The 115343-nt window shown below is 64.0% G+C and carries 85 protein-coding genes and 3 pseudogenes (2 of these 88 only partly in view); 48 read left to right on the top strand and 40 right to left on the bottom strand.

Annotated elements, in window-relative coordinates; translation table 11 throughout:
• A protein-coding gene (locus tag A3E1_RS48215) for a family 16 glycoside hydrolase (protein ID WP_040390316.1) crosses the window boundary here: on the top strand, positions 1-16 show its 3' end. 3437 nt of this gene lie to the left of the window's left edge; 16 of the gene's 3453 nt are visible here — the last part of the coding sequence; its start codon lies off the left edge, out of view; the stop codon is at positions 14-16.
• On the opposite strand, the pseudogene A3E1_RS46825 reads toward A3E1_RS48215, so the two are convergent.
• Positions 13-648 (bottom strand): annotated as a pseudogene (locus A3E1_RS46825) (dienelactone hydrolase family protein). The gene A3E1_RS48215 and the pseudogene A3E1_RS46825 overlap by 4 nt on opposite strands.
• Positions 649-684: 36 nt before the next feature.
• Between A3E1_RS46825 and A3E1_RS0101965 the strand changes: the two are divergent.
• From A3E1_RS0101965 to A3E1_RS0101935, 7 genes are all read left to right on the top strand, one after another.
• Complete coding sequence (locus A3E1_RS0101965; RefSeq protein WP_020519068.1) at positions 685-1512, top strand: universal stress protein; 828 nt, start codon at positions 685-687, stop codon at positions 1510-1512.
• A gap of 14 nt (positions 1513-1526) precedes the next feature.
• Entirely contained in the window at positions 1527-1949 is a 423-nt protein-coding gene (locus A3E1_RS0101960) for a CBS domain-containing protein (protein WP_020519067.1), read from the top strand.
• Positions 1950-2051: 102 nt separating this feature from the next.
• On the top strand, positions 2052-2789 hold the full coding sequence (locus tag A3E1_RS0101955; protein WP_020519066.1) for a S1C family serine protease: 738 nt from the start codon (positions 2052-2054) through the stop codon (positions 2787-2789).
• A gap of 10 nt (positions 2790-2799) precedes the next feature.
• A complete protein-coding gene (locus tag A3E1_RS0101950; RefSeq protein WP_026207994.1) occupies positions 2800-3774 on the top strand; it encodes an AAA family ATPase in 975 nt (324 codons plus the stop codon).
• A 2-nt stretch (positions 3775-3776) separates the two neighbouring features.
• Positions 3777-4667 carry a DUF58 domain-containing protein gene (locus A3E1_RS0101945; protein ID WP_020519064.1) on the top strand — a complete coding sequence of 297 codons (891 nt, stop codon included), beginning with the start codon at positions 3777-3779 and terminating at the stop codon, positions 4665-4667.
• A complete protein-coding gene (locus A3E1_RS0101940; protein ID WP_020519063.1) occupies positions 4664-5602 on the top strand; it encodes a VWA domain-containing protein in 939 nt (312 codons plus the stop codon). Before A3E1_RS0101945 ends, A3E1_RS0101940 begins: the two co-directional genes overlap by 4 nt.
• Positions 5602-6654, top strand: coding sequence for a VWA domain-containing protein (locus A3E1_RS0101935; RefSeq protein WP_020519062.1), 1053 nt, complete (start codon positions 5602-5604; stop codon positions 6652-6654). The genes A3E1_RS0101940 and A3E1_RS0101935 overlap by 1 nt, the downstream gene beginning before the upstream one ends.
• Before the next feature lie 44 nt (positions 6655-6698).
• Here the strand turns inward: A3E1_RS0101935 and A3E1_RS38440 are convergent, their stop codons facing one another.
• The gene (locus A3E1_RS38440) at positions 6699-8255 is read right to left on the bottom strand and encodes a peroxidase family protein (protein WP_157631257.1); all 1557 of its coding nucleotides are present in this window, start codon (positions 8253-8255) and stop codon (positions 6699-6701) included.
• 208 nt (positions 8256-8463) lie between these two features.
• Here A3E1_RS38440 and A3E1_RS0101925 point away from each other — a divergent pair, with 208 nt between their 5' ends.
• The 3 genes from A3E1_RS0101925 to A3E1_RS46600 are packed head-to-tail and all read left to right on the top strand — an operon-like array spanning position 8464 to position 10697.
• Positions 8464-9399 (top strand): DUF2157 domain-containing protein, encoded by a 936-nt coding sequence (locus A3E1_RS0101925; protein ID WP_020519060.1) that lies wholly within the window; start codon positions 8464-8466, stop codon positions 9397-9399.
• A 54-nt stretch (positions 9400-9453) separates the two neighbouring features.
• Positions 9454-10173 (top strand): 13E12 repeat family protein, encoded by a 720-nt coding sequence (locus A3E1_RS38435; protein WP_157631256.1) that lies wholly within the window; start codon positions 9454-9456, stop codon positions 10171-10173.
• Entirely contained in the window at positions 10155-10697 is a 543-nt protein-coding gene (locus A3E1_RS46600) for an HNH endonuclease signature motif containing protein (RefSeq protein ID WP_211215840.1), read from the top strand. Before A3E1_RS38435 ends, A3E1_RS46600 begins: the two co-directional genes overlap by 19 nt.
• 142 nt (positions 10698-10839) lie before the next feature.
• On the opposite strand, the gene A3E1_RS38430 is transcribed toward A3E1_RS46600, so the two are convergent.
• Both A3E1_RS38430 and A3E1_RS45835 read right to left on the bottom strand, forming a co-directional pair.
• Entirely contained in the window at positions 10840-11688 is an 849-nt protein-coding gene (locus A3E1_RS38430; RefSeq protein ID WP_157631255.1) for an SMP-30/gluconolactonase/LRE family protein, read from the bottom strand.
• Positions 11672-12334, bottom strand: a complete 663-nt coding sequence (locus tag A3E1_RS45835) for a class I SAM-dependent methyltransferase (protein ID WP_051104766.1) — start codon at positions 12332-12334, stop codon at positions 11672-11674. The genes A3E1_RS38430 and A3E1_RS45835 overlap by 17 nt, the downstream gene beginning before the upstream one ends.
• A gap of 17 nt (positions 12335-12351) precedes the next feature.
• Between A3E1_RS45835 and A3E1_RS0101900 the strand changes: the two genes are divergently transcribed.
• Positions 12352-12750 carry a VOC family protein gene (locus tag A3E1_RS0101900; RefSeq protein ID WP_026207993.1) on the top strand — a complete coding sequence of 133 codons (399 nt, stop codon included), beginning with the start codon at positions 12352-12354 and terminating at the stop codon, positions 12748-12750.
• Here the strand turns inward: A3E1_RS0101900 and A3E1_RS38420 are convergent.
• Positions 12709-13338, bottom strand: coding sequence for a pentapeptide repeat-containing protein (locus A3E1_RS38420; RefSeq protein ID WP_020519055.1), 630 nt, complete (start codon positions 13336-13338; stop codon positions 12709-12711). The genes A3E1_RS0101900 and A3E1_RS38420 overlap by 42 nt on opposite strands.
• Positions 13339-13360: 22 nt before the next feature.
• Positions 13361-15277 carry a M14 family zinc carboxypeptidase gene (locus A3E1_RS38415; RefSeq protein ID WP_051104765.1) on the bottom strand — a complete coding sequence of 639 codons (1917 nt, stop codon included), beginning with the start codon at positions 15275-15277 and terminating at the stop codon, positions 13361-13363.
• Between the two features lie 139 nt (positions 15278-15416).
• Here A3E1_RS38415 and A3E1_RS0101885 point away from each other — a divergent pair, with 139 nt between their 5' ends.
• On the top strand, positions 15417-16082 hold the full coding sequence (locus A3E1_RS0101885) for a Pr6Pr family membrane protein (protein ID WP_020519053.1): 666 nt from the start codon (positions 15417-15419) through the stop codon (positions 16080-16082).
• On the opposite strand, the gene A3E1_RS0101880 is transcribed toward A3E1_RS0101885, so the two are convergent.
• The 3 genes from A3E1_RS0101880 to A3E1_RS0101870 are packed head-to-tail and all read right to left on the bottom strand — an operon-like array spanning position 16066 to position 19179.
• Positions 16066-17925 carry a glycoside hydrolase family 15 protein gene (locus tag A3E1_RS0101880; protein WP_157631254.1) on the bottom strand — a complete coding sequence of 620 codons (1860 nt, stop codon included), beginning with the start codon at positions 17923-17925 and terminating at the stop codon, positions 16066-16068. The genes A3E1_RS0101885 and A3E1_RS0101880 overlap by 17 nt on opposite strands.
• An 11-nt stretch (positions 17926-17936) precedes the next feature.
• Positions 17937-18767 carry a class II glutamine amidotransferase gene (locus A3E1_RS0101875; RefSeq protein WP_020519051.1) on the bottom strand — a complete coding sequence of 277 codons (831 nt, stop codon included), beginning with the start codon at positions 18765-18767 and terminating at the stop codon, positions 17937-17939.
• A 13-nt stretch (positions 18768-18780) separates the two neighbouring features.
• Positions 18781-19179 carry a DUF7144 family membrane protein gene (locus tag A3E1_RS0101870; protein WP_157631253.1) on the bottom strand — a complete coding sequence of 133 codons (399 nt, stop codon included), beginning with the start codon at positions 19177-19179 and terminating at the stop codon, positions 18781-18783.
• A gap of 127 nt (positions 19180-19306) precedes the next feature.
• Here A3E1_RS0101870 and A3E1_RS0101865 point away from each other — a divergent pair, with 127 nt between their 5' ends.
• Genes A3E1_RS0101865 through A3E1_RS0101855 form a run of 3 tightly spaced genes read left to right on the top strand, consistent with a single transcriptional unit; the run spans position 19307 to position 21832 of the window.
• Positions 19307-19735, top strand: coding sequence for a DUF6325 family protein (locus A3E1_RS0101865; protein WP_020519049.1), 429 nt, complete (start codon positions 19307-19309; stop codon positions 19733-19735).
• A 14-nt stretch (positions 19736-19749) separates the two neighbouring features.
• Positions 19750-20034 carry an SHOCT domain-containing protein gene (locus tag A3E1_RS0101860; protein ID WP_020519048.1) on the top strand — a complete coding sequence of 95 codons (285 nt, stop codon included), beginning with the start codon at positions 19750-19752 and terminating at the stop codon, positions 20032-20034.
• A 19-nt stretch (positions 20035-20053) separates the two neighbouring features.
• Entirely contained in the window at positions 20054-21832 is a 1779-nt protein-coding gene (locus A3E1_RS0101855; RefSeq protein ID WP_020519047.1) for a hypothetical protein, read from the top strand.
• Here the strand turns inward: A3E1_RS0101855 and A3E1_RS0101850 are convergent.
• Together A3E1_RS0101850 and A3E1_RS0101845 are read right to left on the bottom strand one after the other, a co-directional pair.
• Positions 21829-23118: a condensation domain-containing protein gene (locus tag A3E1_RS0101850; protein WP_020519046.1), complete on the bottom strand. Its 1290-nt coding sequence runs from the start codon at positions 23116-23118 to the stop codon at positions 21829-21831. The genes A3E1_RS0101855 and A3E1_RS0101850 overlap by 4 nt on opposite strands.
• 75 nt (positions 23119-23193) lie before the next feature.
• A complete protein-coding gene (locus A3E1_RS0101845; protein WP_020519045.1) occupies positions 23194-25038 on the bottom strand; it encodes a M14 family metallopeptidase in 1845 nt (614 codons plus the stop codon).
• A 95-nt stretch (positions 25039-25133) separates the two neighbouring features.
• Here A3E1_RS0101845 and A3E1_RS0101840 point away from each other — a divergent pair, with 95 nt between their 5' ends.
• The 12 genes from A3E1_RS0101840 (at position 25134) to A3E1_RS38395 (ending at position 41839) form a co-directional block, all read left to right on the top strand.
• Positions 25134-25427, top strand: coding sequence for a Smr/MutS family protein (locus tag A3E1_RS0101840; protein ID WP_020519044.1), 294 nt, complete (start codon positions 25134-25136; stop codon positions 25425-25427).
• 52 nt (positions 25428-25479) lie between these two features.
• The gene (locus tag A3E1_RS0101835) at positions 25480-27414 is read left to right on the top strand and encodes a hypothetical protein (protein WP_026207988.1); all 1935 of its coding nucleotides are present in this window, start codon (positions 25480-25482) and stop codon (positions 27412-27414) included.
• A gap of 4 nt (positions 27415-27418) precedes the next feature.
• The gene (pelF, locus tag A3E1_RS38410; RefSeq protein WP_020519042.1) at positions 27419-28861 is read left to right on the top strand and encodes a GT4 family glycosyltransferase PelF; all 1443 of its coding nucleotides are present in this window, start codon (positions 27419-27421) and stop codon (positions 28859-28861) included.
• The gene (locus A3E1_RS0101825) at positions 28858-30132 is read left to right on the top strand and encodes a hypothetical protein (protein WP_020519041.1); all 1275 of its coding nucleotides are present in this window, start codon (positions 28858-28860) and stop codon (positions 30130-30132) included. Before pelF ends, A3E1_RS0101825 begins: the two co-directional genes overlap by 4 nt.
• Entirely contained in the window at positions 30129-30767 is a 639-nt protein-coding gene (locus A3E1_RS38405) for a spherulation-specific family 4 protein (protein WP_020519040.1), read from the top strand. Before A3E1_RS0101825 ends, A3E1_RS38405 begins: the two co-directional genes overlap by 4 nt.
• Entirely contained in the window at positions 30764-31594 is an 831-nt protein-coding gene (locus A3E1_RS0101815; RefSeq protein WP_051104827.1) for an endo alpha-1,4 polygalactosaminidase, read from the top strand. Before A3E1_RS38405 ends, A3E1_RS0101815 begins: the two co-directional genes overlap by 4 nt.
• Before the next feature lie 64 nt (positions 31595-31658).
• Complete coding sequence (locus A3E1_RS44300) at positions 31659-33332, top strand: tetratricopeptide repeat protein (RefSeq protein WP_169454353.1); 1674 nt, start codon at positions 31659-31661, stop codon at positions 33330-33332.
• Between the two features lie 126 nt (positions 33333-33458).
• Entirely contained in the window at positions 33459-36107 is a 2649-nt protein-coding gene (locus A3E1_RS0101805; RefSeq protein WP_020519038.1) for a fibronectin type III domain-containing protein, read from the top strand.
• Positions 36108-36148: 41 nt separating this feature from the next.
• Positions 36149-37129, top strand: coding sequence for an AAA family ATPase (locus A3E1_RS0101800; RefSeq protein ID WP_020519037.1), 981 nt, complete (start codon positions 36149-36151; stop codon positions 37127-37129).
• Positions 37126-38307, top strand: coding sequence for a DUF58 domain-containing protein (locus A3E1_RS0101795; protein ID WP_020519036.1), 1182 nt, complete (start codon positions 37126-37128; stop codon positions 38305-38307). The genes A3E1_RS0101800 and A3E1_RS0101795 overlap by 4 nt, the downstream gene beginning before the upstream one ends.
• Positions 38301-40523: a DUF3488 and transglutaminase-like domain-containing protein gene (locus tag A3E1_RS0101790; RefSeq protein ID WP_322786247.1), complete on the top strand. Its 2223-nt coding sequence runs from the start codon at positions 38301-38303 to the stop codon at positions 40521-40523. The genes A3E1_RS0101795 and A3E1_RS0101790 overlap by 7 nt, the downstream gene beginning before the upstream one ends.
• A 59-nt stretch (positions 40524-40582) precedes the next feature.
• Positions 40583-41839: a glycosyltransferase 87 family protein gene (locus tag A3E1_RS38395; protein WP_020519034.1), complete on the top strand. Its 1257-nt coding sequence runs from the start codon at positions 40583-40585 to the stop codon at positions 41837-41839.
• Positions 41840-41842: 3 nt separating this feature from the next.
• On the opposite strand, the gene A3E1_RS0101780 is transcribed toward A3E1_RS38395, so the two are convergent.
• Positions 41843-42604 (bottom strand): SDR family oxidoreductase, encoded by a 762-nt coding sequence (locus A3E1_RS0101780; protein ID WP_020519033.1) that lies wholly within the window; start codon positions 42602-42604, stop codon positions 41843-41845.
• Between the two features lie 154 nt (positions 42605-42758).
• Between A3E1_RS0101780 and A3E1_RS0101775 the strand changes: the two genes are divergently transcribed.
• Positions 42759-43265, top strand: coding sequence for a septal ring lytic transglycosylase RlpA family protein (locus A3E1_RS0101775; RefSeq protein ID WP_020519032.1), 507 nt, complete (start codon positions 42759-42761; stop codon positions 43263-43265).
• Here the strand turns inward: A3E1_RS0101775 and A3E1_RS0101770 are convergent.
• Positions 43262-44074: an NmrA family NAD(P)-binding protein gene (locus A3E1_RS0101770; protein WP_026207985.1), complete on the bottom strand. Its 813-nt coding sequence runs from the start codon at positions 44072-44074 to the stop codon at positions 43262-43264. The genes A3E1_RS0101775 and A3E1_RS0101770 overlap by 4 nt on opposite strands.
• 66 nt (positions 44075-44140) lie before the next feature.
• Here A3E1_RS0101770 and A3E1_RS38390 point away from each other — a divergent pair, with 66 nt between their 5' ends.
• Together A3E1_RS38390 and A3E1_RS0101765 are read left to right on the top strand one after the other, a co-directional pair.
• Positions 44141-44647: an EXPERA domain-containing protein gene (locus A3E1_RS38390; protein ID WP_020519030.1), complete on the top strand. Its 507-nt coding sequence runs from the start codon at positions 44141-44143 to the stop codon at positions 44645-44647.
• Complete coding sequence (locus A3E1_RS0101765; RefSeq protein ID WP_020519029.1) at positions 44644-45402, top strand: SDR family NAD(P)-dependent oxidoreductase; 759 nt, start codon at positions 44644-44646, stop codon at positions 45400-45402. Before A3E1_RS38390 ends, A3E1_RS0101765 begins: the two co-directional genes overlap by 4 nt.
• On the opposite strand, the gene A3E1_RS0101760 is transcribed toward A3E1_RS0101765, so the two are convergent.
• A complete protein-coding gene (locus A3E1_RS0101760; protein ID WP_020519028.1) occupies positions 45399-46364 on the bottom strand; it encodes a DUF5937 family protein in 966 nt (321 codons plus the stop codon). The genes A3E1_RS0101765 and A3E1_RS0101760 overlap by 4 nt on opposite strands.
• A gap of 58 nt (positions 46365-46422) precedes the next feature.
• Here A3E1_RS0101760 and A3E1_RS0101755 point away from each other — a divergent pair, with 58 nt between their 5' ends.
• On the top strand, positions 46423-47661 hold the full coding sequence (locus A3E1_RS0101755; RefSeq protein ID WP_020519027.1) for an MFS transporter: 1239 nt from the start codon (positions 46423-46425) through the stop codon (positions 47659-47661).
• On the opposite strand, the gene A3E1_RS0101750 is transcribed toward A3E1_RS0101755, so the two are convergent.
• Both A3E1_RS0101750 and A3E1_RS0101745 read right to left on the bottom strand, forming a co-directional pair.
• Positions 47582-48178 carry a hypothetical protein gene (locus A3E1_RS0101750; protein ID WP_020519026.1) on the bottom strand — a complete coding sequence of 199 codons (597 nt, stop codon included), beginning with the start codon at positions 48176-48178 and terminating at the stop codon, positions 47582-47584. The genes A3E1_RS0101755 and A3E1_RS0101750 overlap by 80 nt on opposite strands.
• Positions 48179-48180: 2 nt before the next feature.
• Complete coding sequence (locus A3E1_RS0101745; protein ID WP_020519025.1) at positions 48181-48552, bottom strand: MerR family transcriptional regulator; 372 nt, start codon at positions 48550-48552, stop codon at positions 48181-48183.
• Between the two features lie 51 nt (positions 48553-48603).
• Between A3E1_RS0101745 and A3E1_RS0101740 the strand changes: the two genes are divergently transcribed.
• Positions 48604-49593 (top strand): aldo/keto reductase, encoded by a 990-nt coding sequence (locus A3E1_RS0101740; RefSeq protein ID WP_020519024.1) that lies wholly within the window; start codon positions 48604-48606, stop codon positions 49591-49593.
• A gap of 176 nt (positions 49594-49769) precedes the next feature.
• Entirely contained in the window at positions 49770-51455 is a 1686-nt protein-coding gene (locus tag A3E1_RS0101735) for a proline--tRNA ligase (RefSeq protein WP_026207983.1), read from the top strand.
• A 35-nt stretch (positions 51456-51490) separates the two neighbouring features.
• On the opposite strand, the gene A3E1_RS0101730 is transcribed toward A3E1_RS0101735, so the two are convergent.
• On the bottom strand, positions 51491-52012 hold the full coding sequence (locus A3E1_RS0101730; RefSeq protein WP_020519022.1) for a hypothetical protein: 522 nt from the start codon (positions 52010-52012) through the stop codon (positions 51491-51493).
• Positions 52013-52031: 19 nt separating this feature from the next.
• Here A3E1_RS0101730 and A3E1_RS0101725 point away from each other — a divergent pair, with 19 nt between their 5' ends.
• The 4 genes and pseudogenes from A3E1_RS0101725 to A3E1_RS0101710 all read left to right on the top strand — a co-directional run bounded on the left by A3E1_RS0101725 (position 52032) and on the right by A3E1_RS0101710 (position 55387).
• The gene (locus A3E1_RS0101725) at positions 52032-52238 is read left to right on the top strand and encodes a DUF2277 domain-containing protein (protein ID WP_020519021.1); all 207 of its coding nucleotides are present in this window, start codon (positions 52032-52034) and stop codon (positions 52236-52238) included.
• Between the two features lie 16 nt (positions 52239-52254).
• On the top strand, positions 52255-53547 hold the full coding sequence (locus tag A3E1_RS0101720; RefSeq protein WP_020519020.1) for an efflux RND transporter periplasmic adaptor subunit: 1293 nt from the start codon (positions 52255-52257) through the stop codon (positions 53545-53547).
• Positions 53544-54203: pseudogene (locus tag A3E1_RS0101715) on the top strand (ABC transporter ATP-binding protein); the annotation flags it as partial. The gene A3E1_RS0101720 and the pseudogene A3E1_RS0101715, both read left to right, overlap by 4 nt.
• The gene (locus A3E1_RS0101710; RefSeq protein ID WP_026207981.1) at positions 54203-55387 is read left to right on the top strand and encodes an ABC transporter permease; all 1185 of its coding nucleotides are present in this window, start codon (positions 54203-54205) and stop codon (positions 55385-55387) included. The pseudogene A3E1_RS0101715 and the gene A3E1_RS0101710, both read left to right, overlap by 1 nt.
• Positions 55388-55408: 21 nt before the next feature.
• On the opposite strand, the pseudogene A3E1_RS49020 reads toward A3E1_RS0101710, so the two are convergent.
• From A3E1_RS49020 to A3E1_RS0101695, 3 genes and pseudogenes are all read right to left on the bottom strand, one after another.
• A pseudogene (locus tag A3E1_RS49020) lies at positions 55409-55720 on the bottom strand (ribosomal maturation YjgA family protein); the annotation flags it as partial.
• A 723-nt stretch (positions 55721-56443) separates the two neighbouring features.
• Entirely contained in the window at positions 56444-58645 is a 2202-nt protein-coding gene (locus A3E1_RS38385) for a proprotein convertase P-domain-containing protein (RefSeq protein ID WP_020519016.1), read from the bottom strand.
• Between the two features lie 104 nt (positions 58646-58749).
• Positions 58750-59118, bottom strand: coding sequence for a HEAT repeat domain-containing protein (locus A3E1_RS0101695; protein WP_020519015.1), 369 nt, complete (start codon positions 59116-59118; stop codon positions 58750-58752).
• A gap of 105 nt (positions 59119-59223) precedes the next feature.
• Here A3E1_RS0101695 and A3E1_RS0101690 point away from each other — a divergent pair, with 105 nt between their 5' ends.
• From A3E1_RS0101690 to A3E1_RS38370, 4 genes are read left to right on the top strand one after another with little or no spacing between them, the layout of a single operon-like run.
• Positions 59224-60720, top strand: coding sequence for a DUF4331 domain-containing protein (locus A3E1_RS0101690; protein WP_020519014.1), 1497 nt, complete (start codon positions 59224-59226; stop codon positions 60718-60720).
• Positions 60717-62003, top strand: a complete 1287-nt coding sequence (locus A3E1_RS44295) for a tetratricopeptide repeat protein (RefSeq protein ID WP_020519013.1) — start codon at positions 60717-60719, stop codon at positions 62001-62003. The genes A3E1_RS0101690 and A3E1_RS44295 overlap by 4 nt, the downstream gene beginning before the upstream one ends.
• Positions 62000-63616: a hypothetical protein gene (locus A3E1_RS38375; RefSeq protein WP_020519012.1), complete on the top strand. Its 1617-nt coding sequence runs from the start codon at positions 62000-62002 to the stop codon at positions 63614-63616. Before A3E1_RS44295 ends, A3E1_RS38375 begins: the two co-directional genes overlap by 4 nt.
• A 39-nt stretch (positions 63617-63655) precedes the next feature.
• Positions 63656-64312: an FKBP-type peptidyl-prolyl cis-trans isomerase gene (locus A3E1_RS38370; protein ID WP_020519011.1), complete on the top strand. Its 657-nt coding sequence runs from the start codon at positions 63656-63658 to the stop codon at positions 64310-64312.
• Here the strand turns inward: A3E1_RS38370 and A3E1_RS38365 are convergent.
• The 4 genes from A3E1_RS38365 to A3E1_RS0101655 all read right to left on the bottom strand — a co-directional run bounded on the left by A3E1_RS38365 (position 64307) and on the right by A3E1_RS0101655 (position 67786).
• Positions 64307-64786 (bottom strand): fasciclin domain-containing protein, encoded by a 480-nt coding sequence (locus A3E1_RS38365; protein WP_020519010.1) that lies wholly within the window; start codon positions 64784-64786, stop codon positions 64307-64309. The genes A3E1_RS38370 and A3E1_RS38365 overlap by 6 nt on opposite strands.
• Before the next feature lie 44 nt (positions 64787-64830).
• Positions 64831-65562: an anti-sigma factor gene (locus A3E1_RS0101665; protein ID WP_020519009.1), complete on the bottom strand. Its 732-nt coding sequence runs from the start codon at positions 65560-65562 to the stop codon at positions 64831-64833.
• 163 nt (positions 65563-65725) lie between these two features.
• Entirely contained in the window at positions 65726-66313 is a 588-nt protein-coding gene (sigK, locus tag A3E1_RS0101660) for an ECF RNA polymerase sigma factor SigK (protein ID WP_020519008.1), read from the bottom strand.
• Between the two features lie 78 nt (positions 66314-66391).
• Positions 66392-67786 (bottom strand): long-chain-fatty-acid--CoA ligase, encoded by a 1395-nt coding sequence (locus A3E1_RS0101655; protein WP_020519007.1) that lies wholly within the window; start codon positions 67784-67786, stop codon positions 66392-66394.
• Positions 67787-67803: 17 nt separating this feature from the next.
• Between A3E1_RS0101655 and macS the strand changes: the two genes are divergently transcribed.
• Together macS and A3E1_RS0101645 are read left to right on the top strand one after the other, a co-directional pair.
• A complete protein-coding gene (gene macS / locus A3E1_RS0101650; protein WP_026207978.1) occupies positions 67804-68901 on the top strand; it encodes a MacS family sensor histidine kinase in 1098 nt (365 codons plus the stop codon).
• Positions 68898-69557: a response regulator gene (locus A3E1_RS0101645; RefSeq protein ID WP_020519005.1), complete on the top strand. Its 660-nt coding sequence runs from the start codon at positions 68898-68900 to the stop codon at positions 69555-69557. Before macS ends, A3E1_RS0101645 begins: the two co-directional genes overlap by 4 nt.
• Here the strand turns inward: A3E1_RS0101645 and A3E1_RS0101640 are convergent.
• Both A3E1_RS0101640 and A3E1_RS49015 read right to left on the bottom strand, forming a co-directional pair.
• Positions 69547-70053: a DUF1697 domain-containing protein gene (locus A3E1_RS0101640; RefSeq protein ID WP_020519004.1), complete on the bottom strand. Its 507-nt coding sequence runs from the start codon at positions 70051-70053 to the stop codon at positions 69547-69549. The two genes, A3E1_RS0101645 and A3E1_RS0101640, sit on opposite strands and share 11 nt — an antisense overlap.
• Before the next feature lie 63 nt (positions 70054-70116).
• Positions 70117-72186, bottom strand: a complete 2070-nt coding sequence (locus A3E1_RS49015; protein ID WP_020519003.1) for a cellulase family glycosylhydrolase — start codon at positions 72184-72186, stop codon at positions 70117-70119.
• Between the two features lie 244 nt (positions 72187-72430).
• Here A3E1_RS49015 and A3E1_RS0101630 point away from each other — a divergent pair, with 244 nt between their 5' ends.
• Positions 72431-74512 carry a hypothetical protein gene (locus tag A3E1_RS0101630; protein WP_020519002.1) on the top strand — a complete coding sequence of 694 codons (2082 nt, stop codon included), beginning with the start codon at positions 72431-72433 and terminating at the stop codon, positions 74510-74512.
• A 76-nt stretch (positions 74513-74588) separates the two neighbouring features.
• On the opposite strand, the gene A3E1_RS0101625 is transcribed toward A3E1_RS0101630, so the two are convergent.
• The 6 genes from A3E1_RS0101625 to A3E1_RS0101600 form a co-directional block, all read right to left on the bottom strand.
• Entirely contained in the window at positions 74589-75119 is a 531-nt protein-coding gene (locus tag A3E1_RS0101625; protein ID WP_020519001.1) for a DinB family protein, read from the bottom strand.
• 73 nt (positions 75120-75192) lie between these two features.
• Entirely contained in the window at positions 75193-78801 is a 3609-nt protein-coding gene (locus A3E1_RS45820) for a PQQ-dependent sugar dehydrogenase (RefSeq protein WP_020519000.1), read from the bottom strand.
• A gap of 77 nt (positions 78802-78878) precedes the next feature.
• Positions 78879-79694, bottom strand: coding sequence for an acyltransferase domain-containing protein (locus A3E1_RS38350; RefSeq protein ID WP_020518999.1), 816 nt, complete (start codon positions 79692-79694; stop codon positions 78879-78881).
• Positions 79695-79744: 50 nt separating this feature from the next.
• Positions 79745-83608, bottom strand: a complete 3864-nt coding sequence (locus tag A3E1_RS38345) for a ThuA domain-containing protein (RefSeq protein WP_020518998.1) — start codon at positions 83606-83608, stop codon at positions 79745-79747.
• Between the two features lie 166 nt (positions 83609-83774).
• Positions 83775-84977, bottom strand: a complete 1203-nt coding sequence (locus A3E1_RS0101605; protein ID WP_157631249.1) for a sialidase family protein — start codon at positions 84975-84977, stop codon at positions 83775-83777.
• 28 nt (positions 84978-85005) lie between these two features.
• Positions 85006-85521 carry an RNA polymerase sigma factor gene (locus tag A3E1_RS0101600; RefSeq protein WP_040390406.1) on the bottom strand — a complete coding sequence of 172 codons (516 nt, stop codon included), beginning with the start codon at positions 85519-85521 and terminating at the stop codon, positions 85006-85008.
• 74 nt (positions 85522-85595) lie between these two features.
• On the opposite strand from A3E1_RS0101600, the gene A3E1_RS0101595 reads away from it, so the two are divergent.
• Positions 85596-86657, top strand: a complete 1062-nt coding sequence (locus tag A3E1_RS0101595) for a DUF5685 family protein (RefSeq protein WP_020518995.1) — start codon at positions 85596-85598, stop codon at positions 86655-86657.
• A gap of 39 nt (positions 86658-86696) precedes the next feature.
• Here the strand turns inward: A3E1_RS0101595 and A3E1_RS48195 are convergent, their stop codons facing one another.
• The gene (locus A3E1_RS48195; RefSeq protein ID WP_020518994.1) at positions 86697-89141 is read right to left on the bottom strand and encodes a proprotein convertase P-domain-containing protein; all 2445 of its coding nucleotides are present in this window, start codon (positions 89139-89141) and stop codon (positions 86697-86699) included.
• A gap of 95 nt (positions 89142-89236) precedes the next feature.
• Between A3E1_RS48195 and A3E1_RS44290 the strand changes: the two genes are divergently transcribed.
• Entirely contained in the window at positions 89237-90256 is a 1020-nt protein-coding gene (locus tag A3E1_RS44290; protein ID WP_020518993.1) for a DUF695 domain-containing protein, read from the top strand.
• On the opposite strand, the gene A3E1_RS38335 is transcribed toward A3E1_RS44290, so the two are convergent.
• Complete coding sequence (locus A3E1_RS38335; RefSeq protein ID WP_020518992.1) at positions 90237-91028, bottom strand: alpha/beta hydrolase family protein; 792 nt, start codon at positions 91026-91028, stop codon at positions 90237-90239. The two genes, A3E1_RS44290 and A3E1_RS38335, sit on opposite strands and share 20 nt — an antisense overlap.
• A gap of 53 nt (positions 91029-91081) precedes the next feature.
• Positions 91082-92278 carry an RNA-guided endonuclease InsQ/TnpB family protein gene (locus A3E1_RS0101575; protein ID WP_026207976.1) on the bottom strand — a complete coding sequence of 399 codons (1197 nt, stop codon included), beginning with the start codon at positions 92276-92278 and terminating at the stop codon, positions 91082-91084.
• 155 nt (positions 92279-92433) lie between these two features.
• On the opposite strand from A3E1_RS0101575, the gene A3E1_RS49005 reads away from it, so the two are divergent.
• On the top strand, positions 92434-94467 hold the full coding sequence (locus A3E1_RS49005) for a glycoside hydrolase family 18 protein (protein WP_026207975.1): 2034 nt from the start codon (positions 92434-92436) through the stop codon (positions 94465-94467).
• Positions 94468-94779: 312 nt separating this feature from the next.
• Here A3E1_RS49005 and A3E1_RS38330 read toward each other — a convergent pair whose 3' ends face one another.
• The 5 genes from A3E1_RS38330 to A3E1_RS0101535 all read right to left on the bottom strand — a co-directional run.
• Entirely contained in the window at positions 94780-95121 is a 342-nt protein-coding gene (locus tag A3E1_RS38330; RefSeq protein WP_157631248.1) for a hypothetical protein, read from the bottom strand.
• A 92-nt stretch (positions 95122-95213) separates the two neighbouring features.
• Positions 95214-102131, bottom strand: coding sequence for a hint domain-containing protein (locus tag A3E1_RS0101560; RefSeq protein WP_020518988.1), 6918 nt, complete (start codon positions 102129-102131; stop codon positions 95214-95216).
• Positions 102132-103255: 1124 nt separating this feature from the next.
• Positions 103256-103738, bottom strand: a complete 483-nt coding sequence (locus A3E1_RS38325) for a type 1 periplasmic-binding domain-containing protein (RefSeq protein ID WP_157631247.1) — start codon at positions 103736-103738, stop codon at positions 103256-103258.
• A 42-nt stretch (positions 103739-103780) separates the two neighbouring features.
• Positions 103781-104236 (bottom strand): hypothetical protein, encoded by a 456-nt coding sequence (locus tag A3E1_RS38320; protein WP_040390311.1) that lies wholly within the window; start codon positions 104234-104236, stop codon positions 103781-103783.
• Positions 104237-104242: 6 nt separating this feature from the next.
• On the bottom strand, positions 104243-115343 hold the 3' portion of the coding sequence (locus A3E1_RS0101535) for a LamG-like jellyroll fold domain-containing protein (protein ID WP_169454351.1). The gene runs 509 nt beyond the window's last position; 11101 of the gene's 11610 nt are visible here — the last part of the coding sequence; its start codon lies beyond the right edge, outside the window; it ends in the stop codon at positions 104243-104245.

Here is a 115343-nt window from a genome sequence, read left to right as displayed (position 1 = left end):
GGAGCCGCTGAGCTAACCCCGTGATTCCTGTGGGCCCGTCGCAGCCGACGGGCCCACAGCCCGCTCAAACCAGGCCACGGCAAGCATTGCCACCGTTTCCAGCGCACCTGGCTCGCTGAACAAATGCGTCGCCCCGGGCACGATTTCGATCTGGCACAGCGGGCCGAGAACGGCAGCCGCCTCGCGGTTGAGCTCAATGACAGGCTCGTCGTTTCCGCCCACGATCAGCAGCACGGAGACCGCCACGTGCCGCAGCTGCGCTCCGGCCAGATCCGGTCTGCCGCCACGGGAAACCACCGTTCGCACCCTGTCAAGGCCGGCTCGCCGCCGCCTTGAGTGCCGCCGCGGCTCCCGTGCTGGCGCCAAACAAGCCCAGTGGCAGCCGCATGAGATTGCCTTGGGCGCCAATCCAATCCACGATCGCGCTTAGCCTAGTACCCAATAAATCAATGTCGAATCGCATGGATTCGGCTTCATCTTCGGCCGGGGGTCAGCAGATCGGCGAGCACCGTGGCGAAACCGGTTTCCTGCAAGCGCTCGGCCACCATCCGGTTGCGTGGGCTGTGCCGGGAACTTCCGCTGCCATGGGCGAAAACCGCCACACCCCCGCGCTTGTGGCGGAATGTCAATGTCGGCTTGGAAATCCATGGCATAAGCGTAGTCATAAGTGGGTACGCCTAAACTGTGACCGCACCCGTAGTCGTTGGCGCCGACGGCTCGACACCGTCACTGCCCGCGTTGCTGTGGGCCGCGCAGGCGGCGATGGCCCGCGACCTTCCGCTCGTCATCTTGCACGCCGCGCCTCATGATGGCGTACAGGTTCTGCGAGAGGCGCAAGCCCTAATGCACGAACGATTTCCTGGCCTGCCATGCACGACAGTTAGCGCTAACGAGAGCCCGGCCGAGGCGCTGATTGACGCCTCGGCGACGGCCTCTTTAGTCGTCGTGGGAAACCGCGGCCATGGCGGTTTCCACGATCTCCTGCTGGGGTCAACCAGCTTGCACACAGCGATTCACGCGCACTGCCCGGTCGCGGTTGTCAGGCCAAGCGTGCCCGGCGAGGGCCGGGACCGCATCGTCGTCGGTGTGGACGCCACCCCGCACAGCCACGCCGCGCTCGATTTGGCTTTCACCGAAGCGCGCCGCATGGGTAAGGCGATTACCGCCGTACACGCCTATATCAGCGCTATCACGGCTTATCCCACCGGCCTGATGCCGCAAATCCCCGATCTGGAAGCCGATCGCGCCCGGGCCAAGGAGCTCCTAGACGGGGAATTGCTGCCCTGGCTGACCCGCTACCCAGATATCGATGTCGAAGCCGAAGTCGCCCAAGGCTCGGCCTCGTCGGTGCTGGTGCAAAGGTCCCTAGGCGCCAACCTCGTCGTGGTGGGCAGCCGTGGGCGCGGTGGCTTCACCGGCCTGCTGATCGGCTCGGCCAGCCACGCCCTCATCCACCATGCCGGCTGCCCCGTCCTCATCGCACACCACCAACACAGTGATTCCAACGAATGAGGGGGAAGAAAACCATGGCACACACCATCAGCGAGGTCATGACGCCGGATCCGGTATGCGTGTCCGGTCAGGACTCGGTGGCCGCCGCCGCTAAGAAGATGGCCGACTACGACATCGGCGATGTGCTCGTCACCGGTGCGAAGGGTGAACTGATCGGAGTGCTCACCGACCGCGACCTCGTGGTGCGCGCTATCGCCAAGAACCTCGATCCAAAGACGACAACGGCCGGTGAGGTCTGCAGCCCGGACCCGGTAAAGGTCAGCCCCTCTGACACGGTGGCGCACGCCGTGGAACTGATGCGTGACAAAGCATTGCGGCGCCTTCCTGTCGTCGAGAAGGGCAAGCTCGCCGGAATCGTGTCGATCGGCGACCTGGCGGTCCGGGAAGATCCGCAATCGGCGCTCGCGGAGATCTCAGCCGCCCCGCCTAACAATTAAAAAGCTGTCGAATAATGACATTCGGCGCAGCAGGTGCGCTTTCCCTGAGAAGGGAAAGCGCGCTCATAAGAAATTCATAGGATTCGGTAATAGCCTGGGTAGATGCGGAGCTTCCCCCGGCGCGCTGTCCTTGCTGGAGCCATCGCCGCGGCGTTGGCGATCACCATCGCGGTGATCGCCTTTCGCTGGGGCCAGCCTGCTCCGGCCCCGGTCACCCGGCCCAGTCCTTCACCCACAGCTGCCGAGGCACTCACGGTAAACGACATCTACGAGACCCTGTCCCCTTCTGTCGTCTTCATCCGTGCGGGCCAGTCCGCGACCGGCACAGGCTTGATCGTCAACGCCGATGGCGCCGTCTTGACCGCCTATCACGTGATCAAAGGAGCCAGCGAGATCGAGCTGACCTTCGCTGACGGGACGAAATCGGCGGCCGAGATCGCGGCCGCCGACCCTTCTATTGATATCGCCGTGCTCACGCCGGTCACGCTGCCACAGCTCGTGGTGCCGGCGGTGCTGGGCGGGCGAGTGTCCATTGGCGACGATGTGGTCGCCATCGGCAATCAGCTGAGCTTGCACAACAGCACGACAGCCGGCGTGGTCTCCGGATTGGACCGCACCGTCGGCAGCGATGGCGGGCAGCTCACGGGACTCATCCAGTTTGATGCCGCGGTCAATCCTGGCAGCTCAGGCGGCCCACTGGTCAACGCCAGAGGGCAGACCATCGGGATCGTGGTGGCCCTGGCCAACCCGACCGATGCGGACACGTTCATTGGAATTGGTTTCGCTGTGCCGATCGGTGCCGCTCTCGGAGCCGGTGATGACCAGCAACCGCAACTTTGAGGACGGACTCATGACTGCACCAGCGACCGCCGTCGAGCAGATGCTCTATGAGGTCAAGAAGACCATCGTGGGCCAGGATGCCCTGCTGGAGCGGCTTTTGGTCGCCTTGCTCGCGCGCGGGCACATCCTGGTCGAGGGTGTGCCAGGCCTGGCCAAGACGCTCGCGGTCAAATCGCTCGCCGAGGTCCTAGGTGGACAGTTCCACCGCGTGCAGTTCACGCCCGACCTGGTGCCCGCCGACCTCATCGGAACACGCATCTATCACCAGCCCAGCGGCGAGTTCCAGGTCTCGCTCGGCCCGGTGTTCACCAACCTTCTGCTCGCCGACGAAATCAACCGGGCACCGGCCAAGGTCCAAAGCGCCCTGCTGGAAGTCATGCAGGAGCACCAGGTCACGATCGGCCGCGAGACACACCACGTTCCGGAGCCGTTCCTCGTCATGGCCACGCAGAACCCGATCGAATCCGAAGGCACCTATCCGCTGCCTGAAGCACAGGTCGACCGGTTCATGATGAAGGTCATCGTCGGCTACCCAAGCCCGACCGAAGAGTTCGTCATCGTCGACCGCGCCATCAGCCCGGCACCGGTGATCCAGTCCGTCATGAACCCCGAACAGCTTGTCGCCCTTCAGCGTCAGGCCGATCAGGTCTACGTCGACCCCTCCCTCATTGAGTACGCCGTGCGCCTCACCAACGCCACCCGCCAGCCCACGATCGCCGGTTTAGGACAGCTGTCGCGCTACATCGCGTTCGGGGCGAGTCCTCGTGCGTCGATCAACATGGTGCTGGCCGCCCGTGCTCTGGCGTTCATTCGCGGGCGCGACTACGCCCTGCCGCAGGACGTCACCGATCTCGCGCTCGACATCTTGCGGCACCGGCTCGTGCTGTCCTACGAGGCTTTGTCCGACGACGTTAGCGCTGACACCATCCTGCGCCAGATCCTCGCGGCGCTGCCGGTGCCAGAGCTCGCCCTGCAGGGACGCTGAGCATGACCACCGCCACCGACCGGCTGCTGAGACGCTTGGAGTGGCAGGTGTTGCGGCGCCTCGACGGGCAGTTGCAAGGTTCCTACCGCACGGTGTGGCGCGGGGCCGGGATCGACTTCACCGATCTGCGCGGTTACACCCCCGAAGACGACGTCCGCCACATCGACTGGAATGTGACGGCACGTCTTGATGAGCCTTACGTCCGCCAGTACACAGAGGACCGTGACCTGACCGCCTGGCTCGTGCTCGACCGGTCCGCCTCCATGCGATTCAGCAGTGCCAGCGAAAGCGGCAAGGACTCCGTCCTCAACGAACTGTCGGTTTGCCTGGCGCGATTGCTGTCGCAGCGGGGCAACCGGGTCGGCGCGATTCTCTACGACAACGAAAAGCAGCAAGTCATCCCACCGCGCACGGGACGGCGGCAGATCCTGCGGCTGACCCACGAGCTGACGAAACCGCCACCCGCGTCGGCCCGCGGAACAACCACCGACCTGGCCGCGATGCTGCGGCTGGCCTCGAAAACGGCCCGCTCACGGTGCCTCATCTTCGTCATCTCGGATCTCATTGGTGACCACGGCTGGGACCGCGCGCTCGGCATGCTCGCCCAGCGCCACGAGGTCGTGATGGTGCGCGTCGTCGACCCCGTGGAGCTTGAGCTGCCCGACCTCGGTCTCATCGTCATCGAAGACGCCGAGACAGGCGAGCAAATCACCGTGGACACCAGCGATCCGCTGCTGCGGCAACGGCTAAGCCTCGAAGTCGAAGCCCGGGAACTCGGCCTGTCGGAAACCATGAACCGCGCTGGCGTGACCTCGCACCGGATCACCACCGATCAGGATTTGGCCCAAGCGCTCATCGGCCTGGTCCGCGCATCGCGCAGGAGGCGCCGATGAGTTTCCAGAGCCCGGTCATGCTGATCGCCGCGTTCGTGCTCACCACTGTCGCGGTTACCTTCTACGTCAAGCTATGGCGCAATCGCCGCGCCGCGACGCCTTCCGCCCTGTTACCCGCGAGCACTTGGCGACGGCACGTGCCGTACGTCTTCTTGCTGGCGGCCATTCCGCTACTGCTGGTTGGACTGGCCCGGCCAGAGGCGACGGTGAGCATTCCGCGGGCGGCCGGCACGGTGATCCTCGTGTTCGACGTGTCCAACAGCATGGCCGCCGACGATCTCAAGCCGAATCGTCTCGTCGCCGCACAGGCCGCCGCGGAAGCTTTTGTGAAGGCACAGCCGGCCACGGTCGACATCGGCGTCGTCATGTTCAGCCAGGCGGCACTGACCACTTTGGAACCGTCCAAGGACCACAATCAAGCGCTCAACGCGGTCAAGCGGCTCAAGACCAACGGCGGCACCTCACTCGGCCAGGCGATCCTCGCGGCGATGACGGCGATCAGCGGCAAGACGGTGACGCTGGAACCCGAGGACATCGGCTACTGGCGGTCGGCCACGATCGTGCTGTTCTCCGATGGAGAAGACACGGGCGGGCCTGACGCGGAAGAGGCCGCGCTGCGAGCGGCCGACGCTGGCGTACGCATTCAGACTGTCGGGATTGGAACGGCCCAAGGTGCCACGGTCGAAGTCGATGGTTATCAGGTCGCCACAGCCCTGAACGAAGAGCTGCTGGCCCTGATCGCCGACACCACGGGTGGCAGCTATCACCAGGCTTCGGACACCGAAGCACTCGCCGAAGTCACGCGATCGATTGATCTTCGGCTCACCGCGCGCCCGGAGGAGATGGAACTGACCGCCTTCTTCGCCGGTGCGGCCCTCCTCCTGCTGACCATCGGCGGGCTGCTGATGATTCGCTCGCACGGAAGGATCGTCTGATGTCGCTTAGTTGGCCCTTGGGGCTGGCCGCGCTCTTAGCCGCTCCCCTGCTGATAGCCGTGTGGTGGTGGATGAGACGGCGGCGCCGGCGCAACACCGTCCGGCTGCCGAGCGTGGCGCTGATCGTCAAAGCGTTGCCCGGCCGGTCCCTCTGGCGCAGAAGGATTCCCGTGATCCTGTTCGTCACCGGGCTGGCGGTTCTCAGCGTGGGCATCGCCCGGCCGCAGGCCTCCGTCGCGGTGCCATCGAGCTCGACGTCGATTCTGCTCGCCATCGACATCTCGCTGTCGATGTGTTCCACCGACGTCGAGCCCAACCGGCTGACGGCGGCCAGCGAAGCCGCCCGTAAATTCGTTGAGGAACAACAGGGTGACATTCGTATCGGGCTCGTTGGCTTTTCTGGCGTGGCAGGGCTGCTCGTTGAGCCCACGAACGACCGCAAGAAGCTGCTGACCGCGATCGACAACCTCAAAACATTCCGTGGCACGGCGATTGGCCTGGCGATCCTGACGTCGATCGACGCCATCGCGGAAACTAATCCCGATGTGGCACCGACTTCAGCGGAGCTGCCAGCGACCGAGCCTATTGAGGGATACCAGCCTGACATCATTGTTGTGCTCACGGATGGGGCCAACACCCAAGGCGTGCCACCAGCATTGGCCGCCGAAGAAGCCGCCGCACGCCGGATCCGGGTCTTCACCATCGGCTTCGGCACCGCTCAGCCGGGCCAGATGGTCTGCACAGCCGAGCAAATGGGTGCTGGCGCGGGTTTTCGCGGCGATGGCCGGGGCAATGCCGGTCCGCCCAATGGTGGAAACATGCGACGCTACCTGCAACTCGACGAAGCCTCGCTAACCGAGGTCGCCAAAGTAACCGGCGGTGAGTATTTCCGGGCGCAGGACGCGGGGCAGCTCGCCGATGTGCTCGCTGGCTTGCCGGGCAAGCTGGAGTTCCAGAAGCGAGACATGGAAATCACTTCGTGGTTCGTGTTGCCCGGCGCACTATTGGTGATGGTCGCGATAGGACTATCGCTTTGGTGGAACCGGGCCTGACTGGGGAACACAGGTCTTGCGCGTCCCCCAGTCAGGGAATCACTTCACTGACCGCGACTGGCCGGGTCGACCCGGGCCCATCGCAAGAGGTCGGTCATCTTGAAGGTTCCAGGGGTCTGGCTTGGCAGTGACGGCTTGAATCCGGTGTTGAGGATGGAGTATTCATCCTTTGACAACAGGCCGATCAGCGTCTCCGCCACGATCCGCCCGCCGACAGGGCCGAGGCGCAAGCCGTCGTGGAACACGGACGCCTCTTTCAGGATGTAATACCAAAGCGGGGTACTGGCATCCAGCCCCAGCCCGTAGGAGCGCAGCTCCGGGAAGTTGCTGGACCCCAGGACCGGTGAGCCGGTGTGCGCGGCGATGCGCTGTCCGGAGGGCATTGACCACGTCAAGTGCCGCAACAGATTTCGCTGTGGCAGTGAGATGGGCGGGTCCCCGCTCGCGATCGCTTGCAGCGGCAGTTTGAACAGCGGCGTTGAAATGCTGGTATCAAGCCGTTTGTTCGGCCGCACGTGCTGGGTCTGATCTCCGCCGAAGTCGAAGAACGTCTGCCAGCCAATGAATCTGCGCCGTGCGCGGGCTCTGCCACGCAGGTCCACCGGGTCGGCCTGATTCTCACCGGCCAGGTCGAAGACGAATCCGAAGAAGGGCGCGGGAGCACCCGTCGCGTCACGGTCGCCGGCGAGATTGGCCCGGTAGGACGGGCGTACCAGCGAATGGCCCATCCGGAACGCTCCGGTTTGGAACTCCACTGGCATGGTGGGGCGGCTGAACCGGTACCAGCGCAATCCGTTCCTGAGAATGTCGTCCACTAGCGGCTGACCGCACACTTGCGGCAGGAACTCATGCACCACAATCCACTGGTAGTGGTGAATCACCGTACGCCGCGAATAGAACCACACGTCGCCGGGAAGCCCTGCCAGCCGCCGGTAGTCCACGGTTCTGTTATGTGCCAGCAGAAACGCGGCCTGTAGCCCGGAGATGATGAGGTTCTCGTCGTTGCGCGGATCAGCGATGATCGCGGTCCGGTTGGAGGTGCGGGGCAGGTCCTCGAACAGTCCGCCGCTCTCGATCCGGAACTTCGCCCGGTCGGAGGAGCTGTAGAGCTGTGGGCTGACCGTGGGACCGCCGCCATACACCGTGTCGAGATCGAGCCGTGCGTCGCGCGTATTCGTTGTGGCCGTTGGCTCGGCGACAACGCCCAGGGGCGACGAGGCGTCGAAGGTGACATCGTGGTCGATGAACTGGCCGAGGAACGTCGTCCCGGCGGTCATGTTGGTCACCGCGTTGTCACGGTTGTTGGGGCTCAGTTCCGGGTTGGTGATCAGCCGGATGGGGCCCTCTTGCAATGGGTCTTTCGCGTCCAGGACGCCGCCCAGTTTGCCGATGTCGTTCATCGCGCTTTTGACCGCCGGCGAGGTGGGGTTCGCGAAGGCGGGAAGCGTAAACATCCGGCTGAACCTGGGGTCAGGCACGGCTTCGACGACCGGCCCTTCATGGTGCGCGCCTAGCGCTTCGACGTCGCTCAGGATCACAGCGCCCGCGACTCCCGCGCTGGCGCCGACGGCGAACGCACGCCGGCTTAGCTTTCTGGCCATCATTGGCCTCCAAGGGGTGATGGTAGGCGTTGCGCGGCTGATACTTCCTTCCATGCTCACGCGCAAGCCTTTGGCGGGAGTGTTCCATGAATGAATATCCATTCATAGATGGGCTCGGGAGTATGGCACAGATCTGAGTATCTGCCTAGTCCAAGATTGAGTATCGCGCCTCTGTCATGAGCGCCCGTTTAACCAACATCATGGGTACATGCCACTTCAAGACGAACATGAAGCCGCACTCGCGCGGCTCGTGGCCAGCGGTCAGCTCACGGCCGCGCAAGCCCAGGCCGTCCGGCAAGAATTCGAGGGGGTACTCAGTAAGCCCGCCAAAGCCGGCTGGCTAGTCGAGGCTGCCGCCTATGCCGGTGGCGCTTTGATGCTGGCAGGCGCCGCCTTGTTCCTGGGCACGCAGTGGGAGACATTGAGCGACAGCTTCAAAGTCGTCCTGCTGCTTGGCATATCGGCCGTCTTCATCGCGGCGGCGTTCTTCCTCACGGCAGATCAAGGCATCCGCAAGGCTGTGGGCGCCCGTGGCCGGGCGGCAGGCGCTTTGCTCGCGTTAGCGGCCATCCCAGCCGCGTTCGCCGCCGAAGTCCCCTCTCCTGCGGGCAACGACGGGCAATGGGCGATGACCGCCGGGCTTGTTGTTTCCCTTGCCGCGCTTGCGCTTCGCTCCAGCGCTCTCGGGATCGTCATCGGCGCCTTCTTCACCGGCGGGGCTGCCTTCACCTTGCTGAACGACTTCGGCGAGCGTCACGTTCTGCCAACCGCGCTCGTGCTCCTGGCCGCCGGCGCGCTTTGGACAGCCGCGGGTTTCCTCGGCTGGCTCAGGCCCAAGCCACTCGCTTTGGTGGCAGGTGGCGTGCTGGCGATCACCGGAGCGCAATATCCGCTCGCGGACGGACGGCTAGACGTCTTGGCCTACGTGCTCACCCTTGCGGTATCGGCGATCTGCTTCGCGTTGTTCCGCTGGAGCCGGTCGATGGTCATGCTCGTGGGCGGCGTCGCCGGGCTCACCCTCGCCGTTCCCGAGTGGGTTTACGACCTCACCAACGGCGGGCTAAGCCCAGCGGTCATCCTGCTAATCGCCGGAATCGTGCTGCTGACCGGCAGCGCGTTCGGCATGCAGCTACGCAAGCGCTGATTGGTTGCGCGAAGCCGCAGTGTTGTTGTCGTACTTGTGTTCTAGAGTTTTGTTGTGGATGTGGGTGAGCTGATTGTCGCGGAAGGACGCGTCGCTTCTGCCGCTTTGGGCCGTCAGCTCGCCCTGATCCACGAGATGAGCCGTCAGGCGCCAGTGGCGCAGTTCGCGCCAATGGAGCTGGCGTGTTTGCTCAGCCTGACGCGGTTCGCCGCCGAGAACCAGGTTCGGCTGGCTACAGAGCTTTGCGAGCGGCTGCCTGACGTGCTCGCCGCACTGTCTAATGCCGACATTGACCTCCCGCGTGCGCGTGTGTTCGTGGAGGCACTGTCGGCGCTGGAGCTTGAGACCGCCCGGCAGATCGCTTCTGATGTGCTTCCGGTCGCTCCACAGAAGACGACCGGGCAGCTGAGAGATCTGCTGCGGCGCAAAGCTTTAGCGGCCGACCCGGCCTACGTCACCACGCGGCGCAAACAAGCGGAAGCGATGCGCTCGGTTCAGCTCCACGCCGCCGACGACGGCACCGCCGCGTTGACTGCCTTCGGCCTCGACGCCGCCCGTGCCACGGCAGCATTCGCGCGCATCGGCGCCATCGCCCGAGCCCGCCACGCCACGCCACCGGCACTGACACCAGCACAGGCACTCGCGACGACACTTGCGCTTGCGCCGGCATTGGCTATCGCAACGGCGTTGACGCCTGCGCTTGCTCCGGCTCCGGCTCCGGCTCCGGCAGAACGCTGGAGCAGATTCGTGCCGATGTGTTTCTGGAACTGTTAGAGGGCAAGCATGCCAGCGCGCCAGCCGGGGTCATGCAGCTTGAGGTTACCGTGGAAACCCTTGCTGGGCTTGACGATAACCCCGGCAAACTCAGCGGCTACGGCCCAGTCGCGGCAGACATCGCCCGCCAGATCGTCCAAACGCACCACCACAGTCAATGGCAGTTCGCCGTTCGCGCTAGCGACGGTTCGCTTCTCCTGCAAGGCCTCACCCGCGCCCGGCCACCGGCGCAGAATCCAGCAGACCGGTTCGCCAATGCCGCGCTCACCCGCTGGATTCGGTTGCGGGACAGGACGTGCCGGGCACCTGGCTGCCGCATGCCCGCGGTCCGATGCCAAATCGACCACACGATACGCCATGCCGACGGTGGCCCAACACGGCACGGCAATCTGGCAGCGTTGTGCGAATACCATCATCACGCCAAGGACTTTGGCGGCTGGCAGCTCCACCAAAACACGCCCGGCCACTTCACCTGGACCAGCCCACGCGGACGGACCTACGACGTCGCACCCGACCCACCTTAAACTTGGTGAAGCAGAGGAGCCATGAAGCCGACCGTGCCTACCGGCGCGCTGTCGCCACGCTTATTGCCATGCGCAGGCGTGTGATGGCCGCAGCGATTGCACATCCAGCCCGCCGGCAGCAGATGGGCACCTGAAAGTGAGCTCAGCCGGCGAAGACGTGGGCGCGCATGCCGTGAACACCGGCCGGATAGTAGGCGTAAGTCACCCCGGCCGCAGGGTCCAGCGAACCACGAGCGGCGGTCGTGATGATCAGAGTGCGGTAGTCGGGACCCGCGAACGCGCACGAGGACACCAGTGGCGTCGGCACCTCAACGACCTGATCGAGCGTCCCATCCGGACGGTACCGATGCACCGCGCCTCCGCCCCACAATGCGACCCATACGCCGCCGTCGGAGTCCACGCACAGCCCATCGGGTTTGCCGCGCTCGACGGTCGTGAACACGCGCCGGTTGGCCAGCGAACCGTCCTCGGTGAAATCGAAGACGTCCACTCGCGGCAGGGTGGTGTCGACGTAATACATCAGCTCACCGTTGGGTGACCACCCGAGCCCGTTGCTGATGCCAACATCGTCAAGCACGACGGTCAGGCCGCCCGCGTCCAGCCGGTAAAGCCGCCCGATGCGGTTCGTGTAGTCGTAGCCCATCGTGCCCAGCCACAAGCGGCCAGCCGCGTCGGCCTTGGCGTCGTTGGAACGCAGCAGCTCAGACGCATCGGGGTAACGCGCGAGCGAACGCATCCGGCCGTCCACCGGGTCCAGAAGCGACGGTCCCTCAGGTAAACACACGATCAAGCGGCCTGAGCTGGCCGGCACGACCGCGCCCACCTGCCGTGGCACCGGCAGCGATCCGGCCTGCGCCTCCGCTGGGGCCCGCCAAAGCACTTGGCAGCCAAGGATATCCACCCACCAGACCCGGCCGGTGCGCTCGTCGTAGTGCGGCCCTTCACCGATCTCGCATCGGCGCGGATCGAAGATCTCAACTACCGAAGACACGGGAAGCAACATACCCTGAAAATGAAACCTCTAGCGGCGACGACCCGATTACCGGACGGAGCGTTTCCCGGCACCACTCTTCCACTCCTTCTACGGTGTCTGTCTCGCTCATCGCGTAGCGCACGAATTCTTCTAACGTCATCGGGTGAGTCACGTTCACGTCCACATAAGACAGCTCCGGCAGACGGTCCATCTCGTAACCGGGCGCGGACGGGTAACGCTCCTCGAAAGCCGTCCACCACGACGGCAGCGACGCGCAGCTGAAGTCGTAGACGACGAACGTTCCGCCGGGCTGGAGCACGCGCAAGATCTCCGGAACGGCGACGGAACGGTCAGCGTAGTTGAGTGATCCTGCCGCGGTAACAAGTCCAAAACTGTTGTCCGGAAACGGAAGCGCCTCCGCCCGCGCGACGAGCAAACTCAGCCGGTCCGCTGGCCGGGCTGCGGCGAGCATCGTGGGCGCAGGGTCGACACCGATGACATGCGACGCGTAGGGAAGCAGGGCGTGGGCCGAAAGCCCAGCTCCGCAGCCGATGTCGAGCGCCAGCTCAACGTGTGGCATGGCCACCGACGCGAGGGCCAGGGCGTGGATCGGTGGACGGTCCACTGCGTACGCGCGGGCCAGGCGAGCGTTCGAGTAGATCACTCAGGCAGGATAGTGGCATGAGTGGAGTAAGGCAGCTGCGTCTTGTGGTAACCGCTGACGACTACGAGGAGGCGTTGCGGTTCTACCGCGACGTGCTGGGCCTGACCGAAGAGGGTGCGTTTCAGGCCGAGGGTGGCCACGTCACCATCCTCGACGCCGGGCGGGCGACGCTGGAGATCACTGACCGCAAGCACGCGGAATACATCGACAAGGTAGAGGTCGGGCGCCGCGTCGCGGGGCACATCCGGGTCGCGTTCGAGGTGGATGATACGCAAGCCGTGACAGACACGCTGCGCGATCGCGCCGAGGTCATCGCCGAGCCGACCGTGACCCCGTGGAACTCTCTCAACGCCCGGCTAGAGGGCCCGGCCGGGTTACAGCTCACCATCTTTGAGGAGCTGGATACCGAGGGCTGAGGCCATCAGTTCCGTTAACGCGTGCAGATCGGCGGGCAGCACTTGAGCACCAGCGAAGCTGGCTAGCCCGCCGATCCCGTCCAGGGCACACCGCGCGAACCGCGCGCCGGATAGCTTGGCGTTGCTGAATTGCGCCGCCGTGAGCGTGCAGTCGGTGAACACCGCCCCGCGCAGATCGGCTCCCGCGAAGTCGGCTTTGGTTAGCTCGCAATCGGCGAACGCGACGTCCTTGAACACCGACGCGCGGAAGTTGACCAGATCCATTTTGGACGAAGTGAACGTCACGTCCCGGACCATGCCGCCGGCGAACGTCAGGCCGGTCAGCCGGGACCCCGTCACGCTCACGCGGCGCATCCCGGAGGACGTGAACACCGCGTTGGCGAGATCGCTTTCCACGATCACGCAGTCGACTATCGTCGTACCCTCAAAGTGGGTTCCTGAGAATGAGGCCTTCTCGAAGCGGCATTGTTCCGGCGCCCATTCCTCGACCACCGGCTCGGCTGACACGCCTGAAAACGAGGCCCGGTAAGCGGACTCCAGCGATTCGGCGGGTTCGAGAACGGCGGGAAGACGAGGTAGGGCCGGCATCAGCCGACCCTACCAAGATGCGCTATGGCCGCAGGTTCAGCGTCCAGGAGTTGATGTATCCGGTGTCGATGCTGGCGGCGTCCTGCACACGCAGGCGCCAGGTGCCGTTGGCGACCTCGGAGGAAACGTTGACCGTGAACGTCTGGTCGATGTTGTCAGCGCTGCCGCCGGAGCGGTTGAGCAGCACATAGGCGCTGCCATCGGGTGCCATGAGCGAGACCACCAGGTCACCGCGGTAGGTGTGCACGATGTGCACCTCGACCGTGGCGTTGGTGGCCGCGTTGCCCGCACAGCCGCTGATGGTGATGTTGCTGTACACGGTGGTGTTGTCCGGGATGGAAACGTCGGTCGCGTTCGTGCCGGTGCACGTGCCGCCAACCGCGTTGACCGTCCACGTGAACGAAGCAGAGCCGGAAAGCCCCGCACCCGTCGCCGTGATGGTCACGTTCGACGTGCCAGCGGTCGTCGGCGTGCCGGTGACCTGACCGGTCGACGAGTTGATCGACAGCCCGGCGGGCAGTCCCGTGGCCGACCAGGTGTACGGCGGCGTTCCACCGGAAGCGCTGTTGTTCAGCGTTACCGCGGTGCCGACGGTGCTGGACTGGTTGCCCGGGTTGGCGACGACCGGTGCTCCCGGCGCCCCGCAGTACTGCGACTCCTTGCCGATCGCCCGGTAGACACAGTCGGCGTATTCCGACAGCATCAGGAACGCCGAGCGGTTGCGCTGCGTTTGCGGCGCGATTTGCTCGTCGGGTGGGTAGAACCCGCCGCCGCCGAACTGACCGGGATACAACTCGAACGTGTACGAGAAGATGCCCTGGTTGTTGAACATCCAGTCGATGATCACACCATCAGCGATGTACAGATCGCTCGCCTGTTCCGGCGTGTAGTTGTTGGTGTTGGCCATCTGCTGGCCGATCGTGGCGAACGTGTTGCGCTGATCCGCGGTCATGTCCGAGCCGGTGTCAGCCGTCTTGTAGCCGTAGGGCCACAGGATCAACTCGGAGTAGCTGTGGATGTCGACGTTCACCTTGATCTGCTGCACGCCGCCGACCCGGCGCGAGAGCACGAAGTCGCGGATGCGCTGCGTCTCGGGAGCCGAGAACGCCGACGGGCCGCGGTAGGTTTCCGAGCCGGTGCTGCCCGACGAGCCACCACAGCAACCCCACTGGTAGGCCCAGTTGCGGTTGAGGTCGGTGCCCACATTGGACGATCCGGCGTTGGGCTGCCGGTTCTTGCGCCAGCTGCGGTACGAGCCGGTGGCGATGTCGTACTCGACACCGTCCGGGTTGACCATCGGGATGATCCAGAACTCGCGGCTGTTGACGAGGTTCGTGATCTGGGTGGTCGACCCGTACTCGTTGGTCAGGATGTTCGCCAAGTACAGCGCCTGCTCCGCCGTCAGGTGCTCACGGGCATGCTGGTTGGCATTGAACAAGATCTCCGGCTCGTTCTCGTCGGTCGCGACGTTGTCGGAGATCTTCACGCCGTAGATCGTGCGTCCCTCATAGGAAGTGCCGATGTTGAACAGCTGAGCGATGTTCGAGTGATCGGCGACGATCTGATTGAGTTCGGCGTTGGTCTCGGCGTAGTTGTGGTACAGCGCGTCCGCAGACGGGAAGTCGTTGATGACGACGTCCGATGTGGACACCTCTGGTAGCGGCACCAGGTCCAGCTTGAAGCCCAGAGCCAGAATTTGCTTGGCTTCAGCCTTCGTGGCCGTGATGTGGAGGACGCCGTGCTCGCTGAAGTCGATGGCCGCCCCGGTTCTGGCCACAGCGTTGCGATCGGCGAACGTCTTGGGTCCAATCACGCGGTACTGGGCTGATGTCCCCAGGTCCGCTTCTGGATTAACCGGAGCACCGGTGGCCGGCCCGTTCAGAACCATGGCCGCACCTACGGCTAGCGCCGTAATTACTAACGCGACTTGTCGTCGCATGCGAGCCTCCCTCTTGGGGTGTGGAAGAAGCACGATCAGGGAAGCATTGAATTCATGGTCATTTCAATATATCTAAATCTTCAAGAATGGACGTGGCCTTGAGATAGCGCTAGGCTCCGCAGCCGTATGATCCCGTTTTGTGGCGATTAGACTAACGGCACGGCAGAGCCGTTACTGGCACACTCTCCTCGCGGCGGTGGTGCTGGCGTCCTTCGTGCTGCAGTTCGCGCTGATCTTCACCGGTGGCACCGACGTCAACTCAGGCGACGCCACTTCATCCCTCGGCGTGGGCGCCCGCCTCGTCAACTTGTTTAGCTACTTCACCATCCAGAGCAACGTCCTCGTCGTCATCGCGGCGGTGAGCTTGGTGGCGAATCCGTCGCGGGACGGAAAGTTCTGGCGCATCCTGCGTCTCGACGCGTTACTCGGCATCATCATCACCGGGTTCATCTTCGCCACTGTGCTTGCCAGCGAAGTGCATCACGAAGGAATCTCGGGTCTCATCAACGACGGGTTCCACTACTTCGCGCCGTGGTGGACGGTCGGCGGGTGGCTCCTGTTTGGACCCCGGCCACGCATCTCCTGGCACACGCTCGGGTGGGCTTTCGTGTGGCCGCTGGCCTGGATCGCGTACACCTTCGTGCGCGGGGCGATAACGGACTGGTATCCCTATCCGTTCCTGAACGCGGCGGAACTCGGCTATGGCAAGGCGCTGTTCAACACCGCCATGGTCGTCGTCATCGCTGCGGCTATCGCGCTGCTGCTGAAATTCCTGGACCGCAAACTGCCTACAGCCCCTCGGTGAACTCCGTCATGATAATGCGGGCGGCCGCGTCGATGAGCGCCAAGTGGGAGAACGCCTGCGGGAAGTTGCCCAGGTGCCGGGCCGACCGGGTGTCGAACTCCTCGGCGTAAAGGCCCAGGGGCGAGGCGATGCGCAGGAGCTTTTCCATGAGGTCACGCGCACGGTCCATTTCACCAATGATGGCGAGATTGGACACGAGCCAGAACGAGCAGATGATGAAGCTGCCTTCCTTGCCGCTGAGGCCGTCGTCGGTTTCGTGGGTGTGGTAGCGCAGCACGAAGCCATCTTCGGTCAGTCCAGTGGCGATCGCGTCGACCGTGGCACGCAAAATGTCACTGTCGGGCGGCAGGAACTTGAAGATCCCGGCGAGCAAGGCTGAGGCGTCAAGGGCATCGGTGTCGTAGTGCTGGCGCAGCACACCCTTGTCACTCACGCCTCTGGCGAGAATGTCGGCTCTGATCTCGTCGGCCACGACTTGCCAGCCCTTGGCATGCGACGGATCGCCGCGGATCTCGGCGAGTTTGGCCGCCCGGTCCAGCGCCACCCAGCACATCAATTTGGACGACACATAGTGCTGCGGCTCGCCGCGTGCCTCCCAGATCCCCTGATCCGGTTGCTCCCAGGCGCGCATGGCACCTTCGGCTTGGGAGACCACGATGGGCCACAGGCGCCTGGGCAGCCGCTGGCTCTTGCGCGTGTGCAGCAGAATCGAATCGAGAACCGCGCCGTAGACGTCGTTTTGCCGCTGATCGAAGGCACCGTTGCCGATGCGCACCGGCCGGGCACCCTCGTATCCCGACAGTTCATCGCGTGTGCTTTCCGTGAGATCGCGGCGGCCATCGATGCCATACATGATCTGCAACGAGCCATCCTCCGTGGGCGCAACGTCGGCGACGAACTGCATGAAGTCGTTGGCTTCCCAGTCCAGCAGCAGATAGTGCAGCGCCCGCAACGTGTACGTCGTGTCGCGGATCCAGGTGTAGCGGTAGTCCCAGTTCCGTTCTCCGCCAGGGGTTTCCGGCAACGACGTCGTCAACGCTGCGATCGTCGCGCCAGTCGGCATGTAGGTCAATCCTTTGATCACGAGCGCGGACCGTTGCAGCGCCTCACGCCAGCGGTGATCGGGCATCCGGGAGTTGGAAACCCAGCCACGCCAGAAACTAACCGTCGCGGCGATCTTGTCGCGCGCGTCGGCGGCGTTGGCCGGCACCGCCAGCTCGCCAGCCCACGACAGCGCACAGAACGCGTGGTCTCCTTCGCGCAGCACGCGCCGCCCGCGCACCCGGCTGCCTTCCACCCCGATCGCGAGATCAGAACTCAGGCGGACAGTCACTCCTTCGCCCGTGGCGTCAGCGGTGTGCCGGTTGCCGTCGCTCATCTTCCACTCCGCCGGGGTTCGCCCGTAGTCGAACACCGGATCGCAAGTTAGTTCAATCTCGACACTCCCGGAGATGCACTCGACCGTGCGCACGAGAAGATGGTCGGCGTCGGTATCAGCGGGTGGCCGCGTGTGTGGCGTCACGACATCAACGTCTGACGACGGGCCAATGGTGAGGGCATCGCGCACCACGATCCAGCCGGTCCTGGTGCGCCACGTTGTTTCCAGGACATTCGTTCCCGCTACGTAGCTGCGCGCCACCGGATGGAAAATGCCGTAGGGAGCGAATCTGAAACTGCCAGCCTCCCGGTCGAGCAGCGCGCCAAAGATGCTCGGTGCGTCAAACGCCGGAACACAAAGCCAGTCAACGGATCCGTCCGGGGCGACCAGTGCCCCCGTGTGGCAGTCGGACAAGAACGCGTAGTCGGCGATCGGCGGAAACGGTGACGCCAGCGGCATACTCATGACGTCACCTCTCATTTACGTGGCACGAAGGGGCGCATCAGGTCTTCCCCGTCTTGGATGACGCCATAAGTGGATTCGGGGACAGCGTTCCAAGCGCCTTCCAGCTCACCAAGCGGCTCAGAGACAATGAGCCGTGACTCGTCGGACACCCGCTGCAGCAGGTTGTGCCCTGGATGCAGCTCGCGCAGGGAACGAACATCGGTGCTGTAGAACAAGGATCGCGACTGCCCGGCGGTGGAATAGCGGAACGACCACAGCCGCACCCCGTCTGAAGCGGCGACTGTCATCTGCACCGCGTGGTTGACACCATGTTGCGCGGCAACGGTTTCGATGAACCCCACCATGCGCTCGACCGCACCTGGCGGATCGTCTTGCAGCCCAAAGGTCAGCGCCAGATAGAACATGAGCTCCGAGTCAGTGGACCCTTCGATCTCCGGATACAACTGTGGACTGACCGCCAGCACGAGGTCTCGCTTCATGCGCTTGAACTGAGCCAGCGCGCCATTGTGCATCCACAGCCAGTTGCGGTGGCGAAACGGGTGACAGTTGGTCTCCTGCACCGGTGTCCCTGTTGAGGCCCGGATGTGCGCGAGGAAGATCGGGGCGGTGACGCTCGTGGCCAGGCTGGCCAGGTTGCGGTCGTTCCATGCCGGACTGATGCTGCGGAACAAGGCTGGCCGCTCTGGGCCTCTGCCATACCAGCCCACCCCGAAGCCGTCGCCGTTGGTGGTTTCCACGCCCAGTTTGGAATGCCTGCTTTGGGTTATCAGCGAGTGGTCCGGCTTGAACAGAATCTCCTCAAGCAGGAGCGGTGAACCCGAGTAGGCAAGCCAGCGGCACACCTCCGGCCCCCGCTCACTCCATGCCGCGCGGCGAGGCTAGCGACCAGATGACGACCACGAAGAGGGCGATGTTGATCAGCGCCCAGAACGGGTAGATCGGCAGATAGATCATCTGCACGATGGCGGCCAGAACCGCCAGCGCGATACCGACCATCCGCGCCCATGCCTGACCATTCAAGAGGCCGAAACCGACCCCGAGCAGGACGAGCCCCAAGATGATGTGCGTCCAGCCCCAGCCCGTGCGGTCCAGGACGTAGAACTCCCCGTCAGCGAGCGCGATGTACCTGTCGTTCAGGAGTGCGAAGAATCCCTCAATGATGTTGAATCCGCCGAGCATGAGCGCAAGCATTCCCGCGAAGCTATAGGAGCCTGTGGCGGTCCCGCCCATGCGTGTGCCGGTAGCTGTAGTCATGACAGCCTCCTCATCGATCTTCTGAGCGTAGGCCGGCGGCGAGCTCGCCGAACGCCATTTGCGAATCTGCGGTGACCTCAGCTGTGCCGGATTAGGCTGGAACCCGGCATCTCGGGGGGAGTGCGGCATGAGTGATTTGCAAACCATGGGACCCGTCGACTACCTGGTCGTCGAATTCAAGGGCAACAAGATGACCGGCGAAGGAATTCCGATTCTGCTAGATCTGGTTGATCGCGGTACCATCCGGATTCTCGATTTGGCCTTCATGATGAAAGACGACGCCGGATCGGTGCGCCGCCTGGCTTTCGACGACATCCCGGGTGAGGTGCAGCCTGACTTCACCGTGTTTGAGGGCGCGTCTTCTGGCTTGCTCACCGATGAGGATCTGCGGGAAGCGGGCGCCGCTATCGAGCCAGGCAACGCCGCCGGCATTCTCGTTTACGAAAACGCTTGGGCAGCACCATTCGCGATGGCTCTGCGCCGCGGCGGCGCACAGCTAGTCGCCTCAGGCCGGATACCAGCCGACGAACTGCTGACCGCGAGCTCGGCTAAGTAACGGGAGGCATCATCATGGGTCTACTTCGCGCGGTCGCACGCACCGCAGTGGTCGCAGGCACTGCCACAGCGGTGTCAAACAACGTTTCCCGGCGCCAGGCGGGCCGCTGGGCGGCACAGGAACAACAACAGCACGCCGCCCAGTATCAGCAGCAGCAAGCGCCTCCTCCCGCCCCGCCATCTGGCGGCGGTATGGACAACAAGCTCGCTCAGCTGGCGACATTGGGCCAGCTGCGCGACCAAGGGGTGCTTAGCGAGGCTGAATTTCAAGCACAGAAAGCAGTGATTCTCGGTTCCTGACCGGAAAGGTCTGAAGGTCGTGACGGGTGTGCCTGAGGGTCTCGATCTGATGGCGCTTGTCCGGCGTTATGAGCCGGTGCTGCGTTTCACCAGCGGTGAGATGTTCTTTCCCATGCCCGTCGGCGACTACCTGCGCGGAGCGTCGCTGTGGATGCTGGAACCGCCGAATCGCACACCAGTGCTGCTAGCCGACCACGGCAGCCTCAATCAGAACACGCTCAGCGAGCACGCGGTGGAGCATCCTGAGGCGTTTCTTTTCTTGCGGTACGCGCCGAGGACGTTGCAGCGGGCGGAACTGCGAGCCTGGCGCAAGAACCCAAGCCGCCCGAAATTCGTTGGCATCTCGAGACTTGCGGCTGTCGGGCTGCTCGGGCGCATCATCGACTCGGGCATGCGCCTTTCGCTGACGTTGCGCGGCAAGGTTCCGGGCGGGCTGGCAGCCGCCGCACAGCAGCAGTATTCAGCGATCGAGCCTCTGCGCGACGCCTATCACGCTCACGTGAGCGTCAGCGGCGGCTATCTGTGCATCCAATACTGGTTCCTCTACGCGATGAATGACTGGCGCTCCAGCTTTAGCGGTGTCAACGATCACGAGGCCGACTGGGAGCAGGTCACCCTTTATCTTGTGCCAGAAGGCGATGACGTCAAGCTCGCCTGGATCGCCTTCTCCTCGCATGACGAGACCGGCGACGAACTGCGCCGGCGCGTCGACGATGCCGACATCACGTGGGTTGACGGGACGCATCCGGTGGTCAATGCCGGGGCCGGGTCGCACTCCGGTGCCTATCTGGCCGGCGATTATCTGGTACGCGTTCAGCCGCCAGCCCTCGCGCGAGCGTTCACCATCATGACCCGCCTACGGGCGCTGCTGTTCCCGTGGACCCGTAACCAGGCCTCCCTCGGCGTAGGTATCCCCTACGTCGACTACCGCCGTGGCGACGGCGTGCACATCGGACCGGGCACGGAGCGCCCGTGGACACCGATCCTCATCGACGCGCAAACGCCGTGGGTGCGTGACTATCGCGGACTGTGGGGATTGGACACCGCTGACCCCTTCGGTGGCGAACGTGCCCCCGCAGGACCGCGTTATGAACGCAGTGGCAAGGTCCGGGCGTCCTGGGGCGACCCGGTCGGCTGGGCGGGCCTGGACAAGGTGCCCCCAACGGAGCAGGCCGCCAAGCTGGCCCGCGAGGCCCGCCTCGCCGAACTCGACGACCTGATTGCCAGCCTTGACACCAAAATCGTTGCCGCACAGGAGGAGTTGCGGCGCACGGCGGCAGGTATCGACCTCATGCCCCCAGCGTCCAAACGCGACAAAACCAGCTCCGCCGCCCGGCTGGCCGCACAGGAACAGGCCGCGGCGAGTCTGCAAGCCGAACGCAGGGAAGCGGTCAGCGAACGGGATCAAATCCAGCACGCACGCAACGGCAATGTCTCACCGCACGCCCATCTGCGGCACCGTGCCGTCCCCGACACGCACACCCCTGCCGGTGTGCTTCTCCGATTCTGGTCTGGCGCCTCACTTTCCGTGCTCCTGGTGCTGCTCGGCCTGGCGCTTTTGCTGAACCTGGGCTCGCTGCTATTCATCGTCGTGTCGGCGGTGCTCATCGTGATGGCCATCGAGGCCCTCCTGCGCCGCAAGCTAATGCTGTTTCTGCTCGGCCTTGCGATCACCGCCGGGATCGCCGTCTTGGTCTGGCTGTTCATCACCCACGCGCGGATCGCCTTCGGCGTGCTGGCGCTGACCGCCGCCGCGGCGATCGGTGTGGCCAACCTGCGCACCCTGGCCCGGAACTAGCTGACGCAGGCCGCCTCCACCGCGATGGCCTCCATGCCGCGCAGGAACGCCTCGCCGTCGGCCAGCGACATCGAGTGCGTGTCGAGGAGCATGCTGAGCCGCAGCGCGTCTCCCGCGTCGTTCTCCACGCGCGTGAACATCCGGCGCAGGGGTTCTTTGTCGGTAGCCGTCCATTGCAGAACGGTTCGCGGGAGTGCCTCAGCGATCAGTTCCGGTGTCACCTCCCCGGCCGGTTTGATCTCCCCACGGCGGTTGTTGAAGAAGCACGAGACGTCGATGTCTTCGCCGCGCTCACGGGACACCTTATGCTGCAGGGCATCGAACGCCGCTGGGTCGTGGTAGGCGTATTTGTAGGCGGTCATCGTCGCCCGCTTGACCCGGGTCAGCGCCTCATCGAACGGCACAACCGCGATGTCCAGCACACACAAGCCCTGCTGCGTCGCGCTGCACACGACATCGGCGAGCCCGGGGCGAAACCTGTTGCCCACCAACGGCCGCACGACGACGGGATTGACCCCGGTCACGCGGTTCAGCGCGATCGCGAAGAGGGTCAGCAGCAGGGCATCCGCGTCCATCGCCGTGCGCTCAGTGATCGCCGCGACCGCTAGCCGCATCGCGGGAGAGCGAAAGTCGGCTGTCCACACCGGTTGCCGCTGCGGGTCAGGGGCGCCGTGATAGCGGCGGGCGGCGATCGTGCGCAGTGTGGCCCCGAAATGTTTAAGCGCCGCTTCATTTTGCCGCTGCCCGGCCGGTGACTGCTGCCAGCGTGCTTGTTCCAGGGGCTGCATTCCCGCGACGGGTTCCTTTGTGCGGGTGGCTATCTCACGCAGCATCACCCGCGCGCCATGGGCGTCAGCGGCTAGATGGCTCATCAGCACCACCATGTGCGTCAGGACGCCTTCGTGACGGATCACGCCCATCCGGATCGGCCACTCGGCGGCGAAGTCCAAATCGGTGTCCCGATAACGTTGATGCAAGGTGTCAGGGTCGGCCTCGCTAGCCTCGACGATTTCCAGCGCGATCTCGCCGGAGGCATAAACCACCTGGCGGGGAAGTTCCGGGTCGTCGAGCAACAGCTTCGTTCTCAGCACCTGGTACCGGCTGAGCAAGTAACGCAGCTCCTCAGCGATGTCGTCGATGGTCGTGCCGGGGTCTAGCGGCTTGACCCCGCCCAGTGGCATCCAGGAGCGCAGGCGCCGCACCGTCATCCACGCGTCAAGCTGACCCCAGGCGAGCTCGCTCGTGCCGCTGCCCTCGCCTTCAAAGGTGACGACGACCGTCTCCATGCCTGGCCTTCCGCTTCTAGGTAGGGCGGGCGCACGCCTCCGCTAAGGGAACGTGCGCCCGCCGGTGGGGGGTGATTAAAGCTGTTGCGTGATACGGACGTCGTCGACGCCGGCTTCTACCAGGCTCGCGCCCGACGCGTCAGCCGCCTCGACGAGAATCCGCACCGACTGCCCGGCGTAAGCCGAGATGTTCCAGGTGCCTGTGCCCCAGGCGCCGTTGCGGTTCGCCGCGGCACCCGCTTGGGTGAACAGAACGGTCGTTCCTCCATTGTGGACAATACTGACCCGGAAGAAATCAGCTGTCGAGGAGTTGCTGCCGTGGGCTAGGTACCACGACAGGGAGACATTGAGCGTTCCCGTGGACGGCAACGTCACCGCCGGAGAGCGTGCTGACGTCGTACCCCCATCAATGTCGTAGTCTCCTGCTCCTGCTCCCGCGAGACGTCCGGTGACCAGGTCGTTGACGCCACTGACCGTCGTGCCGAGTTGCTTGGCGCCGCTGGAGTTCGTGTCCGCCGGGTCGCCGCGTTCCCACGCTCCGGTGGTCGCGGTGTCGGTCCCGTTGGGGTTGATGGTCCAGCCGGTCGCGGTCTCGAAGGTGTCCTGCCAGACCGTCGTGGGTGGCGTGCCCGTCCCGCAATACTGCGCTTCTTTGCCGATCGCGCGGTAAACGCAGTCGGCGTATTCCGACAGCATCAGGAAGGCCGCCCGGTTGCGTTGCGTTTGCGGGGCGATCTGCTCGTCGGGCGGATAGAAACCGCCACCGGAACCGCTCGATCCCGGGTAGAGCTCAAACGTGTACGCGAAGATGCCCTGGTTGTTGAACATCCAGTCGATGATGATGCCGTCGGCGATGTACAGATCGCTTGCCTGCTCGGGCGTGTAGCTGTTCGTCGCCGCCATTTGCTGCCCGATCGTGGCGAACGTGTTGCGCTGATCGGCCGTCATATCGCTGCCCGTGTCAGCCGTCTTGTAGCCGTAGGGCCACAGGATCAGCTGGGAGTAGGTGTGAATGTCCACATTGACCTTGATCTGCTGCACGCCGCCGATCCGCCGTGACAGCACGAAGTCGCGCAGCCGCTGGGTTTCCGGTGCCGAGAAGGCAGACGGGCCGCGATAGGTCTCCGAGGAACCTGAACTCGACGATCCGCCGCAGCAGCCCCATTGATAGGCCCAGTTGCGGTTGAGGTCGGTGCCGACAGCGGTCGAGTTCGGCTGCCGGTTCTTGCGCCAGCTGCGGTACGAGCCGGTGGCGATGTCGTACTCGACACCGTCCGGGTTGACCATCGGGATGATCCAGAACTCGCGGCTGTTAACGAGGTTCGTGATCTGCGAGGTCGACCCGTACTCGTTGGTCAGGATGTTCGCCAAGTACAGCGCCTGCTCCGCCGTCAGGTGCTCACGGGCATGCTGGTTGGCATTGAACAGAATCTCCGGCTCGTTCTCGTCGGTCGCGACGTTGTCGGAAATCTTGACGCCATAGATCGTGCGGCCTTCATACGTGGTGCCGATGTTGAACAACCGCGCGATGCCCGGATGGTCGGCCACGATCTGGTTGAGTTCGGCGTTGGTCTCGGCGTAGTTGTGATACAGCGAGTCCGCCGACGGGAAGTCCATGATGCCAACGTCACCGGCAGCTTGCGCGGGCTGCGGGACGAGGTTGGCCTTGAACCCGAGCCGCTGGATCGCCCGGATCTCAGCCGGGGTCGCCGTGACGTGGATGATGCCGTGCTCGATGAAGTCGATGGCCGCGCCAGTGCGGGCCACCGCGTTACGGTCCGCGAACGTGCGCGGCCCGTCGATGCGATACTGAGCGGAGGGGGCGTCCGCTGGGGTGGGGGCGCTCGACGCCGGGCCAGCGATGAGCGCTGTAGCCGTGAGCGCGAGCGTGGAGATGAGGACCGCGACCTGCCGTCGCATAAGAGCCTCCTTGGGGGTATCTCCGCGGGGGGTGTGCGGAGGCTCTCAGCGGACCACTATATTCATGGTCATATCAACGGTAGGGTTGACGTGCCATGAAGCTTGTACTGGACTTACACGACATTTTCAACAAAGGGCGCGACATTGATCGGGCTCTACGGGAGATCATCGACCGGGCGGTCGAGACCAACGCTCCCCTCGTGGAAATCATCCCTGGCAAGGGTTCCGGCGCACTGAAGAAAAAAGTGCTGCGTTTCCTGGAGCAAAAGGAAATCAAAGCCCTCTACCACCGCGTCGACAAGGATTCCGACAACTTCGGCCGGCTGTTCGTGCGGTTCAAAACGTCGTCTGGGCAAGACCGGGGCAAAGGCAAACGCGGCCGTCGTTGACTATGACGGACATCCTGTGCGTGGCGGAAGCGTAACTAATCGTTAGTTAGGCATGTCCCGATTCAAAAAGGGGCTCGCCGTTGGGGCGAGCGCATTCTTGCTGGCAACATTAGCGGCCTCCCCTGCCGCCGCATTCTCCTCTAATGTCCGGATTGATCTGCGGGTGCTCGTCTTCAACGACGGCTCCGCGGGTGTGGGTGTGCTGACGTCTCAAATGGACCGTGAGGGTGTGCCTTACGACACCGTCGACCTCACGCAGCCGAACCGGCCACCTCTGACGGCATCGGCGTTGTCCGACACCGTCGGCGGCCGGGCCCGGGCTAAATACAACGGTGTGGTGATGCCGCGGGAGGACGCTCTAGCGCCCGCGGAAATGACGATCCTGAACGCGTTTGAGCAGACCTTTGGCATTCGTCAAGTGGACGCCTACACCGCGCCGTCGGCCGCCGTTGGCCTGACGCCGGTGTGGAGTGGCATTCTCGACGGCTCGTCGCTGCAGGTGACCCCTGCTGGTAAGGCCGCCGGATTCGGATACCTCAACGGCATCGTTCCCGTGGATAACCTTGATTCCACAGTGGACGAAAGCTACGGCTACATGGCCGTGGCGGCACCCGGCGCGGTTTATACCCCACTTGTCAACGGACACAGCGGGTCCGTCATCGGTGTTTACGGCAACCAGCTCATTGTCACGCTGGCGATGAACCAGTACCAGGCGGTCGCCCAGCAACTCGGGCACGGCCTGATCACCTGGCTGACCCAGGGTATCCACCTTGGACACTGGCGCAACTGGTTCAGCCTGCACGCCGACGACGTGTTCCTGCCCGACTCCCGCTGGAACACCGAACACAACTGCACGACCGGCGACGACTGCCCGCCTTCGGTGCAACTGCCCGACATTCGCATGACGGCCAGTGATGTGACGGCGCTGATCGCGTGGCAAAACGCCAATGGCGTCAAGCTGGAACTGGCCTTCAACGCTGAAGGAGCCGTGACCGGCGATCCGCTCACGGCACAGCTCCTGGCGAATAAGGGACAGTTCCGCTGGCTCAACCACACCTACTCCCACCCTTACCTCGGCTGCGTTCAGGACTTCACCGTCGTGCCTTGGCAGTGCTCGGCGACCTTCGTGCCGCAGGCCGACATCAGGGCGCAGATCGCTGACAACGTCTCGTGGGCACAGGCCAAGGGCGTGTCGCTCAACCGGGCCGAACTCGTGACCGGTGAACACTCCGGGCTCAAGTCGCTGCCGCAAATGCCTTCTGACAACCCGTATCTGGCTCCCGCGCTGGCTCAGGCTGGCGTGACCATCATCGCCTCTGACGCCTCACGTGAGCCGCTGCCCCGCCCGGTTGGCGCGGCCACCACCGTGCCCCGGCACCCGATGAACATCTTCTACAACGTCGCGACCAAGGCCGAAGAAGTCGACGAATATAACTGGATCTACAACAGCGTCGCCGACGGTGGCAGTGGCATCTGCGGCAGCCAGTGCATTCCCCCGCTGTCGCCTGTGACCGGGTTCGACTCCTACATCGTGCCCATCGAGGCCCGGATCGCCTATGGGCACGTGATTTCCGGCGACCCCCGGCCGCACTACGCGCACCAGTCCAACCTCGCCGAAGACCGGATCCTCTATCCGGTACTCGACGCGCTGCTCGCACGTTACCGTGCCGCCTTCACCACGGCTACACCCGTGGTCAACCCGCGCATGAGCGAGATCGCCGCACTGCAAGCACAGCAGAAGGCCTGGCGCGCCGCCGTCGCCGCTCGCACCGTTGAGGCGTACCTCCTCAATGGCCGGCTGACGATCGTCAACCGGGGCCCCGCCCTGGCGATTCCCGTGACCGTCCCGTCCAGCACCCAGATCGTCCTGCTGTCCCTGCTCGGCATCGAAATCCTCGTGGGGCCCTACGGATCTGTCTACGGAGCGGAACGCTCCGGCTGGACCACCTTGTCCACCAACGCTCAGCAACTTCTTCGTGTGACCTGACCCAATGCGGGTCGCCCTCATCAATGAAGGCACGTATCCGTACGTGCTGGGCGGCGTCAGCACTTGGTGCGATCAGCTTGTGCGTGGGCTGACCGGAGTGACCTGGAACTTGGTCACCATGATCGGCCCCGCGTCGCTGACGCCCGCGCTGGAGCTGCCTGACAATGTGGCGTCGCTAACCGCGGTCCCCGTGTGGGGATCGCCGCGGGCACCGCGCCGTCGCCGGATCCAGGCGGCGGCGCGGCTTTTCACCGGCATGCTCGGCGACTCCCCAACACATCAGCATCTGTTTCGCCTCGCCTTACGGGAGCTGGCCATGGTTCATCAAGCCGATGTCCGGCCGCTATGCGTGCAGTGCCAGCGCTTTCCAGCGACGTGCACACGGCACGGCATCGCGGGACGTCATCCGCTGTATGGACTGGCCCTGGCCGAACTGCTCCTGGAGGCATGGCAAACCGCTTCGCTCGACCTTCCGCCCCTGACGTTGCGGGACGCCGACGAAGCCGTGCTCCTCATCGAGCACGCCGTTCGCCCGCTGGCGGCGGTTCTGCCACCCGTGGACATATGCCACGCCAACGCCAACGGACTGTCCTCTTTGGTCGCTCTCGCGGCCAAGTGGCGTTCGCGGGTGCCGTTCATCATGACCGAACACGGCGTCTATCTCAGGGAGCGTTACCTTTCCGCCCGCGATCTGCGGCCCGGCGTGAAGGTAGCGGTGCTGCGGTTTCACCGGGCGCTCGCGCGGCTGGCCTACGCCGAAGCCGATGTCGTCGCTCCGGTGAGCGGATTCAACCGGCGCTGGGAAATCCGGCACGGCGCCGACCCATCGCGGATCGTCGTCATCCCCAATGGTGTTGACCCGCAGAGGTTTCCGCCACTGGAAGAAGAACCACCCGGTCCGCCGACGATCGCCTGGGCCGGGCGGATCGATCCGCTCAAAGATCTACACACGCTGATCACCGCGCTCAAAGTCGTGCGCGAGTCGATCCCTGACGCCCGGCTGCACCTGGCCGGTCCCGTTCCAGCGGGCAACGAGGATTACGCGGCGAGTTGCCACACCCTCGTCGCCTCGCTGGGACTGAACAACGCGGTTACCTTCGCCGGGCCCGTGCCCAGCAGCAGGCAGGCGTTCGCGGCCGGTCACATCGCTGCCCTGTCCAGCATTTCCGAAGGCATGCCCTACACCATCGTGGAGGCAATGATGTGCCAGCGTGCGACCGTCAGCACCGATGTCGGCGGGGTCGCCGAACTCGTCGGTGACGCCGGAATGGTTGTCCCGCCCCGTGATCCCGCCGCGCTCGGCCGGGCCTGCGTGGAGTTATTGTCCAGCAAGGATTTGCGCGACCAGTACGCCAGTCTCGGGTACGACCGGGCACTGGACCGCTTCACCCTCGGCCGGTGCCTCGACGCCTACCGCGAGCAATACAAATTGCTGGTGCAAGCGTGAGCGCGGTCATCGGGCCGGTTAATGACCGCCTGAACGGATGGGCGGCCGACACCGACGAAGTGGCGGCGATCCTGGAATCCAACGGCATCAACGACCGGGTGGCCAACCGCGACTACGGCCACCCGAGCGTTTTCACGCTGGCGCAACAGGTGCTGGCCGCCGTACGCAAGTACCGCAAGGTGCCGGCACCAGCCGTCATCAAGATGCCCGTGGCGCAGGCGCTCGTGCGGGCTGGGCTATACCTCACGCCTGCCATCATCGCTTCAGGCTCAGCGGGGATGCTCGCCACGCTGCCGTGGTATGCCACCACCGGATTGCTGATCGCAGGCTGGGGCTCGGCGCAAGCGCTGGCTTACCTCGGCTACAACGCCGCCAACGAGACGGGTTCGGTGACGGCGGCAAGGCTTTTGGCGATCGGGTTCACGCTGCTGGCCACGGTGTGGGCGACGCTTCTCGCCGTAGCCGGAGCTGGGGTACTGTCCTATGTGGTCAGTGCGGCACAGATCATGCTGTTCGCCGCCAACACGGCCACCTTGGTCACGGGAACCGAACGGCGTACGCTCCTGGCCGCGGCCGCGAGCTGGCTAGCCGTGCTCGGCATCCTCGCCGGGGCAGGCAAGGTCGCCGTCGGCTTCCTCCTGGCTTCCATCGTGGCGATGGTCGTCGTCGCCTATCGCAGCGCTTGGGGGCCAAGAGCCAGCCTTCGCTGGCAGCCCGGAGGCTCGCGTCTGGCGACCGCGGCCGGGCACGGCCTAGCCGGTGGCGGGCAGGCGATCCTGTTCGTTCTCGTCGTGCTGCATCACCGGGCGAGCGTGGTGCCTTTGCTCATCGGCATCCCGCTCACTGAACTGCTCTTGCTATGGCATCAGCAGCGGGTGGCTAACGGCAGGGCCCGCATCGCCGACCGGGCAAGGTTTCAGCGGCACATCCGGCGCGTCGCCCGTGGCACCGGTGCCGCGCTGTTCCTTCCCGTTATCGGGGCGGTCGTGTTCATGCTGCTCGGTGAGTGGCCGCTCATGGCCGCCACTTTGCTCACTGGCACTAACGCCTTGTGCCTCATCCTCGTCGCCCATCGCCGCCCGGGCTCGGCGATCAGCCTCGTCTGCCTCGCGGGACTGCTCATCGCCGTGGGCACCTTCGCCCTGCCCCTGCTCTTCGCCGCTCTGGCCACCGCCGGGGCGAAAGTCTGTGCCGCCGTGCTCTTCCTGCTTTACGCCCCAGCGCTTCTGGAAGCCGTTTCCGCCATGATGGATCCCTGGAGTTATCAATGACGATACTTATCCCGCTTTACATTCACCCACTCGACGACCCGTCAGCCTGGCGTGCGGTCGCCAGCGCGGGCGCGTCGGTCACCGCCATTGTCAACGTCCACAATGGACCTGGTACCGGGATCGATCCGGTCTATGCCAAGGCGACCCGGCAGTTGCGCGACGCCGGGGTTCCCCTGCTGGGCTACGTCGACCTCGGATATTCCCGCCGTTCCCGCGACGCCATTGAAGAAGACCTCAAAAACTGGTGTGGGTACTCAGTAAGCGGTGTCTTCTTCGATCAGGCACCCTCGGCACTGTGCGACATCGCCACCGTGGCGCGCTATGTCCACCTGGGACATGGCATGACGGTCCTCAACCCCGGAACCAGGTGCCATCCCGGATACGCACCGCTGGCTGACCTCGTGTGCACATTCGAGGGTCCGTGGGACATCTATCAGCGGCTCGCCGCCCCGAGCCCGGAGTTCGCCAACGCCGCCCATCTCGTCTACGGCGTTCCGTCTGAGGAGTTGAGCGCCGCGAGCGAGTTGCTAGCTTCCCGTGCCACCGCTGGCCTCATCACCGATCTGACCGCTCCCCTGCCCTACTACGGCATTCCTTCGTGGCTGTCGGCACGGGCCACGCAGGTGCTGGCATGAACCGGCGCTGCTACGTCATCGGGATCGCCGCCAGCCTCGTGACCGTGCTAGCGGGCTGGCTGGGACTCGCTTTCCTGGCGGGTGCGCCACCGGCCAAGTCAGCTGACTCCTCAGCGGCGAGCGGCTGGTGGCGCCCGCAGGCCGGCCTGACCTGGCAGTGGCAGCTGTCCGGCCCGCTCGACCTGTCCGTCCACGCCGAGGTCTATGACGTCGACGCCTTCACGACCACCCGTGACGAAGTCGAGTCGCTACACCGGACGGGCCGCAAAGCCATCTGTTACGTGAACGCCGGCGCCTACGAGACGTTCCGCCCCGACCGGCACCTGTTCGACCCCTTGGTTTTGGGAAACGAGCTTGAAGGCTGGCCGGGTGAGCGCTGGCTCGATATCAGGCGCTGGGATCTGCTCGAGCCGATCCTGACCGCCCGGCTCACGATGTGCCGCGACAAGGGATTCGACGGGGTCGAGCCGGACAACATTGACGGATATGTCAACGACAGCGGCTTCCCGCTGACGTTCACCGATCAGCTGATCTTCAACCAGCGGCTGGCCGCCTTGGCGCACTCCCTCGGTCTGGCCATTGGGCTGAAGAACGACGTCGAGCAGGCAAAGGACCTTGTCGCGGTGATGGACTTCGCGGTGAGCGAGGAGTGCGTGCGTTACGACGAGTGCGCTCTGCTCGCCCCGTTCACTGAACAGGGCAAGGCGGTCTTTCACGCCGAGTACGGCTCTTCTTTGTCCCGCTTCTGTCCCGTGACCGGACCGTTAAGGTTTTCATCGATACACAAACGGCTGTCACTTGACGCGTGGCGTGAGGTTTGCCAGTAATCAGGATAAATGCCGGTTATAGGCGGGGTGGCAAAGCCGAGCGACGGTAAGGCAGCATATGGCCGTGCCGTCTTCCACCTCGCTTTCCGCTGTTCGCGCCGACGCCCTCGCCCGCCGTGATCGCGGCGACCTGCACAGCGCGCGAGCCCTGCTGGAACGCGCCCTGGAAGCAGCCACCATGACCTCGGGCGAAGACCACCCCGAAGTCCTCATCACGGCGCACCTGCTCGCGAAGCTGCACCGTCAGGCAGGCGACCTGTCCGCCGCGCGACGGGTGCTGGAGAACTCGCTCTACGCCGGAACGACCCGTCACGGCGACGATCACCCGCTGCTGCTGTCGATCTCGTTCGACCTCGCCGAGATCGCCGACGAGCTAGGCAACCGCCACGAAGCACGCCGTCACTACACCCGCATCGCCCGCTACGGACCGTCCGCGCCCGGCTTCGACCCGCAGCAAGTCCGCGCCGCCCGCGCCTGGCTCGGCCCGTCAGCCCCCGCGACGGTGGCGTCCGCCCCACTCGGCCAGCCCGTCGTCGTCCCCGCGCCCGAACCGATCGTGGCGGGTCCGTCCACTCTGGACACTCCGTTCAGCCAGCCCAACCCCAACGACTGGCCTTCCCAGCCCACCTCCGGCGCTGCACCCCAGGCCCCCACGTCCCAGCCCACCTCCGGCGCCCCTACCTCCGGTGCCGCTTCCCACGGCAGCGCTCCGGCTTCCGGTGCCCCTTCGCACGGCACCTCCGCGCCAGGCACTCCTTCGCAGGCCGGAAGCCCTTCGCAGGCTGGCAGCCCGGCACCCGGTGTCTATCCGACCTCGGGCGCCCCGACTTCCGGCGCCCCATCGCAAGGCACCTACCCGACGTCCGGCGCACCATCACACAGCAGCGCATCGCAGGGCACCGTGTCGCAGGGTGGCTCACCGTCGCAAGGCACCTACCCGGCAACTGGCACGCCCTCGCAAGGCGGTGCCTCGCCGGAGGGCGTGCCGCAGGCTGGGCAGGGGCCGCGCAGTGGTAGCGCGGCGCAAGGTGGCGTGGGGCTTCCGCCGCGGACGGCACCAGCGCAGGGCGGTTTCCCAGCGCAGCAGGATGGATATCCGCAGGCCTATCAAGGCGGGCCGGGTGTCCAAAGCGGACAGCCGGGCCAGCCTGGATATCCGGGTCAGCCGCTGGGGCCGAAGCCGCCAGTGCAGTTGCCGCCGCAGGGACCGCGGCCACCGTCCACTCAGGACACGTGGCAGGGCGGTGCGCCCACGGTTCAGCCGCCGCTGGTGCTCGGTCCGCAGTCGCCTGCCACACCGCCACCTCTGCCGCCGAAGCGGGGCCGGGGCGTGCTCGTGGTCACGGTGCTCGCCGCTGTCATCGCACTGGCCGCCGCCGCTGTGACGGCGATTCTGGTGCTGCGTCCCAAGACTCCCGACACGACCGAGGTTCCTGGCGCCGCCGGATCGGCGACCGATGTCGTGCTGGACGACAAGCTCGACTCGGTGACGATCACGTGGAAGGACCCGTCAAACGGCAAGGCGCGCCAGGTTATTTGGGGCAACCGTGAGGACCAGGCCAAAGGTGTCCTTGGTTATCCGGAGAGCGGCACCACTTCGTACACCCTGCAGGCTTTGAATCGTAACTATCAGTATTGCTTCGTTGTCGTTCTGGTGTACCCGCCGGACGACATCCGCCAGTCTGAGCAGGTTTGCACCAAACGCAACACCAGCAAGAGTCCTACGCCAAGCCGCTAAATCGAGGTGGATGACTTAGGCCGGACTTTTTTCTGTCACCGTCACGGCCTAGGATGACGGCGGCTTTAAGGGAGGAACGCACACATCGCGGGGGTTGCCCCGCTATTTGGGGGAGGGGCTGATCCCATGGTGGATCTGTCGCCAGGTGCCATTTCGCGCAGGGCTAGGACGAAGGGCGGGATCGTCACCATCATCACGGTGGTGAGTCTCGTTGCCGCCGTTGGCCTGACGTGGCTCGGGCTAAGTGTGAACGACCACGTCGCAGCGAATTATGACGCGTCTGCCTGGCTGTGGAGCACCACGAAAGGCGAGATCGCCCGGGTTAACGGGCTGACCGGCAAGGTTGACACCAGGCATGCCGTGGCCAACGCCAAGGGGCATCCGGTGCAGCTGAGCCAGGCCGACCGATACCTGATTCTGCGGGACATTTCCACCGGAAAGGTCAGTGCTTTCGATCCAGCGACGCTGGCGATCACGTCCACTCTCGACACACAGCAGGGTCTGGGCATAACAATCGCGTTGCACAATGACTCCGCTTTCGTGATCGACGCGGCTCAAGGTGTCGTGCGGCAACTCAATCCCGCCACCCTGCAGCCGATCGGTGAAGCGCTGCGGTTCCCACCGGGCATCACGGGCGGTTTCTTCGATGGCCGTGGCCGGTTGTGGGTGGCGGTCCCCAGTGAGGGAACGGTCACCGCGATCACTCCGGCTCCGGTGGCCAACGCCAACGGTGGTGGTCAGGGCGGTTCCGCCGGGCCAGCACGCGTGCGCACCGAGCCGGTGGCTCAGCCGTGGCACGACCTCGCGGTGTCGGCATTGGACGATGGTGTCGCCGTGCTCGACCAGACCAACGGCAAGCTGTTCACCCTGCGAGGCGACAAGGTCGAGGAAATCACGACCGACGCCGCTGGCGGTGAGCTGCCAGACCGTTCCACCGGCACCGACGTTCCCGTGACGATCGTCGAAGGCCGCCAGATCTTCCTCATCACCAACGGCAGCAACGGCAAGGCGAAGATCAGCAACTTCCGGGTACCAGGCGAAGGCAAGCTGCAGCCCGCGGTCGCCTGGGCGGGCCGCATCTACGTCGCCGACGACTCCACCGGCAAGGTCTACTCGCTGGACCGCGATGGCAAGCTCGTGAGCACCATCACGTTCCCCCAGCCGGGTTTGCTTCAGCTTGAGGTGCGCGAGAACCACCTGTTCATCAACTCCCCCGGCTCGTCGGTGGCGCACGTCATCAACGACAAGCACGAGGACAAGACGGTCGACAAGTTCGTCAACGAGATCCTCGGTGGCGATCCGCCGCAGGTCCCGCCGCCGCCAAACCCGACGCCGCCGATCGGAAAGCCAGGCGCGCCAAAGAACATCAAGGCCGCCGCGGGCGACAACCAGGTGACCCTCACCTGGGGCAAGGCCCCTGACAACGGCTCGAAGATCATCAAGTACATCGTGACCGGGGCCGAGCAGACCCACGAAGTCGGCGCCAATCAGCGCGAGCTGGTCATCACCGGCCTCATCAACGGGACCGAATACCAGTTTGGCGTCAAGGCGGTCAACGGTCAGGGCACGGGGCCTGAAGGCAAGAGCAACAAGGTAATCCCGACCCGTGATGTGCCTGACCCGCCAACCGACGTCAAGGCTGAAGCCAAGCCCAACGGCACGGTCGAGGTCACCTGGACGGCCGCGAATGGCCAGGGCCGCAAAATCACGCAATACCTCGTGACGGCGGCCAGTGCTGGCGCCAAGTCTCAGGTTGGCGCGACCAGCGGCGAGACCAAACTGGTTGTCCCGGATAAGGAACTCGACTACGGCAAGCAGTATTCGTTCACTGTTGTCACCGTCAACGACATCGGCGCGAGTTCCAAGGTGTCCACTCCGGTCAGCAACAGCGTGGTGCCGTTCAACAAGCCGAGCGCGGTCAAGACCTTGCGTGGCGCGACACTGCAGAGCGCTCCTGGAGCGGTGCGGGCGACGTGGGCCGCGGCCGACGAGAACGGCCGCCCGATCACCGAATACAAGGTGACCGCGAAGAGCCCAACGAAGACCGTGACGAAGGATGTCACCGGATTGTCCGCTGACATGACGGGCTTTGGCGATGGCGAGACCATCACCATCGACGTCGTGGCCGTCAACATCGCGGGCGCCGGGCCCAAGGCCACGACGAGCGCCAAGTCGATCAGCAACCCGACGATCAGCGGTGTCACCAATGATGGCCCCGACTACAACAGCATCCGGATTCGCTGGGCCTACAACGACGGTGGCGGTTCGGCCACATGCACGATCGTGGTCAGCGGCACGAATATCAACGTGCCGTGCAGTTCGGGTGCCGGTGGCTACAACGTTGGCGGTCTGTGGCCGGGCAACGGTTACAACTACTCCGTGTCCATCAGCAACGCGGCGGGTTCGGCCCAGTCAGGCACGACTGGATTCGGCACGCCAGCGCTGCATGGAACGGTCCGTTGCGTGAACACGAGCCAATACGGCGACCCGACCTACTGCAACGACGGCATCGGCGTCTACACCAACTCCCGCCAGCAAAGCGGGGAAGGCGTGGGCGACGCGTTCAACGGCCAGCGTTACCAGGCGTTCTGCAAGAAGCAGGGCACGGCGGGCAACCAGAGTGGCGACGCCACCCTTTCCGCGGTCGCCTACAACAACCACAAGCAGAGCTCGATGTGGATTCAGATCGAATACCGCGGCGCGCGGCGCTACATCCCCTGGATCTGGATCAACCTCGACGCGGGCGACAACTTCAACATGCTGCCCAACTGCTAACTAGTACGAAGCACAGAACCGACCACAAAGGACAGAAGACAGTGAGCCAGCCCCAGCCTCTCACCCCGCCTCAGATCCGCGCCTTCGCGGATCTGACCGCGCGCCTCGGTGGAGTCATCTCCTCCGTGGTCCTCGGCAAGCCCGAGGTAGTGCGGCTGGCGCTGGTTTCCCTGTTCGCCCAAGGGCACATCCTCCTGGAGGATGTGCCCGGGGTCGGCAAGACGACCCTGGCCCGCGCGATCGCCGCGTCGGTTCAGGGGGCGTGGCGGCGCATTCAGTTCACGCCCGACCTGCTGCCCTCTGACGTCAGTGGTGTGACGATCTTCAACCAGGGCACGCGTGGCTTTGAGTTCCACCCTGGCCCGATCTTCGCCAACATCGTTATCGCCGACGAAATCAACCGTGCCTCGCCGAAGACGCAGTCCGCGTTGCTTGAGGTGATGGAGGAACGGTTCGTCACGGTTGACGGCGTGCGGCACCCGGTGCCCCGCCCGTTCCTCGTGGTGGCAACGCAAAACCCGGTCGAGATGGACGGCACCTACCGGCTTCCGGAAGCTCAGCTCGACCGCTTCTTGATGAAACTGTCCGTGGGCTACCCGGATGAGCGGGTCGAGATCGAAGTCCTTAGAGGACATACCCTGCGCTCGCCTGAAGCGATCAACCCGGTCACCGACACGGCCACGATCGGTGAGGCCGTCGCATTGGCGCAGCGGGTGCACATCGCCGATCCGCTCTACGCCTACGCGGTCAGGCTCGCCACGGCGACCCGTGAGCACAAGCACTGCCGTGTCGGGGTCAGCCCCCGTGGTGTCATCGCTTTGACCCGTGCCGCGGCCGCCTATGCGCTCACCGAGGGCCGTGGATTCGTCCTCCCCGAAGACATGAAAGCCTTGCTGGAGCCGGTTTTCGCGCACCGTCTCCTGCTGACGCCCGACGCGCAGCTGCGCGGGGTGACTCAGGCCGAGGTGCTGCGTGACGCGGTGGAAGCCGTGCAGGTGCCCTTGCCCGGCCAGGACCAATGATTGTCACGTTACGTGGCTGGGGTGTCGCTGGGGCGGGCGTGGTGTTACTCGCCTCAGGCTTCTTCTTCGGCTACGCCGAACTAACCATCCTCGGCGCCATCGCGCTCATCGCTGTTGTTATCGCCCTGGGCTACGCGGCTCTGCGCCCCGAGCTGTCCGTGCGCCGAAGCGTTGACCCTGACCGGGTTTCGCGCGGTGAGGACAGCAAGGTGACGCTGCACATCCGCAACACCGGCAAGTTTGGCGCGGCAACGCTTGTCGCCCATGACCGGTGCGGCTGGGGCACCGATTCGCAAGCCACCGTTGCCGTTCCGCTGCTGCGCCTGCGCCGCGGCACAGAGACGTCGGTTGACTATCCAGTGCCCACGTCGCGGCGCGGTGTTGTCCACGTTGGACCGTTGCAGATCGTCCGCCGTGACCCGCTCGGCCTGGTCTCGCTGGCACGCAGTCACGGTGACACGGCTCAGATCTGGGTCTACCCGAAGGCACACCTGATGCAGGGCGTTCCAGCCGGCATCACGCGCAGCCTCGACGGGCGGCTCGACCGCGTGCCACATGGCGCGATCACCTTCGATACGTTGCGCGAGTATGTGATCGGCGATGAGTTGCGGCACGTGCACTGGCGCACCAGTGCCCGCGTCGGCGAACTGATGGTCCGTGAGCACGTGGACACCAGCTTGCCGCGCATCGTGCTGTTGCTTGACGACCGCATCGAGTCGTGGCCCGCCTTCACCGGCATGACGTGCACCGAGTTCGAGTCGGCTTGCGAAGCGGCCGCGTCAGCGGTCACCGCGGCGGTCCGTGAAGATCTGCCCGTCACGCTGCATCTCGTGAGCGGCTCGGCGGCCAGCTCAGGCAAGGTCAGAGGCACAGCGCGCGGGCTGCTCGACATTCTCGCCGAGGCGACTTTGGCCACCCGCCCCCAGGACAGTCTCGTCAACGCCACGAACCGCTTGCGCCAGCACCGCCCCGGCGACACCCTCATCTACTTGACGGGCACCAGTGGGCACGCCGACTTGGCTCTCGTGACCGGCCTAAAAGGACCGTTCCCTTCTGTCGCGGTCGGCATCATCGGCCCGCGTCTGCCTGACGAACCCGATTCGGCCGGGGTGCTCATGTTGCGCGCCGAGGAAGGCCCCGAGTTCGCGACCGTGTGGGACGGGGTGGCGCGGTGGTGACCCGATTGCTGCGCGGCGGGATTGTCCCGCTGCTCCTGATCGGCATGCTGACGATGGCGGGCGTGACGGCCGACCGTGTCTACTCCGGATATTTGCTCACGCTGCTGACCGCCGGAGCGGCCGTTGGCTCGGTCATGTTGAGTGTGCTGCTGTCCCGGCTGCCGGCCTGGATGATCGCTCCGCTGTCCACGGCTGGGCTCATTGGGTACCTCTGCTTCGCCTTGATCTTTTCTGCCCGCGAAGCGGGTATCCCCGCCGACTTGCTGGTGATCGCCAAAGAAGCGTTGCCTGACAGCATTCCGCGGCTGCTTGCCGCGCTGGTGCCGATCGAGCCGCAGCCGGACACGGTGACGATTCCGGTCATCGCGACGTGGCTGACTGGTCTGGCCTCGGCTGAGCTGGCTGTGCGCGCGCGGCGCATGACGGTGGCCCTGTGCTTGCCGGTGCTGTTGCTGACCGGGGCGCTGTGGCTGGTTGGCCCGTCAGCCGAACGCGCGCTGTGGCCGGTGCTTGTCTTCGGCGGCCTCGCGGTCGCCGCCCTGGCCATCACCGGCCGGGTCAAGACGCCAGAGACCGGCATCGATGACAAGACACGCACCGCTTTGCGCCTGCGGACCTCAGTCGCCGCGGCTGTCGGCGTGATGCTGATCCTCGCCATCGCGACGGCGGGCGGTCCGGCGCTGACGAACCAGGTGCTGGAAAAGCCGATCGATCCGCGCACGCTCGTGGAGCCGCCGCAGCTTGACGTGCTCGACGAAAACCCGCTGATCCGGCTCTCGGGCTGGGCGCTGCAGCCAAAGCAGCGGCTCTTCGACGTCAACATGGCCAAGGAGACCCGGGTTCGGCTCGCCGTCCTGTCCGACTACGACGGGGTGACGTGGAAAGTGGGCGCGACCTATCGCCCGGCTGGACGCACGCTGCCTGAGGTGCCCAGTGTCGCGGCGAAAGAGTCCGTCCAGCAGCAGATCAAGATCGCTGGGCTGACCGGCAAGCTACTGCCCGCGGTGGCCAGCCCACGTCAGGTCAGCGGCGTCCGGGTGGCGTTTGACCAGGCCACTGGCACGATCATCCGTCCGGACGGGCTGACCGAAGGCCTCACCTACACGGTGATGTCGCAGCAGGAGAAGCCCGACGTCAATTTGCTGCCGGGTGCTGAGGTGCCCGACGCCACGACGATGGCCCGCTATCTGGCGCTGGGCCCGGGCGTTCCGGCCGACATGCAGGCGCTCGCGCAGAAGCTCGGTGCCGACAACGGCGCGGCTTACCAGCGGGCCACGGCGATCGAGCGTTACCTGGCCGATCACTACAAGCTCGATCCGCAGGCGCCCAGTGGGCACGCCTATCCCAACCTGGCCTTCTTCCTGTTCAAGCCGGTGGGCCACGGCGGGCAGAAGGGCACGTCCGAGCAGTTCGCCGCCGCGTTCGCGGTGCTCGCCCGGCTGCTCAACCTGCCGAGCCGGGTGGTCGTCGGCTTCGCGCCAGGCGAGGGCAAGCGTGAGGTCACCGCAGGCGACGCGCTCGCGTGGCCGGAGATCTACTTCAAGGACATCGGCTGGGTGCCGTTTCATCCGCTGCCGCAAAGCGACCAGCTGCCCAAGCCGCCAGAGGAAGAGTTCAAGCCCAAGCCGGAGGAATCCGAGCCGCCGCCACCTTCCGAGGCACCGATTCCGACGCTGGCACCGACGACCGCTGGGCCGATCGCGACAGGAGCGGCTCCACCTGTCGCGGGTGGACCGGATTACGTCGTGATCGCCAGCGCGGGCGGGGGCGGATTCGTCCTGCTGCTGCTCAGTCTCTTCGTGCTGACCGTCCTCATCGGACGGGCCAGGCTGCGCCGTGCCCGGCTGGAAACAGGCACGCCTGCCGACCGTGTTCAGGGCGCCTGGCTGGAGTTGCGTGACGCTCTGCGCCTGGCGGGCCGGGCGGCTCCGTCGCACCTCACCGCACACGAGGTCTCCGACCACGCGGCCACGGCGGCCCAGCGGATCCGGGGCAAGCACCGCGTACGCCTCGCCGCTCCCCCGGTCAACGAGCTGGCCGGTGTGGTGAACACCACCACATTTGGCAATGTTGGCACGCCGGATGAGCAAGCGGAGATCGCCAGGGCCCGGGTCCTGAGCTACATAGGCGAGCTTCGTGCACGTCGTTCGTGGTTGCGCCGTCTGCTTTGGACGCTGCATCCTGGACCATTGCGGTGGCGACGTAAGCCGAAATGACCAATATCAGGGTAATTTCAGGGCAGACGACCGCGCCCGCGCCCGGTAGAGTCTCGCGGGTGTCGGTCCCTGCCCCTTCGATATGGCGTTCGCTGCGGCCACCCGTCGCCTCGATAGTCGTCGCGATCGGTTTCCTTGCCGCTGGGATCATCATGGCCGGGCAACGCGACCCGGGCATGGACAGCGCCGTTTACCAGGCTGGTGCGCTTGCCGTGCTGCGTGGCGACGCGCTCTACGGCTCTCTGAACATCCCGCCGCCGTGGATGGACCTGCCGTTCACCTATCCCCCGGTGGCCGCCTTCTTCTTCATGCCGCTGGCGCCGTTCCCCATGCATGTCGTGTGGGGGATCATGGCGGGGGTCTGCGCGCTGGCGCTGGGCATCGCGGTCCGCCACAGTTTGCGGTCCCTAACCGGCAACGAACCGTCGGCCTTGCTCGTCAACGTCGCCTCGCTGGTCCCGTTCGGATTACAGGCGGTGTGGAGCACGGTCGGCCTGGGTCAGATCAACCTGCTGCTCATGGCGCTGATCATGGTGGACATCCTGGCGTTGCGCGGCTCCCGTTTCGCCGGGATCCTGACCGGCATCGCCGCTTCGATCAAGCTGACGCCCCTGATCTTCATCCCCCATCTGCTGATCACGCGGCGCTGGGCCGACGCCGGCCGGGCGACCGCCACTTTCGTTGTGCTCCAAGGGCTCGCGTGGCTCATCCTGCCAGCCGACTCGTTGCGGTTCTGGACGAAAGCCATGATGGAAGGCAACGGCAGCCGCACCTTTGAGGCAGCCAACCAGTCGATCAACGGCCTGGTGCAGCGCCTCACCGGGGAAGCGCCGGGCGCCATGGGAATCAGCCTGGCCCTGGCCGCTGTGTGCGGCGGGCTCATGGTCTTACTGGTGCACCGCCTGCACGAGACCGAGCCCTTGGCCGCGTTGCTCGTCACGGGCTTGTCCGGTCTCCTGATCAGCCCGGTCACGTGGACCCATCACTGGGTCTGGGTCGTGCCGCTGTGCCTGCTGCTGGCCTACCGCGCGCTTCAGCGCAACGGCTGGACCGCACGGGTGCTGCTCGCTTTGGTGCTCGTCGTGTTCAGCGTGGACTTCCGGCTGCTCGTGCCCATCGGCAACCGGCGTGAGCTGACCTGGACCATGGAAGAAACCCTGATCGGCAACTCATACCTGTGGGCAGCGCTCGTCGTTGGCCTAGCCGGTCTCGCCTTCGTGGTGCGGTCGCGCCAGCAGGTTCTCGCGATCCCCGCCGGCAGCATCCCCGCACCACGGCGAGCCGATGAGGAACCATCGTCCACATCGGTTAGATGAGCGTCAGAGTCCATAAACGACGGTGATGCCACCGTCGACCGGAATGATGGCGCCGTTGACATACGAGCCGGCGCGGCTGCTCAGGAACACCGCGATCCCCGCCATGTCATCGGGCCGTCCGATGCGCCCGAGTGGTGACAGCGCCGCGATCTCATCGCCTGCGGCGGCGAGCGTGGCGGCCATCATCTTCGACTCGAACGGGCCGGGCGCGACGGCGTTGACGGTGATGTAGGACGGCCCGAGTTCCCTTGCCAGCACTCGGGTCAACTGATGGATCGCTGCCTTGCTCGCCGAATAGGAGTACCGGTTCATCGGCACCCCGATCCCGTCGATGGAACCGATGTTGATGACGCGTGACGGGTCGTCCTGGGTCGCGTTGACGCGCAGTAACGGCAAGGCCGCCCGCGTCAGGTAGAACGGGCCCTTGAGGTTGATGTCGAGCACCTTGTCCCAGGCGTGATCAGGGAACTCATCCATCGGGGCACCCCAGGTCGCCCCGGCGTTGTTGACCAGGATGTCGAGAGAGTCCCAGGGCAGCGACGAGATCAGCCGCTCGCATTCGTCGCGGGTGGACAGATCGGCCGGGATCGCGTGCACATCCCCGAACTCAGACAGCTCGCGGACGGCGTCTTCGCAGGCGTCAGCTTTGCGTGAGCTGAGGTAGACGGACGCTCCGGCGTCAAGCAGCCCGCGGGCGATCATCATGCCAATGCCACGGCTACCGCCAGTCACCAGGGCTTTCTTACCGGTCAGATCAAAAAGCATGGGGCCACTATGCGGCATCACCGGTTGTAGCGGAAGGGGGAGGCGACCGGTGAGTAACAAGTCCCCCAAACGGCCGGACGTTTCCCTGCAATTCACCCGATAAGGGCAGGATCAAGTTGACTCGGCAACCATGGCATTGACTACGGTCGGTCAAATGTCCAGTAGACGCACCTACGGCGCCGCAGCGATCGCATCAGTGATTCTCGCGGGCGGCACCTATCTAGCGCTAGCCGGCCGCCACGACGAGACACCTCTAGAAACCGCTGCAGCCCCCTCAGCGAGCCCGAGCACCGCTGTCACCCCGGAGCCCACCTTCGAGCGGCCACCACCGCCAGTCTCGCGTGAGATGGAACGTAAAGCCCCCTCCGTCACGCAAGCCGGCAGCTGCGGCGCATCGTTCTACCACGAACCGCAAGGCACGGCTAACGGCGAGATCTTCGACCCCGAAGCCATGACCGCCGCGCACAAGACCTTGCCGTTCAACTCGAAGGTCCGCGTCACCAATCCGGATAACGGCAAGTCAGTCACGGTCCGCATCAATGACCGTGGGCCCTACATCGACGGGCGCTGCCTGGATCTGTCCCGCGCCGCCTTCCGCGAGATCGCCAACCTCAGCCAAGGCGTGCTCGATCTCGTTACCTACGAGGTGCTGGCGCCCTAGTCGAACCGGTCCTTGTGGGCCTCAACGAACTCCACCAGCCCCCGAGCCGGCCGGCCGAGCAATTCCTGCACGGTCGGCAGCACAGTATAAGCCTGCTCGGGCGGATTGCCGTGTGCCACAACGAAAAACTCGATGACCTCGTCGGGCAGGCCCTGTGCCTTCCACTCCTGCCGCGCCTCGGCCTCGGTCAGCTCCACAAAGGAGACTTCCCGGCCCAGCCCTTGCGAAATCGCCGCGACTTTGCCTGGCACCGTCAGGGCTTCAGGACCCGTCAGCGTGTACGTCCGCCCGCCGTGCCCGCCCGACGTCAGCACCGTGGCGATGACCGCCCCGATGTCGCCATCGTGCACCATCGCGCTGCCAACCTGTGCGAACGGTGCCTTGACCACGTTTTCGTCGCGAATGGACCCCGCCCAGTCGAACACGCCTGACATGAACTCGACCGGCTGAATGAACGTCCACTCCAGGTCGCTGGCCTCGAGAGCGTGCTCGACCGTGCCCTTGTCGCCGCCGCGCAGCACCGTCACGCGTTTGACCCCAGCCTTGCGTGCTAGCGCGACGATGTCGGCTCCGGTCTCCAGCGGTTCATAGTCGCCGCTGAAGTTAATCAGGTGCAAAGCGGTCACCCCCTCCAATGCCGACTCCAGCGACGCCGGATCGGCTAGGTCACCGCGGACCACTTCAGCGCCCGGCAACGAGGCGGTCAGCGGGTTGCGCGACAGCGCTCTAACCTTCTGTCCCTCGTCCACCAGATGTGCCACGACGTGCCGTCCCACATTGCCCGTTGCCCCTGCAACCAATATCGTCATGCGGCTAACGCTAAAGGCCGTTTAGGCAGGTTCCGTTCCTAATGAAAATCTGCCTTACCATGTCTCATGCCATTGCGCCGCCGCCCCTTTGATTACGTTCTGCTCGTGTTTATGGCCATCAACTTCATCGTGACCACGTACACGGTCGGCCTCGAGCAGCTCGTTATCGCGGATCCGAACAATTTCGAGTATCCGCTGTGGCCACCAGCCCCGATGGTGGACACCATTCACGAGTTTGGCCGCAGCGCCGATCACGTGCTATTCGAACGGCCGCCGTTCTACCAGATGACGATCTGGATCGACGTTCTGCTTTTCGGGCCGTTCTATCTTTTCGCCATCTACGCGTTCATCCGCGGGCGCAACTGGATCCGGGTACCAGCGCTGGTCTGGTCTGGAATGATGCTGTCCAACGTGCTCATCATCCTGATGGAGGAACGGTTTGGGCAGTTCGCCTCGCCGAACTTCCCGCTGGTTCTCAGTGTCAACGCGCCCTGGCTCCTGTTCCCGCTGATCATGATCTGGCGTATGTGCAAGGAGCCGTTCCCGAAGCCGCGAGTGGAGGCCACCGCATGAAGTACGGGCCGTGGGCGCTGGTCGCCGGAGCCTCGGAAGGGATCGGCGCGGCGTTCGCGAAAAGCCTTGCCGCCCAGGGAACCAAACTCATCCTGGTGGCCCGGCGCCCCGGCCCGCTCAAGGACCTGGCCGCTCAGCTCGATGTCGAAACCCGTGCCGTGACAGCGGATTTGTCGACTGACGACGGTCTGGAGACCGTGTTCGCCGCGGCCCAGGGGCACGAGGTCGGGCTCGTTGTCGCCAACGCGGCGATCAGCTCGCTAGGCCAGTTCACGCAAGTCAGCACCGAAGAGCTTGACCAGATCCTGGCCCTTAACTGCCGGGCGCCGATGCTGCTGGCGCGTCATTTCTTGCCACCGATGTATGAACGTGGCCAAGGCGGCCTCATCGTGATGTCGTCGCTCGCGGGTCAGCAGGGTTCCCCAGGCTTGGCGACTTATGCGGCCAGCAAAGCGTTTGGCGCCATTCTCGCCGAGGGACTGTGGGCCGAGGCCCGCCGTCACGGCGTTGATGTGCTGACGTGTGTGCCGGGCGCTGTCGAGACACCGGGGCTCGCCACGGCTAGCAAAGGCCGTGCCCCCGGAACGGTTTCGCCCGACGTGGTCGTGCAAGCGGCGCTGAAAGCCTTGGGACGCAAGCCACGCACGGTCCCCGGAGCGATGATGCGCTTCTCCGCACAGCTCATGACGAGGCTGCTACCCAAGAAGACCGCCATCAACACCATCGCCAAGGCTTCTGGCGATGTGCTGAGCTAGGCGTTGGCCAGCATGTCCCCGAGCGGGGTGCGGCGGTAGAGCACGCTGCGCCCCGACCGGGCCGCGTCAAGCAATCCCGCCCGCTGCATGGCGCGCAGGTGGTCGTTGACCGATCCTGGCGCGAGTTTCAGCGAACGGGACAGCTGTGTGGTACTAGCCGGTTCATACAGCGATTGCAGGATCAGTGCCCGGCTGCGGCCGATGAGTTCCTGCAAGGCTTCCGGCGGGCTTTCCGGAGCATCCCGGAGGGTACTCGTTCCACGCGCCGGGTAGATAAGGCTTTTGGGCCACGGCTCCTCGAAGTGCACTGACACCCTCGGATAGCTGAAAACCGTCGGGATGAACAAAAGTCCTTGCCCGCCAAGGGGAACCGTGGCTTTCGCGGTCATGGCGGTCAGCTCGATCCCGCCGTCGCGCCAGCGAACCTTGGGGTGCAGCCCGTCCAGCGCGGCCGCCCAGCCGTTGCGGGCCAGTTGCCCGGAGCGGTGCAAGACGTCACGCTCACAGAGCGCCCGTAGCTGCAGCCAGTCGGCGGCAAGCAATTCCTTCCAAGCACGTTCCAGCACCTGTGCCATCTCTTCACGCACGTTGCGCGCGTTCAGCAGCGCCAGGATCTCGGGGTCGGTCGCCTGACGCGGCGCGAGACAGCCCGCGATGTCGGCGCGGGCGACCTCAAGCGGAACGGCCCGCAGCGCCGCCAGATCGTCCTCAATGGACTGAAGCATGCCCTTCGCCGGTGGCGGCACCGTGAACGTCGGTCCCCGATGTGCCGTCTGCATCGCGAGCAGCGCCCGGAACGCGAGGTCTTGCCGCAAGTGGCCGAAGCGGGGCACGAGCCGAGACGCCCACCCGGGCACGCGCGAGCGGCTCAGCAGCCGCAACAGGCACCCGAGCTCAAACCCGGGCGAGAGCGCGAACCGGCTGCGCAGCACGTCTTCCGGCCCAGCCTCGAAGCGGATCACCGCTCAACCTTACGGCTATAGCCGAATCTTTGGTGAAAGCTGGACAGTCCTTGCCAAGATGCTCTGCGTGACTACAGCCACGTCCACCTATACCGAGGTCTTCGCTTCCGGGCAGTTCCGCGTCCTGTTCACCAGCCGGACGATCGCCATCGCCGCCACCACCCTGCGGATGGTCGCCCTTTCCCTGCTCGTGTTCAGCATGACGGGGTCGCCGCTGCTCTCGGCGATAGCGTTCGGAATCGGCTTCCTCCCCCAGGCCGCCGGGGGCATGCTGTTCGGGTCGCTGGCTGACCGCATCAAACCCAGACCCCTCATCACCATGGGGTACGCCATAGAAGGCGCCGCCGCCGTCGTGCTAGCCATCGCACCGCTGCCCGTCTGGGCGAGCCTGGCTCTCGTGGGTGCCGTCGCCGCGGCTACGCCCATCTTCAACGGCGCGTCCAGCCGGCTCGTGGCTGACGTCTTGCACGGCGACGCCTATGTCCTGGGCCGCTCCACGTTCAACATGGCGGCCGGTGGTGCCCAGTTGCTTGGCCTGGCCGCGGGCGGAATCGCGGTCGCCGCTCTCGGGCCACAGCGCGCTCTGCTCGTCACGGCTGTGTGTCACTTCGCCGCGGCGGGCATCGCCCGTGCCGGACTGTCCGATCACGATGTCGCTGGCGACACCGGGGAACGGTCGGCGATGCGCCAGAGCTGGCACACCAACGCGCTGTTGCTGCGCGACACGTGGGTACGCCGCCTGTTGCTCATTCAGTGGCTGCCCAACGCGTTCGCGGTCGGTGCCGAGGCACTCATCGTCGCCTACGCCGCGATGCGGGGCTTTCCCGTTAGCGCCACCGGTTTTCTGCTCGCGTGCTCGCCGGCTGGCATGCTGATCGGCTATTTCGTCATCGGGCGGTTCGTCAAACCTGATATGCGGACAACCCTTGTCGGGCCGCTGATTTGCGTCTTGGGTCTGCCGCTTGCCGTTGTCGCCCTTGACCCTCCGCTGGCTATCGCGGGGCTTTTATTCGCGATTAGTGGCGCGGGTATGGCGTACCCCCTGGGATTGCAGACGGCCTTCCTGGAAGCGGTGCCGGAAGTTAACCGCGGCCAGGCATTCGGGCTCTTGTCGACCGGATTGATGACGCTGCAAGGCATCGGGCCGGTCGTGTTCGGCGGGCTGGCTCAGGTGACCCATCTGCGCTGGGCGATCGCTGTTTCGGGCGTAGCCACCGTTACGAGCGCGTTGCTCGTCGCCGGTCAGAGCGGTAAGCCCACGCTTCATGCCACACATGCGGATACACCCCGCACGTAAAGTAGGTCACCGGTCCCTTCACCGGCCACTTCTCGTGATCGTGGTAGAAAAGCCAGTACGGGAACACGGTGCCGATGACATAGCCCAGCCCCACGAGCGGAAAGTAAAGCGGGCCAAGGATTCTGGCTTGCCGCACGTGCAGTTCCTCATGTGGGCACAGGTCTGGCGTCGCACCGGCGATGACGTTGCCGACCGTGACCGCATAGCCTTTGACGAACCGTTCCCGGATGTAGATCCGTCCACTGTGGACCGTTTGGCTCAGGTCAAGCGTGTGCCCGCGCAACCGTTGTACCAATAGGAAAGCCGACCCCACGATGGTATTGGGCAGGCTCCACGTGTGGTCGAGCACCAGGAGCAGCACACCTTTGGCTGACGGTGGGTAGGCCCGTCCTTGAGCGATCGCCAGCCCGAACACACCGCCGAGCACGAGTCCCGCGAACGCGCCGACAGGGCCAGCGAGCACAGCGCCAACAGCCGTTTGCACGGCCAGGCTCAGCAGTGCCGCAGCCCTGTTCACGGTTAGGCCCGGGCCGCGAGTTCGCGTTGGTAGTAGGCGATTTTGTCGTGCAGATGCTGCTGCTGCCGGAGCAAAAGTTCCAGTTGCGTCTCGACACCGCGGGCATGTTCTTCAAGCAGCTCGACCCGTTCAGTGATCGTCATGTCCCCGGAGCGGACGAGCTCGGCGAAGCGGCACATCTGCGCGATCGGCATTCCGGTGTCGCGCAAACACCGCAGCAGGCCGAGCCAGCCGAGATCGTCGTCGGAAAAGATTCGCTTGCCGCCGGAGGTGCGGTCGATGTCGGACAGCAGGCCGATCTTCTCGTAATAGCGGAGGGTGTCCAGGCTGAAGCCGCTCTTCTGAGCTGCCTCGGAAGGGGAATACCGGATCATAGGGTCAGCCTACTTGACCTGGAGCGCACTCCAGGTTGTTGGCTGACATTCATGACACAGACGAGAACTCTGGGCCGCAGCGGGATCGAAGTAAGCGCACTCGGTTTCGGCTGCTGGGCCATCGGCGGGCCGTTTTGGGCCGGGGAGCAGCCGCTGGGCTGGGGAGCCGTCGACGATGACGAGTCCATTCAAGCCATCCACCGCGCGCTCGACCTCGGGGTCACGTTCTTCGACACGGCCAGCAACTACGGAGCCGGCCACAGCGAGCGGGTGCTAGGCAAAGCCCTCCAAGGCCGCCGCGACGACGTCGTGATCGCGAGTAAGTTCGGCTACACGTTCATCGAGGAGTCACGCCAGGCGACGGGCGAAGACGGCAGTGTGGCCTACATGCTGTCCTGTTTGGACGGTGTGCTCTCGCGCCTCGGCACCGACTACCTCGACCTCTATCAGCTGCACCTCGGCGGGCTGCCCATCGACGATGCGCTGCTCCTGATCGAGCCGCTGGAGGAACTGGTCGCGGCCGGGAAGATCCGTGCCTACGGCTGGAGCACCGACGACCCGCAACGGGCCGCGGCCTTCGCCCGGGCGGGCCGTCACTGCACGTCAGTCCAGTTCGACGAGTCGGTGCTGAACGAGAACGCCGAAATGGTGACCCTTTGCGAAACTGACGACCTCGGTGGCATCAACAAGGGTCCCTTGGCGATGGGTCTGCTGAGCGGGAAGTACCAGACGGGCCTGGCCGTGGGCCAGCACGACATCCGCGGCAAGGCGCCGGAGTGGCTACGCTACTTCGACAATGGCGTCGCCGTGCCGGAGTGGGCCGCCAAGGTCGACGCGGTCCGCGACATCCTGACCTCGTCAGGCCGGACCATGTCCCAGGGCGCGCTGGCGTGGCTGTGGGCTCGCAGCCCCAAGCTCATCCCCATCCCCGGCATCCGCACCGTCTCCCAGGCGGCGGAGAACGCGGGCGCCCTGTCTTACGGCCCGCTCACTGAGCAAGAGTTCGCACAAGTCCAATCGATCCTGCACCCGACTTCTTGATCCACATCCACATGCGAGATCCACATCCCGCAGGACGTGATCAAACCGCCTGTTGATCATGCCGCAAGGGATGTGGATCAGCCTTGGGGATGTGGATCAAGACGATGTCCATGGGCGAGCGCACTCGCGAGGGTAAATGGGGTGCGCTCCCAGGTGAGGTGGCTAGGATCGCTCGCATGCGCTGGTCAGAGCTCCACATTCCCACGCTGCGCGAGGTGCCCGCGGGCGCCGACGCCGTCAGCCACCGGCTCCTGTTGCGGGCTGGGTTCATCCGGCAGCTGATGGCGGGACATTACGCGCTGCTGCCGCTCGCGGTGCGGGTCCGGCGGAAGATCATCGAGATCATCCGCCAGGAGATGGACGCGATCGGGGCACAGGAGTTCTTGATGCCGACGATGCAGCCGGCCGAGCTGTGGCAAAAGAGTGGCCGCTGGTCGCTCATCGGCCCGGAGATGTTCCGCCTGCAGGACCGCAAAGGCACCGACACCGCCCTGGGCATGACCCACGAAGAGGTGTTCGCTGAGTTCGCCGACGAACTCAAGTCCTACCGTGAGCTTCCCCAGATGTGGTACCAGTTCCAGACCAAATTCCGCGACGAGCCCCGCCCGAAATCTGGACTGATCCGGGTGCGCGAGTTCACGATGAAGGACGCCTACAGCTTCGACCTGGACGCGGCTGGACTCGACGTCAGCTTCGAGAAGCAATACGAGGCCTACCACCGCATCTTCGCGCGGCTCAGCATTCCGGCGATCGCCGTCGAGGCGTCCAACGGCATCATGGGCGGCTCCGACTCACGGGAGTTCATGTGCCCGACCAGTGCCGGGGAAGACCTCGTCATCCGGTGTAACTGTGGTTACGCGGCCAATGTCGAGAAGGCGACGTCCACTTTGGATGCCGTCGACGACGATGACGCCACGCTGGACGAGTTCGCGACGCCGGGCGTGCGCACGATCGACGACCTGGCCCGTGACTATGACGTGCCAGCACAGCGCCAGATCAAAACACTGGTCTACCTGGCCGACGGTCAGCTCATTCTCGTTTTGCTGCGCGGTGACCACGCTTTAGTCGAGCAGAAGCTCATCGACTCCCTTGGTGCCGCTGACATCAGGCCGGCCCAGCCCGCCGAGATCCAGGAGGCGCTAGGAGCGATGCCCGGCAGCCTGGGAGCCGTTGGTGTCAAACACATCCCCGTCATCGCCGACGAAGCACTTCGTGAACGGCGCGACATGGTCACCGGCGCGAACCGCGATGGCTTCCACCTCAAGGGCGTCGACACCTGCCGCGACATCCTCATTGGACAGTTCACCGATCTGCGCGAAGTGATCGCGGGCGAGGCCTGCCCCCGCTGCGGCCAGCCAGTCGAGGTCGTGCGCACGGTCGAGGTCGGGCACATCTTCAAGCTCGGCTACAAGTTCACCGAAACCCTTGGCGTGTCAGTGCTAGGGCAAGATGGCAGCCGCATCACGCCGATCATGGGTTCCTACGGCATCGGTGTGGAGCGGGCGATGGCGGCCATCGTGGAAAACAGCCACGATGACGCCGGCATCATCTGGCCCATCGCGGTGGCACCTTTCCACGTGGCCATCGCCCAGCTCGGCTCGGCACCTGAGGTGTCACGGGCCGCGCAGGGACTACAGTCCGCGCTGCAATCAGCGGGAGTGGAAGTCATCCTCGATGACCGCGACGAGCGCCCTGGCGTCAAGTTCAGCGACATCGAACTGACCGGCATCCCGTTCCGCGTGACGGTTAGCGCACGGGGCATCGGCAACGGGACGGCGGAAGTCACCGACCGGCGCACCCGCGAAACCGTGCACATTCCGCTGCCCGATGTGGCGTCCCATCTCAAGAGCGCCTTGTCGTAGCTTGTGGTGCCCGCCGATCGCGGGCACCACACTCATCATTCGCAGGAACCCACGACTTCCATGTCAGCAAGCCCGCTGAGGTTGACCCGGACAGTCCCGTCGGCGGTCTCCAGCCAAAGCTGACCAGCGGGCGCGCCGTCGACCTTCGTTCCGCACGCGACTTCGCCGTCCTGTGCCGTGACCTTGATGTTGTCGCCAGACGAGGGCCACCAGCCGGCCGCCCCGGCGAGAGCCATCATCGCCACCGAGATGAACGTCATCACGATGCCGCTCTTGAGCCGGCCAGGCGCCGAGGGCGGCATCTGCGCCTCGGCACCAAGAGTGGGAAAGGCCACGCTGCCGACCATCCAGGTCGAGAACACCGAGGTGATCAGGGCCAGGACGGACATGCCCGTGGACCACCAGCCCAGCCACTCCGGGCCGGCCTGCTCGGTGCCCATCTTCAGCACGCCGCAAAAACCGATGAACCCCATCACGGCGAGCTGAATGTTTTGCCAGCCGCGAGCCGATTCGGCCAGCGGGCTAGCGGTCGTAGTGCCAGATACTTCTGGTTGCATGCGAGGAATAATGGGGGGCATGTGCCGAAGCATCAAGACATTGCGCCCACCGTACGAAGAACTGGTCACCGAGGACGACTATCACGCTGCGGCTTTGCAGTACGTCCGGAAAGTGTCGGGTTTCCGGAAGCCAGCCGCGCACAACGCCGAAGCGTTCGACAAAGCCGTCGCCGCCATCACCGCGGCGACCGCCGAGCTGATGTCCAATCTGGAGGTTCGGGGCTAGCGGTTACGATCGCTTGGTGCGACCCCTCGTGCTGCTGAGTGCTACTGCCCTCGTCCTGACCCTGACCGCCGCGTCGTGTGATGACGCCCCCGAGGTGACCGTGGCGCAAGTCAGCCGCGGCACCGTGAGTGAAGTGGTCGAAGCGCCCGCTTCGGTGACTGCCCGTGGCGCGGTTTCGCTGACCTCGCCTGCCAAGGGAACACTGGCACAACTGCTGGTGGCACCAGGTGCGACAGTCGCCGCGGGACAGACCGTCGCCGTGATCGATTCCCCCGAGGCGACGGCCCGTTTAGCCCAGGCGCAGGCGGCTCTCGACGCGGCTAAGAAGGCCGGCGGTGGCAGCACCAAGGTCAATCTTGGTGGCGTGCAGAAGGCGCTGGACGAGCGGGCGGCTGAAGCGTTCACCGAAGCTCGTTCGGCTGCCGCACTGATCACCGACCCCACGTTGCGGGACAAGGCGCTGGCCGGGATCACCACCGCTGAACGGCGTTACGGCGAGGCTTCGCAGACCACCTGGGGCTTGATCAAGGGTGTCGAGAAGGGCATCTCTTCGCTGGGCCAGGCCATGAAGGCGCTCACCCAAGCCCAGGTGATGCAGGCGCAGCAAGCCTTCGATCTCGCTAAGTCCAATGTGGACGCCCTGACCATCACGGCGCCCTTCGGCGGCACCGTCCAGCTGGGCGGCGCGTCCGCGGCAGCGGCACCGTCCAGCCTGACGGATCTGCTGTCTGGTGCTGGAATGCCCGCCGCGCCAACGGGCGCTTTGCCCGGAGTGAGCGGAAATATCAACATTGGCAGCCCGGTCACACCAGGCACCGCGATTCTCACGATCGTCGACACCTCCGAACTCGGCCTCGTGGCCGAGGTCGACGAAACCGACATCTTGCTCGTCAAGCCAGGCCTGCCCGCCGACGCCGAACTGGACGCCGCTCCTGGTGCGGAGCTGCGCGCCGAGGTGACCGCGATCGACCTGCTGCCCACGGCGAACAGCCGCGGTGCCGTGGCCTACAAAGTTCACCTGGTGCTCAAGCACACCAGCGTGACTCCCCGCCCCGGCATGAGCGCGCTCATCAGGCTGAAAGTCAAAGAAGCCGTGGGCAAACTGTGCGTCCCGGCAGCGGCCGTGTTCAGTGCCGACGGCTTAGACACCGTCTGGGTCAAGAACCGCGATGGCAAAGCCGAAAAACGCCGGATTACCACGGGTGTCGCCGGGCGCGATGTCCTTGAGATCACCGAAGGGCTCCGTGAGGGCGAGACGATCGTCGTCAAGGGAGCCGACAAGGTGACCGAGGGAGACCCGCTGCCGTGATCGAGGCCGTCGACGTCACGCGAACGTACGACCTTGAAGGCGTCAGCGTGCCCGCCCTGCGCGGAGTGTCCCTGAACATCGCGGCAGGCGATTACGTTGCCATCATTGGGCCATCGGGTTCCGGGAAGTCCACGCTGATGCATCTGCTGGGCGCGCTCGACCGCCCCAGCGCCGGCAAGCTGCTCATCGATGGGCAAGACGTGTCTGACAAGACAGCACCCGAGATGGCCAAGTTGCGCAATGAAACGATTGGCTTTGTCTTCCAGGCATTCCACTTGCTGCCCCGCACGACCGCTCTCGACAACGTCGCGCTGCCACTGGTCTATCGCGGCATCGCGACCCGCGAACGCCGGGCCAAAGCGCAGCAAACACTTGAGCGCGTCGGGCTCGGCCACCGCACCGGGCACCGGCCCAACCAGATGTCCGGCGGGGAACAGCAACGGGTCGCGATCGCCCGGGCCCTCGTGACGGAGCCCAAGGTCCTGCTCGCCGACGAGCCCACTGGAAACCTGGACACGAAGACAGGACAAGCCGTCTTGGAGTTGCTCGAAGAACTCAACCGTGACGGCGTCGCCCTCGTCATCGTCACCCACGACCTCGAAGTCGCCAGCCGCGCGACCCGCAAAATCACCATGCGCGACGGGGAGATCGTGGCATGAGGATGGCCGAAGCCTGGCGTGTGGCCATGGATGCCTTGCGCGCCAACAGAATGCGCAGTCTCCTGACTATGCTCGGCATGGTGATTGGCGTGGCCGCCGTCGTCGTGCTCGTCGCCCTCGGCACCGGCACCAAGAACACCGTTGAGGCACAGGTCGAAGGACTCGGCTCCAACCTGCTCATCGTCGTGCCCGGTCAGGTCAGCCTCGGCGCCGCGCCGACAGTGTCGCGAATGGACAACAGCGACCTCGAAGCGGTCGTGAAAATAGCGGGCGACCGCGAACGCGTGACGGCCAACCTAGCCTCCGGCGAAATCGTGCGCGCTGGCAACGCCTCCACCTTCACGACCATCAACGGCGTCATGGAGACCACGCCAAAGGTGTTCTTGCGCGACATCAAGAGCGGCTCCTACTTCACGCGAACCGACGTCGACACCGGCCGCCGCGTGGCCGTCCTCGGCGCGAAAGTCGCCCGTGAACTCTTCGGCGAACGAGACGCCGTCGGCCAGCAGGTAACCGTGGCCGGGGTTCGTTTCCGCGTGGTCGGCGTCTTCGAACCGCTGGGGCAAAGTCTCGGCATCGATCGCGACAACGAAGTCCACATGCCCATCACGACCGCGCAACGCCTGTTCGGCACCGGTCGAGTGGACGCTTTCGCCGTCAAGGCCCCCGACCGCGAAACCATCGCCGCCCTTGGCGACGAGCTGATCGCGGAACTGTCACGCCGCCACCCCGACACCGAATTCTCCGCTGTGACGCAGGAACAGATTCTCGGCGTACTCGGAGATATCTTGGGAATTCTCACGACGGTGCTGGCGGCGATCGCCGGGATCTCACTTCTCGTTGGCGGCGTTGGGGTTTCCAACATCATGCTGGTCTCGGTCCGCGAGCGAACGCGTGAAATTGGCCTGCGCAAAGCGGTTGGCGCCCGGCCCCGCGACATCGGCATCCAGTTCTTGCTTGAAGCCGTTCTGCTAACGACTGTCGGCGGTGTCGTGGGCATCGCTTTGGGCATCGGTGCCGCTGTGCTGACCTCCGCATTGACGCCCGTGCCGTCTGCCGTCACCGCTTGGTCGATCGCCCTCGCCTTCGGCGTTTCCGCTGCCGTCGGCATCATCTTCGGCGTCGTGCCGGCTCAGCGCGCGGGCCGTCTTGACCCAGTGGTAGCACTGCGCTCCGATTAACAACGGGACCACGCCGACGGGATACCACAACATGTCCACCGGATCGAACCGCACCCCGAGCACGAGTCGGGCGACAATACTCTTGTCCGACAAGATTTTCGGGATGCCGGTCAGCTGACTCAGCTCCACCGCCCAGCAAAACGCGATCGCCATCACGCCTGCCGTGATGACTTTCGTCTTGGGCCAGAGGACATACACGCCCGCGAACACCATCGTCGCGTACAACGCCGTCCCCGAATACTGTTCCAGCAAACCGTCATCCAGCGCCCGGATCGCGAACGCGACCGCCAAAACCACCCCTGCCGCCACCAACGCGATCAGCCGGACCTTCATGCAAAACCTCATTTCCGACGCCGCACATGGTTGCGGCCGTTCCTCCCGCGAGGACATCCCGGTCCGCGCATCCCAGGCTTCTTTCCGACATCCTGCCTGAGCGCGGGCGAAATCCGTTGCCGTGCACACACTTCCTTCACCTCATGAGTGCTCGCACAGTCCCTATGCCTCCTGCCCGCATGCGTGGGGTCATTTCATCGCTTAACTCGCCTAGTTTTTCGCCCTGGTCACAGAGCTGGGACAGTCCACGCGGGCAGAAGAATTTTGCCCCGGAACCTCCCTTCGGGCAGCTAAACCCCCATCGCTGTAGATCGTTTCGCTGCCCCACTGCGCTGGCCCAGCGCAAATCCGAAGATCGCAAACCCGCTGACCTGCACGTTCGATGAAGTCCATCGTCACGCGATCTGCCCGCACCCATGCGGGCACCAGCGTAGGCACTAAACCCACACCTATCGCACCCGCGACCACTGCCAAATGCGGCGAGGCAAAAGCGCGATTCATCACCTTGCAGGAGCAGCGGTCCCGCCGCGTCTTCCGGGAACGGGCTCGCATGGCGGCTTCGGCACGGTCCACATACGACTCATCGCGCATCATGAAGTTTGCTTAGGCGCCACGAATTTCGGGGCGAGCCCGATCGACAGACTGAGTGTCCACAGTGTGCTAGAGCCCAAAAAGATCCGTGCACCCCCGCGAGACGGGAGTGCACGGACCTCAAAGGGATACTTACAGGGTGATCGACCAGCTGTTGATGTAACCGGTGTCGATCGAAGCGGCGTCCTGAACACGCAAGGTCCAGGTGCCGTTCTTCGGTTCGGACGACAGGTTCACCGTGTACGTCTGGTTGATGTTGTCGGCGCTGCCACCGGTCCGGTTGTGCAGGACGTAGGTCGAACCGTCCGGCGCGACCAGAGTCACGACGAGGTCACCGATGTAGGTGTGGACGATCGCGACAGCGATCTGTGCCGTTGACGAACCGTTACCCGTGCAACCGGACAGCGCGATGGTGCTGTTCACGGTCGTGTTGTCGGGGATGGTCACGTCAGTCGGGTTGGTGCCGGTGCACGTTGGCGAGCCGCCACCGCCGAGGTTCAGCGTCCACGTGTTGATGTAACCGGTGTCGGCCGAAGCGGCGTCTTGAACCCGCAGGTTCCAGGTGCCGTTTGAGGCCTCCGACGACAGGTTCACCGTGTAGGTGGTGTTGATGTTGTCGGCGCTGCCACCGGTGCGGTTGTGCAGCACGTAAGCGGTGCCATCGGGCGCGATGAGCGACACGATGAGGTCACCGATGTAGGTGTGCACGATGTTGACGGCGACGGTCGAGGTGGCCGAACCGTTTCCGGTGCAACCGGAAATCGTGATCGGGCTGTTGACCGTCGTGTTGTCCGGAATGGACACGTCGTTACCGTTGGTGCCGGAGCAACCGGGCGCACCGTTGATAGTCAACGAGAACGTCACGGAGTGATCCGTCACCGCACCATCGCCGTTGATGACGATCGGGTAGGTGCCCGCGGGCGCCGATCCGGTCGTGGCGATGGTCATGGTCGACGACGCACCGGAGGTGATCGACGACGGGCTGAAGGACACGGTCACGCCAGCAGGCGCGCCCGAGGCCGACAGCGAAACCGCCTGCGGCGCACCAACAGTAGTGGTGGTGCTGACCGTCGCGGTCAGGGAGCTGCCCGGGTTAACGGCGCCAGACGTCGGCGACACGGCGATCGAGAAGTCCTGCGTGGGGGCTTCATTCACGACGTAGAGCAGCTTGTTCGGGGAGCCGGTGCCTGGGCTCGTCACGACACCGTTGGTGGCGTTGTTGACGAGGAAGTCGCGCACCTGCAGCGGCGTCCACGAAGGGTTGGTGCCGAGGACGAGTGCGGCGGCCCCGGCAACGTGTGGCGTGGCCATCGACGTGCCACTGATGGTGTTGGTGGCGGTGTCGTTGGTGTTCCACGCGGCGGTGATGGAGCTACCTGGCGCGAAGATGTCCAGGCAGGTTCCGATGTTGGAGAACGACGAACGCGCGTCGGTGTTCGTCGTCGAGCCAACGGTGATGGCATTCGGGGTCGAAGCCGGGGAAACGTTGCAGGCGTTGGCGCCGTTGTCGTTTCCAGCCGCGAGCGCATACGAGACACCGTCAGCGATCGAGGCGGTAACCGCGTTGTTCACGGCCTGGTCGAACCCGCCACCTAGTGACATGTTCGCTACGGCGGGGGCACCCGCAGCGTGGTCAGCGGTGACCCAGTCGATACCGGCGATGACACCAGCGAAGGTGCCGCTGCCGGCGCAGTTGAGCACCTTGACGGCGACCAGCGACGCGGCCTTGGCCACACCGTAGGTCGTTCCGGCGGTGGTGCTGGCAACGTGCGTGCCGTGCCCGTTGCAGTCGGTGTTGTTGCCATCCCCGGTGGTGTTGGTACCCCACACCGCACGTCCTCCGAAGTCGGAGTGCGTGGTGCGGATACCGGTGTCGATGATGTACGCCTTCACGTTGTTAGCGGTGTTCGGGTACGTGAAGGAGTTGTTCAGGGGCAAGGCCCGCTGATCGATTCGGTCCAGACCCCATGAAGGTGTGGGCGTCTGGGTGCCGAAGTGCCGCACGGTCCGGTCCTGCTGAACGAACGCTACGTTCGGCAGGGCCGCGATTTCGCGTGCCGCTTTCTCGCTCAGTTGCGCGGAAAAACCACGCAGGGCGTGTTTGTAGGTGTGCCCAACGTTTCCGGCGTATTTGCCGGCTAGCTTGGCGGCCTCAGTGTCGACACTGGAGGCGGCCACGCCGTTGTTGTTGAACACGACGATGTACGAGCCGCTGACGGCATTGGCTTCCCCGGCGTAGAGGACTTGCCCCTGCACCGGTGCGGCCGTAGCCGCCGAGCCGATCGCGGCAGATCCTGCCACGAGGACTGCCGCGAGCCCAAGTGCTGCCCGCATTCTCTTCCTCCCCTTCTGTAGGTGGCTTATGGCCAACTAAGAGGGAATGTTAGGAACCCGAAACTTGAATTTATAGATATAGTTATGCGTAGATCAAAGTAGTACTATGTTTCACCTCGCAAAGCCCCGTTGATCAGCGCCGATAACGACGGCGTGACATGCGGATGAGCAAGCATCGAAGTTAACAAAGTCTTCCCACGCGCACGGTCGCGGCGGAAGACCGCTAACGCGGCCTCAACGCGAACCGGAAGCGAACAGTCCTCTTTGGACGATCGCTCAACAGCAGCCACCGCAACGGGATCATCGTGCCCGGCCAGTGATCGCACAGCCATCAGCCGCACCCGCCAATCGCGGAACCGGACACATTGCAGCAACAGAACAACCGCGCGCGGATCGTCGATGTGGCCGAGCGCAATCAGCGCGGCAGGGGTGGTGTCGCGCAGGCAAGCGGCGATGGCCTCATCAAAAGCCACCCGTTCAGGCTAAGCCTTTCGGAGCCGGACACGCTATGGATGGGTTCGAGTAAGCCATCTGACACTGGCCCATCCTCCGCAGTGGACGGTCACGAAGGCCGTCACATGAGAAAGCTTCTCGCCATCGCGGCTTTGCTCGCCGCGGTCTACCACCTCGCCCCCGTCGCCACGACAGCGTCAAGCCATCGTGAGGCGCCGCTCATCTCCAACGATCCAGCGGCCGACAACACCGACCTTTACGCCTTCGTCAGCCCAGACCGCCCGGGCTTCGTCACGTTCATCGCCAACTGGGCCCCGTTTAGCGCACCCGATGGCGGCCCCACCTTCTATCCGTTCGCGACAGACGCGTCCTATCTCATCAATGTCGACAACAACGGCGATGGTGACGCCGACGCGAGGTTCCGCTTCCAGTTCTCCACCATCGACAAGCGAGGCGGCTCCACGTTCCTCTACAACAACGGTCCCGTGACCTCACTGGATGACGAGAACTTGCTGTTCCGCCAGACGTACAGCATCGAGTCATCGTTCAACGGCGCACCGTTCAAGACCCGTGTCACCGGCGTCCCCGTCGCGCCCAGTCGCGTCGGCCCGGCCTCCATGCCGGACTACGGCACGCTCAGGCAACAGGCCACCGTCACGCTCCCCGGCGGCTGGCGCACGTTCGCGGGACAGGCCGACGACCCGTTCTTCCTCGACCTGCGCGTGTTCGACCTGCTCTACGGCGGCGATCTGAGCGAAGTCGGCAACGACACCCTCGCCGGATTCAACGTCAACACCATCGCGCTGGAGGTCCCGTTCAAGGACGTCGCCCTCAACGAAGACGGCGCCAAGAACCCGGTCATCGGCATCTGGACCACCACCGAGCGCACTAAAGCACAGGGCAACGGAACGGTTCAGGTTTCGCGTCTGGGCAACCCGCTCGTCAACGAGGTCGTCGTGCCGGCCGGGCTCAAGGACGGCTTCAACGCCTCGAAGCCAAGTCAGGACAGCAAGAATCCGCAACTGGTGCAGCGGGTGACCAATCCCGAAGTACCAGCGCTGCTTGAAGCCATTTATAAGCTGCCCGCTCCCGCGACTCCACGCGATGACCTGGTGGCGATCTTCCTAACCGGACTGCCGGACCTCAACAACCTGGCGGCCAACGCCGACATCAACAAGGCGAAGATCATTCCGTCGGAGATGCTGCGGCTTAACCTGAGCACACCGCAAGCCGCCGTGCCCAACCGCCTTGGCCTGCTCGGTGGCGACAACCAGGGCTTCCCCAACGGCCGCCGCCTGACCGACGACGTGGTCGACATCGGCTTGCAGGCCCTCGCCGGCGCGGCACGAACCGGCAAACTCGTCGACGCTCTCGCCAAGGGCGACGCCGTGGATGCCAACGACACCACGTTCAGCAATACGTTCCCTTACGTCGCACTGCCGAACACGACCCGTGCCGCCGGCGCTCCCGGCGGACCCGCCGCCAGCCCGAGCACCGCGCCAGCGTCTCTGTCCAGCATGGACACCAGCGACACCGTCGCCGTCCTGTCCGCTAGCGCGGCCGGGATCATGGGGTTGCTGCTGTTCGCCGGCTGGTGGCGCCGCCGCCGGTCGTACTCATGAAATACATCAAGGCGACGGCGGCCGTGGGGCTCACGGCCGCCGCCCTCCTCCTGCTGCTGGGGGCACTTTCCCCCACACCTAGTGGGTACTCGGTGAGCCCGCCCCCGGCGAACGCGATCGCCCAGATTCAGGACCGCCTAACCCGGACCCCCGGGCACTGGCCCCTGTGGGCACAACTCGGCCACCTCTACCTGGAGCAGGCGCGCGTGACCGCCAACCCGGCGTTCTACAACAAGGCTGAGGCGGCATTGAAGCAGTCAATCAAACTGAACCAGGCAGACAACTCCAGCGCCCTAACCGGTCTCGGCTCACTGGCCAACACGCGGCACGACTTCGCGAGCGCCGTCACGCTGGCACAGCAAGCGCTGAGCGTTAACCCGCACCACGCGCCCGCCTACGGCGTGCTCGCGGACGCTCAGACGCAGCTGGGACGTTCCGCATTAGCAAGTGAGGCGGTCCGTCAGATGCTCGACCTCGACCCCTCACTGCCCGCCCTGTCCCGCGCGGCCTACGACCACGAGCAGCACGGCCGCGTCGCGGAATCCACCGCGCTCTGGCACCGCGCTCTCCGCGACGCCCACGGCACGCAGGCGGCCTTTGTCCACGAACAACTCGGCAACCTGCACTACCACTCCGGCAACCTCCCCGCCGCCGAAGCCTCTTACCTGCAAGCCATCGCCTCCTTAAGCCCTGCGCGGTCCGCCGCAGGGTCGCCAGCGGCGCCGTCAGCGCCGTTGATCCACAGCCCGGGGGACGTGATCGAACCGCCTGTTGATCACGTCCTGCGGGATGTGGATCTCGCATCGCTGCCCGTGCTGGACGCGGCACGCGGCGTGGCCGGCTGGCACGGACTGGCCAAAGTGTCCGTCGCTCTTGGACAGATATCCCGCGCGAGACAGGTCTATGCCCTGCTCACGTCGGCCCGGCCGGATCCGGTGCTGTTCGCCGAATACGCGGCGTTGCTGACCGGCGCGGAACGTGAACAGCAGCTCGCCCTCGCTGACGCCGCGCTCGCGTTGCTCGCTGATGCCGGGTCACTTGATGACCTTGCCACTGCCGAGGTGGCCATCGCCCGCGGCGACTTCGCCAAAGCTGTCAGCCTGTGCGAACGCGAGTGGCAGCGCCGCCAGCACGCGGATGTCGCCGATCTGCTCGGCTGGTCGCTGCACCTGGCCGGACGCGACGCAGAAGCCATCGGGTTCGCCCGCCAGGCCCTGTCGCTTGGCATTCAGCACCGCGACTACCAGTCTCATCTGCGCGTGATCGAGGAGTCCCTGCGATGATCCAAGCTCTGCTGGCGCTGGCACTCGTACCAGCCCATCCGCTCGGCAACTTCTCCGTCAATCAGCTGGCCGAGCTGACGTTGCACCCCGACAAGGTCAGTGCCGTCGCCACGCTCGACTTGGCTGAATTGCCAACGCTGCAGCACCAAGCTGACGCCGCGAACACGTGCGCGGACTTCGCCCGCGATCTCGTCACCACCGTCGACGGGAAGCGGCTGACCTGGCAGATCACGGCCAGCACGCACACGGAAGAACCAGGCGCCGCGGGTTTACGCACGAGCCGGTTCACGTGCGATCTGGTCGCACAAACTGACCTGAGCGGTACAACTCAGGTGACCGTCGCGAACAGACATCTGCCCGAACGCGTTGGCTGGCGAGAGCTGACCGCCCGCGGGGCGGGAGTGGCCGTCGACGGATTGCCAGCGCGGTCCGTCACCGATGGCCTGCGCCGTTACCCCGACGGACAGCTGGACTCCCCGCTCGATGTTCGCGAAGCCACGTTGACGGTCCGTCCCGGCAACGGGACAGCCGCCCTCGGGGAATCCGCCGCGATCGCCACTCCTGGCCTGCTAACGCGCGCGGAACAGTGGCTGCAGCACAACGTCTCAGGCATCGAGCTGACGCTCTGGGTCGGACTGCTGGCGATCGGGCTCTCGATGGTGCTGGGGGCCGCTCACGCCGCTTTGCCCGGCCACGGCAAGACCGTCATGGCGATCTATCTAGCCGGCCGAGCGGGCCGTCGCCGCGACGCGCTCATCGTGGGCGCCACCGTCACGGCCACCCACACCGGCGGCGTGCTCGCGTTAGGACTCCTGCTGTCGACCACCACGTGGCTTGCAGGCGAAACCGTGCTCAGCTGGCTCGGCCTCCTCAGCGGCGCCGTCATCGTCGCCGTCGGCATCACCATGCTCCGCCGCCCCCACCACCATCCGCACCACCACCACCACCATCATCCCCACGGCACCAGCCCCCACACCCACGCACGGCACACCCACGCGCCGCACGACCACGGCGCCAGTCACGACCACACGCCGCATGCCCGCGCATCCCATGGCAACGCGCCACACAGCCATACGTCCCATGGTCACGCGGCACACGACCACAGCCACGCACACGCGACGCACGGCCACGGGCTCCACACCCACGGCCTCGTGCGGCACGCCCATCCATGGCGCGACCACGACCCCGGCCATCACGCCCACAGCCATGCACACGCGACGCACGGCCACGGGCAGGCTGCGCATGCCCACGGCCACGACGCTGGCTCGGGCCTCGATCGTGGCGCTGGAGGCGGGCACGGGACGGAGGTTCGTCCGGGCAAGAGGATGCTGGCGGCGCTGGGGGTGGCTGGTGGCCTGGTCCCGAGCCCATCGGCGCTGATCGTTCTCTTGGGCTCGATCGCGCTGGGGCGCACCGGGTTTGGCATCTTGCTCGTGCTCGCTTATGGGCTGGGCATGGCTGGCACGCTGACGCTCGCCGGGCTGACGTTGCTCTCGTTGCGCGACCGGTTCACGTGGCTGGCGCGTTTACTCACCCGGGCGCCGAGTGCGACGGGTGCGTTGGTGCTGGTGGTCGGGGTGGCTCTGGCGGTGAGATCGGCCGCTGCGATATAAAGTTGCGGCCGCCAGCCCCTCAATCACGGAGTTACAGACATGAGTAAGCGCGTTTTCACCCCGCCGCCGGGACAGGTTCTGACCAAGGCTGAGAAGCGGGACGCGGCAAAGGCCGCCAGGGCCCGTCAAGCCGCCATCGCCCGTCGCAAAGTCATGGGGAAGAACGCGCTCATCATCCTCGTGGTGGTCGGCGTCCTCGTGGGGATCGGCCTGTTCATCAAGAACCTCGTCGACTCGACCCCGACCGCGAGCCCGACACCCACGTCGGAACCGACAGCCGCACCGACCGCGACGGCCCCAGCGACCCCGTTCCCGGGCGTGCCCGCGGGCGCCAATGAGGCGCTCAAGACCAAGCCCGTGGTGGAAAAGCCCACCGGCACGGTCAGCGAACTGAAGGTCACCACGCTCATCGAAGGCACCGGCCCTGTTTCGGCCGCGGGCAAGAAGATCGTCGTGAACTACGTTGGAGTGTCCTTTAAGGACGGCACCGAGTTCGACTCGTCCTGGAAGAGCTCACGGACCTTCGAGGTGACTCTCGGGCAGGGCAGCGTCATCAAGGGCTGGGACCAAGGCCTTCTCAACATCAAGGCGGGCAGCCGCGTGCAGCTCGACATCCCGTCAGCGATGGCCTATGGCGACAACGGCCAGGTGCCCGGGGCCCTTCGCTTCGTCGTCGACGTCCTGTCGGTGTCATAGCACGGCATCGATGAGATAGATCGTGCCGTTGGTAGCGGGCACAGCTTCACACACGATGCGGGCAGTTTCGTTGACGAGACCATCTTCGGTGACCGTCAGCGAACTGCCCTGCATCGTTTGGTGAGTGCCCAGAAGCTGTTCTGGCGCAAGGTTTTGCGGCACCACGTGATAGGTCAGCAGATTCGTCAGCGTCACGTTGTCGGACAGGATCGAGGCGAGATCCTCGGGATTTAGCCGCTCGAACGCCGCGTCTGTTGGGGCGAAGACGGTGACGGCCGGGGCCTCGTTCAAAGCTTCGGTGCGTTCGGAAAGGCTGACCAGTTTGGTGAACATGTTGAGTTGCGGATGCTCGGCCACCGCTTGCGCGGCTGGAACACTGGCCGCCGACGGTGGCACGCACACGGGCTCAGAAGGCGACGGCGAAGGATCTGTTACGGCCAACGCCAGCAATACCTGAACCAGCAACAGCTTCATGTTTCCAGCCAACCTCACACGAGACGAGGCTGGCTGGAAAACGGTCAGGTCAGCGGGATTTGGGCGAGAATCGGCAGACTTGGGGTCACTGAGCCCCCGGGTGCTTCCATCGTCAGCCCCAGCACGTTCATCCCTCTAACGCCGCTTACGACGCGGGTGGCCGAGTTCTGATCCCGCACGAGATGCCCGGCGGGGTTCGGGTTGGCACCCTGGATCAGCCAGAACTGGTACACCTTGTTCCAGTCTGGAGTCTTGGCATCGCGAAGCATGATGACAGCCTGGTCGCGGCTCGGCGACATGGCGATCGTTAGCGTTCCTCCACCTTGGACGGCGCTCGTGCGCAGCACCGCGTCGGGCGCTGTGAGCACGGCTTCGATCCGCTGCGCCTCAGCGTGCGCCGAGATGCGCTGATCGCGCAGGCGAAGCTCCTGCACCGCGTAAACCCCTGCCGCCGCAACGATCGCAGCCACTCCCGCGGCGACGAGCATCCGTGTGCGATGGCGAATCATCGGCCCACGCCGCGACGAACGCCGCATCGGCGGCAACGCCTGCCGTGTGGACGCGATCTGGTTTAGCACTTGCTGGCGCAGCCGTGGCGGAGGGATCTCCCACGCGTCGTCGGCCAGACGGGCCGCTGTCTCGCGTAGCTCGGCGACCTCGTTGCGGCACACCGAACACCCGGCGAGGTGGTCGTCGAAGAGTTCCCGCTCGCCAGCGTCCAGTGCGTGAAGGGCGTAAGCCCCCGCGAGCGAATGAATATCCGTTGGAGCGCTCATGCCGAAGCCTCCCTTCGGTCGCCTTCGCCACGAGGCACTAAGCGCCCTGCAATCCCGATTCGCTCGGGCAAGCCCGCACCCACGCCGAACACTCCCTTCGGTCGCGTTCGCCGCGGGAGCCCAAGTCGCACCGCAATCCCGATTCGCTCGGGCAAGCCCTCGCTCATGCCACGCTCACCCCCAGACAGTCGCGCAGGCGGATCAGGCCGTCGCGCATCCTGGTCTTCACCGTGGGCAGGGCGGCTTCGAGGAGCTGGGCCACCTCGCTGTAGGTGTAACCGCCGTAGTAAGCCAGGGTGATCGCCTCACGTTGCAACTCGGTCAAGGTTTTCAGGCACCGCCGCACCTGCTGGCGTTCCAATCGGGCCGTAGCCTCCTCGACCACCACGTCATGCTGGGCTTCCCGCTCCGGGACCAGCCTTCGCACGCGGTCGGAGCCGGCCTGTTCTGAGCGCACGCGGTCGACGGCACGGCGGTGGGCGATGGTGAACACCCAGGCCGTGGCCGTGCCACGAGCCGGGTCGAACCGCCCTGCGGTGCGCCAAACCTCCACCATGACCTCCTGCGTGACTTCCTCGGCCTGTGCCGCGTCGCGCAGAACACGCCGGATCAGGCCGTAGACCCGCCCTGCGACAAGGTCGTAGAGCCGGGCGAAGGCCGCCTCGTCACCTTTGGCGGTCGCCCGTAGCAGGCTGTCTGCACCCTCACCGGGGTTTCCTGCGGCTGGTTCCCGTGAGGGAGCACCTTTCATCAACACCCACCTCTCCTGTCTTGAGACTGGTGTATCAGATTCGGAACACCGTCGCGAGTGGATGGGTCTATGCCGCGTTCACAGTGGAGGCTGGACTTCACGTCGCAGGATCTTGCCAGTCGCGGTTTTCGGGAGTTCGTCCACTAGCCAAATCTTGCGCGGGTATTTGTAGGCCGCGATGCGCTCCTTGACGAACGCCGACAGCTCCCCCGGCTCGGCCGTCATCCCGGGTTTGAGCGCTACGGCGGCGGCGACCTCCTCGCCGAGCGACTCGTGCGGCACGCCGATGACAGCGGCTTCGGCCACGGCGGGGTGCTCGTAGAGCACCTCCTCCACCTCGCGCGGATAGACATTGAGCCCGCCGCGGATGATGAGATCCTTTTTCCGGTCGACAATGTAGAAGTAGCCGTCTTCGTCCTGTTTCGCCAGGTCACCCGTGTGAAACCAGCCGTCGCGAATCGCTTCGGTGGTCGCGGCCGGGTTCCCCCAGTACCCCTTCATGATGTTCTCGCCCTTAATGGCGATCTCGCCGACGCCTTCAGAAACGTTGACCAGTTTCATTTCGACCCCGGATAGAGCCGTTCCGATCGATCCAGGCTTGCGTGGGCGGTCCGGATGGTTGAACGAGGCGATCGGCGAAGTCTCCGAAAGACCATAGCCCTCAAGGATCATCGCCCCAGTGGCTTCCTCGAACCCGTGCAGCAGCTCGACCGGCATCGGCGCGCCACCCGAAACACACAACCGAATCGAGCTCAGATCGGTCTTCTCGCGATCGGGATGGTTCAGCAATGCCGAATACATCGTTGGCACGCCTTGAAACACCGTGACCCGGTCCCGCTCAATGATTTCAAGAACCTTGCCAGGATCAAATTTTGGTACTAGGGACAAGCTCGCCCCCACAGCGAAGGCACTGTTCATCGCGGCGGTCTGCCCGAAGCTGTGGAACAGGGGCAGGCACCCGATCACGACGTCGTCAGAAGTCAAGTGCAGCAACGTGGTCACGTTGACCTCAGCGTTGCGGGCGAGGTTGAAGTGAGTCAGTTCCGCGCCCTTGGGGCGGCCTGTCGTGCCAGACGTGTAGAGGATGACCGCGGTGTCGTCATTGGACCGCTCGGTCAGCTCATAGGACGGCGTGTGTCCCGGCAGCAGAGCCGATGGCTCATCAAACAGAAGCGACGCGCCAGAGTCCCCGAGGTAGTAGTCGACTTCGCGCTCCTTGAGCAGCGGGTTCATCGGCACGACAACGGCACCCACGCGCAAGATGCCGTAGTAGATGGCCGGAAACTGAAGCAGGTTCGGCAATTGCAGCCCCACCCGGTCGCCGGGCTGAATCTCGCGCGCCCGCAGAAAGCCAGCGACCCGGGCCGATTGCTCATCGAGATCGGTGTATGTCCACGTCTGGTCCCCGGAACGGACCGCCGGGCGATCGCCGAACCGCCGGGCTGAATCGACTAAGTTCGCTGCAAGATTCATGCTGGTACTGTGCGCACGTGGGTCTTGAGGTGTCAATGTGGCGGGCGCTCACGGTTTTCCGCTTCGCGTCGCTCGGCTACGCCGCGATCCTCATGGCTAACAGTTTCCGGACTTATGAGCGGCCGTGGCTCGGCTGGGCCGTGCTTGGCGTGATGGCGGCGTGGAGCATTTTCGCCTCGATCGCCTATGCGGAGAAGAAGCGCCGGGGCTGGCCGCTGCTCATAGCCGATCTCGTTGTCACGCTAGCGGTGTTGCTCGCCAGCCAGTGGGTCATTCCACCCGTTCTGCTGCAAGGCGGTGCCGCGACGATCCCCATGGCGTGGGTCGCCTCACCCGTGCTCGCCTGGGCGAGCACGGGCGGCCGGCGCGCTGGGGTGTTCGCGGCGCTGACGATCGGTGCGGCTGACCTTTGGCTGCGCGGTTCGGTGAGCTATGCGACGGTCAACGCGACCGTCTTGCTCGTGCTCGCGGGCTTCGTCATCGGTTACGTCGTGCACCTAGCGCTGGAAAGCGAAGCGCGCATGCAAGCGGCCACCGAACTCGAAGCGGCGACGCGAGAACGGGAACGCCTGGCGCGCGGCATCCATGACGGTGTGCTGCAAGTGCTGGCGCTCATCGCGCGACGGGGTGCCGAGCTCGGCGGTGAAGCGGCCGAGTTGGGCAAGCTGGCCGGGCAGCAGGAGTCGGCGTTGCGTGCCCTCGTCAGCGTGCAGCAGCCCGCGCACCAAGCGGGAGAAGCTGACCTGCGCGAAACGTTGGGGCAGTTCGCCTCACCGCTCGTCGAGCTCGCCCTGCCGGCGACCCCGGTGCCCGTGCCACAGGGCGTCGCGCTGGAGTTGGCCGCCGCCGTTGGCAGCGCGCTCGACAACGTCAGGGTCCACTGTGGACCGGCAGCGAAAGCGTGGGTTCTGCTGGAACTCGAAGGGCCCGCCATCACGGTCACGGTCCGCGATAATGGGCCGGGGATACCCGAAGGGCGGCTGGATCAGGCCGCCGCGGAGGGCAGACTCGGCGTGGCACAGTCGATCGTCGGCCGCATGCGTGACATCGGCGGCACAGCCCTGATTACAAGCGCCGCGGACGGCACTGAAGTGGAGCTAAGGTACCCGAAATGACCAAGATCATGGTGGTCGATGACCATCCGATGTGGCGCGAAGGCGTGGCCCGCGACCTAGCCGAGGCTGGCTATGACGTGATCGCGACGGCAGGCGAAGGCGCCCAGGCCATCCGGGTTGGCGGCTCGCTGAAGCCCGAGGTGATGGTGCTCGACTTGCAGCTGCCGGACATGTCCGGAGTGGACGTCATCAAGGGCGTGATGGCCGCGCACCCCAACGTCCGCATTCTGGTGCTGTCAGCCAGTGCCGAGCATCAGGACGTGTTGGAGGCCGTTAAAGCGGGCGCGCTGGGCTATCTCGTCAAGTCCGCCGGGCACGACGAGTTCCTCGAAGCCGTACGCCGCACCGCCGAAGGCGACGCGGTCTTCACCGCTGGACTGGCCGGGCTGGTCCTCGGCGAATACCGCCGGCTCGCTGCCGCACCGGTTTCGTCAGGCTCAGAGAACCCACGGCTAACCGACCGTGAGACCGAGATCCTGCGGCTCGTCGCCAAAGGCTTGTCCTACCGTCAAATCGCGGACCGTCTCGTCCTGTCCCACCGCACGGTGCAAAACCACGTGCAGAACACGCTTGGCAAACTCCAGCTGCACAACCGCGTCGAGCTGGTCCGTTACGCGATCGAGCAAGGTCTCGACGACACACCGTCTAACTCGTGAGGTCGAGCATCTTCTGCACGGTGTTCCAGTTGCGAACCGTTGCCACCGCACCGATTTTGCGCGCTGGCGCGTCGGCGAGCAGTTTGCTGCGGCCCATGCCGTTGGGATACCACAGGTAGATTTCTTTGCCGTTGAGCACGAACTCATCCGGCGCGTAGACGGTGGGGTCGAGGTCTAGTTTGGACAATGGCGCATCCAGGAACGCCACGTTGAGCTTAGAACCCTCGCTGGCATGTTGCGTGAACGGATTGTTGGCCACGACCGCTTTCAGCTCTGCGTGCGTTCGCGTCATCACCCGTACGTCGAGCCCGAACACGTCTTTGATGAGCTTTTCTATGTCGGCAGCTTTGGCCTTGTCCACGACGACGTTTCCGCTTTGCAGCAACGTCTTCGGGTCGTTATAGCCACGTTCCTCTAACGCACGCTTCAGCTCGGCCATGGCGATCTTCTTGTTGCCGCCCACATTGATCCCACGCAAGAACACCGCTACCCGCATACCGCCCACGATATAGCTGGGCGGCGCCCCTGCGTGGAGCGCCGCCCGCCCTGTCCCCCAGTGTTAGCTTGTCGGGAAGTTATCCGGCGTGCGGATGCGGTCGCGAATCCAGACGCCCGCTGGCTTTAGCCGGCTCGTTCCGGCGAACGGCCCGCCAGGGCAGGTGCCGCTCGTGAACACGGCGCCGCTGCGGCTGTCGTCGGAGTAGTTCCAGTTGACCCAGCTAATCTTCTTGGCAGCCATCAGGTCGATGTAGGCCTGCGATTGCGTGAAGTTGTTGCCACCGTCGCCGGACGCGGTTTGCGTGCCGAATTCGGTGACGAACATGGGGATCGCGTCGGCTGCCCGCGACAGCGCGTTCAGGTAACTGCTGCCGTGTGAAGCCGCGTAGAAGTGGAAGGTGTACATGATGTTCGTGGCGTTCACGGGATTGTTGATGACCTCGGTCTCGCTGGCGCCATCAGAAACCCCGAGAGAAGACCAGGCGCGGGTACCCAGAAGGATCACCGAGTTGGCGTCCTCGGCCCGGATCGTTGGAATGATCTGGTGGTGGTAGTTACGAATGCTCGACCACGACACCCCGTTGGGCTCGTTGGCCACTTCGTAAATGATGTTCACCTTGTCCTTGTGCCGGTTGGCGATCTCGGTGAAGAACGTGCGTGCCTTGGTGAGGTTGACGTTCGGATCGCCCGGGGTCAGCATGTGCCAGTCCACGATGGCGTACAGCCCGCGTTCCGTCGCCTCTTCGATCAGGCCGTGCACCCGGTCGGTGAACAGCCGCGGGTTGGTGTCGTAGCCACCCTCCTGGATGTACATCGAGATCCGGATAACGTCAGCGTTCCAGTCAGTGGCCAGCGCGTTGAGCGAGGCGTCGTTGAGGCACTGGAAATACCACTGCAGACCGTGCGATGACATGCCCCGCAACTGAATCGGCTGGTTGTACTGGTTGCACAGCTTCGTACCGCAGACGTGCAACTGGCCGTTGACGGCCACCGGGGTTCCGGTGCCGCCAGACTGCGTCGTGCAGGTGACCGAACCGCTTCGCGGGGAACGGTTTCCGGCCGCGTCACCGGCGTCGACACTGAGCGTGTAGCTCGTGTTCGGCGTCAGACCGGTGATGCTGGCACTCGTTGACGGCGCGGTCGCGACGATGTTGGCGCCCGAGAACACGCGGTAGTTGGTGACACCGACGTTGTCGGACGAAGCGGCCCAGGTGAGGGTCAGGCTGCTGGAGCCAATGTTCGAACAGGACGGTGTGCCAGGCGTCGATGGCGGGGTGGTGTCCGGTGGCCCGGTCACGGAGGCGCGAATGCGGTCGAGGTTCGGCCCGCCGTTGACAGTCGTGGCCGTCGCGCGGATGAGGTTGCTGCCAGCGTTCAGATTCACGGTGACGAACACGTCGGCCCACGTGGTCCACGCGCCGGTGCCGGGGAAGTTCACGGTCGTGCCGTTGACGGACAGCGGCCGGTTCGCCGTCGTCCCGTTGGCGTACCGGAAAGTCAGCGTGGCCGAGCCAGCACTCGGCGCACTTATGGCACACTCCACATAGGACCCGGTGGCGTTGTCGTAGTTGACGAAACCGGTGCCGGTGAAGCCGGCGTGGTTGGACTCGACAACACCTTGCGAGATGGTGCAGTTCTCGGCCTGGTAGTCGGTGAAGTCCTGGGGCGGGGCGACTTCGAAGTCGGCGTAGTCAAGGTTGGCTGGCCCCGTCGCGGTCGTCGCCGTCACCTTGATCGTGTTCGAGCCCGCGTTCACTTGCGCGGTAAGTGTTTTCGTCGCCCACGTGGTCCACGCGCCGGTCGGGTTGAACGCGCTGGCCGCCTGGACGACCGTCCCGTTGACGGAGATGTCCGCTGGACGGTTCGCCGTGGTCCCGTTGGCGTAGCGGAGGGAGATCGTCGCTGTTCCAGCGTTCGCGGCGTTGACTGTCCACGTCGCACTGCCGCCGACAGCGTTGTTGGCGTTGCAGAAGCCGGTGCCGGAGAACCCGGCGTGGTTGGAGTCGATCGTGCCGTCACAGACAGCGGGAGAGGTCTCTGCTTCGTAGCGCACCGGTGCCGCGAGCGCGGCGGACTGAGCCGAGACGGCGAGCAACAGTCCAGCGGCGAGGAGCGCGATCGGTCTTCTCATGCCTGCTCCTGAGAATTGTTAGTCAGTCTTCCTAACATTTGCGCTTCACATTAATGCAACACTTGTCGATATGGAAGGCCGCCCCAAAACCGCCCAAGGGAATTCCTAAAACCGCCAACAAGGACAAACGCCTCTAATAACCTAAAGCGTGAGGAGCGTTACCCCCGCAACCCCGGCGAACCCACCGGCAATCGGCATGGTGCTAGGTTTAGCCCCGGCTTGCCCTTATGAAGAACGGTTAAGGATGACTAGCTGGCTCAGAATCGACACCAGGATCCGCAAAATCCAAAGTGGCGTGCCGTGGGCGGTGTGGGCAGTCTTGGCCCTGCTTTTCTTCGGCGCTCTGTGGGCAAGTTACGTCACTTCCGACGAGTGGTTCAGTGACTCGCGGTACTACCTAGCGTGGTCCTATCGCTATTTGGGCTACTCCGAATACGACGCTGCCCGGCTGACCTACGACGCCCTGGTCAACGCCAAGGGTCTGACCACGTGCACCTTCTGCTGGCCGGCCGGATTCGAAAGCTCGTTCTTCCACGGGGAAAACGGCGCGGTGGTCGCCCCACGAATGATCTATCCCTTGCTGTCGGCGCCCTTCGTCGGCCTCATGGGCCCGACCGGCATGCTGGTGATCCCGCTGCTGGCCTACGCGATCGGAGCGACCGCTCTCGTCGCGCTGGCGTCGCGCCTTTACGGTCGCTGGTGGGGCGTCGCGGCCGGAGCCACGATCATCATTTCAGCGGTCTCGCTGCGGTTCGCCACCTCGGCGATGACGGACAGCCTGGCCCTGATGTTCAACACCCTTGGCCTGCTGTTCCTGCCGATCGCCCGCAAGACACGGCGCCAGGACGTCTGGTGGTTCCTGGCCCTCCTCCTGCTGAACTTGTTCACCCGCCAGTTCGCCATCACCGTCGCGGTGGGAGTCGCGCTCACGTGGCTGTTCGTCGCCATCCGGGACCGTCAGCCGCGCAATCAATGGTTCCCGTTCGCGGCCGGTTCCGTCGTGGTGACAGGCATCGTGCTGCAGGTCCAAAACCTTTACGCCGCAAGCTTCTTCGATGGCGAAGCGCTGAGCCTGCTCGGCCGCTATCAGAAGGTCGCGCGGGAGATCTACGGCATTGACGGCATCGATTCGGTCCCCGTGGTCATCGGCGGCATGCTGCGCGTCGACTACGAATACCTGCGGCGCCTGGACATCTTCCTGATCGCCCTCATCCTGCTCACGATCGTCGCCGTGATCTGGCGCTGGCGCAGCGAACTGTCCGTGCTGCTGACCGGCATGACACTCGCGACAGCCGCGATGACGGTCATCATTGTCGATCCAACCTTCTTCCGGTACTTCGTGCCGCTCCTGCCTTTGATGATCCTCTGCACACTGGGCTTCCTGCACAGCTTGTTCGCGTCTGGCCGGGTGCGCGCGGCAGGCCCGTTTGGCATCCCCCGCCTAGGGTGGATCTTCCTCGGCTCGGCCTTCGTCTTGACGACTTATCTCATCTGGCGCGAGCACGTGAAGTTTGGCCCGCCTCGCGGTGTCCTCTACGCGCTCGGGATCGCGCTGTTCCTCGTGGTCGTCATCAAGCGCAGCGGTGCCCTCGCGGGCGTCATCGCCGGGCTGGCCGCCGTCTTCGCGTTTACCGTCGCGAGTGGACTTGTGAGTTCCTTCGTCTTCGCCGCCGCGTTGCCACCGCTGATGGTCGCGCTGATGTGCTTGCCCGGGTCAGGGTTTAGCTTCAGCCCTCGCTTGCGCTACCTCATCTTCGTGGGCTCGCTCGGGGCGGCCGTCGTGCTGACCTCACGTGCGGTCTCGGTGAGCGCCGCCATCGTCGCCGTGTGGCTATTCAGTGCGATCAAGCAACGCAGCCTGCGCAACGAGTGGGCACCGGTCGCCGCGATCGCGTTCGCTCTGTCCGCGCTCGGTGCTTTCCTCGCCGTTAACCCGATCTTCGGGTCCGTCGCGTATGGACGGTCCAATCTGGGCAACATGAAACGCACGATCTGGCTGCTGACGGTCGACGACGCCGCCTGGGATCGCGTCTTCGTCGCCATCGCGGTGGTCGCGCTAGCCGTGTTCGCCGTCACGTGGCGTTCAGAGCTCACCTGGCTCGCCGTCGCCAGCACCGCGGTCGCCGGGCTGACCATGTTCTTCGGCCACCCGGGCGCGCTAACCGGCTACTTCGCTTATGCCGCACTGCTCGTCATCATGGCGGTCGCGACCCACATCGCGGGCTACATCCGGCGCGACCTCGCCCGCGACGCCGGCTCAGAGACCACACCACCGGATCAGCCAGTCATCGCCCCCCAACGAACGGGCACGCCCGCCAACGCCTAAGCCACCGTCCGAAAGCGGCCGAAGAGGGTTACTCGCCTTCGCCGAGCGCACGACAGACAGCGATCACGCCAGCGGCTTACTCCGCTTCGGCGACGCGGTCGAGGGCGGGCATGTATTTGCGCCACGGGCCAACGTCTTGGCGGTAGCGGCGGGCGAGGACCTCGCCGATCTGGGCCAGGTGCGTCAGATCGTGGGCGACCCAGGCCGCGATCATTTGCCGCAGCGCCACTTCGCCGAATTCGGGATGCGAACCCCGCTGCTCGAGGTCTTGCGCGGACAGATTCAACGACGCCAGCTCGGCCAGGCTCGCCTCGCGTGCCTTGCGGAATAACGCGAGCACCGCCTCAAGGGGCTGCCGTTCCTGCTTCAGCATGGCTTCACGGTCGAAGGGCTCAAACGAACGCCCAGTCCCGTGCGCGAGGATCATCTTGGCGCGGGGAATCCAGTTCGCGGCATCGCCGTGAGCGAGGTGACCGACGATGTCATAGGCACTCCACGTGCCAGGACCATCGTTGTAGTGCACCCAGTGCCCGGGCAGGCCAGCAAGGAGTCCCTCGGCTGTCGCCGGGGTTTTGGCGAGCAGCAAGGTGACTTCGGACAGCTCCATGCACGAACGCTAAACGCAAGCGTCCCGGGGCCGACAGAGCACCCCGGGACACGATTGCGACAAATCCAGCCAGCTACGGCTTCCAGTACCGGATGGTCAGACCGTTCGAAAGGGCCACCTGATCGCTGGAGAACTGCAGCGCCGACGTGCCGTTGCCGTGCTCGACACCTGTTGTCGCTTCGCTTCCCTGCTCTGGTGAGTTCGCGTCGATGCCCGAGTAGTGCACGGTTACCGAGTTGTCTTCACCAATCACGACGGAAGCGTTGATCCTGCTGCCGAATCCGTGGTTGAACAGATAGACGTTGCGCCATTCGATGATGAACTTGCGGTTGGGCGCCGCCCCAACGGTTTGCGTGCGCACCGAGGCTTCCGCGTCAACGACGAGGTCATCCCAGAACGCGTAAACCGCTGCGTTTGGCGCGCCGGCACTTGGTACCCCCGAGTTATAAGGGTTTGATCCTCCTGGATCGGCGAAACTCACCACGCCGTTGCTGTCGATCCACGCCTGAGTGCGGCTGACCCCATAGAACGTCACGGGGAACGGCAGCGCCACGGACGTCAGCACATCGTCACCGCTGAACGGCAACACGTTGGCGGCCGTGGCGAAGGTGCCTACCGATGTCGAGCACTGATAGCCGAAGCTATCCGTGCGTGAAGCCGCCGTCAGGTTGACCGTCTTGGTGCCACTGTCCATGGTCACCGGTGCGCTCGCGGCATTCACACACGTCCCGGCGACCGCGACCGTGTACGAACCGGCGGCGACCCGGGTGAACGAGTAGCTGCCGTCGGAAGCGGTCGTAGTGAACCGGCCACCTGGGTTCAGCGAAACGGTCACTCCAGCGGCCGGGCCAACGCCGGACTGGGTCACCACACCGGAAACGACGTTCGTGACCGGCACGAGCACCGGCGTGAACGTCACCGCCTTGCCGTTAGCGAACACGGCTTGGTCGTGTGAGTAGGTCAGCGCTTGCGTGCCGGCAGCGTTTTCGATGCCAGCGGTCGCCTGATCGCCAAGCTCGCGTCCCGTCGCACCGATTCCGGCGTAGTGATAGGTCACCGTGCCGTCCTCGTCGAGCACGATGGAGAACGTGACCCGGTCAGGCGCGTTGTAGAACTTGACATCGCGCCACTCGATGACGAACTTACGGCTCGGAGCCGAACCCAGTGTCTCGGTACGAATCGAGGACTGCTCGTCGGCGTAAAGGTCGTCCCAGAACGCGTAAAGCGCGGCGTTGGGCAGAGCGCTGTTGGGCAGCACCGAGTCGACCGCGTGCGAGCCAGCCGGATCGGTGAAGCTCACGAGACCGTTGATGTCGATCCACGCCGAGCCGTAACCCGTGCCATACAACGGGAAAGCGAACGGCAGGCTGACCTGCGCCACGCTGTCGTCACCGGAAAGCCCGAGCACGTTGGCCGCCGGCTGGAACGGGGCGTTAGCCCACGTGCACTGATACGCCGCGGAACCGCCACACGGGCTGGACGGCAACGGCGTGTACGTGGCGGTGTAACTCGTTGCCGCCACCGGTGCCGTGATGACGTGGGTCTGTCCTGCGCCATCTGACCAAGCCGAGAACTGGTGTCCCGCTTGAGGTGTCGGTGCGCTGACCGTGTTGGTCGAGCCCTGGATCACCTCACGCGTGAACGGCGTGGCGCCGGTGAACGCGCCGACGCTGAGCTGCAGTCCGGCCGGGCTGGTCGTGAACGTCAGCTGAACCGTTTTCGGGTCAAGGCGGCGTACCACCGTGTTGGTCAGTGACTGGGCGTCCGTGGCCGTGACCGCGAGCTCCAAATAGGACGGATACTCGTGATCGGGCGCGACGAACGAGCCGCCAGCGATACCAGACCAGTTCTGCAGCACGTGCGTGTGGCAGTTGCCAGGCGTCTCGCAGTGCTGCATGCGCAGCTCCCACGACAGCGCACTGGCCGGCAGGTTCCCTTGCTGCGGATCGGTCGCGTGCCCGGTGAAGGAGATGCTGTCCCCCACCTTCCAGGTCAGCGAAGCCGCTGGCGTGTCAATGAAAGCCGTCGGCGCGGTGTTGCCCGGCTGAATCTGCACCGTGGCCTCGCCCCACGCCCCGAGGGTGTCGGTCACGCGCAGCTTCGCGGTGTAGACGCCAGCGGTGGTGTAGGTGAAACTGGGCGCGGCCGAAGTGGAGTCCCACGAACCGTCGTTGGTGAAGTCCCACTGATAGGTCAGGCGGCCTTCGTCAGCCGGGTCGGCATCGGTTGACCCGGTTCCGGAGAAGTTCACCGTCAGCGGTGCGGCACCGGTGGTCTGCGACGGGCTGATGACCGCGACCGGCGCCTGGTTGCCAGGCGAGTACCGAATGCGCCGGACGGTCCCGCCCAGGTCGGCGTAGTACATCTCGCCACCGGGACCGATCTCGACGTCGGCGGGCGCGGCGGCCTGCTTGACGAAGACTTCGATGTTCGATGTGGACGGAAGGCCACCGGCGGTGGCTGGCTTCATCGCCCAGATGCAGCCACGGGAGTAGTCGCTGAAGAACAGCGCCCCGGCGTACGCCGACGGATACGGCGCACCGCTGGCCGGGTAGAACGCCGAGCCACCAATGGCATCGCCACCCGTGCCACAGCCTTCGCCCGCCACGATGTCGGTGGCGTGGTTGTAGGTGTAGTAAGGGTTCGTCTGCCCGATGGGATAAAGCGTCTCGCACAACGGCAGGTTCACGTTGTCATAGCTCGACATCTTGTTGTTGCCCTCATAGCAGGGCCAGCCGAAGTTGGTCACGCCCGCGGTCGGGTTCACCACCCGGTTGATTTCTTCCCAGGTGTTCCAGCCCACATCACCGGCCCACACCTCGTTGGTGCCCGGCTTCATCGCGATGCGGAACGGGTTGCGCAGACCGTTGGCCACGATGCGTCGGGTGTTCAGATCGGGCGAGGCGATGTTCGGGTTGCCTGCCGCCGCGAGGCCCGTGGCCGGTTCCAGGCGCAGGATCGTCCCGTCGAGTTGGGTCGGGTCGGCAGCGGACCGCACATCCTGCGACCGCAACGCGCCACCTTCATTGGCCGGGTCACCACATGGGTTGACCGGGCTGCCCAATTGTCCATAATCGACAGCGCTGAAGCTGGCGCCGTCACCGGAGCTGACATACAGCTTCCCGTCTGCACCAAAGCCAAGGTCACCAATCGAGTGGCTCGGGAACTGCTGGCACCAGTCTTGAATGAGCACCTGCTCGGTGCCGCCAGCCTGAATGCGCGACAATCTGCCCTGCACAACGCAATTGCCACCATTAGCACCGCCAGGCGCACTGTTGCAGTTGTCGTTCCAATAGGGAGCGGTCTGCCCGGGAGGTGCGTCATAGGTGTAAAGCACGTAGACGAACGGGTCAGTCGGGAAGTTCGGGGCGAGCGCCATGCCCAGCAACCCGCGGTCCCACTGGTTGTGCACATTGGCGGAGAAGTTGGCGAAAACGGTTGGCGTCGTGTCGGCAAGGTTGTCGAAAACCTTGATGGCACCACCCTTTTCGGCCACGAAAATGCGGCCGTCATTGGCGAACTCAATATTCGTTGGCTGCGTGAGTCCACTGAATACGATTTGCTCGGCGAAGCCTGCGGGCAGCACTGCGGCTTGCGCCGCGGGCCCATGCACAGCTACTAAAAGGGCACCAAGCAAAGTCATAGTCAGCGCTCCGCCAGCGACGCGGCGTCGCGAGAGCACGTGTGTTCCTCCCAGGTAAGAAAGTGCCTCACGTTACCGAATCGCAACCCCTCCAAGCACTATCGGTTTCCCGACCGTTAGGGAAGGAGCATCCAGCCAGAGCCTGATTGCCATGAATTTCCCGCGGCGACATGTGCCTGCACCGTCTCGTGCAACTTCGTTCCAGCCGCGACAAACCGCATGATGCCCTCGCCGGCAGTGGCGTGGGAGAAGGTGAACCGTCGCTGGAACGCCAGAATATTGGAAGACGTGGGAAGCACCCCGTCGAGTTGCGGATCGAGAAGCCAGGAGTGACACACCGCCACGCGGTAGTCGTAGTCGCCGAAGTAGCGCGGGAAGAACGCGGCCGCCTGCGCTAGCGAATCGTCAATCGCCTCTGGTGTGAACGGGCCGCAATACTCGGGAATGTGAATCGATAATGCTGGATCGCCTGGACCGTAAGGCAATCCAGCCTCGCGAAGGGACGTTCCCGTCGTCGTGCCCAGGGTCACTTGCTCAAACTGGAGCCGGCCAAGCTGAAAGATGCGGCCCTGGAAATGTCTGGTAAGCCAGTGCTCTGTATCGATCCCAGGCCGGCCGTGGCGGCGCCGGTGCACGGCGACCTGCCGTCCGACATCGGTAAGGATGAGCCGCGTCATCGCTTCGGGAATGCCCCGCGTGGCGTGATAGGCCTTCACCGCGGGAACGGCGGCCGCGAACACGAGCACGCCATAGAAGGCTGGCGCGTCCTCGGGCGGGGAAGTCTTGGGCAGTTCGTCGATGGTGCCCACGCTGCCTGTCAGGGCCTCGACATCGGCAGCGAACCGTTCACTTAACGACGGGGGAATCTTCGTGGCCAGTACAGCGTCGATGTCCTCGTGCGGGATACCGAGTTCCAGCAGTGTGGCGAGCATGGGGACCAACGATATGGGCGTGCGGCCGAAACCGCACGCCCATAAGCGTTCTAGCTGCTGTACACCTCGAACTCAAAGAGCGAATAGCCCCAGGCTGTTCCTCTGGCCGTGCCGTAGACGCGCACGAAACGCCCATTGCCGGTGAGTCCGGTTAGGTCGTCTACGCCGCCGTCACCTCCGGTCACCGTGCGGATCGTCGTCCACGGCCCAGCCGCCGATGCGGCTGTCTGGATCTGGTACGACGAGCCGTACGCCGCCTCCCAGGTCAGCTTGACCCGGGCGATGGGATAGGCCTGGCCGAGATCGACGTGAATCCATTGTGGATCGGCGAAGGCACTGCCCCACCTGGTGGTCAGGCTGCCATCGACCGCTCCTGCCGCGGTGTAGGTGGCTTCGACGCTCGACGCGACGGCCGGCTTGTTCAGCGCCAGGTTCGACGGCGGCTGTGGTGTGCCGGAGCCGAAGACCTCAAAGGAGAACAGCGAGTAGCCCCAAGCGGTCGCCCGCGTGGTGCCATTCATCCGGATGTAGCGGCCGCTGCCGGTCAGCCCGGTCAGATCGTCCACGCCACCATCGCCGCCGGTCACACTGCGGATCGTCGTCCACGGGCCGGTCGGTGAGTTGGAGGTCTGGATCTGGTACGCCGAACCGTAAGCCGCTTCCCACGTCAGCCGCACGCGGCTGATGTTGGTCGTCGCGCCCAGGTCGACCTGGATCCACTGCGGGTCGGTGAACAGACTCGACCAGCGAGTCGTCGCGCTTCCGTCAACGGCAAGCCCTGGCGCGTAAGCACCTTCCTGCGACGAGGCCGTGGCTGGCTTGCCACGTGCCAGGTCACCGGTCGGGTCCGGCGGGACGGTGCCACCGTTGAACGTGAAGTCGTCGATGTCGAACAACGACCCCGCGGCACCCGTGAACACCAGGTACAGCTGTTGCGAACCCGGTGGCGGCGTGACGGTTCCGGTGACGTTGGCCCACGTTTCCCAGCCGCCCGTTGGCGTCACGGTTGCCGTGCCCACGACCGTACCGGTCGGCGATCCACTTCGGATGGTGATCGTCCCGCCCACTCCGGCTGAAGCCACGCGCGCGGTGAACGAGGTGACTCCCGCCAAGTTGTAAGGCGTGAAAGCGATCCAGTCGCCGCTGTCGATATAGCCAACCGCGTTGCCGCCGTGCGCTGACGCCTTGGCCACCACGGTGACACCGCCACTCTGCGTGCCGAAGTGCTCGGCTTGCCGCAGGCGAGGCTGCGCCACGCTTGTCGTGTGCGTCGTGGCGGGCGGAACGCCAGGCGCTCCGTTGTCGGTGTACTCGGCGTCAAAAACCCCGAAAATGTTGGCTGCCGCGTCATGCTCACCGTCCACAGTGGTCTGAATGGAACCACTGCAGCCGTTGGCTGACGTGATCGGGTGCCCATGCGTGTCGTGACCGAGGATATAGGTCACCTTCACGCGCGAGCAGTCGATCGTCGGGTCTTCAGCATCGGAAACCGTTACCTGGAACGGAACCAGGTCGCCAAAAGCGAACACCTGCCCGTTGGCCGGCAGCGTGAGCGTGACCACGGGAGCCGTGTTGCCGACCGTGATCACGACACTGGCCGTGCCGCTCTTTCCGGTCGTGTCCGTCACCGTCAGCGTCGCCGTGAACGTCCCGTTGGACGTGTAGGTGAACGAGGGGTTGGCCGCCGTGGAATCGGTGCTGCCGTTGGTGGTGAAGTCCCACGCGTAGGTGAACGGGTTACCGTCGGGGTCGTTGGTGCCCGCCGAGCTGAACTGCACGGTCAGCGGAGCGGACCCTGACGTCGGTGTCCCGGAAGCCATCGCGATCGGTGGCCGCCCGGCCTGGGCATACTCGATGCGGTAGACAGCCGAGTTGGCGTCGCCACCAAACCACGACGTGCCATAGTCGAGCACATAGAGCGCGCCGTCAGGCCCGAATTCCATGTCCATGACCTGGGTTCCGGCCCACGGGAACGGGTTGATCTTCAGTGGTGCGCCGACCCCGTCGACGACGACGTTCTTGATCCAGCGGCCACCGAACTCGCCGATGAAGGCGGTTCCGTTGAAGTAGGCCGGGAACTTGACGTCGGAGGCCAGCGAAGCGCTGTAGTTGTAAACCGGGCCCATCATCGGGGCGCCACCACTGAACTCAGGCGGGTTCGTGCCACCGGCGTAAGGGATCCACGACGGCTTGAGCGCCTGCAGTTGCTGCAAACCCGTGTTATTGGGCGAATTGTTCACAGGGCCGCCGGCACAGTTGAACGGTGCGCCTGACGGTCCGCTCGGGAAGGTGAAGTCCACATAGGGCACACCGTGGTTGGAGCAATAAGGCCAACCATAAAAACCTGGTGCTGGTACTCGGGCGAACTCCACGGTGCCCGCCGGTCCCCGGCCTGGATCGGCCGATCCCGCGTCAGGACCGTAGTCGCCCAGGTACACGACGCCGGTGGCCTTGTCGACACTCATCCGGAACGGGTTACGGAAGCCCATGGCATAGATCTCGCCACGGGTCTGTGCCGTTTGCGCGAACATGTTGCCCGTCGGGATCGTGTAGCCGCCCCCGGTCGCGTTTGGCTTGATGCGCAAAATCTTGCCGCGCAAGTCATTCGTGCTGCCCGACGACCGTTGCGCGTCGTAGGCGGGGTTACGGCCGGCCCGCTCGTCGATCGGCGTGTAGCCGCTCGAGTCGAATGGGTTGGTGTCATCGCCCGTGGTCAGGTAAAGGTTCCCGGCCGCGTCGAAGTCGATGTCACCGCCGACGTGACAGCACATGCCACGGCTCGTCGGCACCTCAATGATGGTCGCCTCAGAAGCCGCGTTGAGCGTGTGATCCGCGTTGACCGTGAAGCGGGACAACCGGTTCACGCCATTCCACGGAGCCAGCTGCGCTGGCGTTCCACTCGCCGGAGCGTCACCGGCCGGAGTGGACAGTGGCGGGGCGTAGAACACGTAAACGAAGCGGTTCGTAGCGAAGTTCGGGTCGGCCTTGATGCTCTGCAGGCCTTCCTCATCGTGCGTGTAGACCGGGATCGTCAGCGCCACCTTGGTGTTGCCGGCCACGTCGGTGTAACGGATCACGCCGTCACGTGACGTGTGCAGCACACCGCGGTTGGGCAGGACCGTCAGGCCCATCGGCTCGCCGACTTCGGCTACCCCCTTGGCCAGTGTCACCTGGGCGAAGTTGCTGTTGACCGTTCCGCCGCACTCGAATGCCGCCGTCCCGCCAACGGACCGGATGCCGCCGAGCAAGTGGGTGCGGAAGTTGGCTTCACTGAACGACTCGATCGTGTGCCCGAGCCCGGTGTACCAGGACTTGCCGCCCTCGTAGTTCTTGCACCAGGAGATCGGGTGATCGATGCCGTCACCGCCACCGGAGTAGCTGGATTCGTCCACAGTGGCCAGAACGTGCGCGGTTCCCCGCGGGTTCGTCTGGTAGTTGTACCACTCATCCGTGCGCGTCCAGCGGTGCGGCAGCGTCGCCGTCGACGCGTGCGCCCTATCTGTCACCTTGACGGTCGCCTGCTGGGTCGCCGGGTGCGATTCGAAATAGGCGCCCACTAGCCCGCCGTACCAGGGCCAGGCGTATTCGGTGTCAGCGGCGGCGTGCACCCCGACGAAGCCGCCTCCACCGCGGATGTAGGTCTCGAACGCGGTCTGTTGGGTCGCGTTGAGCACATCGCCCGTGGTGGAAAGGAAAACGACAACCTTAAACCGGGCCAGGTTGGCGGCGTTGAACTGCGCAGCGTCCTCCGTCGCCTCGACGGCGAAGTTGTTGGCTGTGCCCAGTTGCTGAATAGCGGTGATCCCAGCCGGGATCGAATCGTGCCGGAAACCGGCCGTCTTACTGAACACCAGCACCGTGAAGTCAGGTGCAGCATGAGCTGGCGGGGCGACGATGGCCCAACTCAGCAGCATAAGCGTCAGCAAGAGGCTTGATCTGCGAAGCATGATCAGGCTCTCCCTGTCGTTATCGGATAGTCGTTACCAGATAGACAGGGCGTGCGCCGATCACGCCCAGTCCGGGAGAACGCTCTCCCGCACTGGGCACAGTTTTCGATATCTCACGTCAACAGTCAAGACATCAGTAGGTAATGAAGGTCCATTCCCGGTCGATCCCGCTGCCCACGCCGAGGTATTGGCCCACGTTGTCGACGGTTATCAGCACCGTGCCATCCGGCAGGAACTGTGCGCCGGCCGCCCCAGGCGCGATCACCATTGGCAGCGGCAGTCTCTGACCGTCCTTTACGTAGTAGACGTCCGAGGGAGCCTGCCCGACCGGCTGCGCGATAACCAGAACCGCACCGTCCCCGACCGCAGTGACGCCAGCCGATGAATATTCTGAGGGCAGTGTGTACTGCTCAACCCACTTGCCGGCGATCAACCGCGATATCCGCAAGGGGTCGTTGACCTTGCCCTGGATCCACTGCCCCGGGTGCTCGGCGACGTAGACGTCGGTCCCGTCCCACGACAACATCGGGGCGGAGTCTTGCGGAACGGACGGCAAATCCTGCCACGTCTTGCCCTGATCAGCGCTGACCCGCACCCGGTGCGGCTGCTGGTCCGAGTCACGATCAACCAGCCAGATCCGGCCATCCCGCCCGGACAAGACCATAGGCAGCAAGCCAAGGTCAGCCGGTTGCGGGTCAATCGGGCCACTTCCCCGCTTGACTAACTTTGTCGTGCACGCGGGATCCTTCTCGTGCCGGCCTTCCCCCACATGCAGAGCCGGGCATTCGATGTCGTACTCCCCGAAACCCCATTGCGTTTCGACAAGGTCTGGCTGGGTTTTGGTCATCTCGGTGTAGGTCGCACCGCCATCGCGTGTGAACCAGCTCTTGGAAGCCGCGGGCATCGTGAACGCCGGGTTGGCATAGACGGCGAATTCAGCCGCGTTCTTTCCATAGATAGTGATCTCTAGCTGATCCGGAATCTCCGGTAGCCGCAGTGACTTCCAGGTGCGGCCCCGGTCGGTCGTGACACCAGCCGCGTGGTGGCACATTGGGTCTTCGGTCGCGCGGCAACGGTTGTAGATGGCGAACCCGAGGTTCGCATCCATAAAGGACACTTTCGGCGCGTCGAGCATCGTCACTCCCGGGACGTTCACCCGGCGGACCGGCGAATCCGCTGGCGCGTCCGCCTTCTTCTGGTCTTGATTCGCGCCAATCCAAATAGCTGGAACGGCCAGCAACACCACGGCCGCGGTCACCAGCCCGACGCGCCGCTTGTGGCGCAGACGCCGGGCTCCCGCGTAGACCTGATCTACCTCGGGCTGGAAGGTAGGCACCGTATCCTCCTCAAACTGAGCGAACCGCTCACCCATTGACAGCCTGGACACTTAGCTCCACCCCTTTCGGCTCCTGAAAGTAAGCGGCCAATTGGGCCCTCCCCCTGGTCAGCCAGGACCGGACGGTTCCTTCTGCCACGTCTTCGTGAGCGGCGATCTCTGCTGTGCTCAGGTGAGCGAGGTAATGCAGGACGATCGCGCGCCGGTGCCGCACCGGTAAGGTCGCCAGTGCCTGCACCAGTGCCACCCGGTCGGGCGTCGGCGCTTCGGCGACCTCTTCCCGCTGGCGCGCGAGGTAACGCAAGGCGACCTTGACGCGCCGCAGGCGGCTCGTCGCCAGATTCCAGGCGACCCGCCGCACCCAGGCACCGGGATCGTGGAACTGGCGCACCACCTTCCAGCGATCAAGCGCCCGGTAGAACGCTTCCTGCGTCAGGTCTTGCGCCTCCGCATGATCACCTATGTAGGCGTAGATCTGCGTCGCGATGCGGTTGAAGTTCGCCTGATAGAACTCGGCGAACCCACCTGGGTCGAGAGGGGGCATGTCGGTATCACGCGACGGCACGCCGCAATGCTGCACGGCATTTTCCACTGGCGCTGTCCCGCTACGATCTCGCCATGTTCGGGATCATCCGGCCCTGCGCGCACAGCCTGGGCGAGACGTTGCGTGCCCAGTGGCTCGGTCACCTCTGCGGCATGTGCCTCGCCTTGCGCGACGAGCACGGGCAGGCCGCCCGGATCGTCACGAATTACGACGGCATCCTGATCTCGGCACTCGTCGAGGCTCAGACGGATCAAGAGCCGCAGCGGCGAAAGGCGGGGCCGTGTCCACTGCGCGGCATGCGCACCGCGAGCGTGGTGCGCGGCGAAGCCGCGCGGCTAGCGGCGACTGTGTCGCTGCTGCTCGCGTCGTCCAAACTGGACGATCACGTGGCCGATGGCGACGGGTTGTTCGCCCGCAAGCCCGTCGCCCTGGGAGCCCGGGCGGTCGCCAGGAAGTGGGCCGGCCGCGCGAAGAACAGCAGCACTGAGCTCGGGCTGGACGCGGGAATCCTCCTCGACGCGGTGGCCCAGCAAAGCTCGATCGAGGCACGCGCGACTTCGCTGACCGAGGTGACAGTTCCCGCCGAGATCGCCACGGCGGCGGCGTTCGCGCACACGGCCGTCATCGCGGGCCGTCCCGGCAACGCCGAGCCGCTCGCCGAAGCGGGCCGTTTGTTTGGCCGCATCGCACACCTCGTCGACGCGATCGAGGACCGCGACAAAGACCGCCGCGACAACAAATGGAACCCGATCACGGGCACCGGAAGCACCGTCGCCCAGGCCCGCCAGCTCGCGCTAGACGCGCACCACGGTCTGAAACTGGCGCTCAGCGAAGTGTCCTTTACGGACAGTCGCCTTGTGCACGCGCTACTCGTGCACGAACTGGAACACACGCTCTCGCACAACGTCCTGTGGCCCGAAGTCGAGCACCCGCCTCGCGAGCACGGTTTCTTTGCCGGCACGTGCCTGGCGACCTGGATGTGCTGCACGTGCCAAGTCTGCTGCCGTAACGAGTTCCCCGGCCCCTACAGCGGCAAGCGTTATGGCGGAACGTGCCGCGAAGGCTGCAACTGTAACTGCGACGGCAACTGCTGCACCGCCTGCGATTGCTGTTGCTGTCCTTGCGACGCGACCTAGCCGGTGCCCCGTCGAGATGACGGGGCACCGGGATGTGCGTTAGAAGGTCAAGGACCAGGTGTTGAGAGTACCGATGTCAGCGTTCGCGGCGTCTTGAACGCGCAACTTCCACGTCCCGTTAGCCACTTCGCTTGAGGCGTTGACGGTAAAGGTGGCGATCAGGTTGTCAGCACTGCCGCCGGCCCGGTTGCTCAGCACATAGGCGGTGCCATCCGGGGCTATCAGCGAGACGACCAGGTCACCGCGGTAGGTGTGGGTGATGTTCACGTCGACCTTCAGTGTCGCCGGAGCGTTGCCCGGGACACCCGTCACCGTGATCGGGCTTTCGATCGTGGTGTTGTCGTTGATCGGGAAGTCCGTGTCGTTGGTGAACTTCTTAGGCGTCGGCGACGGCGTAGGTGACGCGGTCGTCGGCGTGGGCGTCGGCGTTCCCGTTGGCGGGGTGCCCGTCTTAGCCGTGACCACGAGACCGTAGTCCACATCGGACGCTGTCGTCTCGACGTGGCCGTCGGAACCGATGGTGTCGGCCGAAACCTCGATCGTCCACGTGCCCGCGGCCGGGTTCTGAACGAACACGTTCTCCACCGTGTCAACGGTGTTGGCCACGCCACCCGAGGTCGACCAGTTGCCCGCGTTCAGGCCGTTGTTGCCCCAGTAGACCGTGCCGTTGGGCGCGACGACCCGCAGCGTCAGGTCGTTGACCTGAGCCTTGGACGCGCTCGGCGAACCGGCCGGGTCAGTCCAGACCAGGGTCGCCTTGAGCGGCTGCGTGCCATCCGTCGTGAGGGTGTAGGTCTTCTTCTGGCCGACCGTCAGCAGATCGGTCTCGTTGACGAGGATCGGCAAGCCCCAGCCGTTGGCCTGTGCCTGGCTGTAGAGGTTGCCCACGCTCGCCGTTCCCCAGCCCTGGTGCACGCGGGTCAGGTCGTGCCCGGTGCCACTGAACGTGTACTGGTTGGCCTGATTGATCATCAGTGCCTTAGCCGTGGCCGCGTGTGGGCGCGAGTTGAACACATCGCGTCCGAGGCCCGGCCCGCCGGCGAAGACGCCGTCGGCCCACATCTGGAACAAGAGCCCAAAGTTGCCACACGTTATGGGCGTGGCTCCACTAGTACCCCCGAATGATGCGGTGTATGAGGTGTTGCTGGTGCTCGAAGTGGTGTTGATGTTGTCGTAGTAGTTGGAAAGATCGGGCTTGAGGCGCCCATCCGCGGCGGGGCCGATGCTGGCACTGTTGGCCCAGGCGTCATCGGTGCGCGCGAGAGTGTTGTAATGCCGTTGCCCGCCAACGGATACGACGTTCTTGGACCACGCCTGCGGCCGTGAACTGCGCGTGCCCGCGTTGCTCTGCGACTGGCAGATAAGGAGGTCGTGGTCGAAGACGATGTCGTCCATCGAGGCGGAAATAGTGGTGTAGCTAGTGGTTAGCGCGTCGCCCCAGCTGTTGGACTGGAAAACCGCGCGGTAGTTGAGGCTTGGGTTCACCAGCTGCGCGGTGTGCGCATAGCGGTCGGTCACGGCACTGTAGGCCGCGATCATGCCCTGTCCCTGCGACAGGAGACCCTTGTGCTGGGCGGACACTCCCTGCGCGAAAATCTGCCCATAGGTCGAGGTGCCGTGGCTGGTGTCAGTGCTGTTGGCGCCGTGCACGATCGGTGGGCGGGCCGCGAACTCCTGGTGCGTTACCCGCAAGCCGCCGTCCATGACTTCACCGCGTACGCCTTGGCCGGCATAGCCGCGCGCGGTTTCAATCGTGGTCGCTCCGCCGTCCTGGCGAGCGAGGTCCATATCCGTTTCCGGTGCGGACCAGGCGTCGATGGCGAGGACAGAGCCATCGTCGGCGATCGCGTTGAGCTGACTGGCGTTTAGCGTCGCCTCGATGAGTCCTTTGCTCGCTGAGGCGAGGTGGACCGAGCCGCCAATGGCCTCAATCTTGTTGATGAGACCGCCTTGGTCGGCCAGATCACGGTTCACGAGACTGATGCGCACCCGGCCGGGCGCCAGTCCTGGAGCGACCTTGTCAGCCGCCTCGTAGCCACCGACCCAGCGAATGAACGGCAGCGCCTTGACTTTGTCCAAAGTGGACGGACTGAACCGTGCGACGTAGGTGTGATCCGGGATGTACGCCCCGAGGTTCACGCCCAGACGCCGCAGTTCCCTGCGCTGACTGTCCAGCGGGGCGTTCTTGAACTGAAGCAGATACGCCTCTTTGGCCCCGGTGGCGGCCATGCCGACGGTCTGCAGCGGATCGAACGAGCGGTTGCGGAGCTGGATTTGCGTGGCCTGCGGAAGCTGACGGCTCCACGTGCGGCCATTGTCGGTACTAACTTGGAAGAAACCATTGCCAGCACGGACCTGTTCGGCCTCGCCTGGCAATGTGAGCACTTCCTGCCCGTGGGCAGTCGCGCTCGACACCGCGACGATCGCGGTGAAGGTCAGGAGCCCAGCAGCGCTAGCTGCCAGAGCCCGGTGAAGTTTCCTCACGGGGGTGCCTCCTCCGGTTGGGGGTTGCCCACGAGGTTAACGCCGCCTTATTTCTATGTATAGATATAAACGTGACGTGGTTATACTGCCCGGCTATGCGCTGGTTCAAGAAGAAAAAGCCGCCGGAAACAGAAGCAATTGCGGCTTTCTGGCAGTGGTGGGAAAGTGTGCGCGCTGACGTGGCAGGTGCCATCTCCGCTGGTGGGGTAAGTGTTTACACCGAAGCGTTCAACAACCATGTCAACGCCATCCATGAAGACCTGCAATGGGAACTCACGCCCGGCCAAGGATCAGCCCACGCCCTGGTCGTTTCCCCAGGCGGGAAACCAACGCTGCGCGCCGTGGCGGCACGATGGCTGGCCGCGGCCCCTTCCCCTGACGCCACGTGGGAATACGCGGCTCGCCGCGTCGCCGACTTGCAGGTGTTCACGTCAACCATGGTTATCAACGACCAGAAGCTTGAACTTGACCAGCTGCGCTACGGCATCACCGTCGACCAGGAGATCTCCCAGGTCGACATCGTCTGCTATCACCCAGCCTTCGCCTCGCTGCCCGACGACGCCTTGGGCCAGATCACCTTCCTCAGTCTGGACTGGACGCTCGGTGAAGATGGCGTTGAGATCTGGGTCGGTTCTGTTAGCTGGACCTCGGCGCCGCTCGTGAATCCCAAGACTCCTTCAGACTTGTTTCACGCGGTTGAGGCGATAAAGGCCGACGACCAGTGGGTCATCATGAGCGGTGAAAAGCCTGACGGCATACCGCTTTTAGCAACCGTCGCGATGCCGCTGCGCTCAGCCCGGTGGCCCCGCTTCGACCTGCATATCCCGGTCACCTTGCCCTACACCCGTTACAACGACGGGCAATTCCCAGTTGAGTCCTCTCTGGACGCCTTGCGCTCCTTCGAAGACGGTTTAGCGGTGGAAATCGGTGCGAACGGCGCTCTGGTCGCCCACGAGACGTCCGGCCGTCAACGCGTCCTGCATTTCTACGTCGACTCGCAAACCAACGCCCAGGCCCAGATCGAGGAGCAACTGCGCTCCTGGCCCGAAGGCCGTGCCACGGTTGCCCCCCACCTCGACCCCGCTTTTGATGGAGTTAGCCACCTGATGCGGTGATGGTGACGCCTTCTGTTGCTGCGAGCCGTGCTTTAGCCGTCTCGTCTTTATTGAGTGTCCACTTGAGATAGTCCGTCGTGGTCTTCTCAACGGCGTGATAATGCGGGTGCTCCTCGCCACGGTAAGGCGTGAGATGGTTGCCACCTGGCAAGTCCAGCAACACTTTTGGCCACTTGAGCGGTTCATAGGCTTGCATGCCCTGGGCCCAGCTGATCGTCGCATCGGCCCGGCCGTGAATGAAGAAGATGTTCGCGGGCGGGCCGCTGTACTCATGCCCAAAGTCGCGGTCCGTCCCCGCCATCACGATCCCGGCCTTGAGCCGTTCGTCGCGGTGTTTCGTGAACAGGCCCACCACCGTCATGCCCCCGAGGGAGAACCCCGCCGCGGCGATGCGGTCCTTGTCGACCTTGTCACCCAGTTTCGCTAAGGCGTCGGTGAGCGTCTTTGACACGTACCCCGGCTGATTCTTCAAGTCGTTGACATTGAGCGGCTGAGAACCCCGCGCTGTCTCGGGCATCACGGGCGCGACCACGACGAACCCAGCCTTAACCCAAGCACGGAAGAGCCGGTCATGGTCCTGCGGGTGCCCGGTGTAGCCGTGAACGAACATGACCAGCGGGTACTTCCCCGCTTTCGCCGGTTCGTAGATCAGCGTCTCAAGATTCAGCTTGACCGTGCTGGTCTTGACCTCATCCGATTTTGTCTCCACCGGTGCGGCGCCGCACCCAGCCAGGACAAGCGTTAAGGCCGTCATTAGGCGTAAGAAACGCATGCACGCAGCTTAGTGACTCCTCCCCCACCAAACTCAGGGGCTTCCATCCCGCGTCATTCAGCTTGGATGAGGACCAGCCCGGCCCGTAAGAGGTTGCGTGCCGCATTGACGTCAGCATGGTCCTCGTGTCCGCATGTGGTGCACCGGAAGGTGATGCCCGCACGCGACGCAGCGTCCACCTGTCCGCATTGGTAGCAAGTACGGGAACTGTTGCGGGCATTCACTACGACTGTCAGCCGTCCAGCATTTTCAGCTTTGGCGGTGAGAATCGTAAGGAACTGCGCCCAGCCTGCGTCCAGGATGCGTTTGTTCAGTGCAGCCTTGGCTGCAGCCCGATTGGCCAGGAACTCCCCAGGTCGATCAGGATTGGGCTTGGGCCTAGGTGCACGAACCATTCCCGCGATGTTTAGTGCTTCGTGCACAAGGATGTCGTTCTCGCGCACAAGGTTTAGGGCAAGCTTGTGATGGAAATCCAGCCTCTTTCTTGCATTCCCTCGATGAATCTTCGCCAAGTTCTGCGACGACCGAACCTTACGCTTCGACCGGGTACAGCCAGGCGGGTACCGCAGGGAATGTCGCCGAGCGGCCTTGGTGAGCCTTTCCTCTGTTTGCCGCCACCAAGCAGGGTTGCGGATCAAGGTTCCGTCAGCGAGCGCAGCGAACTCAGAAACTCCAAGGTCAATGCCTGTCACGCGGCCGGTCGGCGGCAGCACGTTGGTGGGCACCTCGTCGCAGGCAAGGATCACGTACCAAGCGTCGCCCTCTCGCTTGACAGAGATCGTCTTGACGCGACCAGCAATGCAGCGATGCGCATGCACCCGAATATGGCCGATCCCTTGCAAATAGAGTCGGATGTGCCCGGCGTCGGGAGTGCTGTCCCAGCGACATCCGTCGCGGTCGGATGGCCACACGACGGTGTCGAACCAACGCTCGCCTTTGTACCGTGGGTACCCGGGAGTTTGGCCAGCCTTCACCCGCCGAAAGAACGCCTCCATAGCGAGATTCAACCGCCGCAACGTAGCTTGTTGAGAAGAGAATGACCAACGGGCGTGGTCGTCTCGCACCCTGCGGATGTCTTTCAGCTGTTTTGATTGCATCCCATAGGAGACCGTGACCGCAGACCGTCGCCAGGCTTCACGACGTTCTTGTAGTGCGGCGTTGTACAGCTCCCGATGATTGGCTAGGCATGCAGATAACGCCTGTACCTGTTTCACAGTGGGTCGAAGTCGGAATTTGAACGACCGCTTCACTATCCGCACACTTTCTCTGGCTGCATGCCCGGTACGACGCAGCTCACTGTACGCGGCGCTGTCCTATGAGGTCAAAATGACCGAGGGCTGAGTGCATCTTAACTGCAGATTAACCACTATGGACACTAGAAGTAAAGTTTCTTAATAATAAACGCATGAATAAGTTTCGATCATTATTGGCTGTGCTGCTCTTAGCAGGCGCCGGTCTGCTGATCGCACCTTCGGCGGCCCAGGCCGCTAACCTCCTGTCCAACCCCGGGTTTGAGACAGGCTCTTTGTCACCCTGGTCCTGCACCGGCAACCTAGGGTCCGTCGTGTCCACTCCGGTGCAAGCCGGAACGAAGGCCCTCCAGGCGGCCGCTTCGGCATCGGACAACGCCAAGTGCACGCAAACCGTTGCTGTGCAAGCGAACACGGCCTACTCTCTGACAGGCTGGGTGCGCGGGAACTACGTCTACCTGGGAGTGACCGGCGGGGCGTCGACGTGGACTCCGTCCGCGGCCGCGTATACCAAGCTCACCGTTAACTTCACCACCGGTGCGGCTCAGACTTCAGTCGAGGTCTTTACCCATGGCTGGTACGGCCAGGGCACGTACTACGCCGACGAAATCTCCCTGGACGGACCGGGCGGCGTTGGTGTCCCGGGGGCTCCAGGCACTCCGAGCGCTGGCACCATCACCAACACGTCGATCGCCCTGTCCTGGGGCGCCTCGTCCGGCACGGTTACGGGATACCGCGTTTACGAAGGCACGGTTCAGCGGGCTCAGGTGTCTGGGACCTCGGCCACGATCTCCGGTCTGGCTGTCTGTTCCGCGCACACGTACACCGTCAAGGCATACAACTCCGTCGGTGAGTCCGCCGCCTCCGCGCCCGTCTCAGCGACCACCACCGGCTGCGTCTCGGTGCCGCCAGTGCCCTCTGGCCTGAACGTCACCGGCGTCACCAACACGTCAATCTCGTTGGGCTGGAACGCTTCTGTCGGCGCGACCGGTTACCGCGTTTACGAAGGCACTGTCCTTCGCGCGACGGTTACCTCGACTAGCGCTTCCTTGACCGGCTTGGCTGTTTGTTCGTCACACACCTACACCGTCGCCGCCTACAACGCCAACGGCGAATCCGCTAAGTCCGCTGGGGTGTCCGGCATCACGACCGGCTGCACCAACCCCGGTCTGCCCAAGCACGCTCTCATCGGCTATCTGCACGCCTCTTTCGCCAACGGTTCCGGTTACATGCGCATGGCTGACGTCCCCGCGGCATGGGACATCATCAACCTCGCGTTCGGCGAACCTACCTCGGTGACCAGTGGCGACATCCGCTTCACGCTCTGCCCCGTCGCGGAATGCCCGGGTGTCGAAACCGAAGCCCAGTTCATCTCCGCGATCCAGGCCAAGCAGGCCGCTGGCAAGAAGGTGCTGCTGTCGATAGGTGGCCAAAATGGACAGGTACAGCTGACCACCACGGCTGCCCGTGACAAGTTCGTCAGCTCCGTCGCCGCCATCATCGACCGCTACGGTCTGAACGGTCTCGACATCGACTTCGAGGGCCACTCGCTTTACTTCAACTCAGGCGACAGTGACTTCCGCAATCCCACGACACCGGTGATCGTCAACCTGATCTCGGCTTTGCGTTCACTAAAAACCCGCTACGGCAGCGGTTTCGTCCTGACGATGGCGCCGGAAACCTTCTTCGTCCAACTTGGATACCAGTTCTACGGCGGCACGTGCGCTGGCTGTGACAACCGGGCTGGCTCTTACCTTCCCGTCATCTACGCCATGCGTAACGACATCACCGTGCTGCACGTGCAGGACTACAACTCGGGCCCGATCATGGGTCTGGACAACGTCTACCACACCATGGGCGGCGCAGACTTCCACATCGCGATGACCGACATGCTCAAAGCCGGCTTCCCCGTCGCCAACACAGGAATCACGTTCCCCCCGTTGCGTGAAGACCAAATAGCCTTCGGCGCCCCCGCAGCGGTCAGCGCCGGCAACGGTCACGTCGGCCCCGCCGGCATCCAGCAAGCCATCAACTGCCTCGCCCGCGGCACCAACTGCGGCGGCTACACCTTGCGCGGAGGAGCCTCGCCCAACTTCCGCGGCCTCATGACCTGGTCCATCAACTGGGACCGTTACTACAACTGGGAATTCATGAACGCCCACGAGCCCTTCCTGAACGCCCTCCCCTAATCACCAAGGTCCCGTGAACTGGCAGCGGGGGTCACATCTTCTCCCGCTGCCCCAGCCAATCCGCCGCCCAAGGAACCAGAATCATTACACCATGGAGCTCATATATGCCCAGGCATGTATCTAAGGTGCCTGTGGCAAGACATCGCCTGAGTTGTTCCCATGCTCTGGCATGGACAGTTTCTGCCGTTGGCCCGAACCGGTGGCTTCGCCGGTGTTATAAGGCGAACCTGGATTGGCCAGCCATTCATAATTGCTGTGAATGGCGATCCTAAACCGGCTTTCAGGATCCGCGATCCCCCGACATCAGCCGTGCTACGAATCTCGACTTCGACGAGCCGTGTCCTCAAGCTCCTGCTTTCTTATTTGATTCCACTCTGAATACTGCTCGAATATCTTACTCACACCGTGGGGACGCTCGCGTTCAATCAAGAATTGATCGAGCAGCTCAAACAGCGCTTGCTTGAGTTCGGAGTCTTGCTGCTCGTCATGAGCCTGGAGTTGGGGCCGCGACTCCTCATGAGGAAACGCTATCTGCGCAACGAGCGCGGGCCACACTAGGTTCGAACGCTTGCCGATCCGCATTAACAGCCATTCCCTGAATCCGACAAGTAGCCCCCAATCATTTCCTGCGTTGCACCCTTCAATGAATGCCACAACCGATAGATACGAGGGATCCAATAGGTACAGTCCAGTGCGTTCCTGGACACTTGCGAAAAGCTGACGATAGTCCACGTTCTGCCCGTTCCCTAACCGACTTTCGTCATCGTGATCATGTCGCCGTACTGCCATTGCCTGAGATAGTCAGCCACTGTTTCACCATATCTACCCGTCCATGCGTCGAATACTCGACCATCTTTAATCACGACCTGATGGCTCCCCCAGAGGGTGTCCTGGCCACGATATTTACCCATGAACGGTGTTCCTGTGGACAGCTCGAATACCTCGCCGCCAATCTGTCCCTGTATATCTCTCGCAACGATCTCGCAGCCGGACGAGCCGCAGATTTTCGAAGCATCTGCAGCCCTCCAACTCACGCCAAGATCTGGACCGCAACCACCCGGTCCGCCCCCGCCAGTGTTATGCACGAGGACGGGGGTGTTGCCAGCAAACACATAGTAGGTATGAAGGTCTGCAACGGTTAGGTTGTGGACTCGCTGGTACTGCTGGTAGGCGTCTACTCCGCTGACTGCGAACATTTCGCCGCTAGGTGCAAGCAGCTTCATACCTGGCCGCAGCTCTGCTGCATCGGTCCATTGGCGTAGATCATGCACCCAGAACGGATGGTTGGCAGTGGCGACAATGGATTTCTTGCCCTCGCGGGTATGGACGGTGACGGTCACCAGGTGTTTGTTTCCCTCACCCGAGATGAGTGCGGTAACAGGCTTAGCCGCTATTTCGCCGGTTTCTGGATCTGTTGCGAGAACCAGATCTCCTTCTTCGATGTCTTTGATCTTCTTGCTGGTGCCGTCGCTAAGCAGTACTTCGGTTTCCGGGATGAAGCTGTTACAGAAGCGCGTGACCCCATGGAAATTGCCGATACCGGCGATGTTGTCTAGGTGCCTGAGTTTCCAGAGCGCGCGGAATCTCATCGCGCCTGCGGCTAGCCCGGCAGCGTTAACGGCCGTCCATGCGCATCCGCTTACGCTTCCTTGTGTGAAGCACCGTTCGGCGTCGCCCAGGCCGCTCATCTCCCACATTGCGGCCTCGCCCGCTTCGCGCTTTATATCGTTTAGTACCTTGCAGCCGACGGGGTCGACGGCACAGATGGTTCTGAAGAATATAAGCGACTGGGCCATCGAGCCGTGTTTCTCGAACGGCCGGTCTTTGCGGATATTCTCGGCACAATCCAATAGAGTTTGCTGCCCTGTATCACAGCCTGTTTCCTGGATCGTTTCCCAGAAGAATTTGATGCCCCCACTGCCGTAGTGGAACTGACATCCTTCACTGTATGCCGTGCAACCCGAATCATTGTTGTCAAGGTGTAATCCGGTGGGGTCGGACCAGGTGGTGGGGTTGTTGTTGCTGTAGGTGTAGGGGTGCCATTGCTGCGGATCGGTTAGGTCCATGATGGGGTCGGCGCTGATGAACCGACCGGTGGTGGGGTCGTATTCTCGGGCGCCGAGGTGGGTTAAACCGGTTGGGGTGTCTTTGGTTCCGCCGACGTAGCCTTTCGAACCTAGCCATGCGGGCTGGGTGCCGCGGGGCTGTCCGTAGGGCATGAGGCGGCGCCGGTCGATGGTGGCGAGGTTGGCCGCGTCGATTTGGGCGATGCTGCTGCCTTGGTGGTTGCTGATTGTCCATTTGAGGCCGGTGGTGTTGCGGACGGCGACACCGCCGAGGTAGCGCTGGCCAGTGGGATTGTTGGTGCCGGTTTTTTCGAGTTCGGTGCCATCAGGCAGATACAGGGTCTTGGTGTTGCCGTTGACAGCCAGTAGGCGGCTGCCGTCGGTGTTGTAAAGGTAGGACGCGACGGTGGTGGTGCCTTCTTTGACGGTTTTGAGGTGGCCCTCAAAGTCCCATTCAAGGGTTTGGGTTACGCCGGTTTCGGTGGTGCGGGTGGTGGTGTTGCCTGCGTTGTCGTAGCCGAAGGTGCGGGTGGGCTGGCCGGTGGCGGTGATTTGCTTGACCTGGTGAGGTTTCACTCCGCCGGCTGGCCCGTTTTGGTAAGTCCAGGTCGTTGCAACGCCGCCGCCAGCGTTGAGGTCTTGTTCGGTTTGGCGGTTGCCGATGTCGTCGACCGTCCACTTGCGCCAGTAGGCGCCGTCGGTGGGGCCTGCTTTTTGTGGTGTGGTGCAGGCGCCGGAGTTTTGGGTCCATGCTTCGGTTAGGCGGCGCAGCTGGTCGTAGCGGAAGCATTCCATGCCATCAGAGGTGCCGTTTTTGTTGGCGTCGATTCCGGTCAGGTTGCCGGCCGGGTCCCAGTGATGCATCAAGTCATACGGGTAGGCGAAATCGCCGGGGGTGGCTGGTTTTTCGGTGAGCAGCCACAGTTTGGACAGGCGGCGGGTCGCGGCGGAAAAGTCGGTGATCACCTTCACTTGCTTGCCCAGCCCACCGTGCACCCGTTGCAGCGTCACACCATCAACATCAAAAGTGGTCGACGCGACCAAAGGGGTGCCGCCGTAACCGCTGGTGTTCAAGGTGGCGGGCATGCCATCGGTGTTGTAGCCGGTCGTTAGTGTTTCGGCGGCCAAATCAGCGACAAGTGGCAGCTCGGTGGTTAGTGGTGCACCGGCGGCGGCGTAACCGTTCTTGACCGTATAGGTCAGCTGCGTGTTGTTCGGCCCGAAACCGGGTGCGGTGAACGTGGTTTCCGTTGCCCGGTAACCGACGTCGTAACGAACGACCTGGGTGGTGTAGTCACCGGAGGCGTCCTTGCGGGTCGTGGATGCAAGCTGGCCTTTGACCGCGCCGTTGGGGATGGCGAACAATGCCGTGTCATAAGCCCAGGTCGCCAACAAGTTTGCCGAAATCCCGCTGTCGGTGTGGTGCGTGGCGAGCTTACGTTTGAGGTCGTCGTAAGTGTGGATGAGTTTGCGGCCCTGGCCGTCGGTCGTGGACGCAACCGTGCCGTCATTGTTGTATACGGTGGTTGATGTTCCGGCGTCCGGGTCGATCGCCTGAATTTTGCGGCCGAGTTTGTCGTAAACATATTCCCAGCTATTGACCGGCGCGCCGCTGCCGGCACCGGGGTCGGTGACCTTCTTCAACAGGCCCGTGCGGTAGTAGTCGTATTTGGTCGCCAGCCACACCCCGGCCGACTTTTCCTGGCGCAGTTCAGAAACCTTGCCCTGGGCATTGGTGTAGGTGATCGTCTTGGTCGCGCCCTGCGGAACGGTAGTGGTAATGGTGCGGTGGCCTTGCGGATCCATGACCGTGTTCCAGGACGTGCCCATCGCCGCACCGTAAGACCACGGCACGATACTGGTCTGCTCACCCAAATTGTTGTAGGTGTACTTGGTGCGCTGCGCGGCGTTGTCCTTGTTGTAGCCATCCAAATTGGCGTTCGGATCCCCTGCCATACCGAACGTCAGCGTTTCGGCCACGCCGCCGGTGGTGTTGTACCAGGTGTCAACAACCATGCGGTCGTTAGCGCCCTGCGGTGATGGCGACTCGGTACGCCGCGGCCGCAACAAACCATCAAACAACTCGAATGTCGGCGGCAGGATGGTGCCGTTGCTGTTGCTCGTATCCGGCGATAGCAACGTGGTTTTGATGTATGAGGGCTGGTTAAGCCGCAGCACATACTCATACTGGGCGTCAGGAACCTTCCCCGTACCCCGGTTTTCCTTCCACACCTTCAAAAGACGGCCCTGAACATCATACTGAGCCTGCGTCACTACACCATTGACATCGGAAACATGCTTCGGAGAACCGAAACGGACATCCAAAGTAGACACCGTCGCGTGGTCCAGGTGGTTTTTGACTTCGACGTTGGTGACCGGCCCACCCGTGGCAGGCGTATAGATGGTTTTGGTCTTGTGACTCTTGGCGTCGGCGACTTCACGGACGCGGCCGTGCCTGTCGTAGTTAGCCTTATCAATCGTCGAGGTCATGATCCAGTTGTTGGATGCGTCGGCGTCTTTGATGGCCTCGGTTTTAGTGACCCTGCCCAGCGACTCCGCACCTACCCCGAGCTGGCCGTTGGTAGTCTGCCCGTCGTAGAAGCTGCGGTTACCGGCGAGGATGTTGGCGACACCGGTTCCGGCACAGTCGGTTGTCAATACCTGCACTGGCAGCCCGATGATCCATTTGTTGGTGTCGTGGGCATAGGTGTTTTCGGTGCAGACGTTGTCGTCCACGCCGGACGGATGGGTGCCGCCGTTTTCGCCGTAGTTAGTGACCTTCACCGGGATCGGGTAGGTGGCGTCCCACTCTGTTGCGGTGTCGGCGAAGCGCACATAGTCCTGATTGGACTCGCTGCCGTTGGGATGGTGAGTGCCGGTGTTGGTGAAGTTTTCCAGGACCCGCCACACCATGAGTGTGTTCGGGCCAAACGTTTGCGCGCCCTTGTCGAGGATTTCGTAGGAGTGCCGTGACATGCGCACCCAGGTGCCGGACTGTCCGTCCTTGCGCAGCACGAGGCGTGGTTTGCCTGCCATTGCTTCGTGGTCGTCGATGGTTCCTGACCAGCCATCCTGGATTCCCACGTCGCGGGTGTACCAGTTGCCCAGCGCCCGGTCGCGGTCCATGCCACGGTAGAAGACAGCGTCGGTGACTTGCTGGTTACCGGTGTTGTCACGGGCACCGACTATGGTGCGCACGTTGGTGTAGCCGCGCCACTGGTTGTGTGTGCGTTGCGTTAGCGGCGTTTGCCAGTTGTCATCGAAGCGCCACAAGGCCTTTTCGTAGTCGCCGCCGGGCTGCCCGTCAGCGCGGGAAGCGGCGTCGTTGGAATACTGGTAGCGAGTGACAACGCTAGGAGCGCCCGCCACGCGGTCGACCTGCTCGACTTCGGTCACCACATACTTGTGGTACCAGCGGAATTCGCTGCCTTCCCACCGCGGATAGCACCGTTTGATGTTGTGGTCGGCATAGGTCATGTTCGCGTTGACCCGGGCACAGTCCTCAAAGGAGTATGTGACCTTGGTGTAGTCACCGGCCGGGCCGGAGAACGCGTCGATACGCCAGCGCGTCATAGGCGGGCGGCCAACATCGTTACCCCACACCACCGCGTTCTTCAGCTGCGTGCCATTGACAACGAGGGACTGCTCATACCCGTCCAGGCCCTCGCCCGGGGAGTTGGGGCGCAGTACGTGGGTCAGCCACAACGCCGGTGCGGTGTCATCGCCGGCCGGCAGCACGAAGTTTCCGGTCGAGGGGAACAAATGCCGCAGGGAGACTTTGTCTGTTGTAGACCAAGTGGAGATTGAGTCCTGGATGAAGGATTCGATCCCGGTCAGCCGGTAGACAGACCAGAACGTGGGCGATGTCCGCCCGGGGCAGGTCGTCGCATTGGAGGCACATGCCTGATCCCAAGGGGTGTCGGGCCAGTTCGCCGTTGTGGTGTCGGTGGTGCAGTTGGTGGCGTAGCAGCGCCAGTCATAGGTGTAGACGACCTTTGCCGAGTACGGCAGGTACGCCGCAGGCGGCCGGTTGTTGCTGCCATAGCGGATTTCCCGCAACACCGACGTCATGTCATAGCCAAGCGTCACGGTGTTGTTGTTAGCGCCGTACACGTTGGTGTACAGCTCCCACATGTACTTGATCTCGTTGCCGAACCGGTCCGTCACCAGATCCAGGTTCCACCGGTACCCCATGACACACCACGAATTGGCGAACCCGGAACCAAGCCGGTGATAACACGGTTCGGTTGAATCGTTGGAGTACACCGGCACCAGCGCCGCGCCGCCACCGAGCGCGGGCGCCGGCCCGGTGCCGCGTGGCTGGGATCCGAACAGGTACTGGGTGCCGTCCATCGTGGTGATCCGGTAATGCTCGCCGACCCATGCCCCGTTCGGTGCGCCATACAGGCGCTCCACCCGCCATCCCAGCGAATCATCAGCGGCCTTTAGCGCGCCGTTACCGCCGTCAACCTCGACGATCTGAGTCGACTGCCCGTTGAGCACGACATTGACCGGAGCCCAGTTCACAAAGCAAAGATCACCCTCGTTGCCCGAAACGCTGTCATGCTTGCATGGACGGTAGGACCGCTCGATGTATGAGACACCGCCGATCGACCAGCCATCACCAACCTCAGAGGACTGGTTGTTCGTCCCCGAACCCAGGCCGTCCACCGACTGCGACGAATAATCCAAAGTCACCGACGGAGCCAGCCCGCCCGGCGCCGGCGGCACCCGCACCGACACGTTCGTAGAGAAACCGCCCGAGTTCCCGCCAGCGGACCACTGCACCGCTTCGTTCATCTTCGTCTTTGTGAAGTCACCAGACTCCGACGACGCACCAGCCGTCAAAGCGAACACTGTCGCCCCAGCCGGTTCAGCCTGCTGCGCCGACATCCCCGCGACCGGCGCCGACAACGGCTGCGACGCGACCGGGATGTCAACAGACACCTCAACCGACCGCGCCACAACATCATTCACGCTGCCCAGCACCGGAGTCTGCTGCTGACACTCCTTCAACGACGGTGTCGTCAACGCACATGCTGGGAGCCGGACCACCCGAAGGCGTGACCCGAAATCAGCGCCGAAAGCGTTCGCGAACTTGCCATAACCAGCGGCCAGGCGAACCGACGGCCCCAAATCCCCCTGCGGCGCGGCCGTAAACACCACGCCCCTGACCCCAAGCGCCGAAGTCTGCGACTGCGACAACACGCTCACATCCACGGTCCCACCCGCACCCGGCAGCGCCTGCGGCACCAAACCCTCCGGGTCATTGGCTGTCGCGTCAACCGTGATCGACAACGGCAATCCGCCCACCAGCACAGGCTCAGGTTCATCCGACAAAGCCGAAAACGACGACACTGAACCAGCCACCTCAAGCGTGGCCGAACCCGCCGAAGGCCACACCGGCACCGAGCCCTGCCACGGCGGCAACGCTGGCGAAGGCAACGGTGACGCCGCCTTGCCCGGCGTCGAAGGCACCAGCGCCATCGGCGACGGATCAACCGCAGCAGCCGAAGCAGGCAATGGCGGCAACACTGTTACCAAGCCGGACAACAACGAAACCGCAAACGACGCCGACAGCACACGGGCCAACCGCACAAAGCCTCCCCGAAACAGCACCCCAGGGGTTAGGGCACAGGCCCGGAAACGTACAACGCGGTCACGCGAAGGTCAAGGTCTAAAAACGAGCGTTCACATTCTCGCAAGCGCCCCTTCGGCGGCCGTCTGCCGCACTGGTGGGACAGCCGGGGTCCGAAGCGGACATTTACATCTTGGAGCCTTATTCCATAGATGCTTGCCGCTTGCTGCCCCGAGCTATGGCAGTGCGCCAGTACGACTCGATGACCCTCACGGAGGGGTCAGCCGCTGCTGGATCGCGTAACCGGTCGGCCAGCAGGAACCCTGTTAACTCCAACCCCGCAGCCTCGGTGAGTAGAAACGTTCCGCCGATCATGTCGGGGTCCCAGCCCGTGGCCAGCGCCCTATCGATGATGGCCTGTATATCGGATGGCGCCGGGTAGGCATCATCTGACGCGCACGCACCCCACGGGGCTGGCCAAGACTTCGACAACAAATCTGCCTGTACGGCGAAGCTGGTCTTTCCTGCGCCCCAAGCCTTCACCCGGATACACCGGTGACAGTCAGCCTCGCCCCGCACGTGAAGAATCTCAGCTCGCCAAACGAACGTCCACCCGGTCGTGGAAAGCTTCCGCAGCCTCGTCTTCACTTCACTACCCCGATCCCCGCGGCGCGAATTCTACGAGGAGAGGGTCAACACTCGCGCACGATTAATGCGACAGATTCCTACTCCGGCGTCTCGCAGTTCGCCGGAGCGCCGTCACCCGCCGGTCCGTCTCTAGGACCGACTCCGCCGAAAGAACCGACTCAATCTCGGCCAGCCGCCGCTCGACAAAGTCTGCTTCGTATCCAGACATGCGCTCGCCAGAAGTTTCTTCGCCGAGCAACAGCTGAATCGAGTCTAACGGGAACCAACGCTTGCTCACCGATTCAGAGATTCCCTGAAGCTCGAGCCGAATGAGTTCTCGATCGTTCACAAAACGCAGCCTAAGCCGGTCTGACTCGACAACAATCCAGGAATGGGGTCCTGAGCGGTCGTAACCCGAGTCCGAAATCTTGTGCGTACCATCGGCCCAGATGAAGTGCCAATGATCGGCCAGATATGCGAGAAGTTTTGAGAAGCCTCTTTTCACAGCCACGCGAGCTCATTTCGCCGGAATCATCGGCCTTACTTTGTCGGCGAGGACCTTGCCGTTAACCTGCTTCCCAGCCGGGATAAACTGCACCGCTGGATACTTGTCCTTCACCGCGCCGATCGCGGAAACCTGCTGTTCTCCAATGGCCACAATAATTCCGCACTTCTGCTGAACCTGCGTCGCGACAAACTTCTGCGCCTGAGCCGACGTCTGCTCCCCGGTCACCGCCACGTATGACAGCCGCACCTTGGCCTCAAGCGACACTTCTTGCAACGCAGTCCATGCCGCCTTCGCCTCGTCTTCTGTCAACCCCGCTTCGCCTGTCAGCAAACAGATGTCGTAGTCGCGATACTCCCGCGCACGTGGCACCGACTCAGGATCAGCCTCCCACGCGAACCACGAGACCACCGCGACAATCGCGGCCAGCACCGCGATCCCGCTCCACGACCACCACATCACCTTTTTGGAGTCGTCCATTATCTTTTCTGCCATATACAAGTCTGCACTGATTACCGTCCTATCCGAATGAAATGGTCAGCCATCACCCGTAAGCTTGTCGGCCAAATCGAAGTAGACGACGCTTTCCTCAAGTTCTAAGCCTTGCGGCGTGAAGACCGAAGGATCGTTGTATCGCAGGCGCGTTTCAGCCAATGAAGGCGGGCCTGATATGACGAACCAGTCTTTGCCGGGGCTGAGAAGAAACACTTGTCCGTCGTGTTGTTCATCCAGTTGTGCGGTTTCAAGCGCAGCGCTGCTGGTTCGACGATCGGCACGACGAACATGAAGGCCGGTGAAGTTCGATGGGACAGAGACGAAATCCACGCCGGGAAACAGCACTTCAATTCTTGTCTCGTAGCCCAGATCGCTCGACGGATTACTTTGAAGCAGCAATCGGCAGTGTGTCTGCTTAAATGACCATAGCTGGAACTGCCGATTGGGCACCTCAAATGAGGATGTGGTAAAACGCTCGATCAATTTGATCCCTTCCACCCCGGCTCACCCAAGCCCGCGGAGGGCAAGCCAGCCCGCTTCGGTAGTCGGCAATCCGATTTCTTCCGAGCTGAACTTCTCCCCGCCAACATACCAGGAAACACTATCCGGCGACCGGCTGCCGAATGCCAGCACCCGGGAAAGGGCCGCCAGTTCCCAGTTGGTTCCGTTGTCATCGATGGTCTTCGCACTTATGTGGACACCGCTACGCACCGCATTAGTGAACTTCTCCAACGCGTCCTTGCCTGTGAGCCCATCTAGCGTGACTGCGATCGACCGCTTTGGATCCTTTAGTGCAGTAGTCACCATATTCATCCAACGATAGTTACCGTTTTCTTCAAGGTTGCCGAGACCGTCGCGTTTCCCGTTGTAGGTATACGCATTACATCCACAGTCCGACAGTCGCTTCGCCAACGCATCGCTGCCAATACCACCGAATGGGTGGTTCAGGCCAAGCACGACCGTTTCGCAAGGGTCGTTGTTGTGGACGAGGACTGGGGTCGTGTCGGCGACCACGTAGTAGGTGTGGATGTTCGCGACGGTGAGGTCGCGCATCTGTTCGGCGCCGGTGAAGTTGTCGATGGCGACGACCAACTGGAGGTCGCCATCAGGGCCGGTGACCTTAGACGTGCCAGGCTTGAGGTCCTTGGCGTCGACCCATGTACCGGTGGTGACATCCCAGAACGGGTGGTTCTGGGTGGTCTCCAGCTTGGTGGTCGGTCCGCGGGTGCTTGCGTCGCCTTCACCTTCGCCAACGGGCGTCAAGGTGACGTCCGTCAGTTCACGGTCGAGGTTGACGTGGAGCACGGTCACGGCTTGTGCCGTCGTCTCACCCGTTGCAGGGTCGGTCGCGGCGACCTTCTCGCCTAGCTTGATGTCGCCGATCGCCTTGGCCTGACCGTCAGCCATGAGGACTGGGGTCGAGGGGTTGAAGCTGTGCTTGCGCTGGCAACCCACAGGTGGTGGCGAGGTGTCCCGGCCTTCCGGACGCTGGCTTGCGGGCGGTGGTGAGGGCGGGCTTTGCTTGGCGCCGGCGCTGGACTTCGGGCCATTGCTCTTGTTGTTAGACGACTTGCTGCCGCCTCCGCTGTTGCCCTTGCCGTTATTTGACTTGCTGTTGTTGGACTTGCTGTTGTTGTTATTGGACTTACTGTTGTTGGACTTGTTGTTCTTGCTGTTGCGAATCGCGTCCTTCTCTGCGCGCTCGTCGGCTTCGTTGTAGTTGGAGCTGTAGTCCTCGTTATTGTTGTTGTTATCTCGGTTCTTGCCGGGCAAGTCGAACTTGCTGATCAAGCGTTTGAGCATGAACTTGCCGACTGCCGCGGCGCCGCCGGACAGGATGCCCATCACGACTTCGGCTAGGGCTTCACCGACATGTTCAGCGCACTTGAGGGTGTTGCCGCCCAGGCAGTCGTCGACGATTTCGCAGACGCCTGACAGGGCACAGGCCCATCCGCCGATGAAGGCGACGCCGTCACAGATCGAGCCGCCGACGAAGGGGATGCCGCAGATGCCGCCCGGCAGCATGCCGCGAATCTTGCTCTTCCACTTGTTGGCTTCCTGCTTCATGGAGTTGGCCATGTTCTTGACCGTTTGCTCCACGTTGGACAGTGCGCCCCAGATCTTCTTGATCGCGCTGATGGCGTCGAACGAGTTGACGAAGCCCTGGACGATGCAGCCGCCGATGCTCTTGCAGTTGGACATCCAGTCGTTGCCGGAGGGGTCCATGCGCGTCATCGGGTTGCCGGCCGCGTAGGCGTAACGGTTGGCCGAGCCGGAGTTCGGCACGGGCGAGACGTTGGCGGCGTCGCGTGAGTCGAACTGGCCGGTCTCGGGGTTGTACCAGCGCGCGTGCATGTTGACGCGGCCGGTTGAGGTGTCGGTCCACTCCGACTGGTAGCCAAGGCTGCCGAGCATTCCCGTGGAGGCCGTCACCTTGCCATAGGGATCGTAGGTGGTCGATCCGCTTAGGGCCGTTGACGCGGCGCCGAACTGTCCGACCACGTCGGTGTGCAGATCCGTCCAGGCATAGACACTTGCTGCGCCTGAGCGCACGCCCGCGAGCTCATTGCTGGCGTCGCGGACATAGGTCCCCGTGGGGTCAGCCGCCAGGTCGTTACCCAAGCCGGTGTAGGAGAACCCGGGCTTGAGGACACGACCCAAACCGTCATAGGTGTACTCGGAATAAGCCGTCGCCGACGAGTACTGACGAATAACCTGGCCGAAGGCGTCCGATTGTGTTGGCACACTAACGGTTCCGGTGGTGGTCGCCGCCAGCGTTCCCCGCGGGGTGTACGTGTAGGTGACGTTGTCGTTGTCGGACGACACGAGCTGGTTACGCCCGTTGTACTCGAAGTCCTTGGCGCCAGCTTGTGTCCTGTTGCCAGAACGGTCGTACTTGTACGTCGTTGGAGTCGTGCCGTTGTTCCACTCGACCAGGCGGTTGGCGAGGTCGTAGGTGTAGTGGTTGTCGGATCCGCCAGCGAAACCGGTCGAGACCTTACGCGTCAGGTTCGAGTTGTTGTCCCACTCATACTCGATCTTGCCGACGAGTGCGTCAGACGACGTCTTGAGCGTGTCCGTCCGCAGGCGCGAAAGGTCGTCGTACCCGAAGGTGCGCTTGTTTCCGTTGCCGCCGTGGATGATTTCCTTGACGCGCGACATCTCGTCGTACTTGTAGTCGAGCTGAAGGTCACCGTTGGCGGTGCGCTCGAGGCGCCCGATCGAGTCGTAGGTGTAGGCCGTGGTTCCGGCAGCATCGATGCGCTGTTCGAGCAGCCCGTCCAGGGTGTACGAGTAAGACGAGTTGCCTGACGGGCCGGTGACCGAGGTCAGCAAGCCGCGTCCGTCGTAGGTCAGCACGTTGTCGCCGCCCGGACCGGACAGTTTCTTGGTGCGGCCCACCTTGTCGTACTCAAACACCTTGTCGATGCTCGTCGCCTCGGCACCCGTGCCTGACAGGCGAGTCGGGCGGCCCACGGCGTCGTATTCCGACGTCGTGGTCACGCCACCGGGAGCGTGCTGTGTGACGGGCAGTCCTGCCGCGTTGTAGAGCGTAGTGAACACGGCATCGCCGGGCTCAATCTGCGACTCAGGCAGACCCCAGGTGTTGAAGGTGGTGCGGAACTGGTTTCCGCGGCCGTCGGTAAACCGTGTCCTGTTGCCAGCTACGTCGTACCCAAAAGTGGTAATGATGGTTTCTGGCTCTGGACCGGTAATCACTGGCTGTTTCGCCTCGATGAGCATGTCGGCGGGGTTGTAGGTGAACGTCGACGTCGTGTTGCGCCCGTCGGTGACCGACACCGGGTTGCCGTTGGCGTCATACGACATCTGCACGGTGTTGAGGACAGTCGTCCCCTTCTTCTGATCCTGCTTGAGGACACGGCCCGCGAAGTCGTACGTGATCTCGCTGTAGCTCAGATCCGGTGCGGTGATGGTCTTCTCGCGGCCAGCGAAGTCATATGCCACCAGGGTCGCGTTGCCCTTGCCGTCGATGACTTTCGTGCGCTCGCCCGCGTTGTTGTGCTCGAACGTCGTGGACGCGCGGCCCTGCGGGGTCGTGCTGGCCATCCAGCCGTTGGCGTGATAGCCGAACGTGGTCCGGTTCTCCACGCCCTGGCTGATCACCTGGGTCATGTGCTTGCGGCGGCCCAGGAAGTCGTATTCGGTGTAGGCGATGCCGCCTTCGCCGTCCTTGACCCGGGTCACCTGACCGTTGTCGTCATAGGTGTATTCGGTGACACCAAGGTCGGGCGCCGTGACCTTCCACAGCTGTCCATACGCGTCGTACTGGTACGACGTCTCGTGACCCAGCGGGTCGGTCGTCTTCTTCACCCGGCCCATCGAGTCGTATTCGGTGTGCGACACCGCTTCGATGGCCGTCGAGGAACCGAGCGGGGTGTAGTCCGGCATCCATTGGGATACCACTTCACCAGTCCTGTCGCGTTCCACATAGGTGTGGTTTCCGCGCGGGTCCTTCGTTTCGACCGCCTCGCCGAAGGTGTTGTAGGCGATGGAAGTCATCTGGAACAGGTTGGCTGGAGTGCCCGTGACCACCTGCCCGCTGACGATCTGGTGCTGCTCGGTGGTGATTTCCGGAGCCGTCGAGATCGCCAGCTGCCCGGCTTCGTCGAACACATACTCCGTGGTGTGCCCATTCGGGTTGGTCTCCGACTTGGGCAGACCGCGCTGGTCGAGCTTCCAGCTCGTGCGGATGGCGGTGGCGTCGGCAGGGCCGGTTCCGTTGTAGACACCGGTGATCTGCGCGGCGCTGAGCACCGACTGGTAGGCCTGAACGTCGTCCACGCCGCCCTTGAGGAATCCGCCAGGAGTCGCGTTGTACTGGTAGGAGCCAACAACGAACGGGCCCTTGGAGGCGAACGCCGCTGGCGGGTTGCTCAGGGTGCCCTGAAGCTGGCCGTTGACGTAAAGCCTGGTCTGGTTGGCCGCCGTGTCGCGGACACCGGTGAGGTGCACCCAGGTGTTTAGCGGCGGCGCGGCCGGCGACGTCGCCATGGCGACGCCCGACCCGGCGGTGTCGGAGTTGTAGACGGTGAACGCCCAGCGGTCGGCGCCCTTGTCGTAGCCGAGGTAGAAACCGTTGACCTGCATGGCTTGCTGCGATGCCGCGGCGTAGAAACCGTTGCGGTCAGCGATCTTTATCCACGCCGAGACCGTGTAGCCCCGCGTCGTGTCCAGCACCGGCCCGGCCGTGGACATCTTGTCGTCCACGCCGTCGAAAGCCGCCGAACCGTTGCGCTCACTGGACCACGTTGGTGTTCCGGTCGCTGGGAAGGAACGTGTCGCGTCAGCGGCGGTCGTGCCTGACGTCTCGTTGAACTTCCAGTGCCCTGCCAGAGCGCTCATGCCGTTCTGCGACATGGTCTCAGACGTCTTACGTCCGGCCGCGTCGTAGATGTAGTCCACGACCTGAGAGTTAGCTCCGTCGGAGTTCCTGGCGGAGATCAGTTCGCCGCCCGGGGCGTACGTATACGACACCGTGCGGTTGACGCCCGCCGGGTCCAAAGTCTGCGAGAAGTTACGTCCCGCAGCGTCGACCTGATAGGTGGTCAGCGTCGCGTTGTTGTTCGTGCGGCGCTCTTTGAGGTTGCCAGCCTTGTCGTACTTGTTCGACTCAAGGACGAACTGTGCGCCAGAGATCGGGTCAACCTTGGTGACCGTCTTGGACAGGTTGTTGCGTGTGTACTCGTAGTGAGTCTCGAACTTGTTGCCGTCGACCTTGACGGTCAGGCGGCCAGCCTTGTCATAGCGCCGCGCCTCAACCTCTTTATTGCCAACCTTTGTCAGCACGGGGCGGCCACTCGCGTCGTATTCCATTGTCACGACGGTCAAGTCGGGCTGCTTCTGCGTTTTCATCCGGCCGAGCAGGTCGTAGGTGTACTCGCTGCGGTTGCCTTCTGGGTCTAGATCCCAGTCCTTCTGGCCGAACTGGTTGTAGTGAACGGTCGCCACCCGGTCGGTGTCGAGATTGTTAGCGTCCGACTGCGTCGTCTTCACAATCTGATCATCGAAGTTGTACTCAGCTGTCGTGACAAGCTGATGCACCTTCGTGCCGATGATCCGGTCCAGGACAGACGGATCCGTTTGCTTGACCAGTCTGCTCTTACGGTCGTAGGCGTAGGTCGTCAGCAAACCAGCCGGGAAAGTGTCAGAGACCTCGCGCTTGCTCACGGCACGGCCCAGCGTGTCGTAGCCAAAGCGTGTCGTCAGCCCAGCGGAGTCAATCGTGTAGTCAACTTCGCCACTGAGCAAATAGGACACCGTCTCCACTTCTTCGCCAGGAGTCGTGGTGCGCCACGGCAATCCAGCCGGAATGTAGTCGACGGCCTGGTTCGTGATCGACTTGACCGTCGTCCAGTTCGTGCCGTCGGTGGACACATCGATGGTGTAGTCCTTGCCGTAAGCCGTTTCCCAGTTCAGTTTCACGCGCTCGATCGACTGCACCGAACCGAGGTCGACCACGATCCAGTGGTTGTCGGTGTGCGCGCTCGACCACCGGGTCTGCGGATTGCCGTCCACGGCCAGCGGCCCCGGGACGGTGGGGCCCTCAATGCTTGATGTGGTAACGGTCTTGCCGCGGGCGAGATCCTTGCCCGTAGGGCCAAAGACCTCCAAGTCCCACAGGGAGAACCCGGCCGGGTAGCCGCGCACGAGACCGTTCATCCGCACATAGCGCCCGCTCGCGGTAAGGCCACCGATGTTGGCTTGAATGACCTTTCCATCCGTGTACTCAGTGCGCGTCACGCGGCCCAGCGGATCCGTGACCGAAGTCTGGTTCCCCGCCGCGTCATAGGCATAGGTCGTGCGATAGGTGTTGTCGTCCTTGTTCGCTGAACGCCCATCGCGCACCTCGGTGACCTTGTTGCTGCGCGGCGTGCCGTCGTCAGGGTGGTAACTCTTGTAGGTCGTCGAGCACGTGTCCGGTGAGTAGTCCTGGCACGTCGTGCGCGCGATCGTGTTGCCCCGCGTGTCGTGTTCGTCCACGGTCACGTTGCCGATCGGGTCGGTCACCGAGTAGAGGAAGCCACCGGCGTCATAGCCGAACCTGGTCCGCCCACCGGACGGGTCGACCTGCTCCAGCTGACGGCCGTCATAGATGTCGTAGACGTGAGACGTCACGCCGTTCATCGGGTCGGTTACCTTGACCACTTTGGACGGGACGCTCGTTGACTTGTCGCGCGCGGCGAACAGCGAGGTCACCTGAGCCTGCGAGACCTCGCCTGAGTACCAGCCAGCTTCAGCGATCTGGCCGCTGAACCAGCCGACCCATCCCGTGGTGCCGGGCCAGGTGTGCCACTTGCCAGAGCCGAGGCTCGCATGGGTGGCGCCAAAGCCAGTGATAGCACCGGTTGTCGTGCCGACCTTCACGCCATCGAGGTAAAGCGACTGGCTGTTTCCGGTGGCGGCCAGCACGGCGTGGTGCCATTCGCCGTCGTCGACGACGCCGGAGCTGACCATCTGGTTGTTCGCGCCGTTGGGATCCCAGAACTTGCCGCGCAGTTTTCCGTCGACGTCGACGTAAAGTGCGGGAACCCAGCCCGTGGAGGCGTTGATGTCGCTGGGCGGCGTGCTGCCCTGATACCCGTAGAGCACACCCGCGCGGTCCTTCGGAGCGTTGAACCACAAGGAAATCGAGCCACCGTTGGCGCCAACCATGTCGCGGGCAGGCAACCCAACATAGGTTGAGCTTCCGTCGAAGCTGACCGCGGAAGTGGCCGCGTGGAACGGACCGTCCACATTGAACTTCGGGTTGAAATACGTCGCGGCTGGCGCACCGCCGACCTGGTTGGCAGCTTGCGTCCCCGAGGTGTCAGCCAGACGGAAGTAGTCGAGCGGGCTGGTGGTCATCGCCGCGGCCAAGTAGGGTGCCGCTCCAGCCGACCGGTCCCGGTCCCGCGCGGCGAACTGCGTCTCAACCTCGCGTGCGGAGATCGCCCGCGTGAAGTAGGCGAAGTCGCTCATCTGGCCCTTGAAGCGCCCGACCGTGTTGGTTACCGCCGGCCATCCGGTCCACTTGCCAGCACCAAGGTAGTTGTAGACCGTAGCGCCGAAGTCTTGTATCGCCAAAGCGGAAGTGACGTCACCAGCCGGCATGCCGTCCACATATAGCGTGTGTTTCGTCCCGTTGGTGGAAAGCGCGACGTGGTGCCACGCCCCATCGGTGACGATCTTCGACGAGGTGACCTGTGCGGGTGCTCCGTTACCCCAGTAACCGCCGCGGAGTTTACCGTCGGTTCCGACATAGATGGCCGGCTGGTAGTTGGGCGCGGTCTGGTCAGAAATTGGCCGGTTTTGCGCGCTATAGAGGACACCCGCGGTCGTGGTCCGGAACCAGAGACTGACGGTGCTTTCGCGGTTTCCGTTGGCGTAGTTCAAGGGCGGCAACGCGACGTGCGATGTTTCGCCATCGAACGAAGCGACATCGACGCTGTCGCCGAAGGGGCCACCGTCAACGCCGAGGGTGACGAAGTTGTAGGTGGCGGAACCGCCGCTAACCTCGTTGACCGCGTTCGGGCCGGTGGAGTCGTTGAGCCTGAAGTAGTCCAGTGGCGCGGTGCCGAGGACGGCCGTGGAGTAAGACTGGTCGTTGACCGAGATTTCCGGTGCGCTGACCCGCCAGGTGCCACCGTTGGAGTCCTTAACGGTCTCAACGGTTCCGGCCTTGGTGTAGACGACCTCGGCCTGGGTTCCGCCACCGGGACGCGTGATCTTCGTCAGCGGCGAGGAGGCGGCTTTGCCGCTGGAGTGCAGCAGTTTGACCTGAGCCTCGGTGAGCGGACGGTCGAACCAGCCGAAGTCACTGATCTGCCCGTTGAGGTAACCCACGATCGAGCCAGCCGGCGTCTTGTCCCAGCCGTGCCACTTGCCCGCGCCAAGGTAGGCGTGGCTTAGGCCATTGCTTGAGATCGCACCAGCGACCGCTGGCAGGGCAACGCCATCGACGTAAAGCGTCTGCGAGCCGCCGGAGCCGACCAGCGCGGCGTGGTGCCATTGGCCGTCATCGACGCGCTGGGTGCTCGTCGAGGGCAGAGTCGCGCCATTCCAGAGCTTTCCACGCAGCTTGCCATCGGTATCCACGTAGAGCGCGGGGTTCCACTGTGTGATGCCCTGGTTGCTGATGTGGCCTTCCTGGTAGCTATAGATCACGCCAGGAGCGGTCGTCTTGAACCACACGGAGACGGTCTGATAGAGCGCCCCGAGCGGAAGCTTCTTGCCCGAGATCTCAACCGATGAAGACGATCCGTTGAAGGTCGCCGCCGTCGGGCTTCCGGGCCGGCCAGCCGTGCCCAGGGTCACGTTGGAGTAAACCCCGATAGCGGTCTCTCGCGTGTGGACAGAGCTCGCCGCGGTTAGTGAGCCAAGCGGCTCGTCGAGCTTGAGGTAGGTGTGTGGGCGCGCGTCCAGCACGGCTGTTGGCTGCAGGGTGTTCGTGCCGTAGTCGTAATCGGTGCACGAGGTGTTGTCCGACGGCTCAGGCTGGCAGACCTTGTCCAGCAGGTCGCCGGAGTAGGTGTAACGCCAGTAGTTGGCCGTGTTCCAGTCGCCCGCGACGAGCGGATCGGTGGACAGCTGATCCACGCGCGGCGTTCCCGTTGTCGTCCAGCGCACGTGCAGGGTGCGGTTGGAGGCGTGCGAGATGATCCAGCGCACGCGGCCGTTCTCATATTTCAGCTCCAGCGTGCGGTTCTGGATGTCCGTAATGGACGTCAGACCGTAGACACCGTTGCCCATCGCGGCCGTGAACACGTGCCGCGTGCCTTCTTTGTCGGTCAGCTCGTATCCAGCCGGGTTGGTCACGGCCTTGAACGTCGAGTACTTGCCCTGCGGGGAGTGGAAGGTCCCATCGGTGTTCTTGCCGAAGGCGACGTTCTGCCCGGTCTGGTAGGTCACGATGACCTGACCCGGGATTTCAGCTGCCTGAGCGTCCAGAATGGACGACCATCCCGCGCCGAAAGCGTTGGTAGTGCGCGGATCCCGGCTGTTGTACGACCGGGTGATCGCCAGCGGCGGTCCCGTGGACGTCACGGGGCCGTCAACGACCGAGGTGGTGTAGTTACCGGTCGTCGGCGTGAAGCCGTGACCTCCGTTTTGCGAAAGACTTGACGTGATCGGCGGTTGCGGGACCGGCGTGGTGAGAATGTGCCAGTCTCCCTCGGTGTTATGCCTGCCGTCGTTTGATTGCACGCGCCACTGGTAGGTCTGCCCCCACTTGAGCGCGCCGTCTGGCACCCGGAACGAGGTCGCCGCCGAGTCCTGGGTCGCCACTGGGGCCGCGCCACCAAGCGGCCAGATCTCGAAGACATGGTTCATCGCGCGCGGCCAGCCGTCGTTGTCCTTCGCGGTGACCAGAAGTTCCGGGTTCAGCGTTGGCGAGCTGTAGCCCCACGCCGGGAACTGCCGTTCGATCTGCGGCGGGGTGTTGTATTCCCACGTGAAGTCAATGTATGGCGCGTACCAGCCGTTAGCTGGATCGTGGTTGCGGGAAGTGAAGCGCTTCCAGCCCTTGCGGTCATCGTCGTTCTCGGACACCAGCGCGATGCCGTGGTTCTTCGTGTAGTCGAGCGACCACTCGTTGAAGATGTTGAGGTTCGTGATGTTCATCGTCCACCACGTGCCAATGGTCCGGTTGCCACCGGTGTTCGTGCACGCGGGACTGTTGTTCGAAATGTATAGATCGCCGATCATCGGGCCGAGGTTGGCACCCGGGTACTTCCCGTGCCGGATGCTGGTGCGCGACCAGGATTCCGCGACCTGGTACGCGGCGACGGAACGGGTCGAGGGGCAGTCTTCTGACCAGGTGTGGAACAGGTGCAGGTTCGCTCCGGTGATCCGCATGCCGTAGAGGCTGTTGGCTGGCGGGCCGTAGGCGTAAGAGCCGAAGTTGGCGAAGCTGAGGAAGGCCCGCCTGCGGTCACACGGCGTGCCAAAGCAGCCAACGCCCAGTGAGTTGATGTCCTGAATGCCGCTCGCGTCAACGTAGATGTCGTTGAGATCATCCCAGAGCTGGGCGGTCGGGTCGATTTCCACCGGGTAGACGCGGGCCGGGTCGTCGAGCCACTTCTTATCCGCCGTGATCTTCAGCGCCTGCTGGCCGTCCACGGTGATCAGCTCATAGGTGACACCGTTTGACGTCGTGAACTCGCCGTCGGCAGCGACCTTCGAGTCCTGCATGTAGCCCCGCGGAATGGCTGCGACCGGCTTGCCGTCCGTGCCGATCAGCGCGATGGATCCGTCAACGTCGACCTTGGCGGTGAGGCCCTTGAGGCGAAGCGGGAACACCCAGCTGTTGCCCGGGACGCGCCGCTTCAGCACGAGCGTCTCTTTGATGCCGGAGCTGAGGGCGACAAGCTCGACATCGATGCCGGGCTGGACGTCGCGATAGGTCACCGCCGAGCCAGCTTGGACGCCACGAGCGATGCGCGCGTCAAGCATGCTGTAGCCAAGCTCCTGGCCCCCGGGGAACGTCACCGAAGCGAGCTCTGTCGTGGTCGGACTGGCGCCAAGAACGGACTCAGTTGTGCCCGCGGCGGCCTCGGCCGCGAAGGTGGCCGCTTCGGCTCCGCCGGGCGAACTCTTGATAAACCCA

Source organism: Catelliglobosispora koreensis DSM 44566 (assembly GCF_000379685.1).
Taxonomy (GTDB): domain Bacteria; phylum Actinomycetota; class Actinomycetes; order Mycobacteriales; family Micromonosporaceae; genus Catelliglobosispora; species Catelliglobosispora koreensis.
Note: the sequence above shows the minus strand (reverse complement) of the source record. Positions and strands in the feature narration are given on the sequence as shown.

Excerpts from the sequence above, each read along its gene's own strand:
- A3E1_RS0101960 (WP_020519067.1), top strand. The coding sequence starts at position 1,527 with ATGGCACACACCATCAGCGAGGTCATGACGCCGGATCCGGTATGCGTG.
- A3E1_RS0101955 (WP_020519066.1), top strand. The coding sequence starts at position 2,052 with ATGCGGAGCTTCCCCCGGCGCGCTGTCCTTGCTGGAGCCATCGCCGCG.
- A3E1_RS0101950 (WP_026207994.1), top strand. The coding sequence starts at position 2,800 with ATGACTGCACCAGCGACCGCCGTCGAGCAGATGCTCTATGAGGTCAAG.
- A3E1_RS0101945 (WP_020519064.1), top strand. The coding sequence starts at position 3,777 with ATGACCACCGCCACCGACCGGCTGCTGAGACGCTTGGAGTGGCAGGTG.
- A3E1_RS0101940 (WP_020519063.1), top strand. The coding sequence starts at position 4,664 with ATGAGTTTCCAGAGCCCGGTCATGCTGATCGCCGCGTTCGTGCTCACC.
- A3E1_RS0101935 (WP_020519062.1), top strand. The coding sequence starts at position 5,602 with ATGTCGCTTAGTTGGCCCTTGGGGCTGGCCGCGCTCTTAGCCGCTCCC.
- A3E1_RS38440 (WP_157631257.1), bottom strand. The coding sequence starts at position 8,255 with ATGGCCAGAAAGCTAAGCCGGCGTGCGTTCGCCGTCGGCGCCAGCGCG.
- A3E1_RS0101925 (WP_020519060.1), top strand. The coding sequence starts at position 8,464 with ATGCCACTTCAAGACGAACATGAAGCCGCACTCGCGCGGCTCGTGGCC.
- A3E1_RS0101900 (WP_026207993.1), top strand. The coding sequence starts at position 12,352 with ATGAGTGGAGTAAGGCAGCTGCGTCTTGTGGTAACCGCTGACGACTAC.
- A3E1_RS38420 (WP_020519055.1), bottom strand. The coding sequence starts at position 13,338 with ATGCCGGCCCTACCTCGTCTTCCCGCCGTTCTCGAACCCGCCGAATCG.
- A3E1_RS38415 (WP_051104765.1), bottom strand. The coding sequence starts at position 15,277 with ATGCGACGACAAGTCGCGTTAGTAATTACGGCGCTAGCCGTAGGTGCG.
- A3E1_RS0101880 (WP_157631254.1), bottom strand. The coding sequence starts at position 17,925 with ATGAGTATGCCGCTGGCGTCACCGTTTCCGCCGATCGCCGACTACGCG.
- A3E1_RS0101870 (WP_157631253.1), bottom strand. The coding sequence starts at position 19,179 with ATGACTACAGCTACCGGCACACGCATGGGCGGGACCGCCACAGGCTCC.
- A3E1_RS0101865 (WP_020519049.1), top strand. The coding sequence starts at position 19,307 with ATGAGTGATTTGCAAACCATGGGACCCGTCGACTACCTGGTCGTCGAA.
- A3E1_RS0101860 (WP_020519048.1), top strand. The coding sequence starts at position 19,750 with ATGGGTCTACTTCGCGCGGTCGCACGCACCGCAGTGGTCGCAGGCACT.
- A3E1_RS0101850 (WP_020519046.1), bottom strand. The coding sequence starts at position 23,118 with ATGGAGACGGTCGTCGTCACCTTTGAAGGCGAGGGCAGCGGCACGAGC.
- A3E1_RS0101845 (WP_020519045.1), bottom strand. The coding sequence starts at position 25,038 with ATGCGACGGCAGGTCGCGGTCCTCATCTCCACGCTCGCGCTCACGGCT.
- A3E1_RS0101840 (WP_020519044.1), top strand. The coding sequence starts at position 25,134 with ATGAAGCTTGTACTGGACTTACACGACATTTTCAACAAAGGGCGCGAC.
- A3E1_RS0101835 (WP_026207988.1), top strand. The coding sequence starts at position 25,480 with ATGTCCCGATTCAAAAAGGGGCTCGCCGTTGGGGCGAGCGCATTCTTG.
- pelF (WP_020519042.1), top strand. The coding sequence starts at position 27,419 with ATGCGGGTCGCCCTCATCAATGAAGGCACGTATCCGTACGTGCTGGGC.
- A3E1_RS38405 (WP_020519040.1), top strand. The coding sequence starts at position 30,129 with ATGACGATACTTATCCCGCTTTACATTCACCCACTCGACGACCCGTCA.
- A3E1_RS0101815 (WP_051104827.1), top strand. The coding sequence starts at position 30,764 with ATGAACCGGCGCTGCTACGTCATCGGGATCGCCGCCAGCCTCGTGACC.
- A3E1_RS0101805 (WP_020519038.1), top strand. The coding sequence starts at position 33,459 with ATGGTGGATCTGTCGCCAGGTGCCATTTCGCGCAGGGCTAGGACGAAG.
- A3E1_RS0101795 (WP_020519036.1), top strand. The coding sequence starts at position 37,126 with ATGATTGTCACGTTACGTGGCTGGGGTGTCGCTGGGGCGGGCGTGGTG.
- A3E1_RS0101780 (WP_020519033.1), bottom strand. The coding sequence starts at position 42,604 with ATGCTTTTTGATCTGACCGGTAAGAAAGCCCTGGTGACTGGCGGTAGC.
- A3E1_RS0101775 (WP_020519032.1), top strand. The coding sequence starts at position 42,759 with ATGTCCAGTAGACGCACCTACGGCGCCGCAGCGATCGCATCAGTGATT.
- A3E1_RS0101770 (WP_026207985.1), bottom strand. The coding sequence starts at position 44,074 with ATGACGATATTGGTTGCAGGGGCAACGGGCAATGTGGGACGGCACGTC.
- A3E1_RS38390 (WP_020519030.1), top strand. The coding sequence starts at position 44,141 with ATGCCATTGCGCCGCCGCCCCTTTGATTACGTTCTGCTCGTGTTTATG.
- A3E1_RS0101765 (WP_020519029.1), top strand. The coding sequence starts at position 44,644 with ATGAAGTACGGGCCGTGGGCGCTGGTCGCCGGAGCCTCGGAAGGGATC.
- A3E1_RS0101755 (WP_020519027.1), top strand. The coding sequence starts at position 46,423 with ATGCTCTGCGTGACTACAGCCACGTCCACCTATACCGAGGTCTTCGCT.
- A3E1_RS0101745 (WP_020519025.1), bottom strand. The coding sequence starts at position 48,552 with ATGATCCGGTATTCCCCTTCCGAGGCAGCTCAGAAGAGCGGCTTCAGC.
- A3E1_RS0101740 (WP_020519024.1), top strand. The coding sequence starts at position 48,604 with ATGACACAGACGAGAACTCTGGGCCGCAGCGGGATCGAAGTAAGCGCA.
- A3E1_RS0101735 (WP_026207983.1), top strand. The coding sequence starts at position 49,770 with ATGCGCTGGTCAGAGCTCCACATTCCCACGCTGCGCGAGGTGCCCGCG.
- A3E1_RS0101730 (WP_020519022.1), bottom strand. The coding sequence starts at position 52,012 with ATGCAACCAGAAGTATCTGGCACTACGACCGCTAGCCCGCTGGCCGAA.
- A3E1_RS0101725 (WP_020519021.1), top strand. The coding sequence starts at position 52,032 with ATGTGCCGAAGCATCAAGACATTGCGCCCACCGTACGAAGAACTGGTC.
- A3E1_RS0101710 (WP_026207981.1), top strand. The coding sequence starts at position 54,203 with ATGAGGATGGCCGAAGCCTGGCGTGTGGCCATGGATGCCTTGCGCGCC.
- A3E1_RS38385 (WP_020519016.1), bottom strand. The coding sequence starts at position 58,645 with ATGCGGGCAGCACTTGGGCTCGCGGCAGTCCTCGTGGCAGGATCTGCC.
- A3E1_RS0101690 (WP_020519014.1), top strand. The coding sequence starts at position 59,224 with ATGAGAAAGCTTCTCGCCATCGCGGCTTTGCTCGCCGCGGTCTACCAC.
- A3E1_RS44295 (WP_020519013.1), top strand. The coding sequence starts at position 60,717 with ATGAAATACATCAAGGCGACGGCGGCCGTGGGGCTCACGGCCGCCGCC.
- A3E1_RS38375 (WP_020519012.1), top strand. The coding sequence starts at position 62,000 with ATGATCCAAGCTCTGCTGGCGCTGGCACTCGTACCAGCCCATCCGCTC.
- A3E1_RS38370 (WP_020519011.1), top strand. The coding sequence starts at position 63,656 with ATGAGTAAGCGCGTTTTCACCCCGCCGCCGGGACAGGTTCTGACCAAG.
- A3E1_RS38365 (WP_020519010.1), bottom strand. The coding sequence starts at position 64,786 with ATGAAGCTGTTGCTGGTTCAGGTATTGCTGGCGTTGGCCGTAACAGAT.
- A3E1_RS0101665 (WP_020519009.1), bottom strand. The coding sequence starts at position 65,562 with ATGAGCGCTCCAACGGATATTCATTCGCTCGCGGGGGCTTACGCCCTT.
- sigK (WP_020519008.1), bottom strand. The coding sequence starts at position 66,313 with ATGAAAGGTGCTCCCTCACGGGAACCAGCCGCAGGAAACCCCGGTGAG.
- A3E1_RS0101655 (WP_020519007.1), bottom strand. The coding sequence starts at position 67,786 with ATGAATCTTGCAGCGAACTTAGTCGATTCAGCCCGGCGGTTCGGCGAT.
- A3E1_RS0101645 (WP_020519005.1), top strand. The coding sequence starts at position 68,898 with ATGACCAAGATCATGGTGGTCGATGACCATCCGATGTGGCGCGAAGGC.
- A3E1_RS0101640 (WP_020519004.1), bottom strand. The coding sequence starts at position 70,053 with ATGCGGGTAGCGGTGTTCTTGCGTGGGATCAATGTGGGCGGCAACAAG.
- A3E1_RS49015 (WP_020519003.1), bottom strand. The coding sequence starts at position 72,186 with ATGAGAAGACCGATCGCGCTCCTCGCCGCTGGACTGTTGCTCGCCGTC.
- A3E1_RS0101630 (WP_020519002.1), top strand. The coding sequence starts at position 72,431 with ATGACTAGCTGGCTCAGAATCGACACCAGGATCCGCAAAATCCAAAGT.
- A3E1_RS0101625 (WP_020519001.1), bottom strand. The coding sequence starts at position 75,119 with ATGGAGCTGTCCGAAGTCACCTTGCTGCTCGCCAAAACCCCGGCGACA.
- A3E1_RS38350 (WP_020518999.1), bottom strand. The coding sequence starts at position 79,694 with ATGCTCGCCACACTGCTGGAACTCGGTATCCCGCACGAGGACATCGAC.
- A3E1_RS38345 (WP_020518998.1), bottom strand. The coding sequence starts at position 83,608 with ATGCTGCTGAGTTGGGCCATCGTCGCCCCGCCAGCTCATGCTGCACCT.
- A3E1_RS0101600 (WP_040390406.1), bottom strand. The coding sequence starts at position 85,521 with ATGCCCCCTCTCGACCCAGGTGGGTTCGCCGAGTTCTATCAGGCGAAC.
- A3E1_RS0101595 (WP_020518995.1), top strand. The coding sequence starts at position 85,596 with ATGTTCGGGATCATCCGGCCCTGCGCGCACAGCCTGGGCGAGACGTTG.
- A3E1_RS44290 (WP_020518993.1), top strand. The coding sequence starts at position 89,237 with ATGCGCTGGTTCAAGAAGAAAAAGCCGCCGGAAACAGAAGCAATTGCG.
- A3E1_RS38335 (WP_020518992.1), bottom strand. The coding sequence starts at position 91,028 with ATGCGTTTCTTACGCCTAATGACGGCCTTAACGCTTGTCCTGGCTGGG.
- A3E1_RS49005 (WP_026207975.1), top strand. The coding sequence starts at position 92,434 with ATGAATAAGTTTCGATCATTATTGGCTGTGCTGCTCTTAGCAGGCGCC.
- A3E1_RS38325 (WP_157631247.1), bottom strand. The coding sequence starts at position 103,738 with ATGGCAGAAAAGATAATGGACGACTCCAAAAAGGTGATGTGGTGGTCG.